This is a genomic window from Pseudarthrobacter enclensis (genome assembly GCF_030811655.1).
GTDB classification, from domain to species: Bacteria; Actinomycetota; Actinomycetes; order Actinomycetales; family Micrococcaceae; genus Arthrobacter; species Arthrobacter enclensis_A.
The window spans coordinates 1-111,943 of record NZ_JAUSRE010000009.1; the positions used below are offsets into that span (position 1 = coordinate 1).

The window sequence follows — 111,943 nt, forward strand, 5'->3', positions numbered from 1 at the left end:
ATCATCGGCACCTACTTCGTCATCTTCGGCACCCCCGTCTCCGGCCAGCAGGTCGGCATCAGCCTGCTCTCCGACAACGGCGGGATCTTCCCCAACGGCCTGCTGCCCATGATCATCCTCATGCAGGGCGTCCTGTTCGCCTACGCCTCCATCGAACTGGTCGGCACCGCCGCCGGCGAAACCGAAAACCCCGAAAAAATCATGCCCAAGGCCATCAACTCCGTGGTCTTCCGCATCGCCGTGTTCTACGTCGGCTCCGTCATCCTGCTGGCCCTGCTGCTGCCCTTCACCTCCTACCAAAAAGGCGTCAGCCCCTTCGTGACGTTCTTCGGCTCCATCGGCGTCCAGGGCGTGGACGTCATCATGAACCTCGTCGTCCTCACCGCAGCCCTGTCCTCCCTGAACGCCGGGCTCTACTCCACCGGCCGGATCCTGCGCTCCATGTCCGTCAACGGCTCCGCCCCCAAATTCGCCTCCCGCATGAACAAAGCAGGCGTCCCCTACGGCGGCATCGCCATCACCGCCGTCGTCTCCCTCCTCGGCGTCCCGCTGAACTACCTCGTCCCCGCCGACGCCTTCGAAATCGTGCTGAACATCGCCTCCGTCGGCATCATCATGACCTGGGCCACCATCGTGCTCTGCCAGATCCAACTCAAACGCTGGGCCGACAAAGGCTGGGTCGAACGACCCTCCTTCCGCATGTTCGGCGCCCCCTACACCGGCTACCTCTCCCTGCTCTTCCTCATCGGCGTCCTCGTCATGGTCTTCATCGACTCACCCCTGACCATGCTCGTCACCGCCATCGCCTCCATCCTCATGGTCATCGGCTGGTACGCCTGCCGCCACCGCATCCGCGAAATCGCCGAAACCCGCGAAGGCTTCACCGGAAAAGCACCCGTGATCGCCAACCGGACGCCCATCTCCTGACCAGCCTCTTCCGCCACCCTCCGAGCTAAGAAAGACCATGACACCAGAACCGCAGCCCACCCTGACCGCATCCCCTACCCAGCCCGCCGCCGTCGTCGGCCACCGGGACCCCGTGGTACCCGCCCTGAAATCCGCCGGGCACGTCATTGTCGATTCGCTGGTGGCCCACGGCGTGGAGCGCACCTACGTGGTTCCCGGCGAGAGCTTCCTCGACGTGCTGGACGGCCTGCACCAGTCCGACATCGAAACCATCGTGTGCCGGCATGAGGGCGGGGCCGCATACATGGCGGAGGCGGACGGCAAGATGCAGCAGCGCCCGGGCGTCGCAATGGTCACCCGGGGGCCCGGCGCCGCGAACGCGCATGTGGGACTCCATACCGCCTGGCAGGACTCCACCCCCATGCTGCTCTTCGTGGGCCTGATCCCGTTTGCCCACCGGGACCGGGAGGCGTTCCAGGAATTCGACATCAAGTCCTGGTTCGATACCGGTGCCAAGCGCGTCATGGTCCTGGACCATCCGGAACGCGCCTCCGAAATCGTGGCCGAAGCCATGTTCGCCGCGATGAGCGGACGGCCCGGCCCCGTGGTTGTCGGCCTGCCCGAGGACGTCATCCGGCAGCGGATCAGTCCCGCACTGCACCCCGCAATACCGGTGGCGGCAGGCGGCATGAGCGGCACCGATTCCGCGGCACTGAAGGCTGCCCTGGCCGAATCCAGCAAGCCGCTCTTCGTCACGGGCGGCAACGACTGGACGCAGGAGGCGGCAGAACAGCTCACGGCCTGGCTGGAGCGGCACCACATCCCGGCCGCGGCCGAATGGCGCACGCAGGGGACGGTGTCCTTCGACTCGCCGTCCTACGTGGGTCCCATCGGATACGGCCGGCCCAGGCCCACGTATGACCTCCTTGAGGAGACGGACCTCCTGGTGTTTGTCGGGACGGTGCCCGGAGATGTGATCACCGACGGGTTCGTGTGCCGGCAGGACTGGAGCAAGAAGAACTTCCTGGTCACGGTGGACCCGTCGCTGCGCGGGCGGTCGGGGCCGGTGTCACGGCAGATCCTGGCCAAACCGGACGCCTTCGTCCGCGGCCTTGAGGACATCGACCTGCCGGTCAAGGAGGAGTGGAAGGCCTGGACGGCAAGGATGCGGGCCGAGCAGGAAAGCTTCGCGGCGCTCCCTCCGGCCGAGCCCGCTCCCGGCCCGGCGAGGATGGACACCCTGATGGCCAACCTCGTGCCGCGTCTCCCCGGGGATGCGATGGTCACGTTCGGGGCGGGCGAACACACCAACTGGGCACACCGGTATTTCCCCACCCGCCGCTACGCCTCCATGATCAGCGCCCGCAACGGCTCCATGGGGTACTCGGTGCCGTCCGCGATCGCCGCATCGCTGGCCGAGCCCAGACGCCGCGTGGTGACCATCGCGGGGGACGGCGAATTCCTCATGAACGGGCAGGAACTCGCCACCGCCGCCCAGTATGGTGCAACGCCCCTGGTGGTGGTCATGGACAACCAGGAGTACGGCACCATCCGGACACACCAGGAGAGGCACTACCCGCAGCGCGTCTCCGGAACGCAGTTGAAGAACCCGGATTTTGCGTTGATGGCCAGGGCTTTCGGCGGTTTCGGAATCACCGTCACAGCGGACAGTGACGTGCCCGCTGCCCTGGATGCCGCGCTGGCGGCCATCGACGGCGACGGCGTGTTTGCGCTCATCCACCTCGTGGTGGAGCAGCGGGTCAAGGCGTACTAGCACAAACGGGAAGACCGGCACGGATGTGCCGGCCTTCCCGTTTGGCTTGTCCGCTACACCTGGTCGGTTCGGTCTGGACCCTTGTGGACTCCCCCGCGGAGGTTTTCCTGGACCTTGCCGAACAAGTCCTTGATGGTGGACTCGGCGTTGGAAATGACGTCCACCGGAACGTAGACCTCATGGGTCACCGGAAGGTCGTACTCATCCTTGAGGTGCGTGCCGTTCCCCACCCCCGTCAGGGACAGGTAGACCATGGCCTCAGTCCGGGCAATGCCGGCAAGCTTGCCGAAGACCACGGTAAATTCGTTGGGCTGGAAGCTGATGGTCTGCCCTATGTGGCTGCGTCCCAGTTCGCCGGCGGGGACCGCCTTTTCCGACTGGCTTCCGGTGTAGTCCATGAACTTCTCCTTCGATCGCCAACACGTACGCAGGCAGTCTAACCCTGCCCCTCAGCAGCGTCACCGGCCCCCACTGGAGCGCTGCACAAAGAATCATCCGCACCCGTGGCCATTCCGCCATTGAGCCGACCCCTGGCCCACCTGTTTGATGGCAGCACCGGAGCTGCAAGGGCCGCTCCGGACAGGCCCCTTTCAAAGGACTAACCGTGACTTCAACGACGAACCGCGCAAGACCCCCTGCCAACAGCCCCCTCCGCTGGGACGCCGTCGACATCGGCGACGCAGTGGAGATCAGGATCAACGGACGCAATGTCTTCGGCGGCCTGGTGGACGCCAGGACGGAGGACGGCGACGTGGTGTGGGTGACCGCTGCCGCCGGTGCCCGGCGCATGTTCCATGTCGCAGACGGCTTCGAACTGGCAGGGGTGCCGGCATGACCGACTGCCCGGAGGATTGCCACTACTGCACCGGTCCGGAGACGGACTGAGGAGCCATCGGAATCCCGTGCCCCACTTTTGATGCCCGGATCATCACGATCCGGGCATCAAATTGCTGCCATTGCATGTGGCGTCGTTGACGCGGGCAACGGGTACAGCGAAGGTAATGCCATGAGGTCTCACAAAATTTGCCAGGGTTTCGTTATGACGACGGCGGCTGCGGCAGCAGCGCTGATGCTCACCGCGTGCGGTCCGAGCCAGCCGCAGTCCCAGACCACGTCCTCGCCCGGCGGCCAGGCCAGCCCCTCCGCCTCCGCCTCGGCATCGGCGTCCACGCCGGCGCCAACGTCTCCGGCGCCAGCCACGTCCACCCCGGCCTCGCCTGCCCCGGGCACCACGGCGGCCGGCGCACCAGGGCTGTGCAAAGCAGCCGGGCTCACCGCAGCCACCGACCCATCCGGCGGCGGCGCGGCGGGCAGCGTCTACATGAAGCTGAACCTCACCAACAGCGGCACCGAGCCCTGCATCCTTCGGGGCTTCCCCGGCGTCTCGCTGGTGGCGGACGCCGCCGGCGCCCCAATCGGCGCACCCGCCACACGGGATGAATCCGCGGGCGTGGTGGATGTCCTGCTGGCCCCTGGCCAGACCGGCACAGCGGTGCTGCGCTACACGCAGGCACGTAACTACCAGGGTTGCTCACCCGTGGATGCCGCCGGATACCGGATCTACCCGCCGGAGGACACGGACTCGCTGTTCATTCCGCAGCCCACCACGGCCTGCAGCAACGCGGACATCGCCCTGCTCTCCATCGGAGCGTTCCAGCCCTCGTAACATAAGGCACCCACTCCTCAAGGACTCAAGGCGGCCCGGCTGTTAAGCCGGGCCGCCTTCAGTTCTGTTGGCGCTGCACAGCTCCCGGTCCACCAATGAGGGCAAGTTGCTCGGAAGTCCGGCCACCAGGGACCTGCCGGAGGTTCGAGCTGACTGGGCAAGCCTCATCCAGCCCGGAAGCCTGCGGCATGGAGTACGCCCGGTTTCGGCCGAATTCGGCTTCCGGCGGAACGTGGAGCCCCTGTAGGAGAGGGTGTCGGTGCCTTGGTGCATGATGGAGGCATGAACCAGGAACAGGGTCCTGCCGGCAGTGCTGCTTCCGGCGCGGCCGCGCCCATGGGCCGGTTCAGCCGGCCCACCCGGGAATGGTTCCTGGGGGCATTTTCCGAGCCAACGCCTGCGCAGGCAGGGGCCTGGAACGCCATCTCCTCGGGTTCGCATGCGCTGGTGGTAGCCCCCACCGGTTCAGGAAAGACGCTCGCAGCCTTCCTCTGGGCCCTGGACCGGCTCCTGGCGTCCGCGCCGAAAGCACCGGAATCCGCTGACACTGCGCCGGCCAAAGGCAAGCGCATCCGGGCGCCCAAGAGGAAGACCCGCGTCCTCTACATTTCACCCCTGAAGGCCCTGGGCGTGGACGTGGAACGGAACCTGCGGGCACCCCTGATCGGCATCACGCAAACGGCCAAGCGGCTGGGACTTCCCGCACCGCTCATTACCGTTGGTGTCCGGTCCGGCGATACTCCCGCCGCAGATCGGCGCACCCTCCTCAGCAGCCCTCCGGACATCCTCATCACCACCCCCGAGTCGCTGTTCCTCATGCTGACCTCGAAGGCGCGCGAGACCCTCACCGAGGTGGATACCATCATCATCGACGAGGTCCATGCCGTGGCCGGGACCAAGCGCGGGGCGCACCTCGCCGTCTCCCTCGAACGGCTGGATGCCCTGCTGCCCAAACCCGCACAGCGCATCGGTCTTTCCGCCACGGTGGAGCCCAAGGAACTCGTGGCCCAGTTCCTTGCCGGTTCGGCCCCCGTGGAGATCGTGGCGCCCCCGGCAAGGAAGAACTGGGACCTCACGGTATCCGTGCCGGTGGAGGACATGTCGGACCTGCAGGCCGGTGCCGGTGCCTTCGACTCCGGCCCGGCATCCGGGCTCCAGCCGCAGGCGTCCATCTGGCCCCATGTGGAAGAGAAGATCGTTGACCTGGTGCTGGCCAACCAGTCCACCATTGTGTTCGCGAATTCCCGCCGGCTGGCCGAACGCCTAACCGCCCGGCTCAACGAGATCTACGCCGAACGCCAACTGGTTGCCGTGGGCGGCGGCTGGGATGACCACGCCCCGGAAGGGCAGCCGGGTGGGGCAGGCACGCCGGGGGGACCGGCGTCGGGCGTTCCCTCCTCAACCGCCACGCCCGCACACATGATGGCCCAGGCGGGAAGCTCAGCCGGGGCTGACCCCGTGCTGGCCCGCGCCCACCACGGTTCAGTGTCCAAGGACCAGCGCGCCCTCATCGAGGACGACCTCAAGTCCGGCCGGCTGCGGTGCGTGGTGGCCACGTCCTCACTGGAACTGGGCATCGACATGGGCGCCGTTGACCTGGTGGTGCAGGTGGAATCGCCGCCGTCCGTGGCCAGCGGGCTGCAGCGGGTGGGCCGGGCCGGTCACCAGGTGGGTGAAGTCTCCCAGGGCGTCCTCTTCCCCAAACACCGGGCAGACCTGGTCCACACCGCCATCACCGTGGAGCGGATGCTGGACGGCAAGATCGAGAGGCTCAGTATTCCTGCCAATCCGCTGGACATCCTGGCCCAGCAGACCGTCGCGGCAACCGCGCTGGGCAGCATTGACGTGGAGGAATGGTTCAGTACCGTCCGGCGCTCGGCGCCGTTTGCGTCACTCCCCCGCTCGGCCTTTGAAGCCACCCTTGACCTGCTGGCGGGACGGTACCCGTCCGACGAATTCGCCGAGCTGAGGCCCCGGATCATCTGGGACCGCAATGCGGGCACCATCGAGGGCAGGCCCGGAGCCCAGCGCCTGGCAGTCACGTCCGGCGGGACCATCCCGGACCGCGGCCTGTTCGGCGTGTACATCATCGGCACCGAACAGGAAGGTTCTGCCTCACCGTCCGAGGACGGAAAGCCGCCGCGTGCGCCCAAGGGCGGCCGCCGGGTTGGCGAGCTCGATGAGGAAATGGTTTACGAATCCCGGGTGGGCGACGTCTTTGCCCTCGGTGCCACCAGCTGGAAGATCGAGGACATCACCCACGACCGCGTCCTGGTATCCCCCGCGTTCGGCCAGCCCGGCAAGCTGCCCTTCTGGAAGGGCGATTCACTGGGGCGCCCGGTGGACCTGGGCCGCGCACTGGGTGCGTTCGTCCGTGAACTCTCGGCGTCCGACGCCGGGCCGGCCACCGAGCGCTGCAAGGCCAGCGGCCTGGACGACTTCGCCGCCAACAACCTCATCCAGTACCTCACCGAGCAGAAGCAGGCCACGGAAGTGGTGCCCAGCGACACCACGCTGGTGGTGGAGCGGTTCCACGACGAACTGGGCGACTGGCGGGTCATCCTGCACAGCCCGTTCGGCATGCCGGTGCACGCGCCATGGGCTCTCGCCGTGGGGCAGCGGCTCCACCAGCGCTACGGGCTGGACGGCTCGGCCATGGCGGCCGACGACGGCATCGTGCTGCGGGTGCCCATGATGGAGGACGAACCACCGGGCGCCGAGCTGTTCCTCTTCGATCCCGAGGAACTGGAGCAGATTGTCACGGCCGAGGTGGGCGGCAGCGCCCTGTTCGCTTCGCGTTTCCGGGAGTGCGCCGCCCGCGCACTCCTGCTGCCCCGGCAGACACCCGGCAAGCGCCAGCCACTGTGGCAGCAGCGGCAGCGGTCGGCGCAGCTGCTGGACGTGGCCAGGAAGTACCCCACATTCCCCATCGTGCTGGAAACGGTTCGCGAATGCCTGCAGGACGTCTACGATCTTCCCGCATTGAAGGACATTGCCGCATCGGTTGAGCGTCGCGAACTGCGGATCGTGCAGACCACCACCCAGCAGCCGTCGCCGTTCGCCAAATCCCTTTTGTTCGGATACGTGGCCCAGTTCCTCTACGAGGGCGATTCCCCCCTCGCGGAACGGCGCGCCGCCGCCCTGGCCCTGGACTCCACGCTCCTCAACGAGCTGCTGGGCAGGGTGGAGCTGCGCGAACTCCTGGACGCCAAGGTCATCGAAGACACCGAACGCGAGCTGCAGCGCCTTGCCCCGGACCGTCGGGCCCGTGGAATGGAAGGCATTGCCGACCTCCTGCGGCTGCTCGGACCGCTCGCCCCGGAGGAAGCGGCAGCCCGGCTCGAGGGCACCCCGGTGATTGAGCGGGCGGAAAGCGAAGCCACCAAGGTGGTTGAGCCCGTCGAAACCGCAGCCAGCGCCACGGTTGAGGAAGCGGCAGCCCACCTGGCTTCCCTTCAGCGCGCCAACCGCGCCATAAAGGTCAACATAGGTGGAGTGGAACGCTTCGCCGCCGTGGAGGACGCAGCAAGGCTGCGCGACGCCATCGGGGTCCCACTGCCCATGGGCGTGCCTCTTGCCTTCATCGAACCGGTCGCGGACCCCCTCGGCGACCTCGTCTCCCGGTATGCACGTACACACGGGCCCTTCACTGCTGCGGAAGCGGCAGGCCGCCTGGGCCTTGGCGTGGCGGTGGTGGGCACCGCCCTGAAACGCCTGGCGGCGGACGGGCGCGTGGTGGAAGGCGAGTTCCGGCCCCACGTCACCCCGCCCGAGGCACCAGCACTGGATTCCACACCGGCCGATGCTGCGCTGGCGGAGCCGGGCCCGCACGAAGCCGGGCACCCCGTTCAGGCCCAGCCCGTCGAAGCCCTGGCCGCGGAAGCTCCGGCCGCCGAAGAAGAACCAACAGATGGGCTGGCGTCCCCAGCCGTGGTCCCCGCATCTGATGTTCCGCACACCATCGCCAGCGAATGGTGTGACGCCGAGGTGCTGCGCAAGCTCCGCCGTCGTTCCCTCGCCGCCCTTCGCGCGGAAGTGGAACCCGTGGACGCCGCCGCCTACGGACGCTTCCTGCCCGCATGGCAGCACGTCCGGACTCCCGGCGGCGGCCGCGGCCAGCCGTCGCTGCGGGGGCTGGACGGCATCATCACCGCGGTCGACCAGCTCTCCGGTATCCCGGTCCCCGCCTCGGCGTGGGAGCCCCTGGTGCTGGCCACCCGGGTATCCAACTACCAGGCCGCCATGCTGGATGAGCTCATGGCCGCCGGCGAGGTTCTCTGGTCCGGCGCCGGCGCACTGCCCGGCAACGACGGCTGGATCAGCCTCCACCTCGCCGACTCGGTGGAACTGACGCTTAACCCGTCGCCCGAGTTCGAACCGGAGGACGCCGGCCAGCGGCTCCTTGACCACCTGCGGAACAACGGCGGCGGATATTTCTTCCGTCAGCTGACCGAAGTGGCCGGCGGAATGGATTCGGTACTCAGCGACCAGCAGGTGGTGACTGCCCTGTGGGACCTCGCGTGGGCCGGCAGGATCACCGGGGACACCTTCGCGCCGGTCCGGGCGCTGATTGCCGGCGGCCACACGGCGCACCGGCAGGTGGCCCGCGCGCCGCGTGCCAGGGCACCGCGGCTGAGCCGGTTGGGCCGCTCCCACGGCACCGGGCTGATGGGCTCCCCCGGGCTCGCGGGCGGCCGGTACGGGACGCAGGGTGCGGCCACGCCGCCCACAGCGGCCGGACGCTGGTCCGCCCTTCCGGAACCTGAGCTCGATCCCACCATCCACGCCCGCGCCACCGCCGAACTACTGCTGGACCGTTACGGCGTGGTCACCAGGGGCTCGGTCATGGCAGAGCAGATCCTGGGCGGTTTCGGGCTCATGTACAAGGTCCTGGCCCGGTTGGAGGAAGCCGGAAGGTGCCGCCGCGGGTACTTCATCGAGCACCTTGGAGCCGCCCAGTTCGCCGTTCCCGCCACCGTGGACCGGCTCCGTTCCTACTCAGAGGACACGCAGCTGGCGAAGGCCGAACCGGTGGCACTCGCGCTGGCAGCAACCGATCCCGCCAACCCCTATGGGGCGGCCCTCCCTTGGCCCGCCCAGCAGGACGACGCCGGTACGGGCCACCGGCCCGGGCGGAAAGCTGGTGCGCTGGTTGTGCTGGTGGACGGCGCGCTGGTCCTTTACGTGGAGCGCGGAGGAAAGACGCTGCTGGCCTTCAGTGATGACGAAGCCGTCCTGGCAGCGGCAGGGGCGGCACTGGTGGGTGTTGTCACCCGCGGGGCCGTGGACAAACTGATCATGGAGAAGGTCAACGGGCACGGCATCCTGGACACACCTGTGGCCGCAGCGCTCAGCTCAGCCGGCGCCTACTCCACCCCGAAGGGACTGAGGATCCGTGCCTGAGGGTGATTCCGTCTGGCGGGCTGCGCACCAACTGCACGAGGCTTTGGCAGGGCAGACCCTGACTGCCTCCGATTTCAGGGTGCCCCGGTTTGCCACGCTGAACCTGGCCGGGTGGACCGTGGCCGAGGTAGTCCCCCGGGGCAAGCACCTGCTCATGCGGGTGGTCAGCCCGGAGGACAAACGACTGACCATCCACTCGCACCTGAAGATGGAGGGCACCTGGCAGGTGTACCCGCCCGGCGGCCGATGGCGCAAGCCGGGCTTCACCGCCCGGTGCGTGCTGCGCACGGCCGCTGCTGACGCCGTCGGCTTTTCCCTTGGCATTGTGGAAGTGGTGGCAACAGCCAACGAAGACTCAATCGTCGGCTTCCTTGGCCCGGACCTTTTGGGCCCGGACTGGGATCTGGACGAGGCGGAACGGCGCGTCAGGGCCAACCCCGAGGTCCCGGTGGGCGTGGCGCTGCTGGACCAGCGGAACCTCGCCGGCATCGGCAACATCTACCGCTGCGAAGCGTGCTTCCTGTCCGGCGTCCATCCCGCAACCCCGGTGTCCGGGGTCGCTGACGTCAGGACCATGATGACAGACGCCAAGCAACTCCTGGAGGTCAACCTTGGTCCGGGACGCCGCGTCACCATCCTCAACGCACGGGGCATGCCGGTAGGCAGGATGGCAGGCCGGCCGGGCTACTGGGTCTACGGCAGGGAACGCCAGCCATGCCTGAAATGCGGCACTCCCATCCAGCGCGGGCTGCTGGGCAAGCCGAACGGCGAGGAGGAACGGGACATCTACTTCTGCCCGAAATGCCAGCCGGCGCCGTCCTGAGATCCGGGATGCATGTGCCTTAGCACGTGGCGGGAGCGGACTCGTTTGTGGTCTTCTGAGCTGCAGCCTGCACCATGAAGCGCGGCAGCAGGATGTGTACCAGGGGGCCGATCGCCACAGCGTAGACCACCGTTCCCACGCCCACCGATCCTCCCAGCAGCCAGCCGGCGGCCAGGACCGTCACCTCGATGAGCGTGCGCGACAACCTGACCGACCATCCCGTGCGCCGGGCCAGGCCGGTCATCAGCCCGTCGCGGGCGCCGGGTCCAAAGCCGGCGCCGATGTAGCAGGCCGAGGCGACGGCATTTACCAGCACTGCGCCCGCGAGGAGCACAATCTGCAGGGCCAGGTGGGACACCGGCGGGAGCAGTGCCAGTCCGACGTCCGCGAAGACCCCCACCAGGATGGCGTTGCAGAGGGTTCCGAAGCCAGGCATCTGCCGCAGGGGGATCCAGAGCAGCAACACCAGGAAACTCACGATGATGACCACCAGGCCGATGCTCAGCCCGGACCGGTTGGCCAGTCCCTGGTGGAAGACGTCCCACGGATCCAGGCCCAGGCCGGCGCGGATGAACATGGCCAGGGAGATGCCGTACATAGCGAGGCCGGTGAAGAGCTGGATCAGTCTGCGGATCATCATGCAACCATGCTTCCAGCCAACTGGCATCCAATTGCATATCCAGTCTGAAATACTGGCTACATGGCCACCAGTCTTACCGCCCTCGCTTTGTCACGCCTCCTTGGCCCCTGGAACAGCGGAACCGGGGCTGCTTACCGGGAACTGGCCGACGTGGTGCGGCTCCTCATCCTCGACGGCCGCATCCCGCTGGATACGGCACTGCCCAGCGAGCGTTCCCTGTGCACCGCGCTGGGGGTCAGCCGGACCACCGTAACCGGGGCGTACTCCAGCCTGCGGGACCAGGGCTTCCTGAGCAGCGGCCAGGGCAGCCGCGGCAGGACCCGCATCCCGCAACTGACCCCGTTCGGCCCCGCGCTGTTCGGCCCCCAGCCATCGGGCGCCGGGTCCCCCGCAGCACCAGGCCTCTCCGCACCCGGCGGACTCATCGACCTCGCCTACTCGGCGCTCCCCGCCAGTGGCGAGGTGGTGCACCGGGCCTTTGCCTCCGCCCTGACCGAACTCCCGGCCCTCCTGCCGGGGTTTGGCTACGACGCCCTGGGGCTGCCGCCGTTGCGCCAGGCGATCGCGGACCGGTATTCAGCCGCCGGGGTACCAACGCAGCCGGAACAGATTATGGTGACCTCCGGTGCCCAGCATGCGCTGACCATCATCATCCGCACGCTGACGGACCGGCAGGACCGGGTCCTGGTGGAACACCCCAGCTACCCCCACGCACTGGACGCGGTCCGTGCTGCAAGGTGCCGCCCCGTTCCGGTGCCCTTCACCGATTCGGGCTGGGACCTGCCCGCGGTGGAGTCCGCACTGGCCCAGCAGCAGCCCAGGCTCGCCTACATGGTTCCGGATTTCCACAACCCCACGGGCATGATCATGCCTGACGCCCAGCGCCGGCGGCTGGCCCGGGCTGCCGCCGCGGCCGGAACCGTCCTGGTGGCGGACGAGACTCTCCGCGACCTCAACCTCGACGGCGTTGCCACCACTCCACTGGCTGGCTTCAGCAGTTCCGTGGTGTCCATCGGATCGCTGAGCAAGTCGCATTGGGGCGGCCTGCGCACCGGCTGGATCCGGGCTTCGGAGTCCATGATCCAGAGGTTTGCCGCTGCGCGCACCACCCTGGACCTGGGCGGACCCGTCATGGAGCAGCTGGCCGCAGCCCATCTGGTCCGGGCCTGGGAGGAACCACTTCCCGCTCTGCTCAGCAGGCTGCGCGGCAACCGGTCAGTCCTGCTCAGTCTTTTGGCCGAGCATCTGCCCACATGGGCGACCACGCAGCCCGCCGGCGGTCTTTCCGTATGGTGCCGGCTCCCCGGTCCCATCAGTACGGCGCTGACCGTGCTGGCGCCGGACTTCGGCATCAGGCTTGCGGCCGGACCCCGGTTCGGGATTGGCGGGGCGTTCGAACGCAACCTGCGGCTGCCCTTCACCCTCCCGCCGGACAAGCTGGAGACGGCGGTCCTGGCACTCCGGGCGGCCCAGGACAAGCTGGACGCCGCACCCCAGCTCCGGCGCTCACTGACCCGGGCGCCCGCCGTCGCCATCGCCTGACCGGCCGCCACCGGAAACCCCGAAAACGCCGGAACGGTCCGTACCCGCCGGAAAAATACGGCGGGCCCGCAGCGTTCCGGCGAGTGGGGCGCGAAACGGGAAGGGAAACCTACGCGTACACGCGCTCCAGGAAGCCGCCCCAGGCCTTGGCCGTGGTTTCGGAGTCCCCGGAGCCGCTGAAATCGTGCACCGTCATGCCCACGGGAGCACCGAAAGCGTTGCGGCCGAAGAACCGGTACAACGCGTCCGCGGTGCGCAGCCCCAGGAAGTGCCCGTTCGAGAAGTCCACGACGCCCGTCAGCCGCCCCACGCCGTCGAGCTCCACATCAACCGTGGCACCCTCACCGGCAGAGCCGGCACCCAGCGCCTCCCGCAGCCGCGTGAAACCGTCCGGAGCCTGGGAAGCGGCAGGAGCCTGGACGTCGGTGAACACCACAGGCCGGCCGTCAAAGTACTTCAGGTATTGGCCCAGGGTGTGCAGGTAGAACGCGGTGTGGCGGCTGGCGCCGGCGTATTGCTGGTCCCAGTTGTCCGCGAAGATCCCGCTGTGGACGTAGTGGAGCCGGGCGCGGCCGCCGTCCAACGGCTCCAGGACGTGCTCCAACTGGTTGAACCAGCCGTCCGGCCCCTCCATCCGCGACACCAGGTGGGTGGGGTACTCCTCCACCGTCCTGACGGCCGGCCACTGGTCAGTGGGGAACATCCAGGCGGGCGTTCCGTTGGTCACGGCCTCCCATACCCGCTCCGGAGTGCCGGGCAGCTCGGTGTCGTAGACGATCTCAAAGTTTCGCTTGTCGCTCATGTGTCCTGCTCCTTGCCTGGTGCTGATTCCTTGGTTGCCGTGGGGGCGCTGGTTTCCTTGAGGGCCGGATGCAGCGCCACCACGAGCCGGTGCCGCCGCGCGCCTGCGGACGGGACGCCGTCGTGGTATTTGTCCACCAGCCGGGTGATTTCCACGCCGAGCTCCTCGGCGAACGCGGCCCGGTCGGCGGCCGTGCGGAAGGTGATGTCGCCGTCGATGGCGAAGGTGGCCAGCTTCTGCCGGGCAGCGGCGGCGCCGGCGATGAGCTTGCCCACCTCCTGGACCATCCGGCCCGCGAGCGCCAGCAGCCAAAAGGCCGAGAACCGGTCCGCGAACCGCCGCGGGTCGGGGGACACTGCCGCCAGCGCTGCAGGTGATATGAGGTAGGAGGCCGCCGTGGCCTGCAGGACCCGTTCGGTCACATTGCCCTTGCGCCGCTCTTCCACGAGTTCCACCAGCCCGTGCCGCTCCAGCGCCTTGAGGTGGTAGTTGACCTTCTGCCGCGGCAGGCCGACGCGCACGGCCAGCTGTGTGGCCGAAGCCGGCTGGACCAGCTCGCGCAGGATCCGGGTGCGGATGGGGTCCAGCGTTACCTCAGCGGCGGCCGGGTCCTCGATCACTGCGATGTCCTGCATGCTTCCAGTCTGCATACCGACAACTTTTATTGTCAAGAACTTTTTTATCGTCGGTCAGCGCCGGTTCCCGCTGACGGGAGGCGCCCGATGCAGCGCCGGTAGAATGGACCGGTGATGCAATCCCCCCTCCCCGTCCGCGACGGCGTCAACGCCACCCGGCTGCGGCTTCCGGATGAGGGGCCGTGGGACACCGCGATGGACTACATGATGCACCGCTGGGGCCACATTGATCCGCAAGGCATCGAGGACAGGTTCGACGCCGGCGAGATCGTTGGCGAGGGCGGCATCCCCCTTGACCGCAGCACTCCGCTGCAGGAGCACACCTTCATCTGGTACTACCGCACACTGCCGGCGGAGACCCGGCTGCCGGTCGAGCTCCGCATCCTGCACCGGGATGAGCACCTGCTGGTGGTGGACAAACCGCATTTCCTGCCCACAACGCCGGGCGGAACGTACATCCAGGAATCGGCCCTGGTGCGCCTGCGGAAGCAGCTGGACCTGCCGGACCTGATCCCCATGCACCGGCTGGACCGCATGACCGCCGGGGTACTGCTCTTGTCCACCAACCCGCAGACGCGCGGCAAGTACCAGGTCCTGTTCGAGAAGCGGCAGGTGCAGAAGGAATACGAATGCGTCTCAGCCGCCGAGCCTGCGCCGGGATACCCCGCCGTCGACTTTCCCGTTGTGGTCCGGAACCGGATGACCAAGTCCCGCAGCTATCTGCTGGCCGAGGTGGTGGACGGTGAGCCGAACGCGGAAACCAGGATTGAGCGGCTGGAAACGTTCGACGGCGGCGCACCGGCAGGTGCCAACGGTACCGGTGCAATCGACACCGGCGCCGGGGGTGCGGGGCAGCGCCTCGCCAGGTACCGGCTGGAACCCCATACCGGCAAGACCCACCAGCTGCGGGTCCACATGGCCTCGCTGGGCCTGGGAATCGTGAACGACGCCTTTTACCCTGACCTGCTGGACAAAGCCCCGGACGACTATGGCAAACCGCTCCAGCTGCTGGCCCGGGGCATCCGGTTCATCGACCCGATTTCGGGAAAGCCCGTGGAGTACCGCAGCAGCCTGGAACTCAGCGAAGCGGACCGAGCACGTCCCTGAACACTGCCTCCATCTCTGCGGTATGCAGCACGAACTCCACCAGCTCCAGCCCGCTGGCCGGATGCGAGACCCGGAAGCCCGTCACGGCGTCGAGCGCTGCCTGCGCCACATGCATGGCACTCCACCCGTAGGCCCCGCCGCCCACCGCGGGAAAGGCCACATCCTGCGCGCCCAGACTGTCGGCCAGCCGCAGGCTTTCGCTGAAACAGGACACCAGGAGCGCGCGGTTGGTCTGTCCCGCATGGCGATTGGGGCCCACCGTATGGATCACCCAGCGGGCCGGCAGCCCGAAAGCGGGTGTTGCCACCGCCGCCCCCGTCTGGAGTCCGTGCGGCAGCCCGGTGGTGCGCAGCTCCCGGCACGCAGCCAGCAGCTCCGGCCCGGCGGCCCTGTGCAGCGCCCCGTCCACTCCCCCGCCACCAAGCAGCGACGCGTTTGCGGCGTTTACTACCGCATCCACCCGCCGCTGCGTAATGTCACCGTGCAGAACCGTGATCCGCATGCCGCCAGTTTCCCAAGTGCGGTACCTTGTGGCAATGGACTTCGGCAGCGTTGACAGCTGGGGGGTGGCCCTCTATTTCTGGGTCATCCCGCTGGTCATCGGCGACGCCATCTTCCCGCCCATCCCGTCCGAAATGGTGGTGATTACCGGCGGCGCGCTCTCCGCGGACGGCAAGGCCAACGTCTTCCTTGTGCTGGTGCTCGCGGCCCTGGCGTCCTGGCTGGGCGACATGGTGGTTTTCCACCTGTTCCGTCGGCGGCTGAGCCATGTCCTGGACCGTTGGAAGTGGGGACGCCGGGTCCACGCCGGGATCCATGCGGCCCTGGCCAAGGCGGGACGCTCGTCCACCTATGGGACAATCATCGGCGCCCGTTTCATTCCCGGTGGCCGGCTTGCCACCTCGGCGGCGTCCGGCATCGCCAACGTCTCCGTGCCCGGCTTCAGCTTGTGCGCCGGGCTGGGGGCTGTGCTGTGGGCGTGCTGGCTGGTGGGGCTGGGCTACTTCACAGGCTCGACCACCAAGTTGCCGTTCTGGGCCAGCTCCCTGATCGGCGTGGCCGTGGGGCTTGTGATCGGCGCGGTGGTGGGCGTCCTTGTCACCCGGCGCCGCGGCGACCGCTCCCCGGTGGAGGATGAGCCCATCCCGGACGCAGGTTAGATTGGCAGCCACTTGCCGCGGCTGCGCCGCAGCACGCTGAGGGTACCCGTCAGCGCAACGCGCTCGACGGCGTCGCGCATCATTGCTGCCGATTCCACCGCCTGCCGGTTCTCACCGCTGTACTCGCTGGCTTCGACGAGGAAGCGCAGGTTCAGCTGCGGCACGCCGCCGGCGATCTGGAGCTGGTGCGCCTCCACGTGGTGCCGGGTGCCCAACACCTCCACCGCAGTGTCCATGACGGCTTCCGGCGGATTGCCCGGCCGCAGCCCGGTGATCTTGAGGCGGGTCTGGAACGAAGGCATGCCCCCAACCCTATCCAAACCGCGATGCGCCATCACTTATGGTCCCTAACAGCGCCTGTTAGGGACCATAAGTGATAGGGCAACAGGATGAATTAGCCGGTGTTGCGGAGGCCGGCCGCCACCCCGTTCACGGTGATGAGCATGGCGCGCTGGAGGCGTTCGTCGATTTCCGCGCCGCTGATGCCGGCTTCAGTGCGGATGCGGCGAAGGAGTTCGACCTGCAGGTAGCTGATGGGGTCCAGGTACTGGTCCCGGATCTCCAGGGAGCGCTTCAAAGTTGGCTGCGCGTCCAGGAGGATGTTCTCGCCGGTGAGCTTGCGGACCTCGGCCACCGTGAGTTCATACTCTTCCCGGATGGTGCGGAACAGGTGGTGCAGCTCCTCGGGGACCAGGGTGGACACGTAGTAGCCGGCGATGTCCATGTCCGTCTTGGCCAGGGTCATTTCCACGTTGGACAGCACGGAGCGGAAGAAGTGCCAGTGGTCCATCATTTCCACCAGCTGGGCGGAGTGTCCGGCCTCGCGGGCTGCCTTGAGGCCTGAGCCGACGCCGAACCAGCCTGGCACGATTTGGCGGGACTGGGTCCAGCCGAACACCCAGGGGATGGCGCGCAGGCCACCCAGTCCCGCCCCCGAGTCGGGTCGCTTGGACGGGCGCGAGCCGATGTTCAGTGAACCGAGCTGCTCCACCGGGGTGGAGGCCATGAAGTAGGCGGGCAGGTCCGGGTGGTCGATCAGCTTCCGGTACCGGTCGAAGGCGGCATCGGAGATGGCCTCCATGACGTGGCCGTAGCGCTCGCGCTGGTCCTCGGAGGTCCGCGGGTCCCGGTGCAGGGCCGACCCCTGGAGCACCGCGGCCAGCGACAGCTCCAGGTTTTCCCGGGCCAGCTCGGGCAGGGAGTACTTGTCCGAGATGACCTCGCCCTGCTCGGTGAATTTGATCTCGCCTTCCAGGACGCCGTTGGGCTGGGCCAGGATGGCGTCGTAGGTGGGCCCGCCGCCGCGGCCCACGGACCCGCCGCGGCCGTGGAAGAGCCGGACGCGCACGCCGTGCTTGGCGGCAACGTCGCGGAGCTTGCGCTGGGTCTTGTGGATCTCCCACTGGCTGGTCATCACGCCGGATTCCTTGTTGGAGTCCGAGTAGCCCAGCATGACTTCCTGTACGTCCCCGCGCAGCCGCACCAGTTCGCGGTAGGAGGGATCGGACAGCAGCTGGTCAATGATCTCGGCGGAGGCACGGAGCTCCTCCACCGTCTCCAGCAGCGGCGCGAACCCGAGCTTGGCGTAGGGCTTGTCGCCGAACAGGTTGATGAGGCCGGCTTCGCGGGCCAGCACGGCCGCCGCGAGCACGTCGTCGGCGCCGCGGGTCATGGAGATGATGTAGGTCTCGATGACATCGGGGCCGTACATGCGCAGCGCCCGGCGGATTTCACGGAAGACGTCGTACGTGCCGTCCGCGGCGCCGTCGAGCTTGATCGGGTGGCCGGACAGCGGACGGCGGGAGGCGAGCTCGGAGCCGAGCACCTCGAAACGTTCCCGGCGGCTCAGCTCGGCGTAGCGCAGTCCCGGACCGCCGATCCGGTCCATCAGCTGGCCCACGGCATCGTGGTGGTGGTCTGCGTGTTCGCGGATGTCCAGGGTGGCGAGGTGCAGGCCGAACGATGCGATGGCGCGCCGCACCCGGGCCAGGGAGCCGTCCGCGGCCAGTGCTGCGGAGTGGTTGCGGAGCGAGAGTTCCAGCAGGTGCAGGTCCGCCAGGAGTTCGTCGGTCCCGCTGTAGTCGCGGCCATGCTCGTGGTTGGAGTTCACCGCAACCCGCTTGCCGGTGTTGATGAGCTTTGCCTTGATGCAGGTGAGCTTCAGCCGGTAGGGCTCCTGCGCGTTCAGCTCCAGGACCCGCTTGTCCAGGCCGGGCAGCTTCTTGAGGTCTTCGTCAATGGACTTCAGAAGCGACTCGTCCGCACCGGCGAGGGCGGTGGAGTTGGACAGGATGGAGATCAGCTCGTCGATCATTCCGATGCTGATCCGGATGGCGTTCTGGTTCTGGATCTGCAGGATTTCCCGCGTCACGGCGGCGGTGACGTTCGGGTTGCCGTCGCGGTCGCCGCCGATCCAGGAGCCGAACCGGATGGGCGCGTCCTTGGAGGCCAGGGTGACGCCGTGCTCGCCCAGCAGCTCTGAAAGCTCGGACAGCATTTGCGGCATGGCGTCGGTGAGGATGCCGCCCAGGTAGTAGATGGCGTTCCGGGCCTCGTCCACGGGGGTGGGCCGGACCTGCCGCAGCTCATCGGTCTGCCACATCTGGTCGATGATTTCAGCCAGCTGCCGGTCCTGGCGACGCCGCGCCGTGGATCCCTCGGCCGACGGCTGGGACAGGACATCGGAAAGCTTGCGGATCTTGTCCAGGACCGACCGGCGGGAAGCTTCGGTGGGGTGCGCGGTGAAAATGGGGCGGACATCCAGGCCGTTGACCACTTCCTGCAGCACGTCCGGGCCGGCCTGGGCGGCGATGTCCGCCACGGTCTTGGCCAGCCAGCCGTCCTTCTCGGCGCGGGTGCGCAGGCCGCGGACGCGGTGGACCTGTTCGGCGGCGTTGGCGAGGTGGAAATAGAACGCAAAGGCACGCACCAGGTCGGTTGCCTGCTCGATGGGCAGGGAGCCGAGGAGTTCGCGGACCTGGGCAACGACGTCGTGCGCGCTCCAGGGGCCCGTGGCATGGGCGCCACCACGGGCAGCTTCCTTGGATTCCTTCGTCAGGAGCCGGACCTGCTCTACAAGGTCAAGGAGTTCCGGACCGTGTTGACGGACCAGGGACTCGCCCAGCAGGGTGGAGACGCGCCGGACATCCGCACGCAGTTCGGAGGCAAGATCGGTTTCGGGAGGTGTTGCAGTGTGAGCCATTGAAACAATCTTTCGAGGGGTTCGGACTTGGCTCGTACACTGCGCTGGATACTGTGAGCCACGTTACTAGCTAAAGATGCTACCCCCGGTGCCGTGCAGTACCGAATCCGTCTCAAAAGATGTCGGGCCCGGGCGGAATGAACACACCCCGGTGGCGGTTGTAGCGTGGGCACAACGCAACCGGAAGGAACCATGACCACCACAGCCGCCAAAGTTGAGCGCTGGCAGCGCTTCCGCGCCAATCGGGACAAGGCCCTCGCAGCCCGGCACGGCTGGCTGACCCTCACCTCCTTCCAGTGGCTTGCGGACTCACCTGCCGCCGTCGAGCTTGCCCCGGGCCTGTGGTCCACGGACGCAACAGGCACGACGGCGTTCCTCACCGCAGCCCCGTCCGACGGGCTCACGCTGGTGGCAACGGGCGAAAAGGTGGACGGCACCGTGTCCGCTGCCTTGGCGGATGAGGAATCGCTGATGTGGGTGCAGTTCGGCGGCCCGGATGGGGACCAGGTGGTGGTGGAACTGGCCATGCGCGGCGGCCGCTACGCCATCCGCACCCGGGACGCTGCGTCACCGGTTGTCACCGGCTTCGACGGCGTTCCCACCTACCCCTACAACCCGGACTGGGAAGTGACGGGCCGGTTTGAGGCCTATCCGGAGCCGGTGGACGTGCCGATCGGTACCGCGAACCCGCTGGTGGACGGCGTGCACCGCAGCGTGGGCGAAGTGGTGTTCCGCCTCCCCGGAAGCACTCACGAGTTCCGGCTGCAGGCGGAGGAGGAGAAACTGGGCGCCCTGACCATTACCTTCCACGACGAGACCAACGGCGACACCACCGATGACTGGCGCAAACTCTCGCTCCCCAAACCGCGCCCGGATGGCTCTGTGGTCCTGGACTTCAACCGCGCCATCAACTACCCAAGCGCCTTCACCCCCTACGGCACCTGCCCCATGCCGGTGAAGAACAACAGCCTGGATGTCCGGGTAGAGGCCGGCGAGAAAGAGCCCTACCCCGCCTAGCGCCTGGGAAGCTTAGGAAATGGCTGATATCCCGGTGATGGCGCGGCCCACGATCAGGGAGTTCACCTCGAACGAGCCCTCATAGGTGTAGATGGCCTCGGCGTCGGCGAAGATCTTGGCCATCCGGTAATCCGTCACGATGCCGTTCCCGCCCAGGATGGAGCGGCCCAGCGCCACGGTTTCCCGCATCCGGGCGCTGAGGTAGGACTTGGCCAGGGCCACCTGCGGCATGTCGGCGGCGCCGTGCTCCTGCAGCCTGGCGAGCCCGGCCATCATGGCCATGCTGGCCACCGCGTTGCCCAGCATGGTCACCAGCTGCTGCTGGATCAGCTGGAAATGTGCCAGCGGGCGGCCGAACTGGTGGCGCTCCACGGCGTATTGGCGGGCGACATCGAACGCCCCCAGTTGCTGGCCCACAGCCTGCCAGGCCACCATGATCCGTGAGCTGCGGAGCAGTTCCTTGGTGTCCTCGAAGCTGTTGATCCCGCCAAACCGGTCCGCTTCACGGACACGAACGTCCTTGAAGGTGATGTCTGCGTTCTGGACGGTGCGCAGCGCGATCTTGTTCTCGATTTTGCTCCGGCTGACGCCCGGCAGCGTGGCGTCCACGATGAAGCCGCGCACGGAGCCGTCCGCCTCGTCCCGGGCCCACACCAGCATGTAGTCGCAGAACGTCCCGTTGCCGATCCACCGTTTGGCACCGTTGAGCACCCAGGTGTCGCCGCCGTCGTCCGTTTCCCCGGTGCTGGACGAGATCCGCCGGGCCCGTGTCTCCATGCCGCCGGCGACATCCGATCCATGCAGCGGCTCGGTGAGGGCGAACGCGCCGGTGGTGCGCAGCTCCGAGGCGTCGGCGAGCAGCCGCTGTTTCTGGTCGTCCGTGCCGAAGGTGTGCAGGGACTCGACGAAGAGATCGTGGTGGACCAGGAAGAATGTGGCGAGGGATGTGTCCACCCGGGTTATCTCCGCGATGACCAGCCCGGCGAAGAGGTGGCTGTAGCCGCGGTGGACCGGCGTGCTCAGCTCCAGTGCGGCCAGCTTGGGCAGGATGTGGGCAGGGAATTCAGCCTTGTTCCACCAGTCCGCGGCATACGGGGCCACCTCCGCGGCAAGGAAGTCCCGGAGTTCGGCGAGCTTGTTCCGTTCGTTCTGGCCCAGCATCGATTCGACGGCGAAAAAGTCCGCCGCCGGCAGCTGCGACAGGTCCGGAGCGCTCATTTCGGCCCCATCCGGATGGCGCCGTCGAGGCGGATGGTTTCGCCGTTCAGCATGGCGTTGTCCACGATGTGTGCCACCAGGTTGGCATACTCCTCGGGTTTGCCCAGCCGGGACGGGTGCGGCACCTGCGCACCAAGCGAGTCCTGTGCCTCCTGCGGCAGTCCGGCCATCATGGGCGTCTCGAAAATGCCTGGCGCGATGGTGACCACGCGGACCAGTGAGCGCGCCAGCTCACGGGCGATGGGCAGCGTCATGGCGGCCACGGCCCCCTTCGAGGCGGAGTATGCGGGCTGGCCGATCTGGCCGTCGAAGGCCGCCACGGAGGCCGTATTGATGATGACGCCGCGTTCAGGGCCGCCCAGCGGTGTGGCAGCGGGCTCGGTGGACACCATGGCTTCGGCCGCCAGCCGCAGGACATTGAAAGTCCCGATCAGGTTGACCTGGATGACGCGGCGGAACGTATCCAGGGGCAGCACGCCGTCGCGTCCCAGCACCTTGCCGGGGGTGGCGATCCCGGCGCAGTTCACCACGATGCGCAGCGGCCCCAGGCCCGTGGCGGTTCCGACGGCGGCCCTTACATCGGTCTCGCTGGTTACGTCGGCGGGGGCGAAGACGGCGGACTGGCCGGCTTCGGCACGGCCGTTGAGTTCGCCCGCCACTGCCTGCCCGTCGGAGGAAGGCAGGTCAACCAGCACCACCGAGGCGCCGCCGTCGAACAACTTCCGTGCGGTGGCCGCGCCCAGTCCTGAGGCGCCGCCTGTCACCAGTGCGACGCTGCCTTTGATCTCCATACATCCTCCTTGATGCGTGTCCCCATGCCGCGGCGCGGCCTCGACCAACAGTTAATGAATGTTAACTGAAATAAGGGGAACCTGCACGGTGCCGCGCCTTCGGCCCCACGCCTGTCAGCGGCACCCGGTTAGGGTGGACGGCATGACGTCCACCGGCACTCCACTGACCACCTGGCAGGACAGGGCGGACCACGCCGCACAGTCCGTAACCGCACTGTTCGGCCGGAAACTTGTGTTCCTGCCGGGAACACACCTGGGCGCCGTGCTGTGGCAAGGGAAACGTCCCCCTGGACAGGGTGCGCCTCCCGCAGGGCAGGATGCAGAAGCAGTGGCCCAGCTGCCGGGAAAGTGGCTCGCGGCGCTCCGGCGCGCCCGGCCCGCCGCCGGTTTGGTCCTGCCCTGGCACTACTGGTGGCAGGCGCACTACGTGGACTGCCTGGTGGACACCGGCTGGCGGGAGCTTGGCAGCGGAGCCACCCCCGCAGCCCGGTTCAACGGTCCGGACCGCCCCAGTGCCGGGCACCTTGCCTCCCGGCTGGTCACCGGAATCAGGCTGCGCAACGCCCTCACGTTCGTGAACAGCTACTACGACGACATGGCGTGGCTGGCGCTGGCAACCCTCCGGCTGGACAGGCTGGCAGAGGAGACGCGGCGCCCGGGGCGCCGCCGCAACGCTGCGGTCCGCGCATCCCTGGCGCTGCAGTTCGACGCCGCCTGCACCGACGATCTGGGCGGCGGCACGTTCTGGAACAAGAAACGGGACTTCAAGAACACCCCCGCCACGGCTCCGGTGGCCCTGTTTTATGCCCGCACCGGCCGGCGCGACCGGGCGCAGGCGCTCCTGGCCTGGCTGGACGCCACCCTCTTCGACCCGGAGCAGGGGCTGTACCTGGACGGTGCGCGCCTGAACCAGGCCGGCGACGTGGTGATCGAGCGGGCCCTGTACACCTACAACCAGGGACCCGTGCTGCGTGCGCTCCTCGAAGTAGGCGGGGAGGCGAACCTGGCCCGGGTAGTAGTGCTGGTGGACGCCGTGCAACGGCTGTTGACGGTGCACGCTGGAAGCGGAGCGCCGGGGACCATACTCCGCTGCGAGGGCACGGGCGACGGCGGCCTCTTCACCGGGATCCTGTGCCGCTACCTGGCACTCGCGGCAGCGGATACCAGGCTCCCGGAACGCACCCGGGCTTCTGCTGCACGCCTGGTGACGGACACGGCGGAGGCGTTCTGGTCCGGGCGCCGCCTGGTACTCAGCGGCGAAGCGGGCGCCCGGAAGGCGGGTAAAAGCATCTTCTCCATGCACGCGGCCCAGCCTGCGGCCATAACGTACCCACCGGGCGCATCGGTGGAACTCGCAACCCAACTCCAGGCGTGGATGACGCTGGAAGCGGCGGCGTCGGTAAGCGTCACATACCCTCGCGCCGGCACGCCCCCAACGCTTTAGCGGATGCCGGCGAGCGGCGTGATGGTCGCGCCCTTGAGCATGACCGGACCGTCCGCGGCCAGCCGCGCCTCCCGATGCCCGGCAGGCGGGAACACCAGGGAGGTCAGCGTGTGTCCGTCCACGAAGACCTCCACGGAGGACCGGTCCACGTACACGGTGAGGCGGACGGTGTCCCCGCCGGGCTGCACGTCCACGGAACGTGCCTGCCGGTAAGCCCCGTCCACCTTCGGCTCACCGCCAAGGGCCGCGCCGGTTGCTGCGGCGTCGCCGTCCCGGAGCACGAACGCCCGGCCGGACCTGAAGTCGTAGCCGACTGTTGCGTAGGTGGTACCCCCGCTCTGCAGGAGCAGCCGCGCCTCGCCGGTGCGATCGGCAGGCTTTTCGAGTTCGACGTCGGCCTTGAACGCACCGTTGTCCGGTACCGGCAATGCCCTCCCGCCAGACAGCCCGCCGCCCGGTACCTTGGACGATTCCCCTTCCAGCGACTGCAGCGCGGGGGTGGGCGTGGACTTCAGAGCGGGCCGCCCGCCGTCGGACGCCAGCCGGATGTCCCGCACCAGGGACGCCGCGCCGAACCAGCCCTCAGTGGGCAGCTGACGGGCGTAGGCCCAGTTGTTCATCCAGCCAATCGCATGCCGGGACGCCTTGCGCTGCCCGTCGGACAGCCGCGGGTCATCCCAGGTGACCGCCGCGTAGAAATCCGTGCCGCCGTCGAGCCACTGGTGGCCGCCGTCCGGCGTGAAGGCCTTGCCGTCAAAGCTGCCGGTCCAGTACGCCAGGCCAGTGGTGCGGCCCTCGGCCGAGCCGTTGGCGCTGGCGGCCAGGACCCAGGTGCGCTTGGCGGGGTCGCCGTCGACGTCCATCTGGAAGAAGTCGGGGCACTCCAGGGTGCCCAGCCCGTCCTGCTGAAACCCGGAAACGTAGGACCACTGTTTTAGGTCCCTGGACGTGTAGAAGCCGATCTTGTGCTCCTCGGCCAGCAGCATCAGCCACTGGTTGTTTGCCTCATCCCGCACGATGCGGGGGTCCCGCCAGTCCCTGGCACCGGGATTCTCCATCACGGGGTTCTGTCCGTAGCTTTGGAAGCTGTAGCCGTTGTCGGTGGAGTAGAACAGGGACTGGCGCTGGACGCCGTCGTGCTGCTGGGTGAGGACCGCGATGACGGCTCCCTTGCCGAACCCGGCGGTGCCCTCCGCGTCCACCACGGCGGACCCGGTCTCGACGTCGCCCAGGCCGTTGCGGAACTTGGGAATGGCCACACCCTCGTTCTTCCAGTGCACCAGGTCCGTGCTGGTGGCGTGGAACCACTCGGTGCCGTTCCCCTCCGGGTAATCGGCGTTGTAGAGGTAGTAGTAGTGCCAGACTCCGTCCAGGAAGAACGGCCGCTGGGGATCGTTCATCCAGCGCCCGTCCGGTGTGAGATGGTAGGCGGGCCGATAGCCCGGGCCATCAGGCGACGGCGCGTCAGCGGTCGACGGCGTGGTGGCCCGGGCACCGGCCTCCGCGGTGCCCTGTGCCGGGCCGGCCGGGCCGTCGCCCTGCCGGAGGTTGCCCGCCAGCACCAGCGAGACCGCCACCGCCAGCACGGCCAGGGCAGCCGCCACCCAGAGGAAGGGGCGGCGCGGCAGTGCGGCAGTCAGGGTATCGGGAAAGCGTGGAGGCATGGCGGCGTCAATCCGTTGCTGAACGCACAAGTGCCGTCCCCCGAGGTCGGGGAACGGCACCAGCGCAAGTGAACCGTCAATTCTACCCGCCCGGCCCGCGGCTCCCAACCCGGCACGTCATGGAGCAGTTTCCTGGTCCAGGCCTGCGGGGCGCCTCTTTTGCGGATACGGCGTTTCCCCTCGCGCCAGCATCGCCACGAACTCCCGTATCCGCCGCTCCCGGGTTGCCGGCTGCTTCGCCGAATTGGTGCGGTAGACAAGGGAGAACAGGTTGGTCTTGGTGAGGACATCGAACGTCGCCTGCGCCGCGGGGTCCGCAGCGACCGCCGCCGCCAGGTCTGCCGGGACCTCCACGTCCGCCTGGCCCCCGTAGGCTGCGTCCCAGCGCCCATTGGCCTTTGCTGCCTCCACTGCCGCCCTGCCGGCGCCGGTCATTTTCCCTTCCGCTTCCAGCCGGGCAATGTGTCCCACGTTCCTGGCGGACCAAATGCTCCTGGGGCGCCGTGGCGTCATGCGCACGAACATCGTTTCCCCGTCCCGGCGCCGGCCCTGGCCGTCAATCCAGCCAAAGCACAGTGCCTCGTCCACGGCTGCCTGGTAGTCAAGGCCGGTCACCGTTCCGCCCTTTTTGGAGAGGACAAGCCAGACGCCGGGACGAGTAGCAGCGTTCTTTTCCAGCCAGGCTCGCCAGGCAGCGGCATCAGGCACCAGCAGTTCCTCGAGTTCAACGGCCATGGCCCAATTCTGCCCGGACGATCACGGGCCACAAGCCCCATGTGCGTTGAGGCTCCAGGTGGCATCATGGCCCTACAGACCGCCGTCCCTCCACACCAAGGACAACGCCATGCTCCGAGTCCGTCCCGTCCATTTCACGTCCCGCACCGGGGCCTGGAAGCAGCTCCTCACCGCGCTGGGGATGGTCCAGACAGAGGACGACGGCGGGTGGCAGGTTTTCGACTCGGCGTCAGGCCGCCTTGCGCTGCATGGCGCGGAGGCGGGTTCGGCGCAGGACGGCCGGACGGTGTTTGGCGTGGAGGTGGGCGACGTGGCCGAGTTCGCCCGCCGCACCAACCTGTCGGCGCTTGAAGAGGGCTCCCGGGAGGAGCCACAGGAGGATGGGCCTCGGCCGGCCGAGCTGGTCAGCGCGGACCACGGCGACGCCTGCCGGATCAGCGCGCCGGACGGCTTCAGCTTCCTGGCTGACAAGGCCTCCCACACTGCGCAGTGTGCCGACGCCGATCCCGCCCTGGCCGTCGTCGCGGTCTGGTACACCCCGGACCCCGAGGGGGCCGTCCGCACCCTGCTGCATGTCGGCGCCCGGCCCCGCCCCGTCCCGGACAATGACGAAACGGCCGACTTCACGGCCAAGAACGGCGGCGTCCTCCTGGTCCGGTCGGCGTCCGGACCATCGCGGTCCGGCTTGGGGTTTGAGTACGACGGCGGCCTGGAACCGTTGCAGGAGCGCCTCACCGCTGCCGGGTTCCCAGCCAGCGTGACCGAGGAGGCTTTTGGCAGCACCCTCCACGTGGCCAATCCGGACGCCGGCAGCCCCAACGCGCCCGCCACGGTGTGGATCTCCCAGCGGCGCCCCATGGGGTAGAACTTAAGCATGAACGTGCGCACACCTGACCCGAATCCCGGCTGGCTCTCCGAAGAAGACCTCTTTGAGGCGCGGGGGCGGCTGCCAATGGTGTACGTGGAGGCCGTTCCGGTCCGGCTGGACCCGCTGGGGTACGTCAATGAAGTGGGCACGCTGCTGCAGGCGGACGCGGATGGAACCATGGTTCGCTCCCTGGTGTCCGGCCGCGTCATCTACCGCGAAACCATCCGCGCCGCCCTCCTCCGGCACATGGAAAAGGACTTGGGCCCCCTGGCGTTCCCGCAACTCCCCCTCAGCCCCGTCCCGTTCACGGTTGCCGAATACTTCCCCGCCCCGTCCCAGACCGGCTTCACCGACGAGCGGCAACACGCCGTGTCCCTGGCCTACGTCATCCCAGTGACGGGCGAGTGCGAGCCCCGCCAGGACGCCCTGGAACTGACGTGGATGACCCCGGAGGAAGTCCTCAGCCCGGGCGTCCAGATGGAGTTTTCCGGCGGCCGCGGCGGGCTCATCCGGCAGGCCCTGGCATTCGCGGGGGTGGGCTTCTAACCACCCCGCCGGGACGTGGGGGTCCCCGGTTTTGGGTGCCCGCCTTTGTAGACTGTAGGGCGGACCGCAAGAGAACTTAAGGACTCCCATGACCGAATCACCAGCCGCCAGGCACCACCGTGAACAGCAGGCTGGATCTCTGACCACCGGCAGCCACATCCTCCTCCCCGACGGCCGGCGCACCGCCGAAATCGACCAGGTGGAGCTTGAGCACGACGACTTCGGCTCCCCTGCACTGGTGCTGGCCAGCCTCTCCGGCGGCGGAACCCTGAGGGTCGCCATCGGCACCATGGTCACCGTCGTGGACGGAACGCACGACGACGTCACGCAGCTTCCGTTGCCGGCCGCCCTTCCGGAGGCCACACCACCTGTGGAAGCCGGTGCACCCGGCGGTGGCCTGCAGGAGCAGCCCGGCGTCGGAACCGGTCCCGTCGTGGTGACACCCGCCGTCGTCGTACCTCCCCTGCCCCCGGTACCGCCCGCGGTGAGCGGGCCCAGCGAAGAGGAACTCGCGCTCATCCCGGTGTCGGACGGCACCCCCGAATCCGTCGTGGAAGCGGCCGCTGAGGCGCACGCGGATGCCGAGGGCGTCCTGCTCCTGGCCGACCGGCTGTCCAAGGGCGTCAATTTCAAGTCCGGAAGCTGCCTGAAGGACCTCAGCGACCTCGCCCACGAACTGTTCGTCACGCTCAAGGACGCCGAGGGCGCGCTGTCCGTGGCAGACCTGATCACTGTGCTGCCCTACGACGGAAACCCGGGCCGGTGGAGCTCCATTGAAGCAGCACTGGCGTTGGCCAGCTACATTTGCCGGCAGGACGGCCAGGACGAACGCGCCGGGGTCTACGAGAAACTGATCCGCACCCCGGAAAACCAGGAAACGGATCCGTTCAAGGCGAGGATGGCGGCCAAGGTGCGGCAGCGCTCGCTGAACGAACCCAACCTGTATGACAAGGAAATCTTCCGCTCCATCGACAACTCCAACCATGACGCCGAGCGTGAATGGCGGCTGCTGCGGCTGGAATCCCTGCTCTTCCTGCGGGCCCATGGCGGCTCGGAAACCATTGGGATGTCGGAGCTGGAGCGGCGCATCAGCAACGAACTGGAGGCCGTCCGTTCCTGACCCCGGGATGATCTTTGGGGCGGGGAAATGACCCCTACCCGGGCCCCCGTCCGGGGCGTACATTCGGGGCTATGACGAACAATCTCAGCGTAGTGATCAACGCCGACGCTCCGCAGGTCTGGACCATGCTGCGTGAGCCGTCCAAGGTGGCGCAGTGGCACGGATGGCAGGCCGAGGACCTGGAATCAGAGATCAAGGAGATCTACTTTTCCAGCGACGTGGAGGAATCCGCGGACCACACCAGCCTGACCGTCCACGGCGGGGACACCTTTGACCTGCATCCGGTGGCCGGCGGGACACAGGTCAGCGTGACCCGCGGAGCCGTGGACCACGACTCCGAGTGGGCCGCGTGGGACGAGGACATCACCCAGGGCTGGCTGACCTTCCTGCAGCAGCTCCGCTTCGCCCTGGAACGGCACCCGCACGGCAAGCGGCACACCCTGTTCCTGCACCTGACCGAGGGCGAAGGCTCCGCGATCGAGAAGCTGGGCCTCGCCGATCTTCCTGCCCCCGGCGAGCCGTACCAGGTGACCCTGGATACCGGCGAGGAGATCAGCGGCAAGGTCTGGTATCGGACGAGCCACCAGGTGGGACTTACGGTGCACAACTATGCGGAGCACGGCGAAGGACTGCTGGTGGTGGCCGACCACCCGGCCATCAAGGATGTGCGCGCCGAGGGTGAAGGGTCGCTAGTCATTGCGTCCACCTACGACCTGGGCGCCGGCGCCTTCGAGGCCATCCGGTCCGCCTGGGATTCATGGCGGTCCGGGAACTATCCGTCCTCGGAACCGGCAAGCTGAACGCCGCCTGCTGGTTTGTTAGGGCCGCCTGGATTGCTGGCAGACTTGTACGGTGCCAGCCAACCCTGCCTTCGCCCTGCCTGAAACCCGGTCCCAGTTTTCCTTCACGGTAGGCACGCGCCTGGCAGACTCATGCCCGCCCACGGACGCCCGGCTGGCCGACAACGGCGGGGAGTTCCTGGGCCGCACCGGCACCATCGCCACCCCGCACGGTGAGATCCAGACTCCGGCATTCATCGCCGTCGGAACCAAAGCCACAGTCAAGGCCGTGCTCCCGGAGTCCATGGCGGACCTGGGCGCCCAGGCGCTGCTGGCCAACGCGTACCACCTGTACCTGCAGCCCGGCCCGGACATCCTGGACGAAGCCGGCGGCCTGGGAGCCTTCATGAACTGGCCCGGTCCCACGTTCACGGACTCCGGCGGATTCCAGGTGATGAGCCTGGGCTCCGGGTTCAAGAAGGTCATCGACATGAAGTCCGTGGACGCGTCCGGACCGGATGACGCCGTGGCCCCCGGCAAGGAGCGGCTGGCGCACATCGATGACGACGGCGTTTGGTTCAAGTCCCACCTGAACGGGGACCGGCACCGGTTCTCCCCCGAGATATCCATGCAGGTCCAGCACCGGATCGGCGCCGACATAATGTTCGCGTTCGACGAGCTGACCACGCTGCAAAATTCCCGCCGGTACCAGGAGGAATCGCTGGAACGCACCCGGTTGTGGGCGGAGCGGTGCATCGAGGAGCACTTCCGCCTGACTGAATCGCGGGCCGGGAAGCCCTACCAGGCGTTGTTCGGCGTGATCCAGGGCGCCCAATACGAGGACCTGCGCCGGAAGGCCTGCCGCGATTTGGCCGCCATGCCGTTCGACGGGTTCGGCATTGGCGGGGCGCTGGAGAAGGAGAACCTGGGCACTATCGTCCGCTGGTGCAACGAAGAGTTGCCGGAGGACAAGCCGCGCCACCTGCTGGGCATTTCCGAGCCGGACGACATCTTCACTGCCATCGAAAACGGCGCTGATACGTTCGATTGTGTCTCCCCCACCCGGGTTGCCCGCAACTCGGCCTTCTACACCCCGTACGGCCGGTTCAACCTCTCGGGTGCCAAGTACAAGCGCGATTTCGGTCCGCTGCAGGAAGGCTGCGACTGCTACGCCTGCGCCAACTATTCCAGGGCGTACATCCACCACCTCTATAAGGCCAAGGAGATGGTCTCCGCCACCCTGATCTCCATCCACAACGAGCGGTTCGTGGTGAAGATGGTGGACGACGCACGGTTGGCCATCGAGTCGGGGACGTTCTTCGACTTCAAGGCCGATACCTTGGGCCGTTACTACTCCTGACGGGACGTCCAGCGGGGTCCGGTAGGGTGTCCCCATGTCCCTCGAGATCCCTGCCGCAGACGGCACCGCAGAAGCCCTTGTAGCCCGCCCGTCCACCGGAACCGGCCCTTTTCCCGGCGTCATCCTCTACATGGACGCGTTCGGCCTGCGCCCCCGCATCCAGGAGATGGCGCAGCGCATCGCCGACTGGGGTTACGTGGTGCTGGCACCGAACGTTTTCTACCGTGAAGGCAAGGCGGCCGAGCTGGCCCCTCCCGTCGACATGTCCACCCAGGAAGGCCGGGAAGCCGCGGGCAAGGCCGCCTTCCCGCGCGTTGGCCGCCTGACCTCTGACAAGGCGCTGCCGGACATTGACGCCTGGGTTTCCGCGCTGCGGGGGCTCGACGACGTGGCGCCGGGTCCCATCGGCACCACCGGTTACTGCATGGGCGCCCGGCTCGCCGTCCGCACTGCCACCTCCCACCCCGACGTGGTGGCAGCCTGCGGCGGCTTCCACGCCGGCGGCCTTGTCACGGACGATCCGGACAGCCCGCACCTGGGCCTTGCTAATGCGAAGGCGCGGTTCGTCTTCGGCCACGCCGACCACGACCCCAGCATGGCCCCCGCCGCCGTCGCCCGCCTTGGCGAAACGCTCAAGGACGCGGGGCTCGAGGCATCCAACGAAATCTACACAGGCGCCCCCCACGGCTACACCATGGCGGACACGTCGGCCTTCCACCCTGAGGCCACCGAGCGGCATTTCCAGGAGCTGCGGGCGTTGCTGGACGGCGAGCTGAAGGGCTAAGCCGGCGCCCGCCGTCGAACTCGCCAGCCCAACGCCCCATCACTTTCAGCACCAAAAACCGGAACGCGCCTGCACTGACTGCAGACGCGTTCCAGTTTTATGGGCGGGATCTGATGGCGCGTGTGGAGGGCCTAGCGCCGGGGGATGTTGCGCAGGTTGCTCCGCGCCATGCTCACGGCCTCGCCTGCGCCGCGGTTGAGGACCACCTTGGACATGGCGGTGGCGAACCCGATGACCTGGGAGCCGGAAATCTTCGGCGGAATGGACAGGGCCTTGGGATCGGTGATGAGCTCTACCAGGGACGGGCCGGGGTGCGCGAACGCCTCCCGGTACGCCGACTCGATCTGCGTTGGATCCGTGACCCGGACGGCGTGGAAACCCAGGGCCTTGGCAACCTGGGCGTAGTTGGCGTCGGGCACGTCCACGCCGAAGTCGGGCAGCCCGTCCACCAGCATCTCGAGCTTGACCATGCCCAGGGTGGAGTTGTTGAACACCACCACATTGAGCGGCAGCTTATAGGCGGCCGCGGTGATGAGCTCGCCCAGCAGCATGGACAGGCCGCCGTCGCCGGACACCGAGATGACCTGGCGGCCGGGGTAGGCCAGCTGCGCGCCGATGGCGTGCGGGAGGGCGTTGGCCATGGAACCGTGCAGGAAGGACCCGATCAGCCGCCGGGTGCCCAGCGGGTTGATGTAGCGCGCGGTCCAGACGTTGCACATGCCGGTATCCGCGGTGAAGATTGCGTCCTCGGCAGCCACCTGGTCCAGCAGCGACGCCGCATACTCGGGGTGGATGGGCTGCTTCTTTTCCACTTTTCGCGTGTAGGCGCCCACGGCCTTGTTCATGAGCCGGTCGTGCTTCTTCAGCATCTGGTCCAGGAACCGCCGGCTCTTCTTGGCCTTCACCAGCGGCAGCAGGGCCCGCAGCGTGGGCAGCACGTCGCCGTGGACGGAAACATCGACGTCGGTCCGCCGGCCCAGGCGCTCCGGCGCCCGGTCCACCTGTGCTGTGCGGGTGTCCGGGAGGAATTGGTCGTAGGGGAAGTCGGTACCCAGGAGGATCAGCAGGTCGGCGTCCTCGATGCCCTCCGCCGCGGCACCGTAGCCCAGCAGGCCGGTCATGCCGATATCAAACGGGTTGTCGTACTGGACAAAGTCCTTGCCCCGCAGCGAGTGCCCCACCGGGGCCTTGGCCAGCTCGGCCAGCGCCATCAGTTCACTGTGGGCCCCCTCAACGCCCGCGCCGGCGAAAATGGCGACCTTGCCGGCGTCGTTAATGGCATCTGCGAGCGCCTGGACGCTGGCCGGGTCCGGGACCAGGCTCGCGCGCCGGAAGGTGGCGGGCAGGGGCGTGGGCGCCGTGGCCTCCAGACCGGCGATGTCGCCGGGAAGGGTCACGACGGCGACTCCCCCGAGCCCCAGCGCGTGCTGGATGGCGCTGTGCATCACGCGCGGAGCCTGCTCGGCGGTGCTGACGAGCTCCGAATAAACCGAGCATTCATTGAAGAGCCGGTCCGGGTGGGTTTCCTGGAAGAAGGTGCTGCCAATTTGCTTGCTGGGAATGTGTGAGGCGATGGCCAGCACTGGTGCTCCGGAACGGTTGGCGTCATACAGCCCGTTGATCAGGTGCAGGTTGCCGGGCCCGCAGGATCCGGCGCAGACCGCGAGTTTGCCGGTGAGCTGGGCTTCGGCAGCCGCGGCAAAGGCGGCGGCTTCCTCGTGGCGGACGTGCACCCAGTCGATGCCGCCCTTCGCGGAGCCTCCAGTCTGGCGGACGGCGTCCACGATCGGGTTGAGGCTGTCGCCCACAATCCCGTAGATCCGCTGCACGCCGGCAGCCTGGAGTTGTTCGATGAGCTGGGTGGCAAGTTCCTTGGCCATGGGTGCAGACTCCCGCGATTGTGGTGGTGCGCTGACATGGCCCAATATAGTCCGCTAGTTCAGGGCAGCCTCAGGTGCGGGCTTCGCGTCAGCCGCGAGGGCTTCAGCGAGCAGCGTTGCGGTCCGCACAATGAACGCACGACGGCGGGTGGTGCGGTCCGCGCTGCTGCCGGCCAGGAGGGTGTCGATCTGGGGCAGCACGGGCCAGCCGTCACAGAGGGTGATAACGGTGATCAGCAGGTCCGCGGCGTCTGTCCGGTCGATCCCGGGCAGGACCTCCAGGACCTGCCCCACCTTGATGGCGCAATGGTCGGAGCGAGTGGCCCGGCTGACGGTGTCCCCGCCCCGCTCCAGGCCCTCCCAGAACAGGAGCCTGGGCAGGACGCCGTCGGTGGTGTGCCGGTCGAAGAGCCGGCCGGCGTACTCCCCGAACGCCACCGGTCCACTGCCGGTAATGGGCACCTCGGTCATCACGCGGACCATTTCGGCGGCCAGGACGGCGTCGAAGAGCTCATCCTTCTTGCCGAAGTACTGGTAGATGCGTTCCTTGTTCACCCCTGCCGCGGCTGCGATCCGGTCCACGCGGGCGCCGGCCAGGCCCTTGGCGCTGAACTCCTCGGTGGCAGCGGCCAGCAGCAGCTCCCTGGTGCGCTCCGTGTTCCATGCCATGACGTAAGTCTACGCAATTCCAACCAGGTAGTTGCAATTGCAAAGACCTCCGCCTACTCTCGATGCAAGCAAAAGCAACTAACTAGTTGGAGTTTTCATGGACACGGTTTCACAGCCTGCAGCCCCCGCAATCGCCCAGCCGGCCGCATCAGCCCTATCGGAGCGGGCAGCGCTGCCCGCTCCGCCGTCAATCCACGTCCGGGCCGCCATCACGTGGCTGGCGATTTTTCCGCTTGTCGCCATCGGCATGATCGCCTCCGCTCCTTTGACGGAAAACTGGCACCCCGTTTTCCGCGCCATGGGGCTGACCATGGTGGTGGTTCCCACGGCGGTGTACCTGGTGCTCCCGCGGTTGTTCGCCATCTACGGTTTCCTGGCTGTCAGGCGGAGCACCCGCCGCTAGAGACACTCCCGCAGCACAAAAAGGGGCGTACGACGGCGGCCTGGCAGCCGCCGTCGTACGCCCTCCTTTGGGAAACAGGCGCCGGGGGCGCGGTCCGGATTAGACGCCCAGCGCGTCCTTGTCCTTGCCGTCGGCCTGCGGCGCCTGGGACCATGCGTGGCCCTGCTCGGCGTCGAGGTGCGTGGCCTTCTTGTTCTTCAGGGCGAAGATGTAGACCACCAGCGAGATGACAATGGAGATGGTCACGTAGGTGAAGAAGAGGTCCTCCCGCTCCGCCTTCTGGAACGCGGCGCCGATCAGCGGAACCGTGCCGCCGAAGAGCGAATTGGCGATCGCATAGCCCAGGCCGACGCCGAGCGCGCGGATGGAGGCGGGGAAGAGTTCAGCCTTCACCAGGGCGTTGATGGAGGTGTAGCCGCCCACGATCAGGAGTCCGCCCATCATCAGCAGGAACGCGGTGAACGGGTCCTTAGTGCCGGCAAGCGTGGAAAGCAGGGGCCAGGTGAAGAGCACGCCGGTAACGCCGAACCAGATCAGCAGCGGCTTGCGGCCCACCTTGTCCGAGATGATGCCGTAGACGGGCTGCAGCAGCATGAAGATGAACAGCGCCCAGAAGTTGATCACGGAGGTGTCCGTCTTGGCGATGCCGGAGGTATCGTTCATGAACTTCAGGATGAAGTTGGTGTAGGTGTAGAACGCCACGGTGCCGCCCAGGGTGATGCCGATGCAGACCAGCAGCGGCTTCCAGTAGCTGGTGAACAGCAGCTTCATGGTGCCCGGTTGGGCGTGGCCGCCAACGGCGGGAGTCCTGGCGGCCTCAATCTGCTCGGCGGAGACGGTTTCCTCCATGGAGCGGCGCAGCCACAGCACCACCAGGGCGGCCACGCCACCGATCGCGAACGGGATGCGCCAGCCCCACTCGCCCAGGTCGCCCTTGGGCATCACGTTCTGCAGGACCACCAAAACCAGCAGGGCCAGCATCTGGCCGCCGATCAGGGTGACGTATTGGAAGCTGGAGAAGAAGCCGCGGCGCTTGCTGGTGGCGGCCTCGGACATGTAGGTGGCGCTGGTTCCGTACTCGCCGCCCACCGAGAAGCCCTGGATCACACGGATGATCACCAGCAGGATCATGGCCCAGAGACCGATGACATCCTGCGTCGGCAGCACGGCAATGGCGAAGGAACCGGCGGACATCATGGTCACGCTCAGCGTCAGGGCAGCCTTGCGGCCCTTGCGGTCCGCGTAGCGGCCGAAGAACCAGGCACCGATGGGCCGCATGAGGAACGAGGTGGAGAAGACAGCCATTGCCTCAAGGCCCGCCTGAAGGTCGTCCTTGGAGTTGAAGAAGTGCGCCTGGAAATAGGCGGCGAAGACGGTGTAGACGTAGAGGTCGTACCACTCCACAAGGTTGCCGGCCGAACCCTTCAGGATGTTGCCCACGGCCCGCCGGGTCTGGGCGGCCTCCGGGAAGGGCGCGGTTTGTTGGGTGCTCATCGGTGAGTTCCTCCTTGTGGTGACAGCGGCCTCCAACGCCGGAGGGCCTCAACCACGGTATGGGTGATCCACCGCACAACCAACGGGGCGGGCCATTTCTTAACACTTCCTTAGGAAATGCCCCCGGGCGCCGGGCGCTCCCGCTTCCGGACCACCGCCGTCGGGCAAAAGCTCCCTGCAGGCGGTAGTCTCCAAAGGCGGGGGATGAACCGGGCACCACAGGAAACGCGGCAGGGAAGATGGCAATGGACGTGCTGATCGTCGAGGACGACGATGCCATGGCCGGTGCCCTGACGGCCGCCGTCGAAAGCGCCGGGCACCACCCGAAGCGCCTCTCCCGGGGCGCTGACGCCCTGCTCTCCCACCGCAACTTCCAGGTGGTCCTCCTGGACCTGGGGCTGCCGGACATGGATGGGCTGGAGGTGCTGCGCAAGCTCCGCCAGGTCACGGACGTCCCCATCCTGATCCTGACCGCGCGCGACGACGAACGCAGCGTGGTGCTCGGGCTCCGCTCCGGCGCGGACGACTACCTCGTCAAGCCGGTGAAGCTGGTGGAGCTGCTGGCCCGGATCGAAGCGGTGACGCGGCGGGCCCGGCGCATGGGCGGCGTTCTGCACGGGGACACCATCGAGCTGGGCGACCTTGCCATTGACCTGAACCGGCGCACTGCTTCCAGGGCAGGCGCGCCACTCCCCCTGACCGCCACGGAATTTGAACTCCTTGCGCTCCTGGCGCGCCACGCAGGCTCGGTGGTTACCCGCGAGCAGATACTGGATGCCCTGTGGGGCGACGCCTTCCTGGCATCATCGCGGTCCCTGGACGTCCATCTGACGGGCTTGCGGGCAAAGCTGCAGAAGCCGGGTTTCATCATCAACGTCCGTGGGGTGGGCTACCGGGTGGAGGCGGCTTCCGCATGAGGCTGCGGGTGCTGGGCGTCCTCAGCGTGCTCTGCCTGGTGGTGGTCTTCCTGATCTCCGGAACCATCCTGGGTTCCGCGTCCCGCGAGCTGACCCAGGAACTCCAGATCAACCGGGCGGCCTCCCTGAACCGGCTGGCCCAGGTGGCCTTTGACGCCAACGGGGACGGGGACACGGCCCGGCTGCAACGGGAGATGGATACCTATTCGGGTCTCTACGGAGAGGGCATCGTGGTCCGGGTGCAGCAGCAGACCCTGGCGTCCGGCGGCCTGGACGTGAACCGGGGGGACGTGCAGAACGCATTGTCCCTCGCCAGGCTGAACGTCAGCGGCACATCCCTGGAGCCCGTGGAGCCCGTTGGGTCTGGTTCCCGCGTCATCTTCCGGCCGTTCGGCAGCGCCAGCCAGGTCCTGGGCGCCGTGGTGCTGGACGTCCACGCCGACGCAGCACAGCAGAAGCTCCGTGAACGCTGGCTCGCCGTGGGTCTCGCCGCCCTTGCCTTGGCCGCGTTCCTGCTGGTGGGAGCCGCACGGGTCACCGGATGGGTCCTGCGCCCCGTCCTGCGGCTGGATTCGGCCGTGCACGAACTGGAGAAGAGCGGGCGAACGGAACGCCTCCCCGAACAGGGGCCCCCGGAACTGCGGCAACTGAGCCGCTCCTTCACCGCGATGGCGGCCACCGTGAGCGCCAGCATGGCGGCGCAGCGGCAGCTGATTGCGGACACCTCGCACCAGCTGCGGAACCCTGTGGCGGCACTCCGGCTCCGGCTGGACCTGCTCCAGCTGGAGCTGAAGACCGCCCGCGAGCACGATGCCGCCGAACGGGCCATGGCGGAGCTGGACCGGGTGGAGGAGATCCTGGACGGAGTGCTGAAGCTCGCGGCGGCCGAGCACCGGGCGTCCGAGGGGTACCTGCGGGCGGCCGGAAGTCCCGGTGACCTTTCGCCTGCGGAACCGGTGGACCCCTTCCCCATCCTTGAGGGGGAGATTGAACGGGCAGCACCATTGGCGGAACAGGCCGGCTGCCGGCTGGTCCTGGCCGCGCCGCCGCAGCCGCCTGTGCTGGTGCCCTGCCACCCGGCGGAGCTGGCCCAGATGGCCGGTGAACTCCTCAACAACGCCATCAAGTACGCACCCGGGGCCACTGTTAGCGCAGCGGTGCGGCCGGAGGCAGGGGCGGTGGTTGTGGACATTTACGACGACGGCCCAGGGCTTTCCGCATCAGAGCGCGCCTCGGCTGCCACCAGGTTCTGGCGGTCCCCACGGCATTCCGCGGTTCCGGGGACGGGACTGGGCATGACGATCGTGGGTGAACTTGCGGCGGCCAACGGGGGCTGTCTGGTGCTGGCCGAAGCAGTCCCGCACGGGCTGTCCGCCCGGATCGAGTTCCCGGCGCCTGATAACCGGATGACTCCGGGTGCAGCCCAAGGGGGTGCCCGTGCCTGAATCACCTGCCCCGGGCGGTCCTGCCGCGCAGCCGCCGCGGCGCTCCGTGCTCAAGTCAGCGTTCGCCGTCGGGCTCGCCGCCTGCCTGCCGCCCGCCCTCGCCGCCTGCACGGGTAGTGACCGGCCGGAAAATCTTGTCGTGGCGGGTGGGGAGCCGGGCGGCTTCTACCTTGAATTCTCCACGCTCCTGGCGGCGGCCCTGGAACGGCACGGCGTGGCGCACCATGCCGGCGCCGTGGCCACCGGCGGAAGCCTGGACAACCTCGCGGAATTGAGGTCCGGGCAGGCCGCCTTTGCCGTAGCCCTGGCCGACGCTGCAGTCCAGCCGGATGCGGGCACAGCGGAAATTGCCGCCATCGGGAAGGTCTACGAAAACTACGTCCACTGCGTGGTGCGGAAGGACAGCGGCATCCGGGACATCACCGGGCTTGCGGGCCGCCGGGTGGCCGTGGGACAGCCCGGCTCGGGCACGTCCCTGACCACGCCCCGGCTCCTGGAAGCCGCCGGGCTTGGCACCTCAGCGGATGCCGCTGCACCATCCGCCGGAACTGCCGGCGTCGAAAACCTGGGCCTGAACGACGGCATCGCAGCCCTCAGGGCCGGGACCGTGGATGCCCTGTTCTGGTCCGGCGGTGTTCCCACCGCCGCCATCGCGGCCGCCCAGCAGGACGTGGAGCTGGGACTCCTGGACCTGGCGGGCCTGCTGCCGGAACTGCGGCGGCGTTACGGCGGAATGTATGACCGGGTCCTGATTCCGGAGGGCAGCTATCCCGGCGTGCCCGCGGTGTGGACGGTGGGGGCTCCCAACCTGCTCCTGTGCCGCCGGGATTTGGACAACGCCACTGTGGAGCGGACTGTCCAGCTGCTGGTGCACAACGCCGGCGAACTCATTCCGCAGTCCAGCCTGGGCGTCCAGTTCCTTAGCGCGGAGAGCCTCATCAACACTGCCGGAGTCCCCCTGCACCCGGCGGCCGCCGACGCCTACCGGGACCTCCACGGCTGACCCAGCGCGCCCTCACCTCTTCCAACGCCCCATCACCTCCCGCAGGAAACCACCCAACGCCCCGCCACCTTTCGCGGCATCAACCCAAACGCCCCATCAGCTCCTGCAGCAAACCACCCAACGCCCCATCACTTTCCGTACGAAAGTGATGGGGCGTTTGGGAAGAAACGGCAGGATCTGATGGGGCGTTTGGGAAGAAACGGCAGGATCTGATGGGGCGTTTGGGAAGAAACGGCAGGATCTGATGGGGCGTTGCAGTCAGCTCCCGGAGTGGGCCTGCAGGAAGCTGTACACCTCGGTCTCGTCCACGCCCGGGAAAGCTCCCGGCGGCATCGCGGCGAGCAGGTGCGAGTGCGCGCGCGCCGAGGGCCAGGCGTTGCCGGCCCACTGGTTGGTCAACTCGGCGGGCGGCCGCTTGCAGCAGGTGGGATCGGGGCAGTTGGAGGTGGCCCGCGCGCTGGTCTCCCGCCCGCGGAACCACTTCACATGCTGGTATGGCACGCCAATGCTCAGGGAGAACTCCCCGCTGGCGGACCGCTCGGTCCGTGCAGTGCACCAGTACGTGCCCGACGACGTATCCGTGTACTGGCTGTAGGCGCTGAACTTGTCCGGCACGTCGAACACGGCCCGGGACGTCCACGCCTTGCACGACGGCTGGCCCTCGATGGCGCCGGTGTGGTCCTGCGGGAAGTTCACGCCGTCGTTCTCATAGGCCTTGTAGATGATGCCGCTCTGGTGCGTCTTCTGGAAATGCGTGGTGACGCCCAGGTGCTTGGTGGCCAGGTTGGTGAAACGGTGCGCCGCGGTCTCATAGGAGACGGCGAATGCGTCGCGGATGTCCTCCACGGCGATTTCCTTGGCCGCTTTGGCTTTTTGCAGAAATTCCACCGTGGCCTGCTCGGGCAGGAGCAGGGCGGCTGCGAAATAGTTGGTGGCCACCCGCTGGGCCAGGAAGTCGCCGTAGTTCTTGGGCGTCTCGTGGCCCAGGACATAGTGTCCCAGGGCCTGCAGCAGGACTGAGCGGGGGTCGTGGTCCTGCCGCTGGCTCTGGGTCAGGTAAATTTTGCGGTTCTTCAAATCCGTCACGGACCGGGTGGAGTGCGGCAAATCCCCCACGTGGTGCAGGGTGAAACCGAGGTGCGCAGCGATGTCCGCGATGACGTGCTGGCTCAGCGGACCGGTGGTGTAGCCCACCTCCTTGAGGACTTTCTGCGCTTCTGCCTCGTACTCCGGGAAATAGTTCCCGCGCTCCCGCATCATGGCCCGCAGCTCACCATTGGCGCGGCGGGCTTCCTCCGGGGTGGCCACCTGCTCGTTCATCTTCCGTTCGAGCTCATGCAGCAGCCCCACCTGGGCCTCCAGGACATCCAGCGGAAGCCGCGAACTGATGCGGATTTTAGGCAGGTTCAGCGACTCGTACAGCGGCCCGCGCTGGTACCGTTCCAGCTCAATTTCCAGTGCAGCGCGGCGGCTGGGCGGCTCGGCCCCGAGCAACTGGTCGATGCTGACATTCAGTGCACCCGCCAGATGCTGCAGCAGTGTCAGTTTGGGCTCGCGCTTGCCGTTCTCGATCAGGCTGAGCTGGCTGGGAGCGGTCCCGACGGCGGCGCTCAGGTCATCGAGCGTGAGACCGGCTTGCTTGCGCAGATGGCGCACGCGGCGGCCCAGCGCGAAGACGTCGAGTTCGGGGGCGGCGGCGGTGGACGGTTGCTGGGAAACGTCCCTGTTCCAGCTTGAAGGCGACATTTCTGAAGAATACGTGAAGAATCGCATTTCTTTCCATAATTTTCATCTAGAAAGGGGGTTGAAAGTGCTGAAAAGTAGTGGTCACGGAAAGAAACACCGCACCGGATAAGCCGGTGGGAGCCTCAACGGCGCGGTTCCCACCTACTCCATCCGGAGCTCAATCAAGGAGATCAACGATGACTGCAGCATTTGAGCCCACCCAGCAGACGCCCGAAGAGCAGGCCGCCGCCCTGGAGCTCGAGTGGGCCGCCAACCCCCGCTGGGAAGGTGTGACCCGGGACTACTCAGCCTCCGACGTCGTCCGCCTCCGCGGCCGCGTCTCCGAAGAGCACACCCTGGCCCGGCGCGGATCGGAAAAGCTGTGGAAGCAGCTTACCGAGGAGCACAAGACCGGCGGCTACACCAACGCCCTGGGCGCCCTGACCGGCAACCAGGCCGTCCAGCAGGTCAAGGCCGGACTCCGTGCCATCTACCTCTCGGGCTGGCAGGTTGCCGCGGACGCCAACAACTCCGGCCACACCTACCCGGACCAGTCGCTCTACCCCGCCAATTCGGTCCCCACGGTGGTGCGGCGGATCAACAACGCCCTGCTTCGCGCCGACCAGATCGAATTCTCCGAAGGCATCCAGTCCGTCGAGGACTGGCTGGTGCCGATCGTTGCCGACGCCGAAGCCGGCTTCGGCGGCCCGCTGAACGCCTACGAACTCATGAAGTCCATGATCCAGGCCGGCGCCTCCGGTGTTCACTGGGAGGACCAGCTCGCCTCGGAGAAGAAGTGCGGCCACCTGGGCGGCAAGGTGCTGATTCCCACCCAGCAGCACGTCCGCACCCTGAACGCCGCCCGCCTCGCGGCCGACGTCGCCGGCACCCCCACCGTCGTCATCGCCCGCACCGACGCCGAGGCCGCCACCCTCATCACCTCGGACGTGGACGAGCGCGACCAGGAATTCATCACCGGCGAGCGCACCCCGGAGGGCTTCTACAAGGTCCGCAACGGGATCGAGCCCTGCATCGCCCGCGCAAAGGCCTATGCCCCGTACTCCGACCTCATCTGGATGGAAACGGGCACCCCTGACCTGGAGCTGGCCCGCAAGTTCGCTGAGTCGGTCAAGGCCGAGTTCCCGGACCAGATGCTTTCCTACAACTGCTCGCCGTCCTTCAACTGGCGCAAGCACCTGGACGACGGCACCATCGCCAAGTTCCAGCGTGAACTCGGCGCCATGGGCTTCACGTTCCAGTTCATCACCCTGGCCGGTTTCCACGCCCTGAACTACTCGATGTTCGACCTCGCCCACGGTTACGCCCGTGAAGGCATGAGCGCCTACGTCGAACTCCAGGAAAAGGAATTCGCCTCCGAGTCCCGCGGCTACACCGCAACCAAACACCAGCGCGAAGTCGGCACCGGCTACTTCGACACCATCTCCACGGCGCTCAACCCGAACGCCTCCACCCTGGCCTTGGTGGGATCCACCGAAGAGGGCCAGTTCCACTAATCCCCAGCCGCCCCCTCCACTCGCAAGCTCGCGAGGGAACCCGGCGGCCGTGGCCCCTACTTACGACGGCGGTGCTTCCGTCCGGCCTTCGGAGCGGCAATGCTCTGCCTGCTATCCCCATGCCCGCCCCATGACCTCGTAGAACTCGGTCGGGGGCGGGCACAGGGCCCCTTTACGCAGGCTGTCGCATCACCGCTCCTTCGGCCTTGTGCCTGAGTCACCGCGGTGCCGCCTACCGCCGTCGAACTTCCCTTTCGTCTTTAAGGAGACTGAGATGAACAGCTTCACCGACACCTTCACGATCAATGGCATTACCCTGACCGCTCAACCGATTTGCCGGCAGGACGAGGTGCTCACGCCCGATGCCCTGTCTTTTATTGCGAAGCTGCACCGGGCCACTGCCGAGCGGAGGCAGGAGCTGCTGCAGGCGCGGCGTGCCCGGCGGGCCGATATTGCTGCCGGCGCCGACCCCCGGTTCCTGCGGGAGACCGAGCACATCCGCAACGATCCGTCCTGGCGTGTCGCTCCCCCGGCCCCCGGTCTGGAGGACCGACGCGTGGAAATCACGGGGCCGGTGGACAAGAAGATGACCATCAACGCCCTGAACTCGGGAGCGAAAGTATGGCTCGCCGACATGGAGGACTCCTCCACCCCCACGTGGCGGAACGTCATCAAGGGCCAGCTGAACCTCACCGACGCGCTGGAACGCCGGATCGACTTCACCACCGAAGAAGGCAAGGAATACAAGCTGAAGGCGGACGGCGACCTGCCCACCATCGTGGTCCGGCCCCGTGGCTGGCACCTGCCGGAAAAGCACATGCTTATCGACGGCCAGCCCATCGCCGGCGGCATTGTGGACTTCGGGCTGTTCTTCTTCCACAACGCCCGCCGCCTGCTCGCCCAGGGCAAGGGACCGTACTTTTACCTGCCCAAGATCGAGAACCACCTCGAAGCCCGGCTGTGGAACGACATCTTCATCCTGGCCCAGGACCTGCTCGGCATCCCCCAGGGCACCATCCGCGCCACCGTGCTGATCGAAACCATCACTGCAGCGTTCGAAATGGAGGAGATCCTCTACGAGCTGCGCGACCACGCCGCAGGCCTGAACGCCGGCCGATGGGACTACATCTTCTCCCTGATCAAGAACTTCCGCACCCGCGGCCCGCGCTTCGTCCTCCCGGACCGCGGCCAGGTAACCATGACCCAGCCCTTCATGCGGGCCTACACCGAACAGCTGGTCCGCGCCTGCCACAAGCGCGGCGCCATGGCCATCGGCGGCATGGCCGCGGCCGTACCCAACCGCAAGGACCCCGAAGCCAACGCCAACGCCCTCGAGAAGGTGCGCGCTGACAAGACCCGCGAGGCCAACGACGGCTTCGACGGCTCCTGGGTGGCCCACCCCGACCTGGTGCCCGTGTGCCGCGAGGTATTCGACGGCGCCCTGGGCAGCAAGCCCAACCAGCTGGACCGGCTCCGCGAAGACGTCACCCCGGACGACCGCGCCCTGATCGACGTTGCCGCCACCACCGGTACCATCACCGAGCAGGGCATCCGGAACAACATCGAGGTAGGCATCCGCTACATCGAGTCCTGGCTGCGCGGCAACGGGGCGGTGGCCATCCACAACCTCATGGAGGACGCCGCCACCGCGGAAATCTCGCGGTCACAGCTATGGCAGTGGATCTACGCCCGCGCCATCACCGACCACGGCGAGATCGTCAGCCACGAGTGGGTGGAGGAACTCTTGGACGAGGAATTCGCCCGGCTGGAACGCTTCGACGGCGACCGGTTCGAGGACGCCCGGGACATCTTCGAGGAGGTCACGCTGGCCACCGAGTTCCCGTCCTTCCTCACCCTGCCCGCCTACGCCCGTTACCTGACGGAGGCCCGTGAAAAGGCCACCGTTGAGGAGCTGGCCGCGGCCTAGCAGGAGTCACAACTTCCGTTTGCCGGGCCGGCACGCCCTTCGCAACAGGCCCCCCGAAATCCGGGGCGCCGGCCCGGCGACGGAGCGCTACCCCGGACGCCCGCTCACTTTCCCTTGAAAGTGAGCGGGCGTCGTCGTATTCGTTGCAGAACGTGAGCGGGGTTCAGGGGAACGTTCGACGGCGGACGCCGCCTTAGCGGCCCTTCGGCACCTTGCGCACGGAGAGGGTGGTGCTGGCGAAGAAGGTCAGCACCGACACCAGGATGACCAGCAGGGCGGGTGTCCACGACTCCGAGCTGTCGTGGACGAAGCCCACCAGCGGCGGGGCCACCGCGGCGAGGCAGTAGCCAAGGCCCTGGACGGTGGCGGACATCCGGCCGGCCGAGGCCTGGTCCCGGGCCAGCTTGATGATGGCGATGAAGATCAGGGTGATGCCGCCGCCCTGGGCGATGCCACCGGAAGTGGACCACAGCCACCACAGCTGCGGCAGGAAAAGCAGCCCCACCGGAACGGCAAGCCACAACGTTCCCAAGGTGACCGCCACCGCCGTCGTACTCATGTACTTGGCGGCAAAGGGCACACCGAGCCCGCCCACGATGGCCAGGATCTGGAAGATCGAGGACGCGGCGCCGGCTTGGGCGGCGTTCATTCCCAGCTCATCGTGCAGGTAGCTGGGCAGCCACGCCGTGACGCCGTAGTAGGAGAAGGCCTGGCCGCCGAAACCAGCCGTGAGCCCGAACGTGGTCCAGCCGGAACCAGCCGCCCTGGCCAGGGGCGGGTCGCCGCCGTCCTCCCCCTCGGCAAGGAATGCCGTCCTGGGCCCTACCGCCAGGACCCAGACCGCCACGGCGGCAACCGCAAGGACGGCGACGGCGGCCAGGGCCAGCCGCCACCCCGTCACGGCCGCCAGCGGGGCCATGATCACCGAGGTCAGGAAGGACCCGATGTTCAGCGCAGCGGTGTAGATTCCCATTGCCGTCCCCTGCCTGCGGGGAGCAAAGTCGCGGCGGATGATCAACGGCACCGCGATATTGCCAATGGTGATGGCCACCCCGATCACCACCGTGCCGGCCACCACCAGCGCCGGTCCTCCCGCGGAGCGCACCACCACCCCTGCCAGAACGCCCACGATGGTGAGCGTCACGGCGAACTCGGCACCGAACTTACGGGCGGCCAGGGAGGCAAGCGGCGCCGCCAGCGAAAAGCAGAGCACCGGGATGCTCGTCAACAGGCCCAGCATGACCGGCGAAAAGTGCAGTTCCGCCTGCATCAGGCCCACCAGGGGCGCGACGGCAACGAAGGGGCCGCGGAGGTTCAGAGCCAGCAGGCCGATGCAGGCCAGCAGGACCCAGCTTTTCGGCATACGGGAAAGGACGCGGCCGCTCACTGGGGCAAAATCGGGAATGGGCGTGGATTCATCACTCCCATTGCTATCACGCTCCGCGTTGCCGGGGTTTCAGGCACCCGCCCGCCCAGCCCTGCCATACGATGAAACTGACCCCGGGACGTAGGACACTGCGAAGGACAACCATGACGCACCGCCTAGCCATCCTCGACGATTACCAGGACGTGGCCCACGGCTTCGCCGACTTCGCAGCCCTGGAAGCGGAGGGCGTCAAGGTGACGTCATACCGCGAGGCCTTCACGTCCCGGGACGCCCTTGTCTCGGCCCTGGCGGACACCACCATGGTGATCGCCATGCGTGAGCGGACGGCGTTCCCGCGGGAGGTGTTCGAGAAGTTACCGGCCCTTGAGCTGCTGGTCACCACCGGCATGGCCAACGCCTCCATAGACCTGGCAGCCGCCACCGACCATGGTGTGACGGTGTGCGGTACCCCCGGATCGCCCACCGCGGCGCCGGAACTCACGTGGGCGCTTTTGCTGGCCATCGCCCGTCACCTTCCTGCAGAGGAGAACTCGCTCCGGGCAGGCACATGGCAGTCGACCGTGGGCCTGGAGCTGGCCGGGAAGACAATTGGCATTGTGGGGCTGGGGAAGATCGGCAGGCGGATAGCGGCCTACGGACAGGCGTTCGGGATGAACGTGGTGGCGTGGAGCCAGAACCTCACCGCCCAAGCGGCTGCCGACGCCGGCGCGCGGCTGGTGTCCAAGGAGGAACTTTTCAGGGTGGCCGACGTCGCCACCCTCCACCTGCGGCTCTCCCCCAGGACCGAGAACACAGTGGGCGAGGCCGAGCTGCGGCTGCTGGGCCCCGAAGGCATCCTTGTCAACACCGCACGCGGCCCCCTGGTGGACCAGGAGGCACTGATCAGGGCGCTGAACGAAGGCTGGATCCGCGGCGCGGCCCTGGACGTCTTCGACCAGGAACCGCTGCAGGCAGGGCATCCGCTCCTGGCAGCGCCGAACACCGTGCTTTCGCCCCATCTGGGCTACGTCACCCAGGAAAGCTACCGGCAGTTCTACGGTGGCGCCCTTGAGGACGTCACCGCCTGGCTGGCCGGCTCCCCCATCCGCACCATCACCGCCTGACCCACAGCCCGGAGCAAACCCCATGACCCACACCATCCGCACGGCAACAGCGGACGACGCCGGCCCGCTCGCCGCGCTGGCGGCCGTCACCTTTCCGCTGGCCTGCCCGCCGTCGTCGTCACCTTCCGACATTGCCGCGCACCTGGCCAACACGCTCAGTGAAGAACACTTCGCGGACTACCTCGCCGACCCGGACATCACCGTCCTGGTCGTCGACGCGGACGGGCAGCTCAACGGCTACAGCCTGCTGGTGGACCGGCCGGCCACCGACCCGGACGTTGCCTCCGTCCTGTCCCTGCTGCCGTCCGTGGAAATCAGCAAATGCTACGTCCACCCCGACTACCACGGGCTGGGCGCCGCCGCTGAGCTCATGCACGCCACCCTGGCGGCGGCCGCAGCATCCGGCGGCGCCGGGGCGTGGCTCGGTGTGAACAGCCAGAATGCCCGCGCCATCCGGTTCTACGAAAAGTCCGGCTTCCGGAAGGTGGGCACCAAGTCGTTCCGGCTGGGCAGCACGATCGAGCACGACTTCGTGCTGGAGCGTCCCCTGCCGTAACCGCTCACATCTCCGGTTGATGCAGCTTTCGGATGCCGGGGCCTGCCACTGCTTCCTCCAGCGGGTAGGCCAGCGGCGGCCGGGGTTCGGACAGGAGCTTCAGCCCAGGCGGGAGGCCCTCGATGGTGCCGCTCGATCCTGCGGCGCTGATGGTCACCCGGCTCGTATCCAGCAGGACGTTTTCGGCCCTGAACGAACCCACGGACTCCGGCAGGATCGGCGCCAAGTGCACCACCCCGCGGGTGAACACGGGGTCGAACCGCAGCAGGATCCGCGCAAGCTGAACCGGTGCGGCCGCGGCCCAGGCCTGCGGTGAGCATGCGGTGGGATACGGGACAGGGCCGGGAAACTCGCCGCGGTCGAATCCGCAGAACAGCTCCGGCAGCCGGCCGTCAAAATGCTCGGCAGCATCGAGGATTCCCAGGGCCACCCTCTTGGCCTCGTCCACGAACCCGTAGCGCATCAGCCCCGTGGCTACCAGCGCAGTGTCGTGTGGCCACACCGAGCCGTTGTGGTAGCTGACGGGGTTGTAGGCGCCCATGTCGGAGGCGAGGGTGCGGATGCCCCAGCCCGTGAACATCTGCGGGGACATCAGGTTTTCCATGACGGACGTTGCTTTGTCCTCGTCCACGATGCCCGTCCACAGGCAGTGTCCGATGTTTGACGTCAGCGCATCGACGTGCCGTTTGTCCTTGTCCAGCGCCACCGCAAAATAGCCCTTGTCAGGAAGCCAGAACTTCTTGTTGAACTCCTCCTTGAAGGCTGCCGCCTTGTCGGCCCAGTGTTTTTCCAGGTCCGAATCTCCGGTCCAGTGGGCCAGCAGCGACCTGCCAAGGTAGGCGGAGTAGACATAGGCCTGGACTTCGCAGAGCGCGATCGGGGCTTCCGCGATGGTCCCGTCCGCGAAATTGATGCCGTCCCAGGAGTCCTTCCAGCCTTGGTTGACCAGGCCATGATCGTTGGGCCGCAGGTATTCCACGAAGCCGTCACCGTCGCGGTCGCCGTACTTTTCGATCCATTCCAGGGCGCGGTCCGCGTGCGCCAGCAGCGGCTGGATCGCGTCCCGTGACAACCCCCACCGGCTCAACTCGCCCAGGGTGGATACGAAGAGCGGGGTGGCGTCGGCCGTGCCGTAGTACGCGGTGCCGCCCAGCGACAGGCCGGCAGTGACGCCCAGCCGCACCTCATGGGGAATGCGGCCCGGTTCCTCCTCGGAGTCCACGTCCACCTTCTTCCCCTGGATACTGGCCAGGGTCTGCAGCGTGCCCAAGGCGAGATTGGGGTTGACCATCATGCTCATGTAGGACGTGAGCAGCGAGTCCCGCCCGAACAGCGCCATGAACCAGGGCGCCCCCGCCGCGACTGCGGCGCGGTTGGGATGGTGGGCATCGAAGATCCGGAGTGAACCAAGGTCACTTTGGCTGCGGTTGAGCACGTTCTGGAAGCTGGTGTCCTCGATGCTGATCCGCGGCACGTTCTCCTCCCAGGCCAGGTGGCGCCGCACGCCTTCACGGTGGTGCGGGAGCTGGCCTTCGGTGAAGGGCTTTTCCGGAGCTTCCCCGTTGACCAGCGGCACCACGATGACGCTGGTGCTCCATTTGCCGCGGGCCGGAACGGTGACGTTGAACCGGAGCCCGTCGGTCCCCACCTCAGCACCCCGGGCCCCGATGGCGGAACCCCGCTGCTGGCCGTGCCGCGACGCTTCAATGATGAGCTTTCCATCCGTCACGGTGCGGGTTGTGTCATCGGGGCCTGTTGTCCGGCCGCCTTTCACGTCGAAGAGGTCGGCCTGGTCTGCGTCCACGAGAAGTTCGATGGCACACTCAACGGGCTCCGCGGCATAGTTCTGCAGGGTGATGTCGTCCTGCAGGCCCGGCCCGATGTGGCGGACCTGGCGCACTACCAGGGGACTATCGAACCGGCCTCCCGGCCAGGTGGCCCGGCCGACAAATGTCGCCTCGAAAGGCTGCGGCTTTTGGGCTGACAATGGTTCGCGCCGCGAGCCGTTGATGCGCAGCACCCAGCGCGAAACGATCCGGGTGTCCTGGTAGAACGCGCCGTTCGTGCCGCCGTCGGGACTGATGTCGCCGGTCCCCGCCGAAATACAAAAGGAAGAACCTTCCAGGACGGTGACGGCGCCGACGTCAGAGCCCGAGGCCTCATTATCTTCGTTCCAGGCGGTCATGGAAGGACTCCCTTCTCAGGCGGATTGCTGCCGGGGAGCCGAATGGCCGCCCGCCCCCTTAACGATTTTGGTGCACAGGCGTGGTAACCGGAACCCCTCCCGGCAATCTCCCGGCCAGCAGGTCATCAAAGAGCCTGAGATGCTGCGCCACCATCCGCCGGGCACTGAACCGCTCCTCCACCGATGCCCGGCAACGTTCCCTGTTGAGGGCTGCGGCCGCCTCAACAAAGCCAGGCAGTTCCTCCGTCCGCCCCAGGAAACCCGTCCGGCCGTGCTCCACAATCTCAGGGGCTGAGCCGATCCGCGTCCCGACGACGGGAGTTCCGGTGGCCAGCGCCTCGATCATCACCAACCCGAAGGGTTCTGACCACTGGATGGGGTTGAGGAAAGCCGCAGCCTCACCCATGAGGCGGTACTTGGTGGCATCGTCGACTTCACCCACGAAGTCCTCGTTGGGACCGAGTATCGGTTCGATGACTTCCCGGAAGTAGCGGACCTCGTCGGGCTCCCGCATCTTGACGGCGATCTTGAGGTGCATACCCACGTCCCGGGCGATGGTGATGGCCTCCAACAGTCCCTTGTCCGGGCAGGCGCGCCCCACGAAACATAGATACCCGCCACGGCCACTGCCGACAGGGACCGCGGAAACGTCCATGCCATGGTGGATCACCTGGGTGACAGGGACCTCCGGAGCGTGCGACGCCTGGTCACGGGAGATCGCCACGATGGCCACACCCTGCGCCATGGCCCGGTAGAGGTCCTCCGCTTCCTTGTGGAGGGGGCCGTGGATGGTGGTGACCACCGGGACATTGGCGGGACGGCCGGCGTAGAGAGGACCCGCCAGCGTATGGTCGTGAATGATGTCCACGTCCTGCAGCCCCTTGTAGGCCCGGATCACGTGGCTGAGCTCGGACATGGTTAAGCCAAGCTCATCCCGGGACGCGGGGCGCATGCCAGGCACCAGCGGAACGGGGCAGGTGCTTTCGGTGGGCGCCGCAAGCAGCACCTCGTGGCCGGCGGACACGAAGCCCCGCGCCAAAGTATCCACAACCCTTTCGATGCCTCCGTAGGTGCCCGGAGGAATGGGAATCCATGGTCCGGCAATAAGTCCAATTCGCATATCTGGCCTCCTGGGAAAACGAGGCCCGGACTCCCCAGCCGCCAGGCACTTCCCGCCGCGGGACATGCAGGTCCCGTGGTGTTCTATGTTTGTGGCGTCTGCTTCACCTACTTCAGAACTATTGCCCACGACGGCCCCGGCCACAAGACCTGTTTGTGGGGTATCTCATAGCGGGCGGCCGGAATGGCAGCAGCCACAGCCGGGTTGTCCAAGGCATGAAGATTGAGATCTGGTCCGACGTTGCCTGCCCGTGGTGCTTCATTGGCAAGCGCCGGTTCGAGGCAGCCCTGGCGGCGTTCCCCCACCGTGACGCCGTGGACGTGGTGTGGCGCAGCTACCAGCTGGACCCCACGTTGCCCGAACACTACGACGGCACCGAGCTGGAGTACCTGAGCAGCCGCAAGGGCATGCCGGCCCGGCAGGTTTCCGAGATGTTCGACCATGTGGCAGCGCAGGCAAAGGGTGAAGGCCTGGACTACCACTTCGACCAAGTAGTGGTGGCCAACAGCTTCACCGCGCACCGCCTGATCCACCTTGCCGCGGCCCATGGACAGCAGGATGCCGCCAAGGAACGGCTGCTCAGCGACCACTTCGAACACGGCAAGGACATCGGCAGCCGCGGGTACCTTTCCGCCCTGGCCGGCGACCTGGGCTTGCCGGCCGACGAGGTGGAGCAGCTTTTCACCACGGACAAGTACTCGGATGAGGTCCGGCACGACTTCCAGGAGGCCCGGGCCCTGGGCATCAGCGGCGTTCCGTTCTTCGTGATCGACCGGAAGTTCGGGCTGTCCGGCGCCCAGCCCACGGAAACGTTCACTGCGGCGCTCAACCAGGCATGGCAGGACGCCAACCCCCTGGTGCTTGTCAACTCTTCCGAGGCCGAAGCCTGCGGCCCGGACGGCTGCACGGTTTAGCGGATTTTACTGACACATCGCGGTAAAGTGTCTGTATGCCCAGGATTTCAGCGGCCAGTAACGCCGAACAACGCGCGGAGACCCAGCGCCGCATCCTCACCGCTTTCGGCGAGCTCCTGTTTACCCACGGGCTTCCGGGGCTGACCATGACGGATGTGGCCCGGCACGCAGGCATTGGCCGGACCGCCGTCTACAACTACTACGCGGACATTGAAGAACTCCTGATCTCCTACGCCCTGGATGAGACAGAGAAATTCCTTTCCGATCTGCGCGAGTCGCTCCAACGCCTCGAGAACCCGGTGGACCGCCTGGCGCTGTACGTCCGCGCACAGGTGGTGGACCTCTCCCGCCGCCACCTCCCGCCGGGACCCGCCATGGGGGCGGTCCTGTCGCCGTCGTCCTTTGCCAAGCTTTCGGACCACGTGGGTGAGCTCAGTGTCCTGCTGCAGGGCATCCTTGCCGACGGCATGGAGCAGGGCTACCTGCCGGTGGCGGATGTGGGCCAGCAGTCCCAGTTGATCCTCGGCACCCTGTCCTCCAGTGCGGCGAGGGGCAGCGACGAGCCGGCGGAGCTGGAAGCACGCGTGGCCAGGACCGTGCGGTTCATCCAGCTCGGCGCCGGCGCAAGGTTCGACGACGACGGCCGGCCCATCCGCGTGGCCCAGATCCCGGCAGTGGCCGGCTGAGAGTCGCCCGGGACGTCAGGATGCTGCGGTGGGACTGACGGGCAGTTTGTCCAAGTCCGCTACTCGCCGGTTCTCTCGGGGGCAGCTGAGCTTGCCGGGTGTCTGGTCCACCAGTTCCGGCGGGACGAGCGCCTTGTAGTCCTGTGCCAGGATCACGTCGACACCGGCGTCCGTCCGGCCGTCCTCGAAGTAGTCCGAACCCTGCAGGTTCCGCTGCACTGTGAATGCCGCCGGCTGCCCGGCCGGCCCCGACACTACCTCCGCGACACCCCGGTAGCCGGCATTGATGTTCGAAACGTTCCCCACCGCGAACTTGCGTGCCGCGAACTCATCCGCCACGGACTTGGCCAGCCCCGGCCGGCTGGTGGAGTTGAAGACGTTGAGGTTGACCTTGTCGTTGGGCGTGTAGTCGAACATTGTGGCCGGGCACGAGGCAACCGGCGTGGGGGCAGGCTCGGCCGTGGGAATTCTCAGCCGGCCATTGATGATGGCCAGCGCAGTAATAATGCCCGCGCCGATCAGGCCGATCAGCAGGACCAGCACTACTGCGTGCAGTACGCGGCGGCGGACGCGGGCGGTCTCGTCGGCGTCCCTGGCCGCCTCCATGGCGGCGCGCAGCTCGGCGCCGGAAACAACATGGTGGCCATGAAGGATGCTGGGATCCTTGGCCCGGTTCCTAGCCATCGAGCACCAGGACCCTGGCGTGGATCGCGGTGCGCTGGTGCAGTGCGGTCCGGACCGCACGGTGCAGGCCATCCTCCAGGTAGAGGGTCCCCTTGTACTGCACCACGTGCGGGAACAGGTCACCGAAAAACGTGGAATCCTCGGCCAGCAGCGCTTCAAGGTCCAGGGTGCGCTTGGTGGTCACCAGTTCGTCCAGGCGCACCGGACGCGGCGGCAGGGACGCCCACTGCTTGGGTGTGTTGTAACCATGGTCGGGGTAAGGGCGGCCCTCGCCCACAGCTTTGAATATCACCATGCCACAGTAGGCACCGAGGTGCCGCAGCGAAAGTGGCAGGGCTGGCCGCCGCCAGGTTGTAGCCAAACAGTGACCATACGCCGCCCGCCGCCCCAGGCAGCACGCGGGCGGACATTCCTGCTGAGACAATGGACCCATGACAGCATCCGAGTCCCCCGCCGTGCCCGCGCCCGGAATCCGCCTGCCGTCCGCACCGCCGCTGGCGCTCCTGCTGGACGTGGACGGGCCGGTGGCAAGCCCGCTGACCCGCGACGTCAAGCCGGACATCATCCTTGACCTGGTGGCCCTTGCCGCGGCCGGAATACCGGTCATCTTCAACACCGGCCGTTCCGATGCCTTCATCCGGGAGCAGGTCATGGAGCCGATGATCGCCGCCGGGATTCCGGCAGGCACGGTCATCCACGCCATCTGCGAAAAGGGTGCCGTGTGGTTCAGCTACACCTCGGCCGGGCCCGGTCCCGTCCACGTGGACCGGGAGCTTGCCGTTCCGGCGGCGTACGGCGATGACATCCGCCGGCTGGTGGCCGAGAACTATGCCGCCCACATGTTCTTTGACGAAACCAAGCGCGCCATGGTGTCCGTGGAGCAGCACATCGACGTTCCCAGTGCCGACTACCTGGCAGAGCAGAAGCTCTTCGACGCCGAGGCCATGGAGCTGATGGTGCGCCACGGTCTGGGCGTTGTTCGGCTGGACCACCACGTGCCGAACTCCGACGACGAAGTGGACTACCGCGTCGACCCCACCATCATCTCCACAGACATCGAATCGGTGCGGCTGGGGAAGGACCTGGGCGCCAGCCGCGCAGTGGAACTCCTTGCAGCCCAGGGCATCACGCCGCAGGCATGGCGCACCGTGGGCGATTCCCGCACGGATTACGCCATGGCGGACTGGCTGCACCACAACGACCACCCCGTTAAGCACGTTGACGTGCGACCTGCGGACGGGGTGCCCAGCAAACCCTACCCGGTGCTGACCGCCGTGGACCTCGGGCTGGAGGCCACGGTGATCCACGACGACGCCGGCGGCGCCTTCCTGCGCGCCTGGCGGGAGGCGCTGGGCATCTGAGTCCCTGCCGGACCGCCGTCGCACGCCCACCGGGAGGCGCCACCGGCTCCCGAAACCTGCTGTTACTCCGGCAGGACTATCATGCAGTTAAGAATGCCCACTTCCAGCAGCGCGGAGACAACCATTACAGAAGCACCGGTCCAGGACGAGGTCTACTACGGCGGCCAGGCGTCCGTGGAGGAACAATTTCACGCCGAGATAACGTCTGCGGCGGCGGAGCAGCGGCTCAGCCACCGGCCGGACGTCGTCCGGCACAAGGGCCGCTATGCCCTGATCAATGACACCCGGACCCCCTACCAGGCCATGGTGGAAGACCTGCTGTTCCTGCGCAATGTCCTGGCCAACGCTGACCTTTCGTACCTGCTGGTCCGCGGCAACAACGACCGGCCGGTGCTGGCCCTGGACTGGAAGGACCGGAAAAAGCTCCGGGCCGCGCTGGTGGAGGCGTGCCGCGACGAGCCCTTCTACTCCATGACGGTGGACGCCAAGAAGAAGACGTCCGTCCTGGTGGCCGACGGCGAGCTGTCCCCCAACCGGCAGGGCCGGATCTTCCGCCTGTACCGGCCGCGGGTGGAACCTGTCGGCGGGTTCGAGTTCGGAGCCTCCGCCGGCGTGCAGATTGAACTGTGGGCCTTCGAAGGCGAACAGCTGATCCTTCCCATCGAAAACTCCCTGACCCGCAGGACGCTGCTGCGCCAGGACGCGGTCCGCGGGACCGTGGAGCGCTACGGGCACACGTGGCCCACCATCGAGAACATGTTCGCCGATCACGCGAGCGACATCAGCTTCGACATCGACATCGTCTTCTCCTGGGTGGACGGCAGCTCCCCCGAATACATCGCGGCGCGCCGGGCCCAGCAAAAGGGACATATCCTGGGCGAAGGCGACGACCACGAGGCACGGTTCCGGCAGATCAACGAACTCAAGTACGCCCTGCGGTCCGTTTATATGTTTGCGCCGTGGATCCGCCGTATCTTCATCGCAACGGACTCCCCGGCTCCCGCCTGGCTGGCAGACCACCCGTCCGTGACCATCGTGCGAAGCGAAGAGTTCTTCTCCGATCCCTCCGTGCTGCCCACCCACAACTCCCAGGCCGTGGAATGCCAACTGCACCATATTGAGGGGTTGTCCGAGCACTTCCTCTACTCGAATGACGACATGTTCTTTGGCCGCCCCGTGGGACCGGACATGTTCTTCACCCCGGGCGGCATCACCAAGTTCATCGAGGCTGAAACCAGGATTGGCCTGGGTGAGAACGATGCGGAACGCAGCGGGTTCGAAAACGCTGCCCGTGTGAACCGCAAGCTGCTGTGGAACAGGTTCGGCCGGATCACCACCCGTCACCTGGAACACACTGCCGCGCCGCTGCGCCGCAGCCTGGTTGCACAGATGGAGGAAGAATTCCCCGAGGAGTTCCGCAAGACAGCGGCCAGCCGGTTCCGTGCTGCGGACAACATCTCGGTGACCAACTCGTTCTACCACTACTACGCACTGCTCACCGGACGGGCCGTTACACAGACGGCCGCCAAGGTGCGCTACGTGGACACCACGCTGCGGTCCGGACTCAAGTACCTGCCCAAGCTGCTCGCCAAGCGGAACATGGACTTCTTCTGCCTGAACGACGGCAGCTTCCCTGAGGTCAGCGCGGACGAGCGCGCCGAAGTGGTAACGGACTTCCTGGAGCGGTATTTCCCCATCAAGGCGCCCTGGGAAAAGTAAGCCGGCCCTGGCCGGGGGGCCGTCAAAACCAGGACCGACCCCCCTAAGGACAGGTCCTAGCGACCGGAGGAGATCCCGAGTTTGGCGTTGCCGCGCTGCTTGGTGGTCTCAGGAATCCGGATACCTGCCTCGGCCAGCCGCCGGGCAGTCTCTTCGGGTGACACGTACTCGCCAACAGTGGGCGCACTGCCGAGGGGAACCACGGAATGTACGATCGTGTGCTCGTACACGTGCACAAGGTTGAATGCCTGGCCGCCGTCCTGCCCGCGCGTGCCTCCCACCGGAACGTTCAGGTCCTGGGTGTAGCAGGATGCGGACGCAACCGAGACGGGAACTCCGGCGAAGCTGGCGGTAGTGGAGTAGTGGAGGTGGCCGGCGAGGATGGTGCGGATATCAGAGTTTCGCACCACTGCTGCCAGCGACGCCTGGTCGCGCAGTTCCACCAGGACCGAAAGATCCAGCACGGAAGGGACCGGAGGATGGTGGAGGGCCAGGATGGTGCCATCCGGGGCCGGTGTTTCCAGCTGTTCGGCCAGCCACTCCAGCTGCGACGGGCTCAGTTCGCCGTGGTGGTAACCCGGGACCGTGGTGTCCAGGGTGATGACCCGCAGCCCGTTGATGAAGTAGCTGTGGTCCACCGGTTCATCGGTGCCGGGCTGGTCAAGCAGCCCCCTGCGGAAGTTGGCGCGGTCGTCGTGGTTGCCCATGGCCCAGATGACCTTGGCACCGAGTTCCTTGCAGGCAGGATCGACGATGGCCCGGAGCTTTACGTAGGCTTCCGGATCCCCCTTGTCAGCAAGGTCGCCGGTGAAAATCACGGCTTCAGGCTTGGCCCCGGACGCTTTGACTTCGTCGAAGAGCTGGATGAGCCTGGCTTCGCTGTCGACTGATCCGTAGAGGGGGTCCGGACCTCCCAACAAGTGGGGATCGCTCAGGTGGAGTAGGAAGTGGCGTGGCCGGGGATGTTCGGCCTCGATGTGCTCCATTGCTACCTCTATGGTCGGTGGGAAGGCTCTCTTCCCTTGTACCCTTCAGTAATATTTATCCAATCAGACATTTGGCAAACATGGGGTAAATCGCCGTAGCTGATGTGGAAAAAGTTGGAAGAACTGCGCTTTTGCAGATCTCATTCGCCGAGAACGCGTTTACCCAAGCGCTTCTTCAATCGCATCGATGACCTCAAGGGAATCCGGCTCCACCGTAGGGGCAAACCGGGCCACCACGTCGCCCTCACGGCTCACCAGGAATTTCTCGAAGTTCCACTTCACGATCCCCGGCAGCAGGCCGGTCCTGAACTTGGTGAGCTCGGTGTAGAGCATGTGTTGGTTCCTGCCACGTACGTCGGACTTGGCCGTCAGCGTGAAGGTGACCCCGAAGTTCCGCTCGCAGAAATCCGCTATTTCACTGTCGGTACCGGGCTCCTGGCCAGCGAACTGGTTGCAGGGAACGCCCAGCACCTCGAAACCACGATCCCGGAATTTGCCGTAGAGGGCTTCGAGTCCGGCGTACTGTCGGGTGAAGCCGCAGTTGGATGCCACGTTGACTACCAGGACCACTTTCCCTTCGAACTGGCCGAAGTTGGTCCGGGTGCCGTCATTGAGTATCAGCGGGATCGGATAGAGGGGACGGGGGCGGCGCGTCTGCGAAAAAATCTCCATAAAGGCAATTCGTCGCCGATCCCCCGGCGTACGGGTCCCCCCGCGGGATTTCCTAGGCCGGCGGCGTGGTTGCCGCGGGTTCGCTTGCAGTAGGCGCGGGCGTGGGCTCAACCGCCGGAGGCACTGGAGTTAGAGCCGTCGGCGAAGGCACCGGCGCGGGTGCCGGCGCCGACGTTGTGGGCGCGGGCGCCGTTGTGGGCTCGGGTGCCGGCGCCGGTGCCGGTGCCGGTGCCGGTGCCGGTGCCGGTGCCACCATTGTGGGCGTGGGGACGGGTTCAACCGCCGTTGGCACCGGGGCGGGAGCAGGCGCAGTAGGCAGCGGAGTTGCAGAGTCAGTCGGCGACGGGCTCACCGGGTCAGTGGCTACCGGATCGGTAGGGGCAGGCGCAGTAGGCGTTGGCGAGGGAGTCGGCGTCGGCGTCGGCGACGGCGACGGCGACGACGTCGGCGAGGGCGACGGGCTTACCGGGTCAGTGGACGCAGGCGGAGCCGTGGACGGTGAAGGGCTTGCCGTGTCCGTCAGGGAAGGTGCCGGATCGCTGGGAGCAGGCCCTGAGGAAGGTGGCACGGCGCTTGCGGAAGGTTGCGCAGGTGGTTGGTCCGTCGTCGTCAACTGCACGCCGGGAGGCGGAAGCATTGCGCCCGTCGCCTCCCACGGCAATGGCGCGGGGGCAGGCGGCAGCACCGCCGGGAAGGGCGACATCTGGAGGCCGGCCGCAGGGAACCCCGAGCTGGTGTCCACCTGGAGGGGGATGGTCCAGCTGATCATGCCTGCGGACAGCCCCTGGCCGGGCGCATAGGACACCAAGTCCGCAAGCGGCTGGTTCAGTGCCCGGAGCTGGAGGAAGCTCCACCGCATTGGGTTGGTGTAGCGCCCGTTGAGGATGGACTCGAAATGCAGGTGGCACCCCGTGGACCACCCGGTGGTGCCCACGCGGGCGATGGCCTGCCCTGCCTGCACCCTGTCGCCGGTGTGGACACCAATGGACTCAAGGTGGTTGTACGTGGTGATGAGGCCGTCGCCGTGGTCGATTTCTATGCGGTTCCCTCCACCCCAGGGATGCCATCCTGCCGCGCGGACAACGCCGGAATCCGCTGCATAGACCGGCGTTCCGCAAGCAGCGGCGAAGTCCTGGCCCAGATGGAAGTCCCCCGCTGCCCCGCTGATCGGGCTGACCCTGAACCCAAAGGGTGAACTGGGATCGAGGAACTGAAGCGGAGACATCAGGAAGCCCGCCAATGGCCTTCCCGCTGCTGCGGTTCCGACTGCCAGCAAGGAACCGTCCTGACCGAACCCTCCAATGGAAGTATGCGGGAAGGCCAGGGCGGCCTGGGGGTCGGAGAGGATGGCGGGCGGCAGGGCACTGGCGACAAGCTGGTCCGACGACGGCGGAGAGCCTGCCGCGTGCGGCTGGGGAACGCTTCCGGTCCCGGAAGCCCGGGCCGGGGCAGCAGCGCCAGGACCGGCGCCCGCTTTGACAACCGCTCCAGCCAGCAGGCCCGTATCAAGGGAGCCTGCAGAAAGATTGACGGCGCAAACTGCGGCAGCGAGCATCCCCGCCGCCGCGATGGCACGGGCAACGTGGGAAAACGTTCGTTGGTCCGGCTTCCCCTTGCCCGGCACAGAATTTTTGCCCAATTAACTGACTCCACGACGTGGCCTGCCGCACGGTGTCTCGACGGTATGTCCCATGGGAACACAGGACGGCGGGGGTGGAAACCCCGGGACCGGACACTGCGGGTTTTTTGTGGGCCGTTAGGGGGAGGCAGCCGAATTGTCCGCCGGGCAGCATGCCGTGCTTGAACAAATGGGCAACAATGTCTCATGCGCAATGTGCTCCGTACATGGCGGGACGAAGTCAAGAAGACCTTTTCAGGCAGGGCCGACGCCCCGCCTGACTGGACGCTGCGACTTGCCGAGGGCGACGACGCGGGTTACCACCTTCCCGGTTCGGCGGTGTGGGCGGTGCACGGATCCATGACGCCAATCGTTGGAGGGATCCGCACGCTGCTCATGCAGTCGCTCCACCCGGGCGCGCTGGCAGGCGTGCATCAGCACTCCAACTTCCGCGAAGACCCGCTCCGGCGTCTGGCCAATACCATCCGCTGGATCTTCACGGTGACTTATGGGTCAACGGCGGCGGCAGAGGAGGCAACCAGCCGGGTCCGCCGCCTCCATGAGCCCGTCCAGGGCAACTACAGTGGCAACGACGGCGAAGTGCACACTTACAGCGCCAACGATCCAGCCCTGGCCGGCTGGATCCACCTTGCTTTCACGGACGGCTTCCTCGCTGCCCATAAGATCTGGGGCGGCCCCATTCCCGGCGGGGCGGACTCCTACGTCCGGCAGTGGGCCCAGGCCGGGCGCCTGATGGGCGTGGAAGAGCCGCCGCTGACCGAAGCGGAGATGCGCCGCCAGTTGGACCGTTGGTACGGGCAGCTGAGGGCTGACGACAGGGTCAAGGAAACGGTGGAATTCATCCGCAACGCCCCGCTGCATCCCCTGCTGAGGCCCGGTTACCGGGTCCTGTTCGCCGGCGCCGTCTACAGCCTGGAACCCCGTTACCGCCAGATGCTGGGACTCTCGGTTCCACGGCTTGGCCCGTTCCCCCTTCCGGTGCGGCTGGCCACGAAGGTGGTGCTCGGCGTCGTCCACGTCGCCCTGGGTGGCTTCCGCAGGCGGATGGGTCCCAGCGAAATGGCAGCCCGGGAGCGTCTGCAGCGGCTGGGAGGGCCTTCTCCCCGGGTGGCATGACCGGTGCCCCGGAGGCACGTCCCGGGCATTAAAAGCAAGAACCCGGCTCCAGGGTTACCGGAACCGGGTTCTTGACCGGCGGAGAATGGGGGATTTGAACCCCCGAGGGCGTTAACCCAACACGCGTTCCAGGCGTGCGCCATAGGCCGCTAGGCGAATTCTCCAACTGCTTCTGAATCAAAAGCAGGTACTAGATTACCTGAAGTTTCCCGCATCGCCCAATTGGCTCCGTTGATGCGGTTTCCCGGGGCCTGTTCCATGCCCCTGCCAGCCGTATGCCCACTGCCGCTTAACGTGAAAATGGACGCCCCCAATGCGCCCATTCCCTGTTGCACCGTTGAGCTGCCGGGTCCGTCCCGTTCAGCCAGGCCACACAGCTCACAACCTTGAGATTGCCCCAATCGGTGTACATACCAATGATCGCGGCTGGCGCAGTGATACGCAATGGATTTCCGCAATGTCCCTGGCCTGTGAAGCGCAGGTGGGCAGCCGTCGGGCGGCCGTCGACTTGGCAAAAAGCCGATTCGAGTCGCGCCGGATGTTCGGGTAAAGTATCTGACGGCCCCTCATGTGGCGTCATCCTGTTGAACTCCCCCAGGACCGGAAGGTAGCAAGGGTAGACGGGCTCTGGCGGGTGCATGGGGGGTCTTTACTATTCCCCCACAGGGCGGCATGATGTCAGCCCGGATTGGTAGGGTTTTCTCTGTGACAGTTACTACCGCCCTGTACCGCAGATACCGTCCCGACTCGTTCGCTGACGTTATCGGGCAGGAGCACGTCACCGAGCCCCTGATGACGGCTTTGCGGAAGAACCGCGTCAATCACGCCTACCTTTTTTCCGGCCCCAGGGGGTGCGGAAAAACAACTTCCGCCCGAATTTTGGCACGCTGCCTGAACTGTGCCCAGGGCCCCACGGATACCCCCTGCGGGACCTGCCCCAGCTGCATCGAGCTGGCCAGGGGCGGCTCCGGTTCCCTGGATGTCATCGAGATCGACGCCGCGAGCCACGGCGGCGTTGACGACGCGCGGGACCTCCGCGAGCGCGCCACCTTTGCGCCAGTCCGGGACCGCTACAAGATCTTCATCATTGACGAGGCCCACATGGTCACGTCGGCCGGGTTCAATGCCCTGCTGAAGATCGTGGAGGAGCCGCCGGAACACATCAAGTTCATCTTCGCCACCACCGAGCCTGACAAGGTCATCGGAACCATCCGGTCCCGGACCCATCACTACCCCTTCCGGCTGGTGCCGCCAGAGCCCCTGATGGCCTACCTGGAACTCCTGTGCCGCCAGGAGAACGTCCCGGTGGCCCCCGGTGTCCTGTCGTTGGTCATCCGGGCCGGCGGCGGTTCCGTCCGCGACTCCCTCTCCGTCCTGGACCAGCTCATGGCCGGCGCCGGACCCACCGGGCTTGACTACGAGCTGGCCGTGGCGCTGCTTGGCTACACCCACGCGTCACTGCTGGACGACGTCGTGGAAGCCACCGCCGCGTCCGACGCCGCCACCGTCTTCCGTGCCGTGGACCGGGTCATCCAAACCGGCCATGACCCCCGCCGCTTCGTCGAGGACCTGCTGGAGCGCTTCCGCGACCTGATCATCGTCCAGGCCATGCCGGAGAGCGCCCATGCCATCCTGCGGGGAATGCCGGCGGACCAAATCGCCCGCCTCCAGAACCAGGCACACAACCTTGGAGCAGCGGAACTCTCCCGCGCCGCAGACGTCACCAATACGGCCCTGACCGAAATGACAGGTGCCACGTCTCCGCGGCTGCACCTTGAACTGCTCTGCGCCCGGATACTGCTGCCCAGCTCCGAGCAGAATGAGCGCGGGATGGCTGCCCGGATCGACCGGGTGGAGCGGCGCCTGAACTACGCCGGGAACGACGTCGCGGCTCCCGCCACCCCAGTGCCTGGTGTCAACGCGGCGCCGGTGGCTGCAGCGCCTGCAGCAACGGCAACGACTGAAGACCCTGCCGCGGTGCCTGCCGCCTCCGCGCAGTCCACACCCGGCACTCCCGAGGCACCGGCTTCCGTGCGGGGTTCCGACCCCACCGGAGCTGCGTCACCCGAAGCTCCGGCCGCCACGCCGGCAACGGACGGCCACGCCGTTCCCGCGGCTGAAGCTTCCCGCAGCCCGCTCACCCCACCGCGGGTAAGCACCAGCGACTGGCCTGTGGAGGAACAGGGACACGCCCGCACACCACAGGGCCCTGCTGCGCCAGGAACCACGCCCGCGGCAGCACGGCAGACGCCTGCAGCGCCGCAGAACAATGCAGCACCGCAAAAAAACAGCACCCCGCAAAGCAGCCCCGGGCCACAGAGCACCCCCGCGCCACAGACGGCCGCCCCTCAGCCGGCGGGCAGCATGCAGGCATCCGGCAACAACGAGCCGGCACTGCGCCAGGCGGCACCTGACCAGGGAGCCCCGGCACACTCGGCGCCTCCCGCGTCCCCGGCCATGGGTGACGTGGAGGTCCTCCGCAGGGCGTGGCCTGACGTCCTGCAGGCGCTGTCCAAGATCAAGCGCAGCACCTGGGCCCTCGTTGAGCCCAACGCGCAGGTCAGCGCCTTTGACGGCAGTGTCCTCACCCTGTCGTTCACCACGTCCGGGCTTGCCGGGGCCTTCGGCAGGGCGGACCACTCCGACAACCTGCGCAAGGCTATCCACAAAACTGTTGGCATCGACTGCCAGATCAACGCGGTAGCCGGCGGCGGCCCCAGCCAGGCGAGCTCTGAGCCAAACCCAAAAGTGCCCGCCAGCCCGGTGGTTCCGGCCACTTCAGCTGACGTTGCATGGGGGCTGGCTCCGGCTCCCGCCCAAGCAGCTCCCCCGGCTGCTCCTGCCGCCGCGGCGCCGGCACCAGGAGCTGCGGCGGCTGCAGCCCAGGCTGCCACGCAAGGCAGGAGTACCGGGGCCTTCAGTACAGCCGCCAGCACGACTGCCGCGGCACGCTCCGGAAGCACTGCTGTTGCAGCCACCCCGGCGGCTACCCAGCAGGCCGACACCCCGGCGGCGGATTCCCCCGCCTCCCCCTCGCAAGGATTGCCGTTTGGGTCCGGGCCCCACGGGGACGGCGACCAGGGTACGGATCCCGCCCGGGCCGCTTCCGGCAGCCCTGCAACCGGACCAGGCACCGACGACTCCGGCATGTCGCCGTCCCCGTCAGCCGGCGGCGACTACTCCTACTCGGATGACGACTGGGGGCCGCCCCGGGATGAGGACGCTCCTCCCCTGGACGAGGAACCGCCCATGGATTGGGAACCCTCGGGAGGCTCTGCAAGCCGCCCTGCCTCATCTTCTGCAACTGCAGCCAGCCGGCAGCCTGCGGGCGGACGCGGGGAGCCTGCGTCAGGGACCCCCGGAAGTACGGCCGTCAGTGCGCCGATGGATAGTGCCGCACAACCTGCCCCCCACACCACGCGCCAGCCGGCGGGCACCGTGCATGACCCCTGGACGCGTGCCGTGGAACAGGCGCCGGGCATCTGGGTGGTGGGAGACAAGAGCAACGTAGGCGCCAAGCACGCGCCATCTTCCACGGCTGAAAACATCGGGGAACAGGCCTCCGTCCCGCACTACGCACCCGCCACGGCCCAGGTTCCGCCCTCGATCCCCGCGGTTCCGGTCACACCGGCTGCGGATACGGTTTGGCAAGGCCAGGGCGTTGTAACTGCCTCTGGCAACGGTCATGGGGAGCCGGGTGCCGGGGGCTACCACGAGCCGTCCCCCGAGCACGCCCCGGCACCCCAATTCGCCATGGCCTCGGCCGGCGCCGCCACGGTGGCACCGGTCCGCGTCCCACCGTCCTCCATGGCACCGTCCCCTGTTGCACCGTCCCCTGCCGCACACTCCCCTGCTGCATCTGCTCCCGTTGCGGCGCCGCCCACCCAGGCCCCCGCGGTCGCACCGGCAGCGGGACGAACTGAAACACGGCAGAGCCTTTACCAGCGGTTGTCCAACAGCCCTGAAGCTGAGGCCGGCCGGGCCAAGGCGCCTGCCAAGGCCGCTGCCCAAAGCACCTACGTCCAGGACATTCCAAGCGCTGATGATGAGACCATCGAGGAGTCGGGGGTATTTGGCCGCGCCGCCGTGGAGCGCATCCTGGGCGGCAAGCTGATCGAGGAGCGGTCACTGGACGGAAGCCCGGTCCCGCCCCGCTATTGAGGACACTCAGGCCCCCACGCCTTGATCCTGCCCTGATCCACCCGCCATCCATACCAAACTGAAGAGGGAAACGTGTACGAAGGTGCTGTCCAGGAGCTGATCGATGAGCTCGGACGCCTTCCCGGAGTAGGGCCCAAGTCCGCGCAGCGGCTGGCGTTCCACATCCTCGAGGCCGACCCCCAGGACATGAAACGGCTGGTGGACGCCATCACCACCGTCAAGGAACGCGTCAAGTTCTGCACCGTCTGCGGCAACGTCACGGAGCAGGACCTGTGCAACATCTGCCGCGACCCGCGCCGCGATCCCGCCATTATCTGCGTTGTGGAGGAGTCCAAGGACGTTCTGGCGGTGGAGCGTACCCGTTCGTTCCGCGGGCGCTATCACGTGCTGGGCGGAGCGATAAATCCCATCGCGGGCGTAGGACCTGAGCAGCTGCGGATCCGCGAACTGCTCACCCGCCTCAACGACGGCGAAATCCAGGAGGTCATTATCGCCACGGACCCCAACCTGGAGGGTGAGGCAACGGCCACCTACCTGGCCCGCATGCTCAAGACCATCGGCATTGCCGTCACCCGCCTTGCCTCCGGCCTGCCGGTCGGCGGGGACCTGGAATACGCCGACGAGGTCACTCTGGGCCGTGCGTTCGAGGGGCGCCGCAACGCCCTGGGCTGACGCACCCCGTTGCCGGCCGCCGTCGTACTCCTTTGTGGTTGAACCTGATGTCCGCTGCCGCAGCGTACCTGGCGTGGGCCGGTATGTGGTCACAATTAAACGTCCCTCCGGGCACGGCGATAAACTGTCCCAAGGAATGCCGCGCCGTCCCGGCGTCAGGCCGCCTGGCCTCCAGAACTCCAATTGATCCAATGAAGGTACGCGCATGAGTACGCCCACCACCGAAGTGCACAACGCAACACAGCCGCAGGTGGCGCCCGCCGCCGGAGCGGTGACCCAGCAGCTCATTGTGCAGAAATTCGGCGGGTCCTCCGTGGCGGACGCGGACGGAATCAAGCGTGTGGCAAGGCGCGTGGTCGATGCCCAGAAAGCCGGCAACGAGGTGGTTGTGGTCGTCTCGGCAATGGGTGACACCACGGATGAGCTCCTGGACCTCGCCGCGCAGGTGACCGATTCCGCGCCCGCCCGGGAAATGGACATGCTCCTTTCGGCCGGCGAGCGCATCTCCATGGCACTGCTGGCCATGGCCATCAACAAGCTCGGCGCCTCCGCCCAGTCCTTCACCGGCTCGCAGGCGGGCATGATCACCGACGGAATCCACGGCAAGGCACGGATCATCGACGTCGACCCGCACCGGATCCGCACCGCCCTGGACAAGGGCAACATCGCCATCGTGGCAGGATTCCAGGGCATGACCCGGGCCACCAACGAAATCACCACACTGGGCCGCGGCGGCTCGGACACTACCGCCGTGGCACTGGCGGCCGCCCTCGACGCCGACGTCTGCGAGATCTATACCGACGTGGACGGCATCTTCACCGCGGATCCGCGGGTGGTTCCGTCTGCACAGAAGATCGACACCATCTCCAGCGAGGAGATGCTGGAACTCGCTGCTTCCGGCGCCAAGATCCTCCACCTGCGGTGCGTCGAATACGCCCGCCGGTTCGGCGTGCCGCTGCACGTCCGCTCCTCATTCAGCCAGCATGAAGGCACCTGGGTCATCCCCAGCGCCGACGACAAGATCACCACTCAAGAGGGAGTTGCCTTGGAGCAGCCAATCATCTCCGGCGTTGCGCATGACCGTTCCGAAGCGAAGGTCACCGTTGTTGGTGTCCCGGACATCCCCGGCAAGGCCGCCGCGATCTTCCAGGTGATCGCAGACGCACACTCGAACATCGACATGATCGTGCAGAACGTGTCCACGCACGGCACGGGCAAAACCGACATCTCCTTCACGCTTCCCATCGTGGAAGGCGCCGACGCCCTGGCCGCCCTCCACGCCGCACAGGACCAGATCGGCTTCGAGGCCATCGAATACAACGAGCAGATCGGCAAGCTGTCGCTGATCGGCGCCGGCATGCGCTCCCACCCCGGCGTTTCCGCCACCTTCTTCAAGGCACTGTCAGACGCCGGCATCAACATCAACATGATCTCCACGTCGGAAATCCGCATCTCCGTTGTGACCCACGCCGATCTGCTGGACGAAGCCGTCCGCGTGATCCACAAGGCGTTCGGGCTCGACACCGAAAGCGAAGCGACGGTCTACGGCGGCACCGGCCGCTAGGTTAGCCGCGAAAAGCCGGGCTGCCTTTCCCTGGAAGGAAGGGCAGCCCGGCTTTTGGCATCCCATGATGCGTGTCATGGCGGCCTGGAAAAGTCAGCTTTCGCGTTCCAGGTCTTCGCGGCGAACTGCGTAGTGGTGGCCGGTTGAATCGGTCTCGACCACGAAATGCGACAGATCCTCTTCTGAGGCCTGTTCAAATTCATCGTGTTTGTGTACGACGGGCGTATCGGCATCGAGTCGGGTGGCAGGACCAAACAAGAAGCGGAGCCTCTCGGTCAGGCCCATGAAACTGTCGAGGACATGTGCCACTGTTTCCACCCCCTTCCCGAAGCTCGGGCGAAAGCGCATGTGACTCCAACGGGAGCCAGTGCCCTCATTTTATGCCCGGGGCCGGAAAAAGGCGCCGGCGCAGGGGACGGGAATTACTAGCGCAGGGATCGGTCTTCGGGGTTCTTTGGCACTACGTAGGTGCTGCCGTCGGACCTGGTGATGGTTTCCCACTGCCGGGTCTCCGCCTGGCGCTGTGCCAGAAGCCGGCGGTTCTCTTCAGTCATGTCGTGGCCGAGTGCCGTGCGGCTGGCGGGGCCGAAGATGGCCCGCAACTTCCCTGTGGCCCGCATGAAGCGCTGGGAGGCATTGCCCCTGTCCGCGGACTTGTCCCTGCCCATGAAGAGGCTCCTTCCACTCACCGTTTACCAGTAACAAATGTACACTAATGGTTAGTGCACTAACAATTGGAGGATCCATGACCGCCACAGCGGCAGCGAACGCAGAGACAACGCCCACGGCAGACCCGGACGTGGCGCGGGAGGAGGATCTGCTGCTGGAACACCAACTCTGCTTTGCGCTGACAGTGGCAGCGCGCAGCGTCGTGGGGGCCTATAAGCCCGTGCTTGAGAAACTCAACCTCACTCATCCGCAGTACCTGGTGATGCTCTGCTTGTGGGAGGACAGCCCGCGGACCGTACGGAACATCAGCGAGGCGCTGGCCCAGGAACCGGCCACCATTTCCCCGCTCCTCCGCAGGCTGGAAGCGTCCGGACTGGTCACGCGCCGCCGCGCCGACGGCAACGAGCGCGCACTCGCCGTCGAACTGACCCCGAAAGGCGCTGCCCTGCGGCAGGAGGCGCTGCGGGTTCCGGGCACCATGATGGAGCGGCTGGGCCTGACCCGCAAACAGGTCGCCGAACTGCACGCGTCCATGATGGGCCTGATCGCCGCCACCTCCGCGTAGCTGTCCCCGTGTGCGGGACGCCGACCGCCGGCCCGCGCCAAGCGACTAGAATTACTGGACGAAGGAGAGGTGGCCTGATGCGCAATTTTCGGATGCTCGCAGCAGTCCTGGCCTTGGGCGCCGGACTGGTCTCCGGTTGCAGCGGCACTCCGGACAGCGGGACCTCCGCGTCGGGGGCCTCCTCCACCGGATCCGCAGCGTCCTCCCCAGGCGGCGGCCCGGCCACCCCCTCCCCGGACACCGAAACCTCGATTGCTGCACCCGCTCCCGCCACTTCCCGGCCAAGTGCCGGCGCCGGGCAGGGAAACGCTGAACTTGCCATCACCGTAGTTCCGTCCCAGGGCGCGCCGGAAGTCGACTACACCCTGGTGTGTTCCGCCGGCACGCCGGCCGCGGAAAGCAGCCACCCGAATGCCGCGGCAGCCTGTGCAGCACTGAAGGCAAATCCTGGCATTGCTGCCCCGGCCCCGCCGGGAACCGCGCAGCCCTGCACCCAGCAATACGGCGGCCCCCAGACAGCCACCATCTCGGGCGTGGTGGATGGTGTTGCCGTGGACTCAAAGTTTGCCCGGACCAACGGCTGTGAGATCAGCGCCTGGAATGCCGCAAAGGACGTGTTGGGCGTTGCCGGTGGAGCCTCTTAAGGTCCTGGCGCCGGATGACGCACGCGCAAGGGAAGAAACCCACATCCGGCGCGTCAGCCGCTACGCCGATCCCTATCTCGCACGCCGGTCAGCCGGCCGGAAACATCCGGTGGAGGACTTCCTTTTCACCTACTACACCCAAAAGCCCGGCCAGTTGAAGCGGTGGCACCCTGGTGCCGGAGCAGTCCTGACAGGCAGTCAGGCAGCCACGCGGGCGGCCTGGAAGCATTACCGGACGCTCGACGACGGTGAACTTGCGTCCCTGGGGCTGGCTGCGGGAAGTACCGCGGTCACTTTCGATCGGGACGCCTTCCTGGCCGACCGCAAGGAAGCAGTGGCCTTCGCCGGCATTATCCTCCGCGGCACGGCGGCACGGCCGGCGCAGTTCGGCTGTTTTGGGCTGCACGAGTGGGCCATGGTCTACCGTCAGGACAAGTTCGACCTCCGCCACGAGTACCTGCAGCTGCGGCTGGGAGCTGCAGGCACCGACAAGGTCGTGGAGGACAACAGGATCCGCTGCACCCACTTCGACGCTTTCCGGTTCTACACCCCGGACGCCATCCCGCTCAACGAGCATTCGCCCAGCCGCGAAACCCAGCGGCACATGGAGCAGCCCGGTTGCCTGCACGCCAACATGGACCTCTACAAGTGGGCCTACAAGTTGCTGCCCGCGCTGCCCAGCGAACTGGTTATGGACTGCTTTGAACTGTCCTGGCGGATCAGGGCCATGGACATGCAGGCTTCCCCCTATGACCTGGCCGACTGGGGCTACCCTGCCATCCCCATCGAGACGCCCCGGGGCAAGGCCGCCTACGTGGAGTACCAGCGCGCCTTCGCGGACGAAGCGGCCCACCTGCGGGAAAGGCTTGCCACGGAACTTGGAGCCATGTCTGGGGGACCACCCCGGTGATCGACCTGACCATCAGCATCCGGGAGGACAGCAACGCCCCGGAGCACGTCTTCCGGCTGCTGTCCCTGGACGGCAAGCCGGCTGCCGGGACCACGGTGCCGCAGCCGGTGGCGGCATTGGCGGCCGTGGAGCGGTTCGGCGCAGACCTCTTCTTCCCCAAGCCCGGGCCGCCCAGGCTATGCACCCAGCAATACGGCGGCCCGCAGGTGGCCGTGGTCACCGGAACATTCCATGGCCGCACCGTCCACTCGACCTTCACGCGTACCGATGGCTGCGAAATCGCCCGTTGGAAGGCCATGGCACCCTTGCTGGGCGGGACGGCTGCCTAACCTTTGGCAGGACCGGAAGCTGCAGGAACGAAAAAAGGTCCCGGGCGGTCTCTCGACCGCCCGGGACCTCCCCCCAGACCTTTCTGATCAGATACCCGGGCTGGTCAGGTGCCCGGCACAGCCTGGGCCAGATCAAGCTGTGGCGCGCCCGCCGGCGCAGGGGCAGTGCCCTGTCCCGCCTGGACGGTCACCCAGGTCCTGATGCCGTTGCTGCCAAGGCTCAGCCGGGAGAGGTAGGAGCCTTCAGCGAGTCCCGTCCAGTTCAGCGTCGCCGAGGTGGCGGTTCCGTTCGGTGCCGTGATGGGGTTCGGGTTCACCGTAAGGTTCCCCGCGTCACCGGCGAAGGTCACCGCCTGAACGGAGGCAGTGGCCGGTCCGTTGTCAGGCGTGGCGTACAGGTTGGCCACCACGTAGTAGGTGCCGGCCTTCGGCGACTCCAGGTCCAGGAACTCACTGGCCGACGCCGTCGCCACCTGGATGGGGGTCAGGCCGCCCGAGCCGTTCGGTGCGTAGACCACCATGTCCCAGTCGACGTCGCTGGACTGCGCCTGGATGCCCAGGCGGGCAAAAGGTGGCGCCGGCGGGCACCTTCACCTGGAGCAGGGCGTTGTGCGCGTCATTCGTGGGCGCGTACCCGCCCGGGGTCTTGGTAATGGCGGTCTGGCTCAGCGGGGCCAGGCCCTCCACTCCAACGGCGATGGGGCTGTCCGAGCCGGATACCAGTTCCATGGTGCCGCTGCCGCTGCCCGTGGCCGAACTGAACGAGAAGGACGGCGCGATCTGGGCGTCAACCGGACGGATGGCCACCGGCGACGTCACCGTCCGGGGCCCCTTCCAGGTGAGGCTTCCGGTGCTGAACTTGCCCACGGGTGCACTGACATTCCGGATGGTCACGATCACTTCGCGGGTCTGGCCTACCTTGGCGAAGTTCAGCGCGTTGGGTTCCACGGTGACGTTGAAGCCCGGCATGTTCACCTCGGGTCGGTACATGCCCGGCACCAGTGCGGTGAGCTTGCGCTTCACCTGGACTTCGCCCACCAGACTGCCCAGGGCGATGGAGGGAAGGTTGAGGTCACGGGCAGCGATGGAGCCAGCCTGCGGAGTCCCGGTTTCCACGCCCTGGCCGTTGAGGAAGCCGAGCCAATCCTGGATGCCGGAGTCGTACACCAGGCCGGGGTCGAGGACCCGGGTGGAATCGACGTGTCCGGCGCCGCCCTGGAACGGGTCCGTGTTGGGTGAACCGTCGGCGTTGACCAGCGGGTAGGCGGTGGTCATCATCGCGGACTTCACCATGGCGGGGGTCCACTTGGGCTGCTTGCCCAGCACCAGGGCGCCGAAGCCTGCGATGTGCGGTGCGGCCATGGAGGTGCCCGACATGAAGCCGAACTGGTCACCGTGGTTGCCGATGGTGGAAACGCCGGCCAGGACATTGACTCCCGGAGCGGAGATGTCCGGCTTCAGCAGGTCACCGCCGGAGGCAAGTGTGGGGCCCCGTGACGAGAATCCCGCAATCTGCGGCGCAGGGGCAGGCGGCAGGCCCGTCAGATCGCCCTTGACCAGGCTGACCGTCAGCGCCGGATTGGCTTCCAGCTTCGACTTCAGCTCCAGGCTCTTGGGTGCATTGACGTGGACAGTGGGGATGACGTGGTTGTCGGCGTCCTCCGAACTGCTGGTGAGGTTCACCAGGATCATGCCCACCCCGCCCTTGTCCAGGACTTCCTGGCTTTTGGCGGTCCTGGACACCACGCCGCGGTCACAGACAACCACCTTGCCGGCCACCTTGGTGGCGTCCAGGGTTCCCGGGCCGCAGAGGTTGGGGTTTGCCGCACCCGTGGCAGCGGCGGCCGCGGCAAGGACAACCGTCTTGTCCGCCACTTCCGACTTCATGATGGACGCTCCGCGGTACAGCGATCCGTCGGAGACCTTGACCGTGCCCTGCAGGTCGCTGGGGAAGGTGGAGGCGGCCACCGTGGTCAGCCAGGGAGAGGCGTGGTTCACTGTGGAGGCCGTGGGGCCTGAGTTCCCGGCGGAGGCGGAGACAAAGATTCCGGCGGCGGCAGCGTTCAGGAAGGCCAGGGCGACCGGATCGGTGGTGCTGTTGTTGTTGCCGGAGATGGAGTAGTTCAGGACGTCGACGCCGTCCTTGATGGCTGCGTCAACTGCCTCGACGGAGGCGGAGGAGTAGCAGCCTCCGGTGTCAGGGTTGGTGTCCTCCCAGCAGACCTTGTATACGGAGACTTTGGCTGCGGGGGCAATACCCGAGCTCGTGCCGAAACTGGCGCCGTCGATCACCTGCTCAATATTGGCGTTCCCGGCCGCCGTGGTGGCCGTGTGGGTCCCGTGGCTGCCGACATCCACTGGGGAGATCTGCTCTTCCGGCGCACGGTTTTCCGGTGGCACGTACTGAAGGAAGGAATCGGCGAAGTAGCGGGCACCGATGACCTTGGAGTTGCAGAGCGAACCATCAAAGGCCGCTCCGGTCCCCTGGCCCTTTTGGCACTCCCCTTCGAAGGTGGTGCCATCGGCCTTGAGCATGGCGATCTTCCCGTCGCCGGTGCGGTATGGGACACCAACCAGCGCGGCCCCCTGCAGCGGCTTCAGCGCTTCGCCCTGCAGGAAGGGGTTGTCCGGCGCGTAGCCGGAATCGATGACGCCCACCACCACCCCCTTGCCGGCGTTGGCTTCGCCGCCGAGCTGCGTGGCCCAGACGCCGTCAGGGCCGGTGAGCTTGAGGAAGTCGGTGGTGGTGTAGTCAGGCTTGTTTTCGACGTCGGGCGCCACCACCAGGACCCTGCTGTCCTTGGACAGCGCGACGGCCTGCGTTGCGGTCAGCTCAGCGGTAAAACCATTGAGCGCTGCGGTGTACTGCTTGGCGGGGGTGACCCCCTGGGCTGCTGCCACGTCCCGTTGCTGGTTGCGCAGGTGGGCGTCATATGCCTTGAAGTTGGGGCTGGCGGCGTCCAGCTTCCTGCCCTGTTGGGGCTTGGTTGCCCCCAGGCCTGCGGCTCCCCCTTCGTAGGCAGCGGCGGCCGGACCGGCGAGTACCACGATGTACCGGCCGTCCTTGAACTGGCTGTCGCTTGTGGCGGAGGAAGCGTTCCCTGCCCCTTGGCCATCCGGTGCGGCGGATGCTGGTCCTGCGGCCAGCGAGCTGAGAATAAGGGGCAACCCGACGGCCAGGGCCGCCGCCTTCCGGAGTCCCCCAGCCCGCAAGGGGCTCTTTCCAGTTGATTTCACGTGCAACCCTTTCACCATGTGCCGCCCGGCCTTGGCGGGCGCCCGAACGACTGGAACCGCAGAGAGGATTACAAATCTTGTAATCCTCTGAGACCAGACTGTTCACAGAGTACAGACTGAGAGCGTGATATGACATAGGGCACATTCTCGGATTTTCTGCTTGTCATATGTGCCCGGCGGCTCGCGGCGGAACACGGAAAAGGGCGCCCCGAAGGGCGCCCTTCTCACGGGTGGGGAATCAAGGCAGTGCGCTAGTGGCGCGGAGTACGCACCACGTCGCTGATCCACTGCCGGGTTTTTTCGTCGACAGGGCCTGCCACCCGCGTTTCGCGGGCCAGCCGGTCCGCCTTCACCTTCTGGAACACCATCCTGCCCAGGCCGGCAAAAACCGCCGCGGCAACCATGGGCAACAGCACGGACTTCGATTTCTCAGCCATTCAGCAATAGTAGTGAAGGGCTTACGGCAACTCCAGAACCCCACCTGCGTGCTGCCCCTGGCCCGGTCGCTGCCAGGGTTCCGCTCGCTGGATCTGCCGGATGCAAGGGGGGTTCGCCGGGGCCGGTAGAATAATAGGGCAAGCTCGCGGAGCGCCCGTCCACCATGTCCCCCGACACCCCGGTACGGCGTGAGACGGCACCACTCCGCTGCGCCCTTACCCAAGCTCACGCACAGGAGTTACCGGATGCCCCGGATCGTTGTTGACGTCATGCCCAAGCCCGAGATTCTGGACCCGCAGGGGAAGGCAATCGTTGGCGCTCTCCCCCGGCTGGGCTTCACCAGCTTCAGCTCTGTCCGCCAGGGCAAGCGTTTCGAACTGACGGTCGACGGCGAGGTGACGGAGGAAATCCTGGCCCAGGCCCGTGACGCAGCCGAGACCCTCCTGTCCAACCCGGTCATCGAGGACGTCATCAATGTCGAGGTTGTCGAGGCCTGAGATGACTGAACTTCCCCTGATCGGCGAGGCTGTCGCTGTTGCGGCGGAGCCGCGCCTGGCCGGCGCCCGGATCGGCGTCGTCACCTTCCCCGGCACCCTGGACGACCGGGACGCTGCCCGCGCCGTGCGCCTGGCCGGTGCCACCGCCGTCGAACTCTGGCACGGCGACGCCGAACTCGGCGACGTCGACGCCGTCATCATTCCCGGCGGATTCTCCTACGGTGACTACCTGCGCGCCGGCGCCATCGCCCGGTTCGCCCCGCTGATGTCCAAAATCATCGACGCGGCGAACTCCGATGCCAAGCTGCCCGTCCTGGGCATCTGCAACGGCTTCCAGATCCTCACGGAATCGCACCTGCTGCCCGGTTCGATGATCAAGAACGACCACCTCAAGTTCCTCTGCCGCGACCAGGTGCTGCGGGTCGAAAACACCAACACGGCGTGGACGCTGGACTACCAGGCCGGTCAGGAAATCACCATCCCGCTCAAGAACCAGGACGGCCAGTACATCGCTGACGAAAAGACCCTGGACGCCCTTGAGGCCGAGGGCCGCGTCGTGTTCCGCTACGTGGGCTTCAACCCGAACGGCTCGCGCCGCGACATCGCCGGCATCTCCAACGCCGCCGGCAACGTGGTGGGCCTCATGCCGCACCCCGAGCACGCCGTGGAGCCGGGCTTCGGCCCCGAATCCCTCGACGGGATCGGCGGTTCCGACACGGACGGCCTGGGCTTCTTCACCTCCGTATTGAACAAGATTGTGGGAGGCGACAAGTGACCACCGAAACCAGCAAGAAGTTCAACATCGACACCGTCGAGAACGCCTCGAAGACCCCGGACACGGAGCTGCCCTGGGCCGAGCTGGGCCTGAAGCAGAACGAGTTCGACGAGATCGTCAAGGTCCTGGGCCGCCGTCCCACCGGCGCCGAGCTGGCCATGTACTCCGTCATGTGGAGCGAGCACTGCTCCTACAAGTCCTCCAAGAACCACCTGCGCCAGTTCGGCCAGAAGGTCACCGAGGAAATGAAGAAGGACATGCTGGTGGGCATCGGCGAAAACGCCGGCGTGACCAACCTGGGGGACGGCTGGGCCGTTACCTTCAAGATCGAATCGCACAACTCGCCGTCGTTCGTTGAGCCCTACCAGGGTGCCGCGACCGGCATCGGCGGCATTGTCCGCGACATCATCTCCATGGGCGCCCGCCCCGTTGCCGTCATGGATCCGCTGCGTTTCGGCGCCATCGACCACCCGGACACCGCCCGCGTCATGCACGGCGCTGTGGCCGGCATCGGCGGCTACGGCAACTCCCTGGGCCTGCCGAACATCGGCGGCGAGATGGTGTTCGACTCCGTTTACCAGGGCAACCCACTGGTCAACGCCCTGGCAGTGGGCGTCATGCGCCACGAGGACATCCGGCTGGCCAACGCCTCCGGCAAGGGCAACAAGGTGGTCCTGTTCGGTGCGCGCACCGGCGGCGACGGCATCGGCGGCGCCTCCGTCCTGGCCTCCGAGTCCTTCGACGACAGCAAGCCCTCCAAGCGCCCCGCCGTGCAGGTGGGCGACCCGTTCGCCGAGAAGGTCCTGATCGAGTGCTGCCTGGAGCTCTTCAAGGGTTCGCTGGTGGAAGGCATCCAGGACCTGGGCGCAGCGGGCATTTCCTGCGCCACGTCCGAGCTGGCCTCCAACGGCGACGGCGGCATGCAGGTTGAGCTGACCTCGGTCCTGCTGCGCGACCCCACGCTGACCCCGGGCGAAATCCTGATGTCCGAGTCGCAGGAACGCATGATGGCCGTTGTCACGCCGGAGAACGTGGAAGCGTTCGAGGCCGTCATGGACAAGTGGGCCGTGGAGTACTCCTGGCTGGGCGAGGTGACCGATACCGGACGCCTCATCATCACCTGGGAAGGCGACGTGATTGTCGACGTCGATCCCCGCACCGTTGCGCACGACGGCCCGGTCTACGACCGCCCGTACGCCCGCCCCGAGTGGCAGGACGCCGTCCAGGCCGATACCTTCACCGGCTCGGTGCAGGACGCCGGCCGCCCGGCCGCTCCGGCCGAGCTGGCCAAGGCCGTCACCGAACTCGTGGCGTCACCGAACATGTGCTCCAAGTCCTGGATCACCAACCAGTACGACCGGTACGTGGGCGGCAACACCGCCATGGCGTTCCCGGACGATGCCGGCGTGGTCCGTGTGGATGAGGAAACCGGCCTGGGCGTCGCCCTGGCCACCGATGCCAACGGCCGCTACACCTACCTCGATCCGTACCACGGCGCACAGCTGGCGCTGGCCGAGGCCTACCGGAACGTTGCCACCGCGGGCGCCATCCCCATGGCCGTCAGCGACTGCCTGAACTTCGGCTCCCCCGAGGACCCGGACGTCATGTGGCAGCTGGCCGAGGCCATCCGCGGCCTGTCCGACGCCTGCATGGTGCTGGGCATCCCGGTCACCGGCGGCAACGTCTCGCTGTACAACCAGACGGGCACCACCCCCATCCACCCCTCCCCCGTGGTGGCGGTGCTGGGCAAGCTCGACGACGTCGCGCGGCGCACGCCGTCAGGCTGGCGTGAGGACGGGCAGGCTATCTACCTGCTGGGCACCACGGGTGCCGAGCTGGACGGTTCCGAGTGGGCCAACATGCGCGGTCACCTGGGCGGCCAGCCACCCAAGGTGGACCTTGAGGCCGAGCGCGCCCTGGGTGAGATCCTGATCAACGCTTCGCGTGATGGCATGATCGACTCCGCTCACGACCTGTCAGAAGGTGGCCTCGCCGCTGCCCTGGTGGAGTCCTCGCTGCGCTACGGCGTCGGTGCCCGGATCGCCCTCCAGGATGTCATGGACCGGGACGGAGTGGACCTGTTCACGGCGCTCTTCTCCGAGTCGCAGGGCCGTGCCGTGGTGGGCGTCCCCCGCTCGGAGGAAGTCCGCTTCACGGACATGTGTACCGCCCGCGGCTTCGCCCACACCCGCATCGGCGTTGTGGACGCGGCAAGCGGCAAGCTGGAGATCAACGGCGTGGACGCCCTGTCCCTCGATGCCCTCCGCGAAGCCCATGAAGGGACGCTGCCGAAGTACTTCGGCTGATCCTCCCCACCGCCACCCCAACCATTGATTGCTCCGTACTTGTCGTTTTGAACACTCAGAACGACAAGTACGGAGCAATCGTTTTTAAGAACCCCTGCGCCAGCCTGCCTGTGCCAACGCGACCAGCACTTTGGCTGCGGCCGGCTTCGCATCGTTCACCATGTGCCGCCTGGAAATCCTGACCTCCGTCCACCCCACGGCGGCGTACCGTTCAGAGCGCGTTATGTCCCTGGCGATCTGGCTTGCGTCGCCATGGTGTTCGCCCTCGTACTCGATCCCGATCTTGTATTTGCGGTAGGACAAGTCCGGCTCGTGATGCCTGGTGCCGTCATCAGTGATGATCGGGACGTTCAGCTCCGGCTCAGGCAGCCCCGCACGGACAATGGCGAGCCGGAGCATCGTCTCCTGCGGTGAATCCGCGCCGACCCTGATAAGTTTCAAAGCCTCTTTCGCCTTCCGCAGCCCCCGCTTCCCCTTGTGCCGGTCAACAATCCGCTGGAGATCCGCTATAGAGCACAGCGGCATGTCCCGGCCCTCGAACTCCGGTCTGGGAACGCGCACGCAGCTATCCCCCATGGCCACGACTTCATCCACGGACAACAGCTCCGCCATGTCGAGCCACGTCCGCTCCGGCGTTGTCACCGGAAACCCGAAAATCCCGGTGATTTCCTCCCGATACAGCTTCATGCGGTGCACAAATACGTGGGGCCTGTCCAGGTGTGCTGCTCCCTCGGGACGGATGAGGTGATACACGTCAAGGGACTCGTCCTGGCGCCGTTGCGGCAGCGCATAGAGCTCCGCGGCCGTTACATGCGAGGCCGCGCAAAGCTGATTTACCTCAATAAATGGCCGGACTCGCGTGACCAACGGAAGCTCCGTCATCGTGCCTTCCATCCTGATCCCCCTGCCACGGTGTATCAGTGAACGGTGGCGCCAGCGGCGTGGCGAGACTCCGGCATCCGAAGCATCATCAAGGGTAAACGGGCGTCCCCGGAGTTCCTCCGGCAGCGGGTGTGGAGTCCTCATCGATTCATCAGAGCAGAATCCCAGAGACCGTGCAGAAGTTATCCACACCCTTCATCGACTGCTGAGTATTTGTCGTTTTGTAGCGTCAAAACGACAAATACTCAGCAATCGATGCATGGCTAGTCCTCGCTGTGCAGCTCCCGCTGGCGGACGCTGAGCAGCTCAATCTCCGGCCGGCCTGCAATGAAGCGTTCGACGGCGGCGAGCACCTCCACGAGGTGCGCCCGGTCGGCTGCCACCAGCCCTGCGCCGAGCTGTGTACGCCGGTACTGGCTGTGGTCCCCCACCTCGGCGACCGACACCTCGAAGCGGCGTTTGAGTTCAGCCAGGAGCGGCCGGACCACGGAGCGTTTCTCCTTCAGGCTGTGTACATCGCCGAGGAGGATGTCGAACTCGATCCAGCCGATCCACATGGCCGGGCCTTCCTTAGTCGATGGTGAGCTCACCCATCAGGTCCCAGCCTTCACCCTCGAGCTGGCGGCTGACGATCCTGGGGGTCTCGGCGAGGGCCTGCGGCATGTCCTCCATAGCCTTTTTGAAGTGCGCGCTGTTCACGTGGTCGCCGGCGGCGTCATCCTTGAAGGCCTCCACCAGGACGTACTCGTTGGGGTCGTCAAGGCTCCGGGACCAGTCGAACCACAGATTGCCCGGTTCCTGCCGCGTGGCTTCGGTGAAATCTGCCACCAGGGCGGGCCAGCGGTCGGACCAATCGGGCTTGACCTTGAACTTGACGACGATAAAGATCATGGGGTTTTTCCTTCCGCGGCGAGACTGCGTGCCCCTTCAATGTACCGGGAAGTAACGTACCGTTGCGTCGCCCGGGTCACCAGGCCTCCGGCGGCGTAGAACCAGTTGGCGGGCCGGCTGAAGGCGCGGATCCTCAGCCACACCTCTCCCTGGCTGTCGATCTCCACTTCGAAGGATTCCTCCCCGCGGGCAGGGTGGCCCGGCAGCGTGCCGTACCCAAACCCTGCGGATTGGGGGACACCGTCGGCGGAGGGTTCGTGGACCCAGACCACCTGGCAGGGGGCGGGCAGGCGGAAGGGTCCGACGCCGAATCCGCTCACCACGCGTGCCCCGCGCGCTGCCCGGGGTGAGTCGGCCTGGACCTGCAGCCCGGCCCGCCGCTGCAGCTCCCAGCCCAGGATGCCTTCCGCAACGCGGCGGTATACGTCCAGGCCGCTTCCCAGCCGGGTTTCCTCCAGGACACGGCCATATCCTTCCGGGGCTGTGCCCTGTTCGGTGCTTCCCACTCCCGGATAGTCGAGCTTGGCTGATCCCTTGTCAGTCATTGCTGCCTGCCCTTTCGAGGCGCGCCCACCCCAATTGTTCCTGCTGCTTCCGGCTCAAGCCTGCCACGACCAGGTCGTACGAGTCCTCCACCATGTCCCGGACCATCCCGTCCGGCAGGGAGCCGTCCAGACGGACGCCATTCCAGTGGGTCTTGTTCATGTGCCATGCGCCGGTAATCGCCGGGTGCACGGCACGAAGTTGCACCGCCAGGGCCGGCTCGCATTTCAGGTTCACGTAAAAATCGCGCTCATCCATGGATGACAGGGCAAACAGCTTGGCCTCGTGGCGTGTTCCGCCGGCGACGTGGGCACGGACCTTGAAGACCGAGGTCTCCGGTCCGAACGGAAAATCCTCGTAGGCTCCGGGGAACGAGAGACAGATTTCCCGCAGCGCATCTGGGTCCATAACGGAAGCCTATAAAGCGGACCGGCTCGGTGCTAGTCTGCGAGGATGTCACGCGACCAGGGAGCCATACCTGTTCTGGACTTGAGTTCCGCCCGGCAGCCGTACGGGTCTTTCCGCCCTGAGTTCATTGAGGAGCTGCGGCACGCCACCCACGATGTCGGGTTCTTTCAAATCACCGGGTACGGCGGCCGGACGGGCCAGGCCGAAGAGCTCCTGGACCTGGTCCGGCGCTTCTTCAGACTGCCGCTGGAAGAGCGAATGAAGCTGGACAACCGCCTGTCGCCGCACTTCCGCGGCTACACGCGCATGGGCACGGAGGTGACGCAGGGCCGGGCGGACGCCCGGGAGCAAATCGATTACTCACCGGAGCGGGAGCCGGTCAGGGACTATCCGGACCACCAGCCCTACTGGCTGCTGCAAGGCCCCAACCTTTGGCCGGATGACACCTTCCCGGAGCTCAGGCCTGCCGCGATGGAGTGGGCGGAACTGATGTCCGAAGTTGGCATGGAGTTGCTGCGGGCCATCGCTGTTTCGCTTCAGTTGCCCGAGGACTACTTCGATGAGCCCTTCCGTGATTCACCCGCCTGGATGGGAAAGCTGGTGCACTACGTGGGCGGAGTAGTGGAAGCAGCTGGAGACCAGGGCGTTGGCTCGCATGCGGACTATGGTTTCGTGACCCTCCTGCTGCAGGACGGCGTTGGCGGGCTCGAAGTGCTGCCGCCCGGCACCAGCGAGTGGCTGCCGGTGGAACCCCTCCCCGGGGCGCTGGTGGTGAACCTTGGCGAGATGCTGGAAGTAGCCACGGAAGGATACCTTGCGGCCACCGTCCACCGCGTGCAGGCCCCGCCACCCGGCGTGGACCGCTACTCGGTGCCGTTCTTCTGGTCGCCGCGGCTTGATGCGGTCATCGAGCCCCTGCCGCTGGCTCCGGAACTGAAGGCAGCTGCCCGGGGCATCACTGATGATCCTGCCAACCCGCTCCTGGCGTCCTTCGGCATGAACATGCTCAAAGGCCGGATGCGCGCGCACCCTGACGTCACCGAACGGCACTATCCGGAGCTGCTCAAGCGCCAAGGTTCGTGAAGCGCTAAAGGTTGTACTTCCACGCGAGCTGTACCGGGCAGGCGTTCATCACTACGTCCAGCCCTGCGGCCTTGGCGCGTTCCGCCGCTGCCTCGTCGATGACCCCCAGCTGCAGCCACACGGCTTTTGCCCCCGCAGCAATAGCCTGGTCCACCACGCCGCCCACCTTCTCCGAGTTAATAAAGCAGTCCACGACGTCGACCGGCTGCTTCTCCGCGGGGATGTCACCGAGGGATTGGTACCCGGTTTCGCCATGGACGGCATCGCCGCGCAGGTTGACGGGGATGATTTCCATGCCGAGCCGGTCGCGGACGAACAGCGAAACATCGTAGGCCGGGCGCGCTTCATTGGTGGTCAGACCGACGATGGCCCAACGTCCTTTGGTTCGCATAAGGCGTTCGGTTACTGCAGGATCATTCGTGTGGCCCATGGGGCCAGCCTACGTGAACTACGCCGGGCACCGCGGAAACCGCCGGGCGGTTGTGCCGCCCCTCCGCTATTTCGCCGGGGTAACGCTCTTCTGGCCACCGCCCTGTGGGCCCGCTTCCCCGGACTGTCCCTGGGCAGGCGCCGGACCGGCGTTGCCCGGGGAAGTGTCCGGCTTCCGGCCCGCAGGACCGGACGCGCCGCCGCTGTTTGCCAGGGCAGTCGCTGCCGGAAGTTCAGCCTTTCCTTCTTCTGCGGCGCCCGCCCCTGCCGGCGTCCCATTCGCCGCTCCGGGGCCCCGGCCGTCCGTGCCGCCGCCGTTTGTGTTGCTTTGCGGTGCGGCAGCGGCGGATCCCGCCGCGCAGTTTCGCACACCGATGCCGGCGTTGTGGCGCAGCGGACCGGGGCATGCTGTGCCGTTGTGGCCACCCTGACGCCGGAGGAGCTTCGAGGACAGGTCCGCGGCGTCGTCCACCAGATGGGGCGCCGGGACGGAAGCAGCACCGGGAAGGTCGCCGTCCGCCGCGAGGGTGGGCCCACGGTAACCGGAAGCGACCGCGGACGTCCCGGTGGTGGAACCCCTCCACGGAGCCCAGTCCTCCAGCAGGTGCTCCACCGCGCTGGTACGGGTATTGGTTGAACTGGCCGCCACGCCGCCAACTCCGAGTCCCATTCCTGCCACCAGGACCAGTCCCAGCGCTGTGGGACGGTGCCGGCGACGACGGCGGCGCGCCAGTTCGTCTCCGGTTTGGGTACCCGCCTTCCGGCCGTCAGCCGGTGTATCCGGGGATTCGTCGTGGACAGCCTTCTCCGGGCTGGACAGTCCGCCTGCGGCAATCAATGCGGCGAGCTCCCCCGTGGGTGCCGGCGCGGGCAGCGAGGCCAGGGAACCCAGCGAGAGCAGGGTGTCACGAAGCTCCGCGTCCTGATCGAAGCCGGATTCAAGGAGGATGCCGTCAACAAGCGTGACGAGGTTGTCCCGGGAAGATGTCATGGGGTGAGGTACTCCTTCACTTCCTTGAGTTCCCGGAGTTTGAGCAATGCGCGCCGCTGGAGCTGCTTTACTGCACCGGCACTCTTATCCATGGTCTCCGCCGTCTGCTCCACTGTCAGGCCTCCCACCAGGCGAAGCGACAGCACGTCCCGCTGCTCCCGGGGCAGCCCGTCGAGGAGCGCCAGGACTTCCCGGGGCGAGATGCGCTGCAGGGCTTCCTTTTCCGCCGAGCTGTCTTCGCGCTTGTCCATCGCTGCCTCGAAGGGCAGCCTGACGGGTGTCCGGCTTTGGCGGCGGTGGTCATCCACCATCCGTGCATGTGCAACCGAGAAAATAAACGTCCTCAGCCCGGCGTCCCCGCCATGCACCGTGTGAAGCCGGGGAAGGACGGAAAGAAACACTTCCTGCATGGCGGCCTCCGGATCCTCGACTCCCCGGGCGGTGAGATAGCCCAGGACCTGTGATGCGTATGTCTTGTAGACGAGGCTGAAGGCAGCAGTCCCGGAAAATGACCGGTCCGGGGCCCCGTCTGTCTGTGCATCGGTCACTGACGTGGTGCTTTCCGTCAAGAAGGGTGTTGGCAAGGCAGGCGCTCAGAACATTCGGAACGCTGCCCTTACCTTACCCTCCGGTAACCACGCCGCCGGAACCGCCACGGCGCCGGGAAGAAGCCATGGGCCAGGGGTCCGCCACGATGCAGCCAACCATGCGGAAAGACAAAAGAGCCGGCCTGGAACGTGATGGGGGACAGGTTCCAGACCGGCACTTCATAGGGGTAATCGCTGAACCGCCCGGAAGGGTTACGCGAATCCCAAAAACTTTTTTTGAAGTTTCTCCCGGGCGGTCAGCGGGTTGCCGCCCGGGTCCAGCGGGGCAGCGTCGCCTGCCGCCGGGGCGCCCTGGCCAGCGTGAATGCGTGCAGCCTGGTGGGCATGCGCTCCTCGCCGCAGGCGGGTTCGACGGCGGCGGACGTCCCGGCTGGGACGTCGGCACCGGCTGCAGGGGTTACGGCTGCGGGACGGGAGGATGTTCCAGCGGGGCAAAGGTCTGTGACCAGGCCCGTTCCCGCACATTCCCGTGCCGCGGCAATCCCGGCCGCCACCGCTGCCTTGTCCTCAAACGGGCCGGAAACGGCGATCACCGTCCCGTCCGGGGCCAGCAGCCGGAACCGGAAGAACGACTCAGCGTCGACGAATGCTTCAAATCTTCCGGCCATGACGATCCTTCCTTGGGCACCAGGGGGTAGTACCGAGTGTGGCCGCGGCGCCACCACACTCACAAGACCGTCCGCGTTAAGCCTGTGTAAATTGCATGCCACCGCGGCAGAAGACAAACGGCAGGCCACCCGCCAAGGTGCCTGCCGTCGTCGTAATACCCACCCGTTCCCAGGCGGCATGTGCCCGGAGATCAGTCGTTGATGAGGTCGTTCACCACGATGGTCTGGTCCCGGTCGGGGCCCACGCCGATGGCGGAGAAGCGGGTTCCGGAGAGCTTTTCCAGTGCCAGCACGTAGTTCCGGGCGTTCTCCGGGAGGTCCGCGAGTGTGCGGGCGCCGGTGATGTCCTCGGTCCAGCCGTCGAAGTATTCGAAGATCGGTTTGGCGTGGTGGAACTCGGTCTGGGTCATGGGCATTTCGTCGTGCCGGACACCGTCCACGTCATAGGCCACGCACACTGGGATCTGTTCGATGCCCGTGAGCACGTCCAGTTTGGTGACGAAGTAGTCCGTGAAGCCGTTCACGCGGGAAGCGTGGCGGGCCAGGACCGCGTCGTACCAGCCGCAGCGGCGCGGCCGGCCGGTGTTAACGCCGAATTCACCGCCGGTCTTCTGCAGGTACATTCCCATCTCGTCGAAGAGTTCGGTGGGGAACGGACCCGCACCGACGCGGGTGGTGTAGGCCTTGATGATGCCGATGGAGCGCGAGATCCGGGTGGGCCCGATGCCGGAGCCAACCGACGCGCCGCCGGCGGTGGGGTTGGAAGAGGTGACGAACGGGTAGGTGCCGTGATCGACGTCCAGGAACGTGGCCTGGCCGCCTTCCATCAGGACCACCTTGCCTTCGTCCAGGGCGGAGTTCAGGACCAAGGTGCTGTCGATGACCAGCGGGCGGAGACGCTCGGCGAAGGACAGGAAGTACTCCACGATCTCATCCACCACCACGCTGCGGCGGTTGTAGACCTTGACCAGGAGTTCGTTCTTCTGGCGCAGTGAGCCTTCCACCTTCTGGCGGAGGATGGATTCGTCAAAGACATCCTGGACGCGGATGCCCAGCCGGGCCACCTTGTCCATGTAGGCGGGGCCGATGCCGCGGCCGGTGGTGCCGATGGCGCGTTTGCCCAGGAAGCGTTCGGTGACTTTGTCCAGGACCTGGTGGTACGGGGCCACCAGGTGGGCGTTGGCGGAGACCCGGAGCCGGGAAGTGTCCGCGCCGCGGGCCTGAAGTCCGTCGATTTCCTGGAAGAGGGCCTCGAGGTTCACCACGCAGCCGTTGCCGATAATGGGGACCGCGTTGGGGCTGAGGATGCCTGCCGGCAGCAGCTTGAGTTCGTACTTCTCACCGCCCACGACGACGGTGTGCCCGGCGTTGTTGCCGCCGTTGGGCTTGACGACGTAGTCAACACGGCCGCCCAACAGGTCGGTGGCCTTGCCTTTTCCTTCGTCGCCCCACTGGGCTCCTACGATCACAATTGCTGGCATGGGATCCTCCCCCATTCGTTCGGGCTGCCCGCGTCCGGCCACCAAGTGGCGGGCCCGCACAGCGCCGTTCATGAGAATGCCCCGAACATCCGGCCTTCGCCGCGTTGGGACAGCACAGCGAAGCAAGAGTTCCGGGGCTCTTACCACCCAAGTTTAGCGGATATGGCACTTTATCCACCGTTTGGCCCGCCGCAGCCCTTCACGCATCGAGGGGCAACAGGGGCGGCGGCCTATTCGTCCCCAGCCTCCCCGGCCGGCCCGGAGATCTGCCCGGCGAGGAGTCCCGGAAGGACGGCCGTCCGCGTTGAGCATGGACACCACCAGGATTTTGGCCCGACACAAACCAAAGCCGATTTGCCCGGACCCTGCCCTCTGGATTTAAGTGAGAGGGAACCATCCGGAGCGGCCGAGAGACCTGGCTCGATGACGCCGCAGCAACCACGGTTCGGCAGATCGCTGCCGGCCGAAGGTGCTACTGCCAGGACCGATGGAAAGGAAGTTCCAGCATGCCCAAGAACACCGACCACATCCGCGTGACGCACGCCGGCTCACTGCCCCGCACCCCTGAGCTCATCGCGGCCAACGCAGCCAAGGAAAGCAACGGGCTCACCCCGGAGTTCCTTGAACTGCTGGAGGCTTCCGTAGTGGATGTAGTGCAGCGCCAGAAAGACCTGGGCATCGACATCCCCAATGACGGCGAATACGGGCACACCATGTCCAGCACCGTTGATTACGGCGCCTGGTGGAATTACTCCTTCGCCCGGCTCGGCGGGCTGGAACCCACCAACGTGGACCGCTGGGCGGAGGCCGAAGAGCGCCGCTCGTCCCCCGGCAACGTGGTCCTGACCTCCTTCCCCGACCGGCGCGACCGGCAGGCCTTCAACGAGGCGTACAACGATCCTGCCTCCGGTATTCTCACGCACCGGAAAAGCGTGGCACAGCCCAAGATTGCCGGTCCCCTGACCTACACGGGCCACGACCTGGTGGCATCGGACATCAGGAACCTGAAAACCGGGCTCGCTGCCGCGGGCCTCACCGAGGGTTTCGTCGCCTCCCTCTCCCCCGGCTCGTGCGCCCGGGTGGCCAACGAGTACTACAAAACGGACGAGGAACTGGTCTACGCGTGCGCCGATGCCATGCGGGAGGAATACAAGGCCATCATCGACGCCGGCCTGACCGTGCAGCTCGACGACCCGTCCCTGGCCGAGAGTTGGGACCAGATCAACCCCGAGCCCTCGCTGGAGGACTACCTGAAATTCATCCAGCTGCGGGTCGAAGCCACCAACTGGGCGCTGCGGGACCTTCCGCAGGAACAGATCCGGCTCCACGTCTGCTGGGGCTCCTGGCACGGCCCGCACACCACGGACATCCCGTTCGCGGACATCATCGGCTCCGTCCTGCAGGTCAACGCCGGCGCTTACTCCTTCGAAGCCGCCAACGTCCGCCACGAACACGAGTGGCGCGTATGGGAGGACACCAAACTGCCCGACGGCAAGGTCATCATTCCGGGCGTCGTTTCACACGCCACCAACGTGGTGGAGCACCCGGACCTGGTGGCAGACCGCATCGTCCGCTTTGCCGACGTGGTGGGCCGGGAAAACGTGATCGCCTCTACCGACTGCGGACTGGGCGGCCGTGTCCACCCGCAGATCGCATTCGCCAAGCTGGAGGCACTGGGAGAGGGCGCGCGCCGCGCCACCCAGCGCCTCTGGTAGCCGGCAGTACATTCCGGAGCGCCGGCTGTTCCTTCCATCACCGGGAAGGGCAGCCGGCGTTTCGCTTCCGGGGGCTTGCTAAACTGGGGAAGGCCGGCGAGCTCCGGCCCACCCCAATCAACCGCCACCGACATGACGCGCGCCCGCGTGCCCGTTTCGGTGTCGGCAGCAATGCCAATCCCCGCAGGAGAACCAGCCCTTCATGACAGCCCTGGCCCCCGAAACATTCCACGAACAGCTCATGAGCCGCCGCTACGAACCCAGCGTCGCCGCCGTCAACGAACTGTGCGACTCCCTGCAGGAGGCCAAGCCCGGAACCACAGTTCCCTATGTGGACCCCATGCATGACGTGGAGGAATGCCGCATCATCAGCCTGTTCTCCAACATCGGCGAGGCGGATCCGTCCGGGTTCATCACTCCCGGCGACCAGGATGCCGCTACCCGCATGCTCGGCATCCAGTGGAAGCTGGGCCTGCGCCCCGAGTTCGTGATGCCATGGAACGTCCACCCCTGGCACGTCCCGGGCGAAGCCAACGGCAAGTTCACCCCGGACCAGGTCCAGGCGGGCCTGAAGCCCCTGCTGAAGTTCCTGGCGCTGGTCCCCCGGGCCTCGGTAATCGTGGCACACGGCACGGAAGCCAACCGGCTGGCCAACCTTCTCCTGAAGACCGAAGTGCCACTGCTGTGGCGCCGCGGCCTGAAGACCTACAAGGTCCGCTCACTGAGTGGCCGCGCATTCGCCGGCTCCCCGGCGCGCCAGGAGGAGTACCTCGAGGACATGCGGACGGCCTACGCAGACGCCATGGCCCGCACGGGCATCGCCAAGCCATAAACGAACGACGGCGGCCGGTCACCTTTCATCCGAAAGGTGACCGGCCGCCGTCGATATATGGAGGGGCCCTCCGCCGCCGAGGTTTCCCTGCCTGGGCGGAGCGAAGCCTGGGAGCCGGTGGGGGACCTAGGAGCCTTCGATGGCCGCTTTCGCCGTGGGGTCGGAATCGTTAAGGAACTTCTCGATCCGCTCCGGCTCATCCGCTTCACCGATGGCCGCCGAAGCCCTGCCCAGGGAGTAGAGGGCCCGCAGGAAACCGCGGTTGGGCTCGTGCTCCCAGGGGATGGGACCCACGCCGCGCCAGCCGTTGCGGCGCAGCGCGTCCAGGCCGCGGTGGTAGCCCACACGGGCATAGGCGTAGGAGTCAATGGTGCGGCCCTCGGCCCACGCTTCCTCGGCCAGGACGGCCCAGAGAAGCGAGGACGTGGGGTGCTTTTCCACCAGGTCCAGGGCCTCGTGCCCGGCCTCCAGTTGCCCGTACACCTCGGTTTCGGCAGGCAGGAGCGTGGGCTCCGGACCCATCAGGTTCCGGCGGAACTCATCCGACATTTAGAAGGTCTTTCCGGCCGAACCGAGCTGCTTGGTGGCTTCCACCACTCGGGCTGCCAGGCCGGCCTCAGCGGAGGCGCCCCAGACGCGGGGGTCGTAGGTCTTCTTGTTGCCCACTTCGCCGTCCACCTTCAGGACGCCGTCGTAGTTCTTGAACATGTGGTCTGCCACGGGACGCGTGTAGGCGTACTGGGTGTCGGTGTCGATGTTCATCTTGATCACGCCGTAGGAGACGGCGTCGGCGATCTCCTGGTCGGAGGAGCCGGAGCCGCCGTGGAAGACCAGGTCGAACGGGTTCTCCTTGCCGATCTGCGCGCCCACCTGCGCCTGGATGTCCTTGAGGATCTCCGGGCGCAGCTTGACGCCGCCGGGCTTGTAGACGCCGTGGACATTGCCGAAGGTCAGGGCGGTGATGTAGCGGCCGTTCTCGCCGGAGCCGAGGGCGTCGATGGTAGCCAGCGCGTCTTCCACCGTGGTGTACAGCTTGTCGTTGATGGCGTTCTCAACGCCGTCTTCCTCACCACCGACTGTGCCGATCTCCACCTCGAGGATCATCTTTGCGGCGGCGGTGCGCTGCAGCAGGTCCCGGGCGATCCGCAGGTTCTCCTGCAGGGTCTCTGCCGAGCCGTCCCACATGTGGGAGTTGAACAGCGGGTTGCGGCCGGCCTTGACCTCGGCTTCGGAAGCTTCGAGCAGGGGCAGGACGAAGCCGTCCAGCTTGTCCTTGGGGCAGTGGTCGGTGTGCAGGGCAATGTTCACTCCGTAGTTCTTGGCCACTTCGCGGGCGAAGGCCGCGAAGCCCAGGGAACCGGCAACCATGTCCTTGGTGGATGCGCCGGACCAGTAGGCGGCACCGCCGGTGGAGACCTGCACGATGCCGTCGGACTCGGCCTCGGCGAAGCCACGCAGTGCCGCGTTCAGCGTCTGCGAGGACGTGACGTTGACGGCAGGGAAGGCGAATCCGCCGGCCTTCGCGCGGTCGATCATCTCGGCGTAGATCTCTGGGGTTGCAATGGGCATGCTGGCTCCTCTGCTGAGTTTCGTCTGTGGGTGGATAACCCTCAAGTAGACCGCTTACGGCTTGGCACCATCCTAGCCATTCCGGGGCTTGGAGTGTTCTGGATTACGCCCCGGGGGCTTACACGTGCTGGTTGAAGACGTGCCGGCGGATCCAGGCATGCATGGCGATGGCTGCAGCGGAGGCTGCGTTGATGGAGCGGGTGGAGCCAAACTGTTCGATGGACAGGGTGGCGACGGCGGCCTCGTGGACTTCCGGCGTCAGGCCGGGGCCCTCCTGCCCGAAGACCAGCACGCAGTCGCGTGGCAGGTCGTAGGTTTCCAGCGGCACCGAGTCCGGGAAGATATCGACTCCGATGATTGCCAGATCCTCCCCCTGCGCCCACTGGACAAAGTCCTCCACGGTGGGGTGGTGGCGGACGTGCTGGTAGCGGTCGGTGACCATGGCTCCGCGGCGGTTCCACCGCCGTCGTCCGATGATGTGGACTTCCTTGGCAAGGAAGGCGTTGGCGGTGCGCACCACGGTGCCGATGTTCAGGTCGTGCTGCCAGTTCTCGATGGCCACGTGGAAGTTGTGCCGCCGGGAATCCAGGTCCGCCACGATGGCCTCGTGTTTCCAGTAGCGGTACTTGTCCAGCACGTTGCGCCGGTCCCCGTCGGCGAGCAGGTCCGGGTCCCAGTGGCCGCCCTCGGGCAGCTCGCCTTCCCAGGGCCCGACGCCGACCTCCGTCTTTTCGGGTTCGGCCTCCCCGGGCTGGTGGTTGGGTTCGTCAGTCATGCCGGGCGTTTGGTTCACCCTTCAACACTAGACTGGACTCTTCGGGCAACCATCACGACGCGGAGGCAGGCATGGCAGAAGAGGACCAGGTGGCAGGCAACCCGGCGGTTTACCGCAGCGGGCAGGAGATTGAGTGCTGGCTGACGGACATGGACGGAGTCCTGGTCCACGAAAACCAGCCCATCCCGGGGGCTGCCGAACTCATCCAGCGCTGGGTGGATACGTCCAGGCGCTTCCTGGTGCTGACCAACAACTCCATCTTCACGCCCCGCGACCTCGCCGCCCGCCTCCGCTCGTCCGGCCTGGAGATCCCCGAAGAGAACATTTGGACCTCCGCCCTGGCCACGGCCCAGTTCCTGAAGGACCAGGTGTCCGCCGGGGGCTCGGAGTCGGGCAACCGCGCCTACACCATCGGCGAGGCTGGGCTGACGACCGCGCTGCACGAGGCTGGCTTCATCCTTACCGACCAGAATCCGGACTTCGTGGTGCTTGGCGAGACGCGCACGTACTCGTTCGAGGCGATCACCACCGCCATCCGTCTGATCCTCGCCGGTGCACGGTTCATCGCCACCAACCCGGACGCCACGGGCCCTTCCAAGGACGGCCCCATGCCCGCCACCGGTGCCATCGCGGCCCTCATCACCAAAGCTACCGGCCGGGAGCCCTACATCGTGGGCAAGCCGAACCCCATGATGTTCCGGTCGGCGATGAACCAGATTGACGCCCACTCCGAGACGACCGCCATGATCGGCGACCGGATGGACACGGACATCATTGCCGGCATGGAGGCGGGCCTGCACACCGTCCTGGTCCTCAGCGGCATCACGCACAGGGACGACATTGCAGCCTACCCGTTCCGGCCAAACCAGGTGCTGAACTCGGTGGCGGATTTGAAGAACCAGATCTAGAAGATGCTGACCCGGGTGCCGCCCCGCGGCAGGGGGAAGAACCCGTCCAGCAGTTCCGTCACCAGCGGCCGGTAGATCTGCGGGTTCCAGCCGGGGCTCGCATGGGCGGGTGCGGCCCCTGTGGTCTGGAGGTTGCTGGACACCATGTTGTCCTTGAACACCACTGCCCAGGTTTCGGACGCCGTCTCGTAGTCGACAGTCCCGTCCTTGGGATTGCCAATGTAGGCCATCTTCGCTGTCCCAAGCTTTCCCGCGAACTGGCTTCCATCGAAGTGGTAGATGTAGGCGGACTCGGTCTGGACCAGCACGTTGGACGGGGCGATCGGGGACAGCTGCTCCAGCGTCTGGTCGAGGATCTGGCGCCAGCTCCGTTCGTCCTTGTGGATGATCCGCTCCCCCAGCTCATATCCGCCGCGCAGGGTGGACGGGAACCTGACGCCGCTCTCGTAAAGGAACACCACGCCGTCGAACCAGCTTTGGTCAAGGACATCATGGGCGCTGTAGGGGCTGGAGTCCAGCAGGATGAATTGCACCTGGATGCCCTGGAGCGCAAGGAGCCGCGCCGCCACCTGCGTGGCGAGCATGCCGCCGAAGCTGTGTCCATAGAAGAAGAGCTTGGTGATCTTCTGCGCGGCGATATAGTCGGCGATGGCGTTGACCACCTCGGTAACGCTCAGCCCCAGGTTGGAATATCCGACGGCGGCGAGCCGGGCGCGCTTGTTCAGCGAGCCACGGAGGGTGTTGAGGATCCACTGCGCCTCCTCCCAGCTGGTCTTGTACCCGGGAAACAGGAACCAGCTGGCGTCCGGGTAGTAGGCGTCGGCGAAGTCGTCCGGAACGGCCAGGATCCTGGTGCTGCGTCGCTGCGACTGCACTTGGCGGGTCACCAGCATGTCTGCTGCGAGCAGTCCGGAGGCGCCGGCACCGGCCAGGAAGGTACGGCGCGAGAAGCGCTTGAGGGCAGCGGCTTGCGTCAGCAGCCGGGCGTCGGAGACCCCTCTCCGGCTCTGCGGATTTACTTCCCCCTCATACGGCACACTCCTACCGTAAGCCCCGGGAAAGTCACCGCCGCAACGGTGGATGTTAACGTTCGGTGACGCTGCGCGTCAGCTTGCGGCCTGGCCTTCCGTGGCCGGAAATGGAGCCAGCGGCTCGTGCTGGCGGCGGCGGATTTCCAGGCCGATGTCGTTGTAGCGGCCCAGCAGGTCCGCTCCGTCGGGCGCGTCTGGGTTGTCGAGCAGGGCGAAGAGCGCGTCGCTGGCCTGCAGCAATTCCTGGTCCGTGTATTCGCTGAGCGGGCGGCCGTACAATTCCTCGATCCACATGACCGGCAGCTGGGGGAAATCACCCGCGTACGCGCCGCCGGGGAAAAGCTCCCTGATGTCGTCGTCCATCGGGAGCGGGCGGCTGCTGGAAGGTCCGTCCACTGCCCAGTCGTGCGCGGCGGGCGTGAGTTGCAGCGAGACCCCTGCGGACCGCGCACCCGGCAACGAGTTGGTGTCCAGGGCGTTGAGATCCCTGCGGAGACCCGCCAGCGCAGAGGACTCGATCAGCGCGGCCTGGGAAAGGTCGACACAGATACGGCAGCGAATGCCCATCCGACGGACACGCCGGATGATGTGGGCAAGTTCAGAACGGGACTCCTGGTGAAGGGTTCCCCGGACTTCAATCCGGACGACGTCTGCAGGGACATCGACGTTAACGAGAGCGTCTAATGCGCGGTCCATAGGTACTCCAAAAGAGGTCTATGGCCGACGGCTCAACCTCCGCAAGCGTAACCCCAGCCGGAGGCCCCGCACAACCCGGACTTCAACTGCCCGTGCCCGGGCTGACCTTTCCCGGTTCCTGGTAAAAGGTGCGTGCACCGGCACCCCCCACCGAATCGACGATCGACCTTGCAACGTCGCGTAATTTGGTATTGCTGTTGCTGGACGCCCCGGTAAGGATTTCGACGGCGTCTGCCTGGCTGCAGCGGTTCTGCGCCATGACGATGCCCACGGCAATGTCGATGGTGGTGCGGGACTCCAGCGTTGCGCGCAGGTTGGACGCACTGTCCGCGTGCAGCGAGAACCGTACGGCAAGTCGCAGGGCCTGCGAGATTTCGCGGGTAAAGTCCCTTGCCCTCTCAGCCGCCCTCCCGTCGAACTTGTGCGGGACGTCGGAGTAGAGGTTCAGCGCCGCCTTTGCCTCGCCGTGCAGGTTGAACGGCAGGGACAGTACTGACCGCAGCCCGTGGGAGGCGACGGCCGCAGCGTAGTCGGGGCCCCACCGGTCCTCCTGGAACAAATCCGGGACGTAGACTTCACGCTCGTCCTTGGCCGCGGAAAGGCATGGGCCCTGGGAGAGGGAGTACTGGATTTCATCAACTTCGCGCGCCGAATCGCTGCTCCAGCCGATGGTTGCGGCCTTCCGGTCACGGAGCAGGGTGATGCCACACAGGGCGTCGTCGCCGTCCCCGGCCATCTGATGGGCGGAGAACCGGGCCAGTTCATTGAGGAAGTCCTCAAAATCGGCGCTTTCCAGGATAAGGTTCTGGATTTGGTCGGTCGCGCTCAACGTTGCGCTCAAGGGCTGTTCTGGGGGGAGCAAGGTACACGATCTCCAAGTGCTGAACGGGTTATTCCTATGATATGGCAGCCTTGAACGATCGACCAGCAGCAGGCCACCGGCGCGGACCGGGCGGTTGAACGGGCCGCGCTTGAATCAGGAGAGTCCCAGCTCGTCCTTGCCGAACGCGAAGAGGTAGGGGACGCCGGTTTCGGCTTCGATTTTTTCCTTGGCTCCGGTGTCGCGGTCCACGATCACGGCCACGGCCACTACGTTGCCGCCGGCTTTGCGGACGCCCTCGACTGCCGTCAGCGCTGAACCGCCGGTAGTGGACGTGTCCTCCAGGACCAGCACCTTGCGGCCCTCAACAGACGGGCCCTCCACCTGGCGGCCCATGCCGTAGGACTTCTGGACTTTCCGGACCACAAAGGCATCGACCGCCCGGCCCGCGTCCGCGGCCGCGTGCATGACGGCGGTGCCCACAGGGTCAGCACCCATGGTCAGGCCTCCGGCGCACTCGAAGTCGATCCCGGCGTCGTCCGCCAGTGCCAGCATTACCTGGCCGACCAGCTTGGACGCCTCGTGATGCAGGGTGATGCGGCGCAGGTCGATGTAATAATGGGCCTCCGCCCCGCTGGAGAGGATCACCTTGCCGCGGACCACGGCAAGTTCCTTAATCAGTTCGAGCAGTCGGGCGCGGGCAGCTGCGGTGTCTGCCGCAGTGTCTGTGGGCGAAGTCATGGGCTCAAGTTTAGTGGGTGGGGTGACCGCCAACGGGCGGGCAAAGCCCGGCGCGTGCTCGGGGCGTGGTCCCAACGCGATAACGCGGGGCAGGAGGCGCCTGATGACTGGATTGTGGCGCAGGATGAAGAAGATCGTGCGCTGGACTGGGAAGCGGCTCCGGCCGCCGTCCTGCCCCTTCCCGGCGAGCATCTCCCCCGAGAGCGTGCCTGCGAAGAGCGGAACGAAGATAACCCGGTGCATGATGCGCTGCACGGCTTGCACCACCAAGGTGGGCATGCGGCGGCGGCGCTGGACCGCTGCAAGGGTGCGGAGCCGCACTCGTCCACGACGTAGGTCCGGGGCCAGCCGTTCCGCGGCTGCCACAGCGTCCTGGATGGCCAGATTGATACCCACACCGCCGGCCGGGGACATCGCGTGCGCGGCGTCCCCGATGCAAAGGAATCCGTCCACGTACCAGCGCCGCAGGCGGTTCAGTTTGACGTCCAGCCAGTGCAGGTCGTCCACGCTGCGGATCGAATCAACGCGGTCGGCGAGGTCCGGGCGCAGTGCCGCCACGCGCTGCCGGAACCACTCCACGCCCTTGGCGCGGATGGCCGCGTCCGAGCCTTTGGGGGCAAGGTAGCCCATTTGGTAGTAGTGGGTCCTGTTGAGGGCGATCATGGCGTCGCGGTCCCCCAGCGAGGGGACCACACCGGCTACCTCCCCCTGTTCCGAAAGGTGGCGGGGGAGCCTGAACCACCACGTATCGAAAGGCACCGGATATTCCTTGGTCCGCATGCCCGCTGCGCGCCGCAGCACCGAGTGCCGGCCGTCGGCAGCCACTACGACGTCGGCATGCAGCACCTGGTCACGGTACCCGCCGTCGGCCCGGTAGCGCACCCCGGTGACGCGGCCGCCGTCGAACTCCAGCCCCGTGGCTTCGCTTTCCATGAGCAGCGAAAACGTCGGTTCCTTTGCTGCGGCCGCGGCAAGGAAATCCAGGAAGTCCCACTGCGGCATCATGGCCACGTAGTTGTACGGCGGCTTCAGCGAGTCGAAGGCCGCGAGGGTGACCAGGCCGGCACCGGGGACGGGGACCGCGACGTTGCTGAGCCTGCTTTGCGGCAGGGAGCGGAAGCCGGCGCCCAGGCCGAGTTCGTCCATCAACCGGATGGTGGATGCATGCACGGTGTCGCCACGGAAATCCCGCAGGAAGTCGCGGTGCTTCTCCAGGACGGTCACGCGCACCCCTGCCCGTGCCAGCAGCAGGCCCAGCATCATTCCCGCCGGGCCCCCGCCCACCACGGCACACCCCGTGCGCTCCATGCAATTACCGTACGCCGCGCAGGTCCCTGCCGGAACAGTTGAGGGTTGTTGACAGCGCTGGCTAGGCTGGACCACATGCGCGAACTCCAGGCCAAAATCATTGAAGAAATGGGCGTGCAGCCCCGGATCGACCCTGCAGGGGAGGTGCGCAAGCGCGTCACGTTCCTCAAGGAGTACCTGAAGGCCACCCACACCAAGGGCTTTGTCCTGGGCATCTCGGGCGGCCTGGATTCATCCCTGGCCGGCAGGCTCGCGCAGCTGGCAGTGGACGAGCTTGAGGCCGAGGGCGTGGAGGCCAATTTCGTGGCCGTCCGACTGCCCTACGGCGTGCAGCACGACGAGGAAGACGCGCAGGCGGCCCTGGACTTCATCAAGGCCAAAACGGAGTGGACGTTCAACATTTCGGCCGCTGTGGACGGCTTCGAGGAGGAGTTCGAAAAGACCGTGGGCTCGGAAATCTCCGACTTCCACAAGGGCAACACCAAGGCCCGCACCCGCATGATCGCCCAGTATGCCCTCGCGGGTGAGCACAACTATCTGGTGGTCGGCACGGACCACGGCGCGGAGTCCGTGACCGGCTTCTTCACGAAGTACGGCGACGGCGGCGCGGACATCCTGCCCCTGTTCGGCCTCAACAAGCGGCAGAACCGTGCCCTGCTGGCCGAGCTCGGCGCCCCCGCGCGCGTCTGGGAGAAGGTTCCCACGGCGGACCTGCTGGACGACCGGCCGGGCCGCACGGATGAGGACGAACTTGGCCTCAGCTACGACCAGATCGACGACTACCTTGAGGGTCGGGAGGTTCCGGACGCCGTGGCCGAGTCGATCGAACAGAAGTACCTCCGGACCCGCCACAAGCGCACCGTGCCGGTGACCATCTTCGACACGTGGTGGAAGGCCCAGGGTCCGGAGGAGCCCCGCGCGGGGCTGTAGGCAGCCCCCACTTTTAGGAGTACGACGGCGGGTCGCACCGGGCAGGCCTGGAAACCGCCCAGCGGTCCGCCGTCGTTGCGGGTGGCCTAAGCCCGTGAGGTTCAGCGCCTGCGCCGCCCGCCGTCCCCTCCCCCACCGAGCTGCTGCGTGATCCGGTGCGCCTCCGCCATCAGTAGTCCGCCCAGTTCCTCCTGCCGTGCGGGCTTGAAGCGTGGTTCGATGCCGGTGAGGGACAACGCCCAGGCGGGCTTCCCGGAACGGTCGAACACGGCGGCGCCCATCCCCCAGCTTCCCTCCAGGACCAGTCCGGGGTTTACGGAGTAGCCGGCCAGCCGGGTGCGGGCCAGGTTGTCCCGCACCAGCTGCGGGGTGTGGTTCACGGCGAAGCTGCCGGCATGGTCATCCCAGCGGCCCAGCAGCTCCTCCTGCTCGCTTTTGGGCAGGAAGGCCAGGATTGCGGTTCCGGCAGAGGCGACCCCAAGGGGGAACCGTACGCCCTCGTGCAGGACAAACGACCGGACAGGGAAACTTCCTTCTTCGCGCAGCAGGCACACGGTCTGGGCGCCGCGGCGGATGGAGAAGAAGGCGCTCTCACCCGTTGCCTCTGCCAGCCGCCTGAGGCTGGGCCGCGCGATGTCCTCCAAGGGAAAGCGCGCCGATGCGACCGATCCCATCAACAGCACCTCGGGGCCCAGGACCCAGTTGCCCGTGACGGGGTCGTGGTCCAGCAGGCCCTCCGCGGCAAGGGAGGTCAGGAGCCGGTGGACCGTGGGACGGGTAAGTCCCGATTCCCGGACCAGGCGCATCAGGGGCATCCCCTCGGCACTGCGGCCCACCAACCGCAGCAGTCCTGAAATCCGCGCAACCACCTGGGCGCCCTGAACGGGGGCGGCAGCCATAGAGCCTCCTCGTGTCCACAATATGGATACTTCGTATCCTGGTGTCCATACTGTACGACAATCCGGTGCGATTCTTGACACTCGTCGCCTGCCGCCCGTAGTCTCCAAACTCAGATTCCAGCCGTCCACTAAGTGGACGCGCGTCCGTGCTCAACGAGGAGACGTCATGAAGAAACTCCAGGCTTCTGCCGCCGCGGCCTTGGAAGGGGCCCTCCAGGACGGCATCACCGTCGCCGTGGGCGGGTTTGGCCTCAGCGGCATTCCTGCCGACCTGATCGAAGCCCTCCGTGACGCCGGCGTCCGGGACCTCACCGTGGTCTCCAACAACATGGGCGTGGACGGCAAGGGGCTGGGCGTCCTGATCGAGGCAGGCCAGGTGCGCAAGGTGATCGCCTCCTACGTAGGCGAGAACAAGCTGTTCGCGGAGCAGTACCTCGCCGGCAAGCTGGAGGTGGAGTTCACCCCGCAGGGCACCCTTGCAGAGCGGCTTCGCGCTGGCGGCGCCGGTATTCCTGCCTTCTACACCAAGACCGGGGTGGGGACGCTGGTTGCCGAAGGCAAGCCGCATGAGGTATTCGACGGCGAAACGTACGTCCAGGAGCGGGCCATCCGCGCCGACGTCGCACTGGTCCACGCCCACACGGCGGATACGGACGGCAACCTCATCTACCGCTACACCGCCCGGAACTTCAACCCGGTGGTGGCCACCGCGGGAGTCCTGACCGTCGCCGAGGCGGAAGTCATCGTGGAGCCCGGCCAACTGGATCCCAACCACATCGTTACCCCAGGCGTCTTTGTCCAGCGGCTTGTCCAGGCAACGGACCGTGTCAAGGACATCGAGCAGCGGACCGTCCGGCAGCGCGCCGGCCTTGTCCCTGCCTAAACCAGGGCCGCCCCAGCTGCAACCGCTCCCGCTGCCGCCTATTGACGCCCACTACTCAATGGAGAGATACACCTCATGACCACCGTGCAGTTGAACAGCCAGGACGTCCGCCAGAAAGGGTTGGCCCGGATGGCAGAAGAGCTGGCGGGGTGGACGCAGAAGTGGTTCCCGGACGCCTACATTTTTGCTTTGGCAGGTGTGCTGCTGGTGGCCATTGCCGCCCTGGCCATCGGAGCGTCGCCCAAGGCCGTGGTGGACTCGTTCGGCAATGGGTTCTGGGACCTCACCGCCTTCACCCTGCAGATGGCCATGGTGGTGCTCACCGGCTATGTGGTGGCGACATCACCGCCGGTCGCCCGGCTGATCGAGCGTCTGGCGCCGGTACCCACCTCCGCCCGCTCCGCCGTCAGCTTCGTGGCCGTCCTCTCCATGTCGGTGTCCTTCGTCAACTGGGGGCTGAGCCTGATCTTTGGCGGCCTGCTGGCGCGCGCCATAGCGCGCCGCAAGGACCTCCACGTCGACTACCGGGCCCTCGGCGCAGCGGCCTTCATGGGGCTGGGCGCCGTCTGGGCCCTGGGAATGTCCTCCTCCGCGGCCCAGCTGCAGGCCACCAAAGCTTCCATCCCCCCGGCGCTGCTGAAGATCACCGGCGTCCTGGACTTCGGGACCACCGTCTTCACCTGGCAGTCCCTGCTGACCTTGGCCATCCTGATGCTTCTCACCACGGTCATCGCCCATTTCTCAGCCCCCACGGGAGGCTCGGTGAAGACGGCGGCCGATCTCGGCGTCGACCTCGACGACCAGCCTGAACCGCCTGCTGAAAAGTCCCGGCCGGGCGAATGGCTTGAATACAGCCGGGTCCTGCCCGTCCTGGCCGGGGTGCTGACCCTGGGCTGGCTGGTGTCCCAGCTGCTGACCCTGCCCATCCTGAGCGTGGTCAGTTCGCTGAACGGATACCTGCTGGTGTTCCTGATGCTGGGGCTGGTGCTGCATGGAACACCGCGTAAGTTCCTTCAATCAGTCACCAAAGCCGTGCCCGCCACGGCCGGAATCCTGGTCCAGTTCCCGCTCTACGCTGCAATGGCCGCCATCCTGACCAAGGCCACCGGGGCCGGCGGCCTCTCGGTGTCGGAGCACTTGGCCCACTTCTTCACCAGCATCGGCGGCAACGGGGCGTTCGCCGTCATCATCGCCATCTACACCGCCATTCTGGGCATGTTCGTGCCCTCCGGCGGCGGTAAGTGGCTGGTGGAGGCGCCGTACGTCATGCAGTCCGCTACGGACGTCAACATGAACCTGGGCTGGACCGTACAGATCTACAACATGGCCGAGGCACTGCCCAACCTCGTCAACCCGTTCTTCATGCTTCCCCTGCTGGCGGTGCTGGGCCTGCGCGCCCGGGACCTGGTGGGCTTCACGTTCCAGCAGTTCCTGTTCCACCTGCCGGTGGTCCTGCTGCTGGCCTGGCTGCTGGGCATGACGTTCGAGTTCATGCCGCCGGTCATACCCAACTGAGTACAGCTAAAGAGATCAAGGAGAACCCCATGGGATGGACCAGGGATGAAATGGCTGCCATCGCGGCCGAGGAACTGAACGACGGCGACTACGTGAACCTTGGGATCGGCATCCCCACGCTGGTGGCCAACAACCTGCCCGAGGGCGTGCGGGTGGTCCTGCAGAGCGAGAACGGCCTGCTGGGCATGGGTCCCTTCCCGTACGAGGGCGAGGAGGATGCGGATCTCATCAACGCGGGCAAGCAGACCGTCACGGTCCTGCCCGGCGGAAGCATCTTCGACTCCGCCACCTCGTTCGGGATGATCCGGGGCGGACACGTCAAGGTGGCTATCCTGGGCGCCATGCAGGTGTCCGGCAACGGCGACCTGGCCAACTGGACCATCCCGGGCAAGATGGTCAAGGGCATGGGGGGTGCCATGGACCTGGTGGCCGGCACACCCCGTGTTGTGGTCCTCACCGAGCACAACGCCAAGGACGGCACCGCCAAGATCGTGCGCGAATGCACGCTGCCCTTGACGGGGCTCAGCTGCGTGGACCGGATCATCAGCGACCTCGCCGTCTTTGACCTGGTGAAGGACGACGACGGCGGGCGGCAGCTCACGCTGACCCGCCTGGCGCCGGGGGTCACCGAAGAGGAGATCCGGGAAAAAACTGAAGCGGACTTCGACGTCCGGCTCGAGAATGAGGAAGTGGCAGCATGAGCCTCAAAGACCAGTTCGGCAAGGACGTACTGATCACCGGCTGGGGACACAGCAGGTTCGGCAAGCTCGCCGACGACACCCTGGAATCCCTGATCGTGCAGGTGGCCACGGACGCCATCAGCACCGCAGGCATCGAGCCGGGCCAGATCGATGAGATCTACGTTGGCCAGTTCAACTCCGGCATGATGCCGCTGGCCTTTCCGTCCTCGCTGGCACTGCAGGTCTCACAGGACCTGGGCAACGTCCCGTCCACCCGCGTGGAGAACGCCTGCGCCTCGGGTTCGGCCGCGTTCCAGCAGGGCACCAAGTCGCTGCTGGCGGGGACGGCAAAGACCGTCCTGGTGATCGGCGCCGAAAAGATGACCCATGCCGGAGCGGACGTAGTGGGTGCCGGGCTCCTGGGCGCGGACTACGACATGGCCGGCAAGCCCTCCACGACGGGATTCACGGGTCTTTTCGCCGAGGTGGCCAAGCACTACGCCAAGCGGTACGACGCCGCTGGCAGCCTCGGTGATGTGCTGGGCACGATCGCTGCCAAGAACCACCGCAATGGCGTGGACAACCCTTACGCACAGCTCCGCAGGGACCTGGGCGAGGAGTTCTGCCGGACGGTCTCGGACAAGAACCCCATGGTGGCCGATCCGCTGCGCCGCACGGACTGTTCCCCCGTCTCCGACGGTGCTGCCGCCGTCGTGCTGTCCACGTCGGCCACTGGTGGAAGCGCCTCCCCCGTCCGGCTCGCGGGCTTTGGACACGCCAACGACTTTTTCCCCGCGGCGCGCAGGGACCCCACCGCTTTCGAGGCCACCCGGGTCTCGTGGCAGCGCGCCCTGGCGATGGCCGGCGTCGGGCTCGAAGACCTGGACCTGGCCGAAGTCCACGACTGCTTCACCATTGCCGAGCTGCTGATGTACGAGGCCATGGGCCTGACCGAACCGGGCCAGGGCGCCAGGGCCCTCGAGGAGGGCTGGGTCTTCAAGGACGGCAAGCTGCCGGTCAACGTCTCCGGCGGCCTCAAGTCCAAGGGCCACCCAGTGGGGGCTACGGGCGTGTCCCAGCACGTCCTGGCAGCCATGCAGCTCACCGGCACCGCAGGAGACATGCAGCTGGCCGCTCCCCGGCGGGCAGCAGTGCAGAACATGGGTGGCGTGGGGATCGCCAACTACGTCAGCGTGCTTGAAGCTGTCTGAGCAACTGCCGGCTCCAAAGTGCCCCGCGCCGCCGTCGTGGGGCACTTTGGAGCTGCCCGCGGCCGTTTGCGCAGATGACGACGGCGTGTCCGCGCCAAGGTGCCCCGGGACGGCAGGATGTCGCTCCGGGTCAGCGCTTTATCGCGGCTACCCTTGCACCCGGGGCTTCCGCCCCGTACGTTGGGGACTGTGGGGGATTAACTCCCGCGCACTCCGGGACGATCCCCGGGGAGAGAATCAGAGTCACATGAAGGAATGCAGCCATGGCAACAGGCACAGTTAAATGGTTCAACGCCGAAAAGGGTTTTGGCTTCATTGCCCCCGATGACGGGTCCGCTGACGTTTTCGCCCACTACTCGGCAATCGCCACCAGCGGCTACCGCTCACTGGACGAGAACCAGAAGGTCGAATTCGATGTGACCCAGGGTCCCAAGGGCCCGCAGGCAGAGAACATCCGCCCGCTCTAAGTCTTCGGCGGCCTCCGGCAACTGCCGGGACCCCATTCCAGCGGCCCCTCCACCATAGGTGGAGGGGCCGCTGTTTTTATGCCCCTGCACCGTTCGGTGGTTCCGTTTGGGATAATTGATCCATGACGGGACACGACCAGGACAGGGACCCGTGGGAGGAGTTTGATGCCCTCGGCCCCGCCGCCCCGGACCGCGTGCCCGGCCAGCCGGGCGGGGAGCCGTACGGCTTCGGCTTCCGGACCGGGGTGCGCAGCGCCCGGGTTGCCGTTGGCTTCGCCATCTACGCACTGGCACTGGGAACCATCCTCGCCCTGACCGGTTGCATCGTCTTCATCACCCGGCAGCAGTGGCTGCTGATGGGCCTCATGCTGTTGTTTGAGGCGGTCTTTGTCTTCGCGTTTACGCGGCTCGTGGCCCAGGCCAGGCACCGTGTTCCGCGCGACCGGCATGCCAGGTAGCCCCCACTGGAGACCCGCCGTGCAGCCGGCCGTCAGCGGATGGCGAACGCGATGAAGAGGTTCAAGGCCCCTTGCTCCACCCTGCGGGCCTGACCACGCGCGCCACGCCAGCCCGGCAGGGCAGGGCGGGGCAGAGAAGAGGCTCCCGTACCTACCGGTGCTTGAACTCAGGCTGGCGCTTCTGCGCGAACGCGGCCATGCCTTCCTTCTGGTCCTCAGTGGCAAACAGGGAGTGGAACAGCCGCCGCTCGAAAATCACTCCCTGCGCCAACCCCATTTCGAACGCAGCGTTGACGGCCTCTTTCGCTGCCATCGCCGCGGGCTTGGATTTTCCGGCGATTACACCGGCCACCTCCAGTGCCTGCGACACCACATCCGCCGCCGGAACCACCCGGGAGACCAGCCCGCAGCGCTCGGCTTCCTCCGCGTCAATGAACCTTCCCGTGAGGATCATGTCCATGGCCTTGGCCTTGCCCACGGCCCGGGTGAGCCGCTGTGAACCGCCCATCCCAGGCAGCACGGCGAGGTTGATCTCCGGCTGGCCGAATTTCGCGTTGTCGCCCGCGATGATGATGTCGCACATCATGGCCAGTTCGCAGCCGCCGCCCAGGGCAAACCCGGACACGGCCGCGATGGTGGGGATGCGCAGACGGGTAAAGTCTTCCCAGCCCCGGAACCAGTCCGTGGTGTACATGTCCATGTAGCCCTGGTCCGCCATCTCCTTGATGTCGGCACCCGCTGCAAAAGCCTTGCCCGAGCCCGTGACCACCACCGCGCCCACGCCCGGATCGGAATCCATGGCGGTGACCGCGGCCACCAACTCCTCCATGGTGGCCTTGTTCAGCGCATTCAATGCCGAGGGCCGGTTCAGCGTCACCAGCCCTACCCTGCCCTGCTGCTCCACCAGGATGTTGGCGTACTCCGTCATTCGGGGCTCCCGTCGTCGTGTGCTGTTGTAGTTGGTCGCAGGTCCGGTTCCCCGCCGTCCAGCGGCCGGAAGAACCTGTCCACCTGCATGGGGGTAACCTCGGCCAGGTTGGCAGGTTTCCACTGCGGGTTCCTGTCCTTGTCCACCACCTGGGCACGGATTCCTTCGCGGAAATCAGGTCCGGACAGGAAGCGGATCCCCGTCCGGTACTCCTGGGCCAGGGCTTCGTCCAGGGTCAGGTTCGCGGCCCGGCGCAGGGCCGCCAGGGTGACCTTGATCGAGGTGGGCGACTTGGCTTCTATCGTGTCGGCCGCTTCCGTGGCATCTTCCCGGCCGGGCCCGGTCCAGGCCAAGAGCCGGGCAACGATTTCCTCCGCATCGTCGCAGGCGTAGCAGGCATCGATCCAGTCCCGCTGCCCCGCCAATACCGAGGCAGGAGGCTCGTCAGAGTAACGGGCGACGGCGGCTTCCGGGCTTTCATCTTCCAGCGCCGCCACCAGGCTGGGCAGCGCGTGGGACGGCACGAAGTGGTCGGCGAGGCCGAGGAACAAGGCGTCCCCCGCATCCAGGTGCGCGCCGGTCAAGGCGGCATGCGTCCCTGTTTCGCCTGGTGCGTGAGACAGCAGGAACGTCCCGCCGACGTCGGGGGCGAACCCAATGGTGGTCTCCGGCATCCCCATCCTGGTCCGTTCCGTGACAACGCGGACGCTGCCATGCGCGGAGATGCCGACGCCCCCGCCTAGAACCAAGCCGTCCATCAAAGCGACATACGGCTTTGGGTACCGGGAAATCAGCGAATTCATGCGGTATTCGGTCTGCCAGAAATCAGCGGTCGCGTTCCCACCGTGCAGCATGTCCCGGTAGATCGCCACGATGTCTCCGCCGGCGCACAGGCCCCGCTCCCCGGCGCCCTGCACCAGGACGGTGGCCACGCCGTCGTCGTCTGTCCATGCAATCAGCTGCCGCAGCAGAAGATCGACCATTCCTGCTGTGAGCGCATTGACCGCCCTCGGCCGGTTCAGGGTAATCACGCCCAAGCGGCCGCGGCGTTCAAAAAGAACCTCCGCACTTCCGCTCTCAGCCGTGCTGTCCGTAGTGGTGCCCTTGGCTGCGGTCATCTGCTGGAGCGCTCCTTTGCATGGTGGCCGGACGAGTGATCCAGGTCATTCTGTTGCGAATATACCCGTCTCCACCGTTCGCAAACGAACGGCACCGGGAACGGCGGGCCGATGCCGTCGAAGGCTTTACCCGCCGTGCGGCTGCCAAGGTAAGTTAGGAACCGTGAAGATAGCTACCTGGAATGTGAACTCGCTCCGAGCCCGCGCCGACCGCGTTGAAGCGTGGCTCCAGCGCAGCGACTGCGATGTCCTTGCCATCCAGGAGACCAAGTGCAAGGACGAGAACTTCCCCTGGGAGCTCTTTGAACGCATGGGCTACGAGGTGGCCCACTTCGGAGTCAACCAGTGGAACGGTGTGGCCATCGCCTCCCGTGTGGGGCTTGAGGACGTGGAGCGGACCTTCCTTGACCAGCCTTCGTTCGGCAAGGCCGGCAAGGATCCCGTCCAGGAGGCCCGTGCCATGGCCGCCACCTGCGCCGGCATCCGCATTTGGAGTCTCTACGTTCCCAACGGCCGCTCCCTCGACGACGAGCACATGCCGTACAAGCTCAAGTGGTTGGAGAGCCTGAAGACGCACGCCCAGGCACTGGTTACGGAGAACCCACAGGCGCAGGTGGCGTTGATGGGCGACTGGAACATCGCACCGTTCGATGACGACGTCTGGGACATCGACCTGTTCATCAACAACCGGTCAACGCACGTCAGCCCGCCGGAACGTGAGGCGTTCCATGCCTTCGAAGCGGCCGGCTACACGGACGTGGTGCGCCCCTACACGCCTGGCCCCGGTGTCTACACCTACTGGGACTACACCCAGCTGCGGTTCCCCAAAAAGGAAGGCATGCGGATCGACTTCGTCCTGGCTTCCCCCGCCCTGGCCGCGCGCGTCACCGGCGCCGCGATCGACCGCGAGGAACGCAAGGGCAAAGGCGCCTCCGACCACGCCCCCGTACTTGTGGAACTGGCGGACTAATGACGTCACCCTGGACCCTTGCAAGGAGACCGTCATGACGGGAAACCTCTACCGGGGCCAGGCCGGCCTGCCTTTCTCCTCCACCCTCCGCGTCTACGAACCCCTGGAAGCCTTCCCGGAGGAACAACGCCCGGCCATCCAGGCAGCGGGGGCGCAGGCAGTCTCGCGCGCCGCCGTCGAAAACGCTGAACTGCTGGCGTCGCTGGGCCGCATCACCCGCACGGGCGGGGACCCGTTCCCGACGGGACGCACCGATCTGGTGCGGGTCACCACCCTCCCGGCGCCGGAAGGTGGAGCGGCCGACGACGCTGCTGACGCCGACGCCGGACCCGTCCTGCTGTATTGCCCCAGCCAACTGGTCCTTCGCGCCGGTTTGGCGGCCAACGCCCTCATGGAGGGCATCCACGGCCCGCTCGCCGAGCTGTTGATCCCTGAAGAGCAGCGTGACCGGCACCAGGAACGCATCGACCTGGTGAAGGCCCGCGACGGCTCCATCAGGGTCCACACGCGGGCTTCCACCTGGGGCATCCCCTTCAGCTGGTTCTCGCTGTTCATGGAATCCGACCGCAAGGACGTGGTGGAAGCCAACGGCCGAATCCTCACCGTCCGGGTCTGGGCGACCCTCACCGACGCCCTGGAGCGGGCCCGCTATGCCGTGGCCAACCTTGCCCTGGCCGCCCCGGACCTGGACATGCTCGATGACCTGGCGCAACTGACCGAATGGCTCGAATCGTTCCACGTGAACTCCATGGTGGAGCTGGACTACGGCGCCGTGGCAGACAAGGTATACCCCGACGAGTCACCCATGGACATCAGGCTGGGTATCGAATGCCTGGCAGAGGGGGACATGACCGGCGCAGCCGCTGCCTATCGCCGGCTTGCCTCCCGCTGGATTCCCATCCGCCAGCTCGCGCGCGCGTCCTGACGGGCGACAGCTCCCCGCAGATCCATTTCCGGGCCCCTTCTCACGTGTTCGCTGCTGACGGGGAACTGGAGCGAGTCAACTGCTGGGCGGGGCGGTGGACTCCCGGACGATCAGGTGGTGCGGGGCAACGGTCGTCTGCACCGCACCATGGGATCCAGCGAGTTCATCAAGGAGCATCCGTGTCCCCTGCTGGCCCTGCTCCACCGGGTCCTGGGCGACAGTGGTGAGGCCCATTGCCTCGGAGAACTCATGGTTATCTATGCCGATGATGGAAAGATCTTCGGGGACCCGCACTCCCCTGCGCCGTGCCTGGAGCATGGCGCCAATGGCCATTTCATCGGAGGCGCAGAGTATGGCAGTAGGCTTCGGCCCGGGTTTTCCCCACAGGGCGTCAAAACCTTCCTGGCCACTCCGTACGGTGAAATTGCCAAAGATGTCCCACTCCGGCGGCATTATGGACCCGGCCTTCGCCATCGTTTCCACGAAGCCTTCCACACGGAGGCGGGGAACGGTGAAGTTCAGGTCGGAATCGTCCTGGCCATGCAGGAGTGCCACCTTACGATGTCCCAGCCCAATCAAGTGTGAAGTGGCGTCTGCTGCCGCTGCATAGTCGTCGATCCCGATGCTGGGGCAGTCCTCGACCGGGCCCCCGACGATGATCAACGGGATGTCAATGCGCTGCAGGTCCTCAATTTCCTCATGGGTAAGCGACATACACAGGACGAGCAGCGCGTCGATCTGCTTGTAGACCATTGTCTTGCTGAAAAGGCGTTCCCGTGCACCGCGCTGGCCGCCCAGGTTGAAGAGGGAGAGGTTGTAGCCGCGCTGGTGGAGTTCGCGGTCCACGCCTTCGATGGCCTTGAAGAAGAACCACCGGTCCACGTATGGTGCCAGCACGCCCACGGTCCTGGTCCGGCCCGTGGCAAGCCCGGAGGCCGAGGAAGAAGCCACATACCCGAGGTTTCCGGCGACCTCCAAAATCTTTTCCCTGGTGGCGGGCGAAACCCGGGGCAACCCGCGTACGGCCCGGGAAACAGTGGCCGTTGAGACTCCGGCGGCTGCGGCTACATCCTCAATGCTGACGCCGTTATGGCCGCCCCGTTGAGACCTTTCAGTTGTGCGTGCCACCGTGTCCCCTTTTCAACTCCTTTTCGACGTAGGGCCGGCTGGCCCTGCGTTCACCCCCAAACCCTGCATTTTCCCATCCGACGCCCGGGCAGTGATAACCGGGCAGGCAGGGGCGCAGCAGCGGGGTGACGCTTCGGCCCGTGTTCCTACCTGCGGGCGGGAAGTTTACGGCGCAGGCGCACCATGCCATAGAGCGCCAGCAACGTGGCCAACAGGCCCAGGGCCCAGCCGAGGGCGGACTGGGCAGTGACTTCCATCCACACTGTGACCACGAGGAGGACGAGTGCCCAAAACGCCAGGAAACCAATGATGATGTCGAAGTCCTCGCCCGACCGGACAAGCCTGCTGCGGTTTCCCGCCCCCGGTGTGCGGGGGCGGGAACCGTTGTCCGTCACTTGACTGCACCTGCCGTGAGGCCGGCGACAATCTTGCGCTGAAATACCAGCACCAGGATCACCAGCGGAATGGTGACGATGGTGCCTGCGGCCATGATGGCCGTGTAAGGAATCTGGTTGGGCTGCGCGCCGGCGAAGTTGGCGATGGCCACGGTAACAGGCTGCGTCGCATCGCTGGACAGCTGGCTCGCGATCAGGAATTCATTCCACGAGGAGATGAACGCCAGGATCGCCGTGGTGAAAATCGCAGGTGCCGCCAGCGGCATGATGACCTTGCGGAAGGCCTGCCCCTGGGTGCAGCCGTCAACCCTGGCCGATTCCTCCAGCTCCCACGGCATCTCCCGGAAGAAAGAGGTCATGGTGTAGACGGTCAGCGGGAGCACGAAGGAAATGTTGGGGATGATCAGCGCCTGGTAGGTACCCATCCAGCCGATGTTGGTGAACAGCTGGAAGAGCGGGGTGATCAGGGCGACACCGGGGAACATGGAGGCTCCGAGGATGAAGCCGAGCACCAGGAACTTTCCCTTGAAGTTCAGCCGGGCCAGGGCGTAAGCGGCGAACACACCGATCAGGAGGGACACAACCGTCACCACGCCGCCGATGAACACGCTGTTCAAGAGCGCCTGGCCGAACCTGTTGCCAAACGATGTATCGAAGGCGGTCCTGAAATTGTCCAGGGTCACATGGGTCGGCAGGATTGAGGTGTCGTAAGTGAAGCCCACCTCACGGAACGCCGTGACCACCATCCAGTAGGCAGGCGCCAGGCACCAGAGCAGGACGATCGCAGCACTGAGGTAGGTGCGGCCCTGCGCCCACTTTTCACGGTTCTGCGCGGCCCTGCGGCCCCTGTCCTGCCGGGCACGCAGTGCCGAGGCGTCGGCTGTTGCCGTGGTCATTTCTTCCCCTTTCCTGTGGCGCCGCTCTGCTCAACCACGTTTGCCCCGAGGAAGCGGACAAAGATGAAGGCGACAAGGAAGATGATGATGAAGGTAATTGTGGACAGGGCAGCGGCCGCGTTGAACCCTTGCCTGATCTGGCTGATGACCAGAATCGACAGCGTAGTGGTGTTGTTGGCACCGCCGGTCAGGATGTACGGCAGGTCGAACATGCGCAGCGCATCCAGGGTCCGGAAGAGGATTGCCACCATAAGGGCCGGCTTGACCAGCGGCAGGGTGATCAGGCGGAACCGCTGCCATGCAGAGGTCCCATCCACTTTGGCCGCTTCATAGACTTCCGCGGGAATCATCTGAAGGCCTGCCAGGATCAGCAGCGCCATGAACGGAGTGGTCTTCCAGACATCGGCAATGACCACGGCCCATTTCGCTGGCCACTCGCTGCCCGTCCACAGGATGCTGACATTGAACAGCTTGTTGGCGATTCCCTCGAAGGCGAAGATAAAGAACCAAAGCTTAGCGGTGACAGCCGTAGGGATGGCCCACGGCACGAGAACAGCAGCGCGGACGAGGCTCCGCCCGCGGAACTCACGGGCCATGATCATGGCCATCCAGAAACCCAGGACAGTTTCCAGCGCCACCGTGACCACAGTGAAGAAGAACGTGGTGGCGGTGGCGGACCAGAACTGGCCGCCAAGGGTGCCCGGCGGGCAGGCGACAGTTCCGCCAGCGGGAGCCGAGCATTGCTGCGCCAGCCAGTTCACATAGTTCTGGATGCCCGCCGGGCCACCAGCAGTGAAGAGGCCGGTGGCCGGGTCCAGGCCGGCGTCCTTCTGGAAGGACATGACGATGGCGCTGACGATCGGGTAAACAATGACGACGGCCAGAGCGATGATGGTGGGGGCGAGCAGCCAGGACGCCCAGCGGCCCTGGCTGGCGATCCTGTTGTCCTCCCCCACACCTTTGGGTGCGTGATGGGCGGGGGCGCCGCCCGACGCCGGTGCCTTGACCGGCGTCGGGCCTAGTTCGGTTGCCATGGCAGAACTACGATCCCGCACCGGCGGATTCGATGGACTTCTGCATGTCAGAAAGTGCGGTTTCCACTGGCTTTTCTCCCTTGATAGCGGAGTAGGCGTTGTCTTGGATTGCCTTGGTGACGGCCGGGTAGAAAGGCGTTACCGGACGCGGAACAGCGTTCTGGATGGACGTCTTCAGAACCGGCAGGTAAGGCAGCTTCGCGACGAGTTCCTGGTCCTCGTACAGCGATCCGAGGACCGGAGCCAAGGAGCCCTGCGTAGCGTAGAACTTCTCGGATTCCGCCGAGGTCATGAACTTCATGAAGTCCAGCGCAGTGGCCTTGTTCTTGGAGTACACGCTGGTGGCAAGGTTGTGGCCGCCGAGCGAGGAGGCACCGGGGCCATTCTTGCCCGGAAGCGCAGCCAGTCCAGTCTTGTCCTTGACGGCGGAAGAACCTTCAGTGGTCATCAGGTTGAAGGCGTAGGGCCAGTTGCGCAGGAACAGGAGCTTACCGCTCTGGAATGCCTGCCGGCTGTCCTCTTCCTTGTACGTGATGGCTTCCTTGGGGATGTTGCCGTCCGCGTAGGCCTTCGCCAGGTTTTCAAGGCCGGCCTTGGCCTCGGGGGTGTTCAGGCTGGGCTTTCCGTCCTTGTCGAGGACCGAGCCCCCCGCGGAGTTGATGGCCTCGGAAGCGTTCACGGTGAGGCCCTCGTACTTGCTGAACTGGCCCGCATAGCATCCAATGTTGTTCTGCTTGGCGATGGAGCACATGCTCATCATCTCGTCCCAGGTCTTGGGCGGGTTGGGAACCAGATCCTTGCGGTAGTACAGGATGCCGCCGTCAGAGGTCTGCGGTGCCGCGTACAGGGTCCCCTTGTAGGTTGCGCTGTCCACGGTTGGCTTCAGCATTGCGCTGGTGTCGATCGCCATCTTGTCCTTCAGCGGCTGCAGCCAGCCCTTGGCTGCGAACTCGGCGGTCCAGACGACGTCCACATCCACCACGTCGTAGTCGGACTGCTTGGCCTGGAAATGCTGGACAAGGTCGTCGTGCTGCTGGTCGGCCTGATCGGTCTGTTCCTTGAAGGTGACCTTTTCATTCGGGTGGGCAGCATTCCACTTATCCACCAGGGGGCGGACCACGTTGCTGTTGTCCTTGCCCTGTACATAGGTGATGGGGCCGCGGCCGTCGAGGTTGGCGTCGGCGTCGCTGCCTCCACCGCCCGTGGTGCCCCCTCCACCTCCGCCGCCGCAGGCGGACAACGTAAGGGCCAGAATGCCGGCAGTGGCAGCCGGAAGCAGGAATCTCGGGGTTTTCATTAGCTTGAAGCTCCTCGCTGAGTGACAAGTAA

103 protein-coding genes, 1 tRNA gene, 1 other RNA gene, 4 pseudogenes and 1 riboswitch are annotated in these 111,943 nt (G+C 66.5%); of the genes and pseudogenes, 55 read left to right on the forward strand and 54 right to left on the reverse strand.

All coding sequences use genetic code 11. The annotated features are described in order from the left end of the window. Both J2X98_RS09990 and J2X98_RS09995 read left to right on the forward strand, forming a co-directional pair. Positions 1–927: pseudogene (locus J2X98_RS09990) on the forward strand (amino acid permease); the annotation flags it as partial. Between the two features lie 37 nt (positions 928–964). Then, positions 965–2,680, forward strand: coding sequence for a thiamine pyrophosphate-dependent enzyme (locus J2X98_RS09995; protein WP_307307373.1), 1,716 nt, complete (start codon positions 965–967; stop codon positions 2,678–2,680). Between the two features lie 53 nt (positions 2,681–2,733). On the opposite strand, the gene J2X98_RS10000 is transcribed toward J2X98_RS09995, so the two are convergent. Beyond that, positions 2,734–3,078: a hypothetical protein gene (locus J2X98_RS10000; RefSeq protein ID WP_307307376.1), complete on the reverse strand. Its 345-nt coding sequence runs from the start codon at positions 3,076–3,078 to the stop codon at positions 2,734–2,736. Positions 3,079–3,284: 206 nt separating this feature from the next. On the opposite strand from J2X98_RS10000, the gene J2X98_RS10005 reads away from it, so the two are divergent. The 4 genes from J2X98_RS10005 (at position 3,285) to J2X98_RS10020 (ending at position 10,572) form a co-directional block, all read left to right on the forward strand. Further along, positions 3,285–3,515, forward strand: a complete 231-nt coding sequence (locus J2X98_RS10005) for a hypothetical protein (RefSeq protein WP_307307378.1) — start codon at positions 3,285–3,287, stop codon at positions 3,513–3,515. Positions 3,516–3,719: 204 nt separating this feature from the next. Next, positions 3,720–4,346, forward strand: a complete 627-nt coding sequence (locus J2X98_RS10010) for a DUF4232 domain-containing protein (protein ID WP_373460861.1) — start codon at positions 3,720–3,722, stop codon at positions 4,344–4,346. Positions 4,347–4,628: 282 nt separating this feature from the next. Beyond that, positions 4,629–9,749, forward strand: a complete 5,121-nt coding sequence (locus tag J2X98_RS10015; protein WP_307307384.1) for an ATP-dependent helicase — start codon at positions 4,629–4,631, stop codon at positions 9,747–9,749. Then, on the forward strand, positions 9,742–10,572 hold the full coding sequence (locus tag J2X98_RS10020) for an Fpg/Nei family DNA glycosylase (protein ID WP_307307387.1): 831 nt from the start codon (positions 9,742–9,744) through the stop codon (positions 10,570–10,572). The genes J2X98_RS10015 and J2X98_RS10020 overlap by 8 nt, the downstream gene beginning before the upstream one ends. Before the next feature lie 19 nt (positions 10,573–10,591). Here J2X98_RS10020 and yczE read toward each other — a convergent pair whose 3' ends face one another. Then, positions 10,592–11,212, reverse strand: a complete 621-nt coding sequence (gene yczE, locus J2X98_RS10025; protein WP_307307390.1) for a membrane protein YczE — start codon at positions 11,210–11,212, stop codon at positions 10,592–10,594. A 60-nt stretch (positions 11,213–11,272) separates the two neighbouring features. Between yczE and yczR the strand changes: the two genes are divergently transcribed. Continuing rightward, positions 11,273–12,754 carry a MocR-like transcription factor YczR gene (yczR, locus tag J2X98_RS10030; RefSeq protein WP_307307393.1) on the forward strand — a complete coding sequence of 494 codons (1,482 nt, stop codon included), beginning with the start codon at positions 11,273–11,275 and terminating at the stop codon, positions 12,752–12,754. 109 nt (positions 12,755–12,863) lie between these two features. Here the strand turns inward: yczR and J2X98_RS10035 are convergent, their stop codons facing one another. Then, positions 12,864–13,556: an SRPBCC family protein gene (locus tag J2X98_RS10035; RefSeq protein ID WP_307307396.1), complete on the reverse strand. Its 693-nt coding sequence runs from the start codon at positions 13,554–13,556 to the stop codon at positions 12,864–12,866. After that, complete coding sequence (locus tag J2X98_RS10040; RefSeq protein ID WP_141946574.1) at positions 13,553–14,191, reverse strand: winged helix-turn-helix domain-containing protein; 639 nt, start codon at positions 14,189–14,191, stop codon at positions 13,553–13,555. Before J2X98_RS10040 ends, J2X98_RS10035 begins: the two co-directional genes overlap by 4 nt. Before the next feature lie 114 nt (positions 14,192–14,305). Between J2X98_RS10040 and J2X98_RS10045 the strand changes: the two genes are divergently transcribed. Next, positions 14,306–15,298, forward strand: a complete 993-nt coding sequence (locus J2X98_RS10045; RefSeq protein WP_307307741.1) for an RluA family pseudouridine synthase — start codon at positions 14,306–14,308, stop codon at positions 15,296–15,298. On the opposite strand, the gene J2X98_RS10050 is transcribed toward J2X98_RS10045, so the two are convergent. Continuing rightward, positions 15,270–15,800: an O-acetyl-ADP-ribose deacetylase gene (locus J2X98_RS10050; RefSeq protein ID WP_307307401.1), complete on the reverse strand. Its 531-nt coding sequence runs from the start codon at positions 15,798–15,800 to the stop codon at positions 15,270–15,272. The genes J2X98_RS10045 and J2X98_RS10050 overlap by 29 nt on opposite strands. Positions 15,801–15,834: 34 nt before the next feature. Between J2X98_RS10050 and J2X98_RS10055 the strand changes: the two genes are divergently transcribed. Then, positions 15,835–16,458, forward strand: coding sequence for a DedA family protein (locus J2X98_RS10055; RefSeq protein ID WP_307307404.1), 624 nt, complete (start codon positions 15,835–15,837; stop codon positions 16,456–16,458). On the opposite strand, the gene J2X98_RS10060 is transcribed toward J2X98_RS10055, so the two are convergent. Then, positions 16,455–16,760 carry a hypothetical protein gene (locus tag J2X98_RS10060; protein ID WP_141943857.1) on the reverse strand — a complete coding sequence of 102 codons (306 nt, stop codon included), beginning with the start codon at positions 16,758–16,760 and terminating at the stop codon, positions 16,455–16,457. The two genes, J2X98_RS10055 and J2X98_RS10060, sit on opposite strands and share 4 nt — an antisense overlap. 92 nt (positions 16,761–16,852) lie before the next feature. Next, a complete protein-coding gene (gene ppc, locus J2X98_RS10065) occupies positions 16,853–19,660 on the reverse strand; it encodes a phosphoenolpyruvate carboxylase (protein ID WP_141943859.1) in 2,808 nt (935 codons plus the stop codon). Positions 19,661–19,852: 192 nt separating this feature from the next. Here ppc and J2X98_RS10070 point away from each other — a divergent pair, with 192 nt between their 5' ends. Next, complete coding sequence (locus J2X98_RS10070; protein WP_307307412.1) at positions 19,853–20,677, forward strand: DUF1684 domain-containing protein; 825 nt, start codon at positions 19,853–19,855, stop codon at positions 20,675–20,677. A gap of 12 nt (positions 20,678–20,689) precedes the next feature. Here J2X98_RS10070 and J2X98_RS10075 read toward each other — a convergent pair whose 3' ends face one another. Together J2X98_RS10075 and J2X98_RS10080 are read right to left on the reverse strand one after the other, a co-directional pair. Next, positions 20,690–21,895 (reverse strand): acyl-CoA dehydrogenase family protein, encoded by a 1,206-nt coding sequence (locus tag J2X98_RS10075; RefSeq protein ID WP_141943863.1) that lies wholly within the window; start codon positions 21,893–21,895, stop codon positions 20,690–20,692. After that, positions 21,892–22,686, reverse strand: a complete 795-nt coding sequence (locus J2X98_RS10080) for a 3-hydroxyacyl-CoA dehydrogenase (protein ID WP_307307418.1) — start codon at positions 22,684–22,686, stop codon at positions 21,892–21,894. The genes J2X98_RS10075 and J2X98_RS10080 overlap by 4 nt, the downstream gene beginning before the upstream one ends. A 142-nt stretch (positions 22,687–22,828) precedes the next feature. On the opposite strand from J2X98_RS10080, the gene J2X98_RS10085 reads away from it, so the two are divergent. Next, complete coding sequence (locus tag J2X98_RS10085; RefSeq protein ID WP_307307421.1) at positions 22,829–24,130, forward strand: glycoside hydrolase family 76 protein; 1,302 nt, start codon at positions 22,829–22,831, stop codon at positions 24,128–24,130. Here the strand turns inward: J2X98_RS10085 and J2X98_RS10090 are convergent. Both J2X98_RS10090 and J2X98_RS10095 read right to left on the reverse strand, forming a co-directional pair. Further along, positions 24,127–25,794: a glycoside hydrolase family 32 protein gene (locus J2X98_RS10090; RefSeq protein ID WP_307307424.1), complete on the reverse strand. Its 1,668-nt coding sequence runs from the start codon at positions 25,792–25,794 to the stop codon at positions 24,127–24,129. The genes J2X98_RS10085 and J2X98_RS10090 overlap by 4 nt on opposite strands. Positions 25,795–25,911: 117 nt before the next feature. Continuing rightward, positions 25,912–26,529, reverse strand: coding sequence for a YdeI/OmpD-associated family protein (locus J2X98_RS10095; RefSeq protein ID WP_307307427.1), 618 nt, complete (start codon positions 26,527–26,529; stop codon positions 25,912–25,914). 109 nt (positions 26,530–26,638) lie between these two features. Here J2X98_RS10095 and J2X98_RS10100 point away from each other — a divergent pair, with 109 nt between their 5' ends. The 6 genes from J2X98_RS10100 (at position 26,639) to J2X98_RS10125 (ending at position 31,986) form a co-directional block, all read left to right on the forward strand. Next, positions 26,639–27,394, forward strand: coding sequence for a VOC family protein (locus J2X98_RS10100; RefSeq protein WP_307307429.1), 756 nt, complete (start codon positions 26,639–26,641; stop codon positions 27,392–27,394). Positions 27,395–27,403: 9 nt separating this feature from the next. Continuing rightward, positions 27,404–27,943, forward strand: coding sequence for an NUDIX hydrolase family protein (locus J2X98_RS10105; RefSeq protein WP_141158190.1), 540 nt, complete (start codon positions 27,404–27,406; stop codon positions 27,941–27,943). Positions 27,944–28,031: 88 nt separating this feature from the next. Further along, positions 28,032–29,063: a DUF6707 family protein gene (locus tag J2X98_RS10110; RefSeq protein WP_307307437.1), complete on the forward strand. Its 1,032-nt coding sequence runs from the start codon at positions 28,032–28,034 to the stop codon at positions 29,061–29,063. A gap of 71 nt (positions 29,064–29,134) precedes the next feature. Next, complete coding sequence (locus J2X98_RS10115; protein WP_141943875.1) at positions 29,135–29,863, forward strand: SRPBCC domain-containing protein; 729 nt, start codon at positions 29,135–29,137, stop codon at positions 29,861–29,863. Between the two features lie 52 nt (positions 29,864–29,915). After that, positions 29,916–31,202 (forward strand): tRNA guanosine(34) transglycosylase Tgt, encoded by a 1,287-nt coding sequence (gene tgt / locus J2X98_RS10120; protein ID WP_307307440.1) that lies wholly within the window; start codon positions 29,916–29,918, stop codon positions 31,200–31,202. A gap of 34 nt (positions 31,203–31,236) precedes the next feature. Next, on the forward strand, positions 31,237–31,986 hold the full coding sequence (locus tag J2X98_RS10125) for a dienelactone hydrolase family protein (protein WP_307307444.1): 750 nt from the start codon (positions 31,237–31,239) through the stop codon (positions 31,984–31,986). Positions 31,987–32,117: 131 nt separating this feature from the next. On the opposite strand, the gene J2X98_RS10130 is transcribed toward J2X98_RS10125, so the two are convergent. Then, positions 32,118–33,866, reverse strand: a complete 1,749-nt coding sequence (locus tag J2X98_RS10130; protein ID WP_307307447.1) for a pyruvate dehydrogenase — start codon at positions 33,864–33,866, stop codon at positions 32,118–32,120. A gap of 54 nt (positions 33,867–33,920) precedes the next feature. Continuing rightward, positions 33,921–34,535: a TetR/AcrR family transcriptional regulator gene (locus J2X98_RS10135; protein WP_307307450.1), complete on the reverse strand. Its 615-nt coding sequence runs from the start codon at positions 34,533–34,535 to the stop codon at positions 33,921–33,923. Between the two features lie 97 nt (positions 34,536–34,632). Between J2X98_RS10135 and J2X98_RS10140 the strand changes: the two genes are divergently transcribed. After that, complete coding sequence (locus J2X98_RS10140) at positions 34,633–34,938, forward strand: hypothetical protein (RefSeq protein WP_307307453.1); 306 nt, start codon at positions 34,633–34,635, stop codon at positions 34,936–34,938. Positions 34,939–35,037: 99 nt separating this feature from the next. Here J2X98_RS10140 and J2X98_RS10145 read toward each other — a convergent pair whose 3' ends face one another. Beyond that, positions 35,038–36,432 (reverse strand): MFS transporter, encoded by a 1,395-nt coding sequence (locus J2X98_RS10145; RefSeq protein ID WP_307307454.1) that lies wholly within the window; start codon positions 36,430–36,432, stop codon positions 35,038–35,040. A 245-nt stretch (positions 36,433–36,677) separates the two neighbouring features. Between J2X98_RS10145 and J2X98_RS10150 the strand changes: the two genes are divergently transcribed. From J2X98_RS10150 to J2X98_RS10160, 3 genes are read left to right on the forward strand one after another with little or no spacing between them, the layout of a single operon-like run. After that, on the forward strand, positions 36,678–37,349 hold the full coding sequence (locus J2X98_RS10150) for a response regulator transcription factor (RefSeq protein WP_307307456.1): 672 nt from the start codon (positions 36,678–36,680) through the stop codon (positions 37,347–37,349). Then, positions 37,346–38,794, forward strand: coding sequence for a sensor histidine kinase (locus tag J2X98_RS10155; protein ID WP_307307459.1), 1,449 nt, complete (start codon positions 37,346–37,348; stop codon positions 38,792–38,794). The genes J2X98_RS10150 and J2X98_RS10155 overlap by 4 nt, the downstream gene beginning before the upstream one ends. Then, positions 38,781–39,797, forward strand: coding sequence for a TAXI family TRAP transporter solute-binding subunit (locus J2X98_RS10160; protein WP_141943891.1), 1,017 nt, complete (start codon positions 38,781–38,783; stop codon positions 39,795–39,797). The genes J2X98_RS10155 and J2X98_RS10160 overlap by 14 nt, the downstream gene beginning before the upstream one ends. A 258-nt stretch (positions 39,798–40,055) precedes the next feature. Here J2X98_RS10160 and J2X98_RS10165 read toward each other — a convergent pair whose 3' ends face one another. Beyond that, the gene (locus J2X98_RS10165; RefSeq protein WP_307307465.1) at positions 40,056–41,570 is read right to left on the reverse strand and encodes a helix-turn-helix transcriptional regulator; all 1,515 of its coding nucleotides are present in this window, start codon (positions 41,568–41,570) and stop codon (positions 40,056–40,058) included. Positions 41,571–41,719: 149 nt separating this feature from the next. On the opposite strand from J2X98_RS10165, the gene aceA reads away from it, so the two are divergent. Then, complete coding sequence (gene aceA, locus J2X98_RS10170; protein WP_307307468.1) at positions 41,720–43,036, forward strand: isocitrate lyase; 1,317 nt, start codon at positions 41,720–41,722, stop codon at positions 43,034–43,036. 274 nt (positions 43,037–43,310) lie between these two features. Continuing rightward, complete coding sequence (gene aceB / locus J2X98_RS10175; RefSeq protein ID WP_307307471.1) at positions 43,311–44,963, forward strand: malate synthase A; 1,653 nt, start codon at positions 43,311–43,313, stop codon at positions 44,961–44,963. A gap of 193 nt (positions 44,964–45,156) precedes the next feature. Here the strand turns inward: aceB and J2X98_RS10180 are convergent, their stop codons facing one another. Then, positions 45,157–46,326 carry an MFS transporter gene (locus tag J2X98_RS10180; protein ID WP_307307473.1) on the reverse strand — a complete coding sequence of 390 codons (1,170 nt, stop codon included), beginning with the start codon at positions 46,324–46,326 and terminating at the stop codon, positions 45,157–45,159. 167 nt (positions 46,327–46,493) lie between these two features. On the opposite strand from J2X98_RS10180, the gene J2X98_RS10185 reads away from it, so the two are divergent. Then, positions 46,494–47,453, forward strand: coding sequence for a D-2-hydroxyacid dehydrogenase family protein (locus J2X98_RS10185; RefSeq protein ID WP_307307475.1), 960 nt, complete (start codon positions 46,494–46,496; stop codon positions 47,451–47,453). Positions 47,454–47,475: 22 nt separating this feature from the next. Further along, positions 47,476–48,009: a GNAT family N-acetyltransferase gene (locus J2X98_RS10190; RefSeq protein WP_141943900.1), complete on the forward strand. Its 534-nt coding sequence runs from the start codon at positions 47,476–47,478 to the stop codon at positions 48,007–48,009. 4 nt (positions 48,010–48,013) lie between these two features. Here J2X98_RS10190 and J2X98_RS10195 read toward each other — a convergent pair whose 3' ends face one another. Next, complete coding sequence (locus J2X98_RS10195) at positions 48,014–50,194, reverse strand: amylo-alpha-1,6-glucosidase (RefSeq protein WP_307307479.1); 2,181 nt, start codon at positions 50,192–50,194, stop codon at positions 48,014–48,016. A gap of 58 nt (positions 50,195–50,252) precedes the next feature. After that, positions 50,253–51,314: a glycosyltransferase family 4 protein gene (locus tag J2X98_RS10200; protein WP_307307482.1), complete on the reverse strand. Its 1,062-nt coding sequence runs from the start codon at positions 51,312–51,314 to the stop codon at positions 50,253–50,255. 215 nt (positions 51,315–51,529) lie between these two features. On the opposite strand from J2X98_RS10200, the gene J2X98_RS10205 reads away from it, so the two are divergent. Together J2X98_RS10205 and J2X98_RS10210 are read left to right on the forward strand one after the other, a co-directional pair. Further along, a complete protein-coding gene (locus J2X98_RS10205) occupies positions 51,530–52,228 on the forward strand; it encodes a DsbA family oxidoreductase (protein WP_141943907.1) in 699 nt (232 codons plus the stop codon). A gap of 35 nt (positions 52,229–52,263) precedes the next feature. After that, complete coding sequence (locus J2X98_RS10210; protein ID WP_141943909.1) at positions 52,264–52,914, forward strand: TetR/AcrR family transcriptional regulator; 651 nt, start codon at positions 52,264–52,266, stop codon at positions 52,912–52,914. A gap of 15 nt (positions 52,915–52,929) precedes the next feature. Here the strand turns inward: J2X98_RS10210 and J2X98_RS10215 are convergent, their stop codons facing one another. Further along, positions 52,930–53,598 carry a LytR C-terminal domain-containing protein gene (locus J2X98_RS10215; protein ID WP_307307489.1) on the reverse strand — a complete coding sequence of 223 codons (669 nt, stop codon included), beginning with the start codon at positions 53,596–53,598 and terminating at the stop codon, positions 52,930–52,932. Next, a complete protein-coding gene (locus tag J2X98_RS10220; RefSeq protein ID WP_174237612.1) occupies positions 53,591–53,890 on the reverse strand; it encodes a type II toxin-antitoxin system VapB family antitoxin in 300 nt (99 codons plus the stop codon). The genes J2X98_RS10215 and J2X98_RS10220 overlap by 8 nt, the downstream gene beginning before the upstream one ends. A 139-nt stretch (positions 53,891–54,029) precedes the next feature. Between J2X98_RS10220 and J2X98_RS10225 the strand changes: the two genes are divergently transcribed. Beyond that, a complete protein-coding gene (locus J2X98_RS10225; protein WP_307307492.1) occupies positions 54,030–54,959 on the forward strand; it encodes a hypothetical protein in 930 nt (309 codons plus the stop codon). Between the two features lie 93 nt (positions 54,960–55,052). Next, on the forward strand, positions 55,053–56,678 hold the full coding sequence (locus J2X98_RS10230; protein ID WP_373460862.1) for a stealth family protein: 1,626 nt from the start codon (positions 55,053–55,055) through the stop codon (positions 56,676–56,678). A 56-nt stretch (positions 56,679–56,734) separates the two neighbouring features. Here J2X98_RS10230 and J2X98_RS10235 read toward each other — a convergent pair whose 3' ends face one another. Beyond that, complete coding sequence (locus J2X98_RS10235) at positions 56,735–57,664, reverse strand: phosphodiesterase (RefSeq protein ID WP_141943916.1); 930 nt, start codon at positions 57,662–57,664, stop codon at positions 56,735–56,737. Between the two features lie 159 nt (positions 57,665–57,823). Continuing rightward, positions 57,824–58,336, reverse strand: a complete 513-nt coding sequence (locus J2X98_RS10240; RefSeq protein WP_141943918.1) for a glutathione peroxidase — start codon at positions 58,334–58,336, stop codon at positions 57,824–57,826. Positions 58,337–58,437: 101 nt separating this feature from the next. Between J2X98_RS10240 and J2X98_RS10245 the strand changes: the two genes are divergently transcribed. Continuing rightward, the gene (locus tag J2X98_RS10245; RefSeq protein ID WP_307307767.1) at positions 58,438–59,136 is read left to right on the forward strand and encodes a hypothetical protein; all 699 of its coding nucleotides are present in this window, start codon (positions 58,438–58,440) and stop codon (positions 59,134–59,136) included. 71 nt (positions 59,137–59,207) lie between these two features. On the opposite strand, the pseudogene J2X98_RS10250 reads toward J2X98_RS10245, so the two are convergent. Next, positions 59,208–59,891: pseudogene (locus J2X98_RS10250) on the reverse strand (M23 family metallopeptidase); the annotation flags it as partial. Positions 59,892–60,161: 270 nt separating this feature from the next. Here J2X98_RS10250 and J2X98_RS10255 point away from each other — a divergent pair. Continuing rightward, on the forward strand, positions 60,162–61,091 hold the full coding sequence (locus tag J2X98_RS10255) for an oxygenase MpaB family protein (RefSeq protein WP_307307498.1): 930 nt from the start codon (positions 60,162–60,164) through the stop codon (positions 61,089–61,091). A gap of 79 nt (positions 61,092–61,170) precedes the next feature. Here J2X98_RS10255 and J2X98_RS10260 read toward each other — a convergent pair. Further along, positions 61,171–61,255 (reverse strand) — tRNA-Ser (locus J2X98_RS10260). Positions 61,256–61,648: 393 nt separating this feature from the next. On the opposite strand from J2X98_RS10260, the gene ffs reads away from it, so the two are divergent. The 4 genes from ffs (at position 61,649) to J2X98_RS10280 (ending at position 67,488) form a co-directional block, all read left to right on the forward strand. After that, an RNA gene (gene ffs / locus J2X98_RS10265) (signal recognition particle sRNA small type) lies at positions 61,649–61,745 on the forward strand. A 21-nt stretch (positions 61,746–61,766) separates the two neighbouring features. After that, a complete protein-coding gene (locus J2X98_RS10270) occupies positions 61,767–65,252 on the forward strand; it encodes a DNA polymerase III subunit gamma and tau (RefSeq protein ID WP_444964467.1) in 3,486 nt (1,161 codons plus the stop codon). A 72-nt stretch (positions 65,253–65,324) separates the two neighbouring features. Next, positions 65,325–65,924 (forward strand): recombination mediator RecR, encoded by a 600-nt coding sequence (gene recR, locus J2X98_RS10275; protein WP_307307504.1) that lies wholly within the window; start codon positions 65,325–65,327, stop codon positions 65,922–65,924. Between the two features lie 205 nt (positions 65,925–66,129). After that, entirely contained in the window at positions 66,130–67,488 is a 1,359-nt protein-coding gene (locus J2X98_RS10280; protein WP_307307508.1) for an aspartate kinase, read from the forward strand. 93 nt (positions 67,489–67,581) lie between these two features. Here J2X98_RS10280 and J2X98_RS10285 read toward each other — a convergent pair whose 3' ends face one another. Together J2X98_RS10285 and J2X98_RS10290 are read right to left on the reverse strand one after the other, a co-directional pair. Beyond that, positions 67,582–67,797 carry a hypothetical protein gene (locus J2X98_RS10285; protein ID WP_141943928.1) on the reverse strand — a complete coding sequence of 72 codons (216 nt, stop codon included), beginning with the start codon at positions 67,795–67,797 and terminating at the stop codon, positions 67,582–67,584. A 116-nt stretch (positions 67,798–67,913) separates the two neighbouring features. After that, positions 67,914–68,156, reverse strand: coding sequence for a hypothetical protein (locus J2X98_RS10290; protein WP_141943930.1), 243 nt, complete (start codon positions 68,154–68,156; stop codon positions 67,914–67,916). Between the two features lie 77 nt (positions 68,157–68,233). Here J2X98_RS10290 and J2X98_RS10295 point away from each other — a divergent pair, with 77 nt between their 5' ends. The 4 genes from J2X98_RS10295 to J2X98_RS10310 all read left to right on the forward strand — a co-directional run bounded on the left by J2X98_RS10295 (position 68,234) and on the right by J2X98_RS10310 (position 70,605). Beyond that, the gene (locus tag J2X98_RS10295; protein WP_307307514.1) at positions 68,234–68,722 is read left to right on the forward strand and encodes a MarR family winged helix-turn-helix transcriptional regulator; all 489 of its coding nucleotides are present in this window, start codon (positions 68,234–68,236) and stop codon (positions 68,720–68,722) included. Between the two features lie 77 nt (positions 68,723–68,799). After that, positions 68,800–69,366, forward strand: coding sequence for an SSI family serine proteinase inhibitor (locus J2X98_RS10300; protein ID WP_141943932.1), 567 nt, complete (start codon positions 68,800–68,802; stop codon positions 69,364–69,366). After that, entirely contained in the window at positions 69,323–70,276 is a 954-nt protein-coding gene (locus tag J2X98_RS10305) for a 3-methyladenine DNA glycosylase (protein ID WP_307307519.1), read from the forward strand. Before J2X98_RS10300 ends, J2X98_RS10305 begins: the two co-directional genes overlap by 44 nt. Continuing rightward, on the forward strand, positions 70,273–70,605 hold the full coding sequence (locus J2X98_RS10310) for a serine protease inhibitor (RefSeq protein WP_141943936.1): 333 nt from the start codon (positions 70,273–70,275) through the stop codon (positions 70,603–70,605). The genes J2X98_RS10305 and J2X98_RS10310 overlap by 4 nt, the downstream gene beginning before the upstream one ends. Before the next feature lie 104 nt (positions 70,606–70,709). On the opposite strand, the pseudogene J2X98_RS10320 reads toward J2X98_RS10310, so the two are convergent. Both J2X98_RS10320 and J2X98_RS10325 read right to left on the reverse strand, forming a co-directional pair. Continuing rightward, positions 70,710–73,818, reverse strand: a pseudogene (locus tag J2X98_RS10320) (S8 family serine peptidase). 275 nt (positions 73,819–74,093) lie between these two features. Continuing rightward, positions 74,094–74,279 (reverse strand): hypothetical protein, encoded by a 186-nt coding sequence (locus tag J2X98_RS10325; protein WP_141943938.1) that lies wholly within the window; start codon positions 74,277–74,279, stop codon positions 74,094–74,096. Positions 74,280–74,525: 246 nt separating this feature from the next. Here J2X98_RS10325 and purS point away from each other — a divergent pair, with 246 nt between their 5' ends. From purS to purL, 3 genes are read left to right on the forward strand one after another with little or no spacing between them, the layout of a single operon-like run. Continuing rightward, positions 74,526–74,777, forward strand: coding sequence for a phosphoribosylformylglycinamidine synthase subunit PurS (purS, locus tag J2X98_RS10330; protein WP_307307527.1), 252 nt, complete (start codon positions 74,526–74,528; stop codon positions 74,775–74,777). Position 74,778: 1 nt separating this feature from the next. Continuing rightward, on the forward strand, positions 74,779–75,552 hold the full coding sequence (gene purQ / locus J2X98_RS10335) for a phosphoribosylformylglycinamidine synthase subunit PurQ (RefSeq protein ID WP_307307529.1): 774 nt from the start codon (positions 74,779–74,781) through the stop codon (positions 75,550–75,552). Continuing rightward, complete coding sequence (gene purL / locus J2X98_RS10340; RefSeq protein ID WP_307307533.1) at positions 75,549–77,858, forward strand: phosphoribosylformylglycinamidine synthase subunit PurL; 2,310 nt, start codon at positions 75,549–75,551, stop codon at positions 77,856–77,858. Before purQ ends, purL begins: the two co-directional genes overlap by 4 nt. An 84-nt stretch (positions 77,859–77,942) precedes the next feature. Here the strand turns inward: purL and J2X98_RS10345 are convergent, their stop codons facing one another. From J2X98_RS10345 to J2X98_RS10365, 5 genes are all read right to left on the reverse strand, one after another. Beyond that, complete coding sequence (locus tag J2X98_RS10345; protein ID WP_307307536.1) at positions 77,943–78,740, reverse strand: hypothetical protein; 798 nt, start codon at positions 78,738–78,740, stop codon at positions 77,943–77,945. Positions 78,741–79,003: 263 nt separating this feature from the next. Then, a complete protein-coding gene (locus tag J2X98_RS10350) occupies positions 79,004–79,297 on the reverse strand; it encodes a DUF503 domain-containing protein (RefSeq protein WP_307307748.1) in 294 nt (97 codons plus the stop codon). 13 nt (positions 79,298–79,310) lie between these two features. Continuing rightward, positions 79,311–79,631, reverse strand: a complete 321-nt coding sequence (locus J2X98_RS10355) for a putative quinol monooxygenase (protein ID WP_141943948.1) — start codon at positions 79,629–79,631, stop codon at positions 79,311–79,313. Further along, positions 79,628–80,176 (reverse strand): DUF1990 family protein, encoded by a 549-nt coding sequence (locus J2X98_RS10360; protein ID WP_307307539.1) that lies wholly within the window; start codon positions 80,174–80,176, stop codon positions 79,628–79,630. The genes J2X98_RS10355 and J2X98_RS10360 overlap by 4 nt, the downstream gene beginning before the upstream one ends. Further along, positions 80,169–80,582 carry an MmcQ/YjbR family DNA-binding protein gene (locus J2X98_RS10365; protein WP_141943953.1) on the reverse strand — a complete coding sequence of 138 codons (414 nt, stop codon included), beginning with the start codon at positions 80,580–80,582 and terminating at the stop codon, positions 80,169–80,171. Before J2X98_RS10365 ends, J2X98_RS10360 begins: the two co-directional genes overlap by 8 nt. A 45-nt stretch (positions 80,583–80,627) precedes the next feature. Here J2X98_RS10365 and J2X98_RS10370 point away from each other — a divergent pair, with 45 nt between their 5' ends. Continuing rightward, positions 80,628–81,665 carry an isopenicillin N synthase family dioxygenase gene (locus J2X98_RS10370; protein WP_141943955.1) on the forward strand — a complete coding sequence of 346 codons (1,038 nt, stop codon included), beginning with the start codon at positions 80,628–80,630 and terminating at the stop codon, positions 81,663–81,665. Between the two features lie 4 nt (positions 81,666–81,669). On the opposite strand, the gene J2X98_RS10375 is transcribed toward J2X98_RS10370, so the two are convergent. From J2X98_RS10375 to J2X98_RS10395, 5 genes are all read right to left on the reverse strand, one after another. After that, the gene (locus J2X98_RS10375; RefSeq protein WP_307307547.1) at positions 81,670–82,095 is read right to left on the reverse strand and encodes a CoA-binding protein; all 426 of its coding nucleotides are present in this window, start codon (positions 82,093–82,095) and stop codon (positions 81,670–81,672) included. Between the two features lie 66 nt (positions 82,096–82,161). Next, complete coding sequence (locus tag J2X98_RS10380; RefSeq protein WP_141943960.1) at positions 82,162–83,085, reverse strand: hypothetical protein; 924 nt, start codon at positions 83,083–83,085, stop codon at positions 82,162–82,164. Continuing rightward, positions 83,082–83,633, reverse strand: a complete 552-nt coding sequence (locus tag J2X98_RS10385) for an RNA polymerase sigma factor (protein WP_141943962.1) — start codon at positions 83,631–83,633, stop codon at positions 83,082–83,084. Before J2X98_RS10385 ends, J2X98_RS10380 begins: the two co-directional genes overlap by 4 nt. Before the next feature lie 296 nt (positions 83,634–83,929). After that, positions 83,930–84,301 carry a YegP family protein gene (locus tag J2X98_RS10390; RefSeq protein ID WP_141943964.1) on the reverse strand — a complete coding sequence of 124 codons (372 nt, stop codon included), beginning with the start codon at positions 84,299–84,301 and terminating at the stop codon, positions 83,930–83,932. A gap of 191 nt (positions 84,302–84,492) precedes the next feature. Next, positions 84,493–85,782 (reverse strand): adenylosuccinate synthase, encoded by a 1,290-nt coding sequence (locus J2X98_RS10395; protein WP_286401502.1) that lies wholly within the window; start codon positions 85,780–85,782, stop codon positions 84,493–84,495. Between the two features lie 390 nt (positions 85,783–86,172). Beyond that, positions 86,173–86,276, forward strand: a riboswitch (SAM riboswitch). Positions 86,277–86,288: 12 nt separating this feature from the next. Here J2X98_RS10395 and J2X98_RS10400 point away from each other — a divergent pair. Next, entirely contained in the window at positions 86,289–87,497 is a 1,209-nt protein-coding gene (locus tag J2X98_RS10400; RefSeq protein WP_307307555.1) for a cobalamin-independent methionine synthase II family protein, read from the forward strand. Between the two features lie 202 nt (positions 87,498–87,699). Beyond that, positions 87,700–88,329, forward strand: coding sequence for a uracil-DNA glycosylase (locus J2X98_RS10405; RefSeq protein WP_307307558.1), 630 nt, complete (start codon positions 87,700–87,702; stop codon positions 88,327–88,329). 126 nt (positions 88,330–88,455) lie between these two features. Here the strand turns inward: J2X98_RS10405 and J2X98_RS10410 are convergent, their stop codons facing one another. The 3 genes from J2X98_RS10410 to J2X98_RS10420 form a co-directional block, all read right to left on the reverse strand. Next, complete coding sequence (locus J2X98_RS10410) at positions 88,456–88,878, reverse strand: DUF3151 domain-containing protein (protein ID WP_307307561.1); 423 nt, start codon at positions 88,876–88,878, stop codon at positions 88,456–88,458. Beyond that, entirely contained in the window at positions 88,879–89,898 is a 1,020-nt protein-coding gene (fbaA, locus tag J2X98_RS10415; protein WP_307307564.1) for a class II fructose-bisphosphate aldolase, read from the reverse strand. It lies immediately after the preceding gene. A gap of 118 nt (positions 89,899–90,016) precedes the next feature. Beyond that, positions 90,017–90,673, reverse strand: a complete 657-nt coding sequence (locus J2X98_RS10420) for a TrmH family RNA methyltransferase (RefSeq protein WP_307307567.1) — start codon at positions 90,671–90,673, stop codon at positions 90,017–90,019. A 71-nt stretch (positions 90,674–90,744) separates the two neighbouring features. On the opposite strand from J2X98_RS10420, the gene J2X98_RS10425 reads away from it, so the two are divergent. Beyond that, a complete protein-coding gene (locus J2X98_RS10425; RefSeq protein ID WP_141943977.1) occupies positions 90,745–91,581 on the forward strand; it encodes an HAD-IIA family hydrolase in 837 nt (278 codons plus the stop codon). Here J2X98_RS10425 and J2X98_RS10430 read toward each other — a convergent pair. The 5 genes and pseudogenes from J2X98_RS10430 to J2X98_RS10450 all read right to left on the reverse strand — a co-directional run. Then, the gene (locus tag J2X98_RS10430) at positions 91,578–92,618 is read right to left on the reverse strand and encodes a thioesterase domain-containing protein (protein WP_141943979.1); all 1,041 of its coding nucleotides are present in this window, start codon (positions 92,616–92,618) and stop codon (positions 91,578–91,580) included. The two genes, J2X98_RS10425 and J2X98_RS10430, sit on opposite strands and share 4 nt — an antisense overlap. Positions 92,619–92,687: 69 nt before the next feature. After that, on the reverse strand, positions 92,688–93,308 hold the full coding sequence (locus J2X98_RS10435; RefSeq protein WP_307307574.1) for a hypothetical protein: 621 nt from the start codon (positions 93,306–93,308) through the stop codon (positions 92,688–92,690). Between the two features lie 82 nt (positions 93,309–93,390). Continuing rightward, a complete protein-coding gene (locus J2X98_RS10440) occupies positions 93,391–94,137 on the reverse strand; it encodes a GAF and ANTAR domain-containing protein (protein ID WP_141946587.1) in 747 nt (248 codons plus the stop codon). 147 nt (positions 94,138–94,284) lie between these two features. Further along, positions 94,285–94,869, reverse strand: coding sequence for an orotate phosphoribosyltransferase (pyrE, locus tag J2X98_RS10445; protein ID WP_307307752.1), 585 nt, complete (start codon positions 94,867–94,869; stop codon positions 94,285–94,287). Positions 94,870–94,965: 96 nt separating this feature from the next. After that, positions 94,966–96,177, reverse strand: a pseudogene (locus J2X98_RS10450) (FAD-dependent oxidoreductase); the annotation flags it as partial. Positions 96,178–96,252: 75 nt separating this feature from the next. Here J2X98_RS10450 and nadE point away from each other — a divergent pair. Continuing rightward, on the forward strand, positions 96,253–97,107 hold the full coding sequence (gene nadE, locus J2X98_RS10455; protein WP_141943985.1) for an ammonia-dependent NAD(+) synthetase: 855 nt from the start codon (positions 96,253–96,255) through the stop codon (positions 97,105–97,107). A gap of 101 nt (positions 97,108–97,208) precedes the next feature. Here nadE and J2X98_RS10460 read toward each other — a convergent pair whose 3' ends face one another. Continuing rightward, the gene (locus J2X98_RS10460) at positions 97,209–98,006 is read right to left on the reverse strand and encodes an IclR family transcriptional regulator (RefSeq protein ID WP_307307579.1); all 798 of its coding nucleotides are present in this window, start codon (positions 98,004–98,006) and stop codon (positions 97,209–97,211) included. A gap of 166 nt (positions 98,007–98,172) precedes the next feature. Here J2X98_RS10460 and J2X98_RS10465 point away from each other — a divergent pair, with 166 nt between their 5' ends. The 6 genes from J2X98_RS10465 (at position 98,173) to J2X98_RS10490 (ending at position 103,220) form a co-directional block, all read left to right on the forward strand. Then, the gene (locus J2X98_RS10465) at positions 98,173–98,889 is read left to right on the forward strand and encodes a CoA transferase subunit A (RefSeq protein ID WP_307307582.1); all 717 of its coding nucleotides are present in this window, start codon (positions 98,173–98,175) and stop codon (positions 98,887–98,889) included. A 75-nt stretch (positions 98,890–98,964) separates the two neighbouring features. Continuing rightward, entirely contained in the window at positions 98,965–100,404 is a 1,440-nt protein-coding gene (locus tag J2X98_RS10470) for a short-chain fatty acid transporter (RefSeq protein WP_307307584.1), read from the forward strand. A 29-nt stretch (positions 100,405–100,433) separates the two neighbouring features. Continuing rightward, positions 100,434–101,105 (forward strand): CoA transferase subunit B, encoded by a 672-nt coding sequence (locus tag J2X98_RS10475; RefSeq protein ID WP_141943992.1) that lies wholly within the window; start codon positions 100,434–100,436, stop codon positions 101,103–101,105. Beyond that, positions 101,102–102,295, forward strand: coding sequence for an acetyl-CoA acetyltransferase (locus tag J2X98_RS10480; RefSeq protein WP_307307590.1), 1,194 nt, complete (start codon positions 101,102–101,104; stop codon positions 102,293–102,295). Before J2X98_RS10475 ends, J2X98_RS10480 begins: the two co-directional genes overlap by 4 nt. A 263-nt stretch (positions 102,296–102,558) precedes the next feature. Then, positions 102,559–102,762 carry a cold-shock protein gene (locus J2X98_RS10485; protein ID WP_009357211.1) on the forward strand — a complete coding sequence of 68 codons (204 nt, stop codon included), beginning with the start codon at positions 102,559–102,561 and terminating at the stop codon, positions 102,760–102,762. A 122-nt stretch (positions 102,763–102,884) separates the two neighbouring features. After that, complete coding sequence (locus J2X98_RS10490) at positions 102,885–103,220, forward strand: hypothetical protein (protein ID WP_141943996.1); 336 nt, start codon at positions 102,885–102,887, stop codon at positions 103,218–103,220. Between the two features lie 151 nt (positions 103,221–103,371). On the opposite strand, the gene J2X98_RS10495 is transcribed toward J2X98_RS10490, so the two are convergent. Together J2X98_RS10495 and J2X98_RS10500 are read right to left on the reverse strand one after the other, a co-directional pair. Further along, positions 103,372–104,148 carry an enoyl-CoA hydratase gene (locus J2X98_RS10495; RefSeq protein ID WP_307307595.1) on the reverse strand — a complete coding sequence of 259 codons (777 nt, stop codon included), beginning with the start codon at positions 104,146–104,148 and terminating at the stop codon, positions 103,372–103,374. Further along, on the reverse strand, positions 104,145–105,266 hold the full coding sequence (locus J2X98_RS10500; protein ID WP_307307598.1) for an enoyl-CoA hydratase/isomerase family protein: 1,122 nt from the start codon (positions 105,264–105,266) through the stop codon (positions 104,145–104,147). Before J2X98_RS10500 ends, J2X98_RS10495 begins: the two co-directional genes overlap by 4 nt. A gap of 163 nt (positions 105,267–105,429) precedes the next feature. Between J2X98_RS10500 and J2X98_RS10505 the strand changes: the two genes are divergently transcribed. Both J2X98_RS10505 and J2X98_RS10510 read left to right on the forward strand, forming a co-directional pair. Further along, the gene (locus J2X98_RS10505; protein ID WP_141944002.1) at positions 105,430–106,236 is read left to right on the forward strand and encodes an exodeoxyribonuclease III; all 807 of its coding nucleotides are present in this window, start codon (positions 105,430–105,432) and stop codon (positions 106,234–106,236) included. Positions 106,237–106,270: 34 nt separating this feature from the next. After that, positions 106,271–107,161 carry a hypothetical protein gene (locus J2X98_RS10510; RefSeq protein WP_141944004.1) on the forward strand — a complete coding sequence of 297 codons (891 nt, stop codon included), beginning with the start codon at positions 106,271–106,273 and terminating at the stop codon, positions 107,159–107,161. A 75-nt stretch (positions 107,162–107,236) separates the two neighbouring features. Here J2X98_RS10510 and J2X98_RS10515 read toward each other — a convergent pair whose 3' ends face one another. From J2X98_RS10515 to J2X98_RS10535, 5 genes are all read right to left on the reverse strand, one after another. Then, on the reverse strand, positions 107,237–108,289 hold the full coding sequence (locus J2X98_RS10515; protein WP_141944007.1) for a LacI family DNA-binding transcriptional regulator: 1,053 nt from the start codon (positions 108,287–108,289) through the stop codon (positions 107,237–107,239). 146 nt (positions 108,290–108,435) lie between these two features. Continuing rightward, a complete protein-coding gene (locus J2X98_RS10520) occupies positions 108,436–108,684 on the reverse strand; it encodes a hypothetical protein (RefSeq protein WP_141944009.1) in 249 nt (82 codons plus the stop codon). Continuing rightward, on the reverse strand, positions 108,681–109,580 hold the full coding sequence (locus tag J2X98_RS10525) for a carbohydrate ABC transporter permease (protein WP_307307608.1): 900 nt from the start codon (positions 109,578–109,580) through the stop codon (positions 108,681–108,683). The genes J2X98_RS10520 and J2X98_RS10525 overlap by 4 nt, the downstream gene beginning before the upstream one ends. Next, positions 109,577–110,614 carry a carbohydrate ABC transporter permease gene (locus J2X98_RS10530; protein ID WP_307307610.1) on the reverse strand — a complete coding sequence of 346 codons (1,038 nt, stop codon included), beginning with the start codon at positions 110,612–110,614 and terminating at the stop codon, positions 109,577–109,579. The genes J2X98_RS10525 and J2X98_RS10530 overlap by 4 nt, the downstream gene beginning before the upstream one ends. A 7-nt stretch (positions 110,615–110,621) precedes the next feature. Next, positions 110,622–111,911 carry an ABC transporter substrate-binding protein gene (locus J2X98_RS10535; protein WP_307307613.1) on the reverse strand — a complete coding sequence of 430 codons (1,290 nt, stop codon included), beginning with the start codon at positions 111,909–111,911 and terminating at the stop codon, positions 110,622–110,624. Positions 111,912–111,943: the final 32 nt, after the last annotated feature.

Excerpts from the sequence above, each read along its gene's own strand:
- J2X98_RS09995 (WP_307307373.1), top strand. The coding sequence starts at position 965 with ATGACACCAGAACCGCAGCCCACCCTGACCGCATCCCCTACCCAGCCC.
- J2X98_RS10000 (WP_307307376.1), bottom strand. The coding sequence starts at position 3,078 with ATGGACTACACCGGAAGCCAGTCGGAAAAGGCGGTCCCCGCCGGCGAA.
- J2X98_RS10010 (WP_373460861.1), top strand. The coding sequence starts at position 3,720 with ATGACGACGGCGGCTGCGGCAGCAGCGCTGATGCTCACCGCGTGCGGT.
- J2X98_RS10015 (WP_307307384.1), top strand. The coding sequence starts at position 4,629 with ATGAACCAGGAACAGGGTCCTGCCGGCAGTGCTGCTTCCGGCGCGGCC.
- yczE (WP_307307390.1), bottom strand. The coding sequence starts at position 11,212 with ATGATGATCCGCAGACTGATCCAGCTCTTCACCGGCCTCGCTATGTAC.
- yczR (WP_307307393.1), top strand. The coding sequence starts at position 11,273 with ATGGCCACCAGTCTTACCGCCCTCGCTTTGTCACGCCTCCTTGGCCCC.
- J2X98_RS10035 (WP_307307396.1), bottom strand. The coding sequence starts at position 13,556 with ATGAGCGACAAGCGAAACTTTGAGATCGTCTACGACACCGAGCTGCCC.
- J2X98_RS10040 (WP_141946574.1), bottom strand. The coding sequence starts at position 14,191 with ATGCAGGACATCGCAGTGATCGAGGACCCGGCCGCCGCTGAGGTAACG.
- J2X98_RS10045 (WP_307307741.1), top strand. The coding sequence starts at position 14,306 with ATGCAATCCCCCCTCCCCGTCCGCGACGGCGTCAACGCCACCCGGCTG.
- J2X98_RS10050 (WP_307307401.1), bottom strand. The coding sequence starts at position 15,800 with ATGCGGATCACGGTTCTGCACGGTGACATTACGCAGCGGCGGGTGGAT.
- J2X98_RS10055 (WP_307307404.1), top strand. The coding sequence starts at position 15,835 with ATGGACTTCGGCAGCGTTGACAGCTGGGGGGTGGCCCTCTATTTCTGG.
- J2X98_RS10060 (WP_141943857.1), bottom strand. The coding sequence starts at position 16,760 with ATGCCTTCGTTCCAGACCCGCCTCAAGATCACCGGGCTGCGGCCGGGC.
- ppc (WP_141943859.1), bottom strand. The coding sequence starts at position 19,660 with ATGGCTCACACTGCAACACCTCCCGAAACCGATCTTGCCTCCGAACTG.
- J2X98_RS10070 (WP_307307412.1), top strand. The coding sequence starts at position 19,853 with ATGACCACCACAGCCGCCAAAGTTGAGCGCTGGCAGCGCTTCCGCGCC.
- J2X98_RS10075 (WP_141943863.1), bottom strand. The coding sequence starts at position 21,895 with ATGAGCGCTCCGGACCTGTCGCAGCTGCCGGCGGCGGACTTTTTCGCC.
- J2X98_RS10080 (WP_307307418.1), bottom strand. The coding sequence starts at position 22,686 with ATGGAGATCAAAGGCAGCGTCGCACTGGTGACAGGCGGCGCCTCAGGA.
- J2X98_RS10085 (WP_307307421.1), top strand. The coding sequence starts at position 22,829 with ATGACGTCCACCGGCACTCCACTGACCACCTGGCAGGACAGGGCGGAC.
- J2X98_RS10090 (WP_307307424.1), bottom strand. The coding sequence starts at position 25,794 with ATGCCTCCACGCTTTCCCGATACCCTGACTGCCGCACTGCCGCGCCGC.
- J2X98_RS10095 (WP_307307427.1), bottom strand. The coding sequence starts at position 26,529 with ATGGCCGTTGAACTCGAGGAACTGCTGGTGCCTGATGCCGCTGCCTGG.
- J2X98_RS10100 (WP_307307429.1), top strand. The coding sequence starts at position 26,639 with ATGCTCCGAGTCCGTCCCGTCCATTTCACGTCCCGCACCGGGGCCTGG.
- J2X98_RS10105 (WP_141158190.1), top strand. The coding sequence starts at position 27,404 with ATGAACGTGCGCACACCTGACCCGAATCCCGGCTGGCTCTCCGAAGAA.
- J2X98_RS10110 (WP_307307437.1), top strand. The coding sequence starts at position 28,032 with ATGACCGAATCACCAGCCGCCAGGCACCACCGTGAACAGCAGGCTGGA.
- J2X98_RS10115 (WP_141943875.1), top strand. The coding sequence starts at position 29,135 with ATGACGAACAATCTCAGCGTAGTGATCAACGCCGACGCTCCGCAGGTC.
- J2X98_RS10125 (WP_307307444.1), top strand. The coding sequence starts at position 31,237 with ATGTCCCTCGAGATCCCTGCCGCAGACGGCACCGCAGAAGCCCTTGTA.
- J2X98_RS10130 (WP_307307447.1), bottom strand. The coding sequence starts at position 33,866 with ATGGCCAAGGAACTTGCCACCCAGCTCATCGAACAACTCCAGGCTGCC.
- J2X98_RS10135 (WP_307307450.1), bottom strand. The coding sequence starts at position 34,535 with ATGGCATGGAACACGGAGCGCACCAGGGAGCTGCTGCTGGCCGCTGCC.
- J2X98_RS10140 (WP_307307453.1), top strand. The coding sequence starts at position 34,633 with ATGGACACGGTTTCACAGCCTGCAGCCCCCGCAATCGCCCAGCCGGCC.
- J2X98_RS10145 (WP_307307454.1), bottom strand. The coding sequence starts at position 36,432 with ATGAGCACCCAACAAACCGCGCCCTTCCCGGAGGCCGCCCAGACCCGG.
- J2X98_RS10150 (WP_307307456.1), top strand. The coding sequence starts at position 36,678 with ATGGACGTGCTGATCGTCGAGGACGACGATGCCATGGCCGGTGCCCTG.
- J2X98_RS10155 (WP_307307459.1), top strand. The coding sequence starts at position 37,346 with ATGAGGCTGCGGGTGCTGGGCGTCCTCAGCGTGCTCTGCCTGGTGGTG.
- J2X98_RS10165 (WP_307307465.1), bottom strand. The coding sequence starts at position 41,570 with ATGCGATTCTTCACGTATTCTTCAGAAATGTCGCCTTCAAGCTGGAAC.
- aceA (WP_307307468.1), top strand. The coding sequence starts at position 41,720 with ATGACTGCAGCATTTGAGCCCACCCAGCAGACGCCCGAAGAGCAGGCC.
- aceB (WP_307307471.1), top strand. The coding sequence starts at position 43,311 with ATGAACAGCTTCACCGACACCTTCACGATCAATGGCATTACCCTGACC.
- J2X98_RS10180 (WP_307307473.1), bottom strand. The coding sequence starts at position 46,326 with ATGCCGAAAAGCTGGGTCCTGCTGGCCTGCATCGGCCTGCTGGCTCTG.
- J2X98_RS10185 (WP_307307475.1), top strand. The coding sequence starts at position 46,494 with ATGACGCACCGCCTAGCCATCCTCGACGATTACCAGGACGTGGCCCAC.
- J2X98_RS10190 (WP_141943900.1), top strand. The coding sequence starts at position 47,476 with ATGACCCACACCATCCGCACGGCAACAGCGGACGACGCCGGCCCGCTC.
- J2X98_RS10195 (WP_307307479.1), bottom strand. The coding sequence starts at position 50,194 with ATGACCGCCTGGAACGAAGATAATGAGGCCTCGGGCTCTGACGTCGGC.
- J2X98_RS10200 (WP_307307482.1), bottom strand. The coding sequence starts at position 51,314 with ATGCGAATTGGACTTATTGCCGGACCATGGATTCCCATTCCTCCGGGC.
- J2X98_RS10205 (WP_141943907.1), top strand. The coding sequence starts at position 51,530 with ATGAAGATTGAGATCTGGTCCGACGTTGCCTGCCCGTGGTGCTTCATT.
- J2X98_RS10210 (WP_141943909.1), top strand. The coding sequence starts at position 52,264 with ATGCCCAGGATTTCAGCGGCCAGTAACGCCGAACAACGCGCGGAGACC.
- J2X98_RS10215 (WP_307307489.1), bottom strand. The coding sequence starts at position 53,598 with ATGGCTAGGAACCGGGCCAAGGATCCCAGCATCCTTCATGGCCACCAT.
- J2X98_RS10225 (WP_307307492.1), top strand. The coding sequence starts at position 54,030 with ATGACAGCATCCGAGTCCCCCGCCGTGCCCGCGCCCGGAATCCGCCTG.
- J2X98_RS10230 (WP_373460862.1), top strand. The coding sequence starts at position 55,053 with ATGCCCACTTCCAGCAGCGCGGAGACAACCATTACAGAAGCACCGGTC.
- J2X98_RS10235 (WP_141943916.1), bottom strand. The coding sequence starts at position 57,664 with ATGGAGCACATCGAGGCCGAACATCCCCGGCCACGCCACTTCCTACTC.
- J2X98_RS10240 (WP_141943918.1), bottom strand. The coding sequence starts at position 58,336 with ATGGAGATTTTTTCGCAGACGCGCCGCCCCCGTCCCCTCTATCCGATC.
- J2X98_RS10255 (WP_307307498.1), top strand. The coding sequence starts at position 60,162 with ATGCGCAATGTGCTCCGTACATGGCGGGACGAAGTCAAGAAGACCTTT.
- J2X98_RS10270 (WP_444964467.1), top strand. The coding sequence starts at position 61,767 with ATGTCAGCCCGGATTGGTAGGGTTTTCTCTGTGACAGTTACTACCGCC.
- J2X98_RS10280 (WP_307307508.1), top strand. The coding sequence starts at position 66,130 with ATGAGTACGCCCACCACCGAAGTGCACAACGCAACACAGCCGCAGGTG.
- J2X98_RS10290 (WP_141943930.1), bottom strand. The coding sequence starts at position 68,156 with ATGGGCAGGGACAAGTCCGCGGACAGGGGCAATGCCTCCCAGCGCTTC.
- J2X98_RS10295 (WP_307307514.1), top strand. The coding sequence starts at position 68,234 with ATGACCGCCACAGCGGCAGCGAACGCAGAGACAACGCCCACGGCAGAC.
- J2X98_RS10300 (WP_141943932.1), top strand. The coding sequence starts at position 68,800 with ATGCGCAATTTTCGGATGCTCGCAGCAGTCCTGGCCTTGGGCGCCGGA.
- J2X98_RS10305 (WP_307307519.1), top strand. The coding sequence starts at position 69,323 with ATGCCGCAAAGGACGTGTTGGGCGTTGCCGGTGGAGCCTCTTAAGGTC.
- J2X98_RS10325 (WP_141943938.1), bottom strand. The coding sequence starts at position 74,279 with ATGGCTGAGAAATCGAAGTCCGTGCTGTTGCCCATGGTTGCCGCGGCG.
- purS (WP_307307527.1), top strand. The coding sequence starts at position 74,526 with ATGCCCCGGATCGTTGTTGACGTCATGCCCAAGCCCGAGATTCTGGAC.
- purQ (WP_307307529.1), top strand. The coding sequence starts at position 74,779 with ATGACTGAACTTCCCCTGATCGGCGAGGCTGTCGCTGTTGCGGCGGAG.
- J2X98_RS10345 (WP_307307536.1), bottom strand. The coding sequence starts at position 78,740 with ATGACGGAGCTTCCGTTGGTCACGCGAGTCCGGCCATTTATTGAGGTA.
- J2X98_RS10350 (WP_307307748.1), bottom strand. The coding sequence starts at position 79,297 with ATGTGGATCGGCTGGATCGAGTTCGACATCCTCCTCGGCGATGTACAC.
- J2X98_RS10355 (WP_141943948.1), bottom strand. The coding sequence starts at position 79,631 with ATGATCTTTATCGTCGTCAAGTTCAAGGTCAAGCCCGATTGGTCCGAC.
- J2X98_RS10360 (WP_307307539.1), bottom strand. The coding sequence starts at position 80,176 with ATGACTGACAAGGGATCAGCCAAGCTCGACTATCCGGGAGTGGGAAGC.
- J2X98_RS10365 (WP_141943953.1), bottom strand. The coding sequence starts at position 80,582 with ATGGACCCAGATGCGCTGCGGGAAATCTGTCTCTCGTTCCCCGGAGCC.
- J2X98_RS10370 (WP_141943955.1), top strand. The coding sequence starts at position 80,628 with ATGTCACGCGACCAGGGAGCCATACCTGTTCTGGACTTGAGTTCCGCC.
- J2X98_RS10375 (WP_307307547.1), bottom strand. The coding sequence starts at position 82,095 with ATGGGCCACACGAATGATCCTGCAGTAACCGAACGCCTTATGCGAACC.
- J2X98_RS10380 (WP_141943960.1), bottom strand. The coding sequence starts at position 83,085 with ATGACATCTTCCCGGGACAACCTCGTCACGCTTGTTGACGGCATCCTC.
- J2X98_RS10390 (WP_141943964.1), bottom strand. The coding sequence starts at position 84,301 with ATGGCCGGAAGATTTGAAGCATTCGTCGACGCTGAGTCGTTCTTCCGG.
- J2X98_RS10395 (WP_286401502.1), bottom strand. The coding sequence starts at position 85,782 with ATGCCAGCAATTGTGATCGTAGGAGCCCAGTGGGGCGACGAAGGAAAA.
- J2X98_RS10400 (WP_307307555.1), top strand. The coding sequence starts at position 86,289 with ATGCCCAAGAACACCGACCACATCCGCGTGACGCACGCCGGCTCACTG.
- J2X98_RS10405 (WP_307307558.1), top strand. The coding sequence starts at position 87,700 with ATGACAGCCCTGGCCCCCGAAACATTCCACGAACAGCTCATGAGCCGC.
- J2X98_RS10410 (WP_307307561.1), bottom strand. The coding sequence starts at position 88,878 with ATGTCGGATGAGTTCCGCCGGAACCTGATGGGTCCGGAGCCCACGCTC.
- fbaA (WP_307307564.1), bottom strand. The coding sequence starts at position 89,898 with ATGCCCATTGCAACCCCAGAGATCTACGCCGAGATGATCGACCGCGCG.
- J2X98_RS10420 (WP_307307567.1), bottom strand. The coding sequence starts at position 90,673 with ATGACTGACGAACCCAACCACCAGCCCGGGGAGGCCGAACCCGAAAAG.
- J2X98_RS10425 (WP_141943977.1), top strand. The coding sequence starts at position 90,745 with ATGGCAGAAGAGGACCAGGTGGCAGGCAACCCGGCGGTTTACCGCAGC.
- J2X98_RS10435 (WP_307307574.1), bottom strand. The coding sequence starts at position 93,308 with ATGGACCGCGCATTAGACGCTCTCGTTAACGTCGATGTCCCTGCAGAC.
- pyrE (WP_307307752.1), bottom strand. The coding sequence starts at position 94,869 with ATGACTTCGCCCACAGACACTGCGGCAGACACCGCAGCTGCCCGCGCC.
- nadE (WP_141943985.1), top strand. The coding sequence starts at position 96,253 with ATGCGCGAACTCCAGGCCAAAATCATTGAAGAAATGGGCGTGCAGCCC.
- J2X98_RS10460 (WP_307307579.1), bottom strand. The coding sequence starts at position 98,006 with ATGGCTGCCGCCCCCGTTCAGGGCGCCCAGGTGGTTGCGCGGATTTCA.
- J2X98_RS10465 (WP_307307582.1), top strand. The coding sequence starts at position 98,173 with ATGAAGAAACTCCAGGCTTCTGCCGCCGCGGCCTTGGAAGGGGCCCTC.
- J2X98_RS10470 (WP_307307584.1), top strand. The coding sequence starts at position 98,965 with ATGACCACCGTGCAGTTGAACAGCCAGGACGTCCGCCAGAAAGGGTTG.
- J2X98_RS10475 (WP_141943992.1), top strand. The coding sequence starts at position 100,434 with ATGGGATGGACCAGGGATGAAATGGCTGCCATCGCGGCCGAGGAACTG.
- J2X98_RS10480 (WP_307307590.1), top strand. The coding sequence starts at position 101,102 with ATGAGCCTCAAAGACCAGTTCGGCAAGGACGTACTGATCACCGGCTGG.
- J2X98_RS10485 (WP_009357211.1), top strand. The coding sequence starts at position 102,559 with ATGGCAACAGGCACAGTTAAATGGTTCAACGCCGAAAAGGGTTTTGGC.
- J2X98_RS10490 (WP_141943996.1), top strand. The coding sequence starts at position 102,885 with ATGACGGGACACGACCAGGACAGGGACCCGTGGGAGGAGTTTGATGCC.
- J2X98_RS10495 (WP_307307595.1), bottom strand. The coding sequence starts at position 104,148 with ATGACGGAGTACGCCAACATCCTGGTGGAGCAGCAGGGCAGGGTAGGG.
- J2X98_RS10500 (WP_307307598.1), bottom strand. The coding sequence starts at position 105,266 with ATGACCGCAGCCAAGGGCACCACTACGGACAGCACGGCTGAGAGCGGA.
- J2X98_RS10510 (WP_141944004.1), top strand. The coding sequence starts at position 106,271 with ATGACGGGAAACCTCTACCGGGGCCAGGCCGGCCTGCCTTTCTCCTCC.
- J2X98_RS10525 (WP_307307608.1), bottom strand. The coding sequence starts at position 109,580 with ATGACCACGGCAACAGCCGACGCCTCGGCACTGCGTGCCCGGCAGGAC.
- J2X98_RS10530 (WP_307307610.1), bottom strand. The coding sequence starts at position 110,614 with ATGGCAACCGAACTAGGCCCGACGCCGGTCAAGGCACCGGCGTCGGGC.
- J2X98_RS10535 (WP_307307613.1), bottom strand. The coding sequence starts at position 111,911 with ATGAAAACCCCGAGATTCCTGCTTCCGGCTGCCACTGCCGGCATTCTG.